Here is an 81,632-nt window from a genome sequence, read left to right as displayed (position 1 = left end):
CGCCAGCCCAGGCAGGCGCGGCCAGATTACCTAGTGCGGTTTGCGGGACAAACCCCCTTGCTCAACGGCGTTCCGCCTTATGAGCAATGAACCGGAAAACTCTGCCCCGCAGAGTTTTCTTTCGGTTCGGGTCTATTTCTGCGCTGGTGGATCCAACTCCCCCGCCTGCGCCAGAAACGCCGCATATCGCGGGTCATCCTCTGCCCGCCTACCAGCCTTCTCGGCAATCGCGCGCACATGATCGGCACAGCACAAAGCGTGCAGCCTTGCCACATCGGGCAGCGCCATCACCTGTTCATGCAGCGCCTCAAACCGCGCCGCATAGCGGAACGCCGACAGATCCACCGCCCGCCCGCCATTGGCGGTTTTGAAGTATCTGGCGCGGTAGCGGTCTCCCAGCGCCACTGGCGATTTGGTGCCGTGTTTCAGGCTGTAGGTTTCTTCCGAGCGCAGCATGTAATGGTTGATCTGCGCGACGTCATGGCTGACCAGCGCTTCCGGCATCACCGTCAGATGGGTTTTCAGCGGGGCCCAGCGGGGCAGCTTTACGCCCTCGGCATTGACCCAGATGCCGCCCTCTTTGCCACGCCGCTGCGCCGCACGGTCATAGTCAAAGCCGCGCGGGCTGTGCTCGCCCAGATGGCTGAAGAATTTCACCTGCCGGAAGATCGACTTCACAAACCGCGAGGAACGATGCGTTGCCTCATGGGCATGGGTGAACTGGCGGTGCACCGGGCGGTCCTCAAAGCTTTTCCGCCCCGAGGTGCCAAACACCCGCCAATTCAGCGACATGCCCAGATAGGCGGGCTCGGTTGTCGACAGATCAATCAGATCGCCGATCAGCCCTTCGCCGCGATGGATCACCAGAAACTCGTCGACATCGCAGATCATCAGCCAGTTGCAGCGCCGCACCGCCTTGTGGCTCGCCGCCGCGTTCAGCTTGGCGCGGGTGATGCGCTGGCCGGGGGCTACGTCATGGCGGATGTGATGCACAAGGCCCGCCGCTTGCAGCGCGTCCAGCAGTTGCGGCGAATGGTCAGTGCAGTTGTTGGTGACCACCACCGCATCGGTAAAGCCCAGCATGCGATACCAGCACAGCCATTCCACGATGAATGGTCCCTCATTCCGCATCGAGGCTAAAGCTGTAATCCGCACGCCTGTCTTGTCTTTCTTGTTGGGCCGACCGGGTTGGCCTTTGGCCCTAAGCTGAAGTGCGGCTTGGGGCAAGTCAAGCGGGGGACTGGCGGGCATATGCGGTCAAAGATTAAGAATTCCTTAAAGTTCCTATACTATACCATTGATATAAAACACTTAAAAATGGTCCCGAGTTGGGACCACCCGCCCCGGCTTGCATCCCCGCGCGCAGCAGGGCATTTATAGCAGGCAAGCGGCAAACCGGGCGGATCTGATGAAACTCTTTGTAGGCCTCGGCAACCCCGGCGCGAAATACGCAGGCAACCGCCACAATATCGGCTTCATGGCCGTGGACCGGATCGCCGAAGATCACAGCTTTTCGCCGTGGCGGCGCGGCTATCAGGGGCTGGTATCCGAGGGGCGGCTGGGGTCGGAAAAGGTTGTCCTGCTGAAGCCCGAAACCTTCATGAACCTCTCCGGCCAATCAGTGCGCGCGGCGGTGGATTTCTTCAAGATCGACCTCGCCGACATCACCGTGTTTCACGACGAGCTAGACCTCGCCCCCGGCAAGTGCCGCGTCAAACAAGGCGGCGGTCATGCAGGCCACAACGGGCTGCGCTCGATCCACGCCCATCTCGGCGAAGCCTACGGCCGGGTCCGCCTTGGCATCGGCCACCCCGGCCACAAGGATGCGGTGGCGGCCTATGTCCTGCATGATTTCGCCAAGGCCGATCAGGACTGGCTCGACGATCTTCTGCGCGGCATCTCGGACGGCGCGCAAGCCTTGGCCGAAGGTGACGGCGCGCGGTTCATGAATGCGGTGGCCTTGCGGGTGGCCCCGCCAAGATCGTCGGCGAGTGTCGAGAAGCCTGTGAAACCAGCGCCTGTTGCAGCGGTGAAAGCCGAACCTGCGGTTGAGATCAGCCCGATGGCGAGGTTGAAGGACTTCTTCCGCTAACGTCCCAGCTCGATCAATTCTGCCACCGCCTCGGGGTTCAGGCGGTAATGGCCAGTGATGGGAAAGTCGAACAAACGATCCTCTTCCTGCGCTCCGGCCCCGATGTTGTGCAGGACTTGCGGGCGGGTGCCATCATCGCTGCGGGCATCCGAGATAAGACCGATATGCGGCAGGTTGCCGGGCAGCATCCACGTCACCACATCGCCGGGGTGGTAGTCGGCAGGGTCGCGGCTGACGGGCAGGTCTGCGCCGATCCGGGTGAACAGGGTTTGCAGGTTGGGCACGCGGCGGTGGTCGATGTTGCGGTCGGTGGTCTTGAGGCCCCATTGCTTGGGGTAGGCCGAGAAATGCGCTTTCATGTCGCGGTTCACGGCCAGTTGCAGATCGACACCCCAAGCGGTGCGCAGGGCGCGGATGATCACATCGGTGCAAACGCCGTGGGCGGGGTCCACATCGCCACCGGGGAAAGCAAGGCTTTGATAGCTGGGGTCGTAGATCGTGGTGACGCCGACTTGCGCACGGGCGGCCCTGATCAAGGCCGGGGCCTCTTGGGCGGCGGCAGGCAGGGCGAACAGCAGGGAGAACAGGAGGCTACGCATGGCAGGATGTAGCCAAAGCCCGCTGTGAGCCGCCAGCACAGCTTTGCGGTCCGGCACCTTTCCGCCAAGCCGGGGATCGGCTATGCAGGGCTATGGCGATCACCCTGACCTCATTGGCCGACCTTGCCGCGCACGGCTTTGATGACATCATCGACGCCCGCGCCCCTGCCGAATATGCCGAGGATCATCTGCCGGGGGCGATTTCTTTGCCCGTGCTGGACGATGCCGAGCGGGCGCAGGTGGGCACAATTTACAAGCAGGTCAGCCCGTTCACCGCGCGCAAAGTCGGTGCGGCGCTGGTGGCGCAGAATGTGGCCAAGCATTTGCAAGGGCCGTTGGCGGATAAACCGGGGGGCTGGCGGCCTTTGGTTTATTGCTGGCGGGGCGGACAACGCTCGGGGTCTTTTGCACTGATCCTGGGCCAGGTTGGCTGGCGGGTGGAGACGATTGCGGGCGGCTATAAGGCGTGGCGGGCCTTGGTGGTGCAGGCGCTGTATGATGCGCCGTTTCCCTGCCCGGTGGTGGTGCTGGACGGCAATACCGGATCGGCCAAGACCGAAGTGCTGAACCTGCTGCCCGCGCGCGGGGTGCAGGTTTTGGATCTTGAGGGTCTGGCGCGGCATCGCGGTTCGGTGTTTGGTCATGTCGGGGCGCAACCGTCGCAGAAGGCGTTTGACTGCGCTTTGGCGATGGCGATCTCGCGGCTGGACCCGTCAAGGCCGGTGGTGATTGAGGCCGAAAGCTCGAAGGTGGGCGACTGCCGTTTGCCGCCGGGGATCTGGAAGGCGATGGTCGCGGCGCCAAGGGTGGCGATTGCAGCGGATGTGGCGGCGCGGGCAGAATATTTACTGCGCGCATACGGCGACATGGCGGCGGATGGCGCGCGGCTGGTGCGGGTGATCGAGCAGTTGCGGCCCTTTCATGCTGCCGAGCGGATTGAGGCCTGGCAGGCGATGGCCGGGGCGGGGGCCTTTGTGGATTTGGCGGCAGGGCTGATGCAGCATCACTATGACCCGCGTTATGACAAGCACCGGGCGCGGATGCAGGCGCGGTTTGTCGAGATTGGGGCGCAGGGCTTGGATGATCTGGGGCGGTTGGCGGATCAGGTGGCGCAGGCGGTTCGGGCGGTGATCTAGCGGAACCGGCGGAACGCTCTGCGGGGAGTATTTTCGCCAAGATGAAACCGCTTGGCGCAAGGTTAGTCTGCGAGGGTTATTCGGGGCGGGCCTGCGGTGATTTCGCCAATGAGGACGGCACCGGGGATGGAGCTCAGCAGAGTTTCGGCGATGTCGGGCGGGACGGCTGCAAGCAAGCCCCCGGCAGTTTGCGGATCATAGAGTAGGGCTTTCAGCGCGGTCTCGGGGCCAGTGATGCGGCCTATAGTGGCTGCGCGGTTGGCCGGGGCAAGGCTGGAGGCTTGACCCGCAGCGGCCAGAGCGAGCGCTCCGGGCAGGGTTGGGATTGCGTCGCTGTGCAACAGGGCGGCGGTGTTTGAGGCGTCGAGGATTTCCAGCAAGTGGCCTGCGAGGCCGAAGCCTGTCACGTCGGTCATTGCATGGGCATGGGGCGCGAGGATGGCTGCGACGGGGCCGTTGGGTTGGCTCATCTGGTGCAGGGCGACCGCGACCGCTTCGCCAAGGATCAGGCCGGGGATTTGGGCCATAGCCATTTCAGCGGCCATGATGGTGCCGGAACCGATGGGTTTGGTGAGGATCAGCCTGTCGCCAGGCTTTGCGCCGGATTTGGTGATGGCGCGCTGGGCAAGACCGGTGACGGTGAAGCCGATGGTGAGCTCGGGGCCGATCGCGGTGTGACCACCGACGATATCGGCACCGGCGGTGCGGAACACCTCTGCCGCCTCGGCCATGATTTCGGCCAGCATTGTGGCGGCTTTTTCGGGGGAAAGCCGGGGCAAAGTGATCTGCGCGAGGGCGATTTGCGGCGCGGCTCCCATTGCCCAAATGTCGCCCAAAGCGTGGACGGCAGCGATGCGGGCCATCAGGCGGGGATCGTTGGTAAGGCTGCGCAGATGGTCGGTGGTGATGACTTGCACGCCACCGGGGACGCGCAGGATGGCGGCATCGTCGCCGGGGCCGGAGATGACCTCGGCGCGTTGCGGTTTTGGCAGGGCGACAAGGGCGGTGGCAAGGTCGGATGCGCCGAGTTTCGCACCGCAGCCGCCGCACAGTGGTTTGTCATCGATGAGGTCGCGCAGGCCGGGAATGGCGGGATTGGGTAAGGGCTGATGCATCGGAGGATAGCTGGCGAATTTCGCCATGAATTTCCGGTCGATGCGATCTTTCCAGCGCCACAGCCATGCGCCATCCAACGGCAGGCCCCATTTGTCGGCCACAGCGGCTTTGTGGCCGGTGGAGATCAGTTTGAGATAGTCACGCTGCGGTTTGAAGGCTTTGAGCGGCTGTTCCAGCAAAGCGGCGCGCAGGTTGTGCAGCAGGATGGGCGCGGCGCGGACGGCGTAAACGCCGGCTTTCGGGCGTGGCGCGAAGCCAAGATGGGCGCAGTCTCCGGCGGCGAAGATCGCGGGATCGGAGGTTTGCAGGCTGTCGGAAACGGTGAGAAAACCGTTGTGCAAGCTGAGCCCGGTTTCACCAAGCCACGCGTGGGGGCGGCTGCCCACGACCGAAAGGGTGAAATCCGATTGCAGCTGTGTGCCATTGGTGAGGGTGACGGCATCTGGTGTGATGGCCGTGGGTTTGGCATCGGTGAGCAGGGTGATGTCGGCGCGGGCAAGGTGGGCCAGCAGGGCATTGCGGGCCCCGCGCCCAAGGCCGGGCAGGGCGGTGGGGCCTTGTTCGAGCAGCGTGACTTTGGCGCCGGGCAGGCGATGTTTGCAGGCAAGCGCCAACTCAACTCCGCCGACGCCTGCGCCGATCACAGTGACCTGCGGCGCGGGCAGGGTGCGGGCGACAAAGGCCTGCCACTGGGTCGCGAAATCACCCAAGGGTTTGGCGGCATGGGCGTACTGGGTGAAACCGGGCAGGTCTGGCAGGTCAGAGGTGATGCCGATGTCGATGCTGCACAGATCATAGCCGAGGGGCGGGCGATCGGCGAGATGCAGGCGGCGGGTTTCGCGATCCAGCCCCGTCACGCGGTCGAGGATCAGTCGGGCGCCCGCAAAGCGCGCAAGGCGCACGAGGTCAATCATGATCTCATCGCGGGTATAATGGCCCGCAATCAAGCCGGGCAGCATCCCGGTGTAGGGCGCGGCGGGGTCGGGGTTTATCAGGGTCAGGCGCACGCCGGACAGTGGCTTCATCGCCCACATGCGCATCACAAGCGCATGGGCGTGTCCGCCGCCGACCAGCACCAGATCTTTGACAATGGGGAAGTTGGCGGGGAAATCGGCTTGCATGGCGCTCTCGGTTGCTTGCGGAACTTGGTAGCCCTGTGCGACCGGAAACACCATGCTTTCGCGGATGGGGCGATGGCAGGTGCAGCGGGCTTGGGGCTGGCTGTGGTTGCGCGGCGCGGCGGGGACGGCTAGCGTTGCACCATGAGATCACCCCAACAGCGCCTTGGCCTGACCCAAACCCAGCGGCTTGAGCTGAACACCAGCCTGCAAGCCTCGATTGCGATATTGCGCACCGATGCGGCGGGATTGACGCGCTATCTGGAGGAACAGGCGGCGCAGAACCCGCATCTGCGGCTGGACCCGCCGCCGCAGCCCAGCTTGCAGGATTGGTTGCCGCGTTGGTCTGGGGTGTTGGTGACGGGCGGCGGTGGTCTGGGGCTTGCGGCCGAGACGGCGGATACCAGCCCCAGCCTGATGGCGCATGTGATGGGTGAGATTGATCGGCTGAAACTGGCGCCAAAGGATCAGAAGATTGCGGTGGCGCTGGCCGAGGTTCTGGAGCCTTCGGGTTGGCTGGGCGCAGAGTTGAGCCTTGTGGTGGCCGAGACACGCGCGACTTTGGCAGAGGTCGAAGCCGTGCTGCACCGCTTGCAACAGTTTGAACCAACAGGACTTTTCGCGCGCAATCTGGCGGAATGTCTGCGGTTGCAGGCGATTGAAGCGGAGGCGTTGGATAAAGAGATGGTTGCGGTGCTGGCGCATCTGGATTTGTTGGCCGCAGGCGATCTGGCGCGGCTGGCCCGCGCCTGCAATATCTCGGAAGCCGCAGTTTTGCAGCGGTTTCGGGTGATCCGGGCGATGAATCCCAAGCCGGGGGCGGAATTTGCCAGCATCTCGGCGGCGCAATCGCGCGAGCCTGATCTGGTGGTGAAGGCGACGGCGACGGGGTGGAGCATTGCGCTGAACCGCTCGGCTCTGCCGACGCTGCGGGTGGAGCGATCCGCAGCGGGATCGGCTGAGGGCCTGACGCAGGCCAAGGCGCTGGAACGGATGGTCGAGGCGCGCAATGCCACCCTGCTGTTGGTCGGTCGCGAGATTTTGCTGCGTCAACAAGAGGCGATCCGGCAGGGGCCGATCGGGTTGGCCCCGATGACGATGGCCGATCTGGCCGAGGCATTGGGGTTTCACGAAAGCACGATCAGCCGGGTGGTGTCGGGGGCGAGCCTCGATAGCCCGCGCGGCACATGGTGGCTGCGGCAGATGTTCAGCCCGGCTTTGGGTGGCAACGGCCAGCCGCTGATCTCGGGGGCGGCGATGCGGGGCAGGCTGGCGCGGCTGGTGGCGGCGGAAAACCCCGCGCGCCCGCTCTCGGATGAGGCTTTGGCGATGGCCTTGGCGATTGACACCGGGGTGACCATCGCGCGGCGCACGGTGGCAAAATATCGGGAGGCCGAGGGGATTCCGGTGGCGGGGCGGCGCAAGCGCAAGCCGGTTTTGCCGCGAATGGGCCGAAAAGGTCGCGCAGAGGGCTGACTTCGGCCTGCGCGCCCGCTATCGCTTGGGCGGAAATCAAGCGGGAAGTCAGATGGCGCATTTTCTGGGCGTGGATACCGGTGGCACTTACACCGATGCGGTGATCGTCGATGAGGCGGCTGATCTGGTGATCGGCAAGGCGAAATCGCTGACCACGCGGGCGGATTTGGCCTTGGGGATTGGCCGCGCAGTGGATGCGGCTTTGGCGCAATCGGGGGTAGCGGCGCAGGATGTGGCCTTGGTGTCGCTTTCGACGACCTTGGCAACCAATGCTTTGGTGGAAGGCCAAGGTGGCCGGGTGGCGCTGATCTTCGTCGGCTTTGACGAGGGCGATCTGGAACGCGGCGGGCTGATCGAGGCGTTGAAGGGCGATCCGGTGGTGAAGATCGCGGGCGGGCACAGCCATGCCGGCGTGCAGGTGGCTGCGTTGGATTTGGCGGCGCTTGAGGCGCAGTTGCGCGATCTTGGTCCGCAGGTAATGGGATTTGCTGTCGCCGCGCGTTTTGCTACCCGCAATCCGGCGCATGAAATTGCCATCCGCGATCTGATCCGCGCGGTGACGGGGCGGCCCGTGACCTGCTCGCATGAGCTGTCAGCGCAGCTGAACGGGCCGAAGCGGGCGTTGACGGCGGTGCTGAATGCCCGGCTGATCGGGATGATTGATCGGCTTGTAGCGGCGTGCGAGCGGCATCTGGCGGAAATTGGCATCACCGCCCCGTTGATGGTGGTGCGCGGCGATGGTGCGCTGATCTCAGCCGCAATGGTGCGCGAGCGTCCGATTGAGACGATCCTGTCGGGGCCTGCGGCGTCGATTGTCGGCGCGCGCTGGCTGACTGGGGCGAAGGATGCGCTGGTGTCGGATATTGGCGGCACCACCACCGATGTGGCGCTGCTGCGCGATGGCTTGCCCGAGATTGATCCGCAAGGCGCGCGGGTCGGGGGCTTCCGCACCATGGTTGAAGCTGTGGCGATGCGGACTAGCGGTTTGGGCGGCGACTCGGAAGTGCATTTGATCACCGAGGGCCTGACGGGCGGGATGCGGCTTGGCCCACGCCGGCTGATCCCGGTGTCGCTGCTGGCCTCCGAGCATGGCGCGATGGTGCATGGTGCGCTGGACAAGGCATTGTCGTCGGACAAGGCGGGCGAGATGGACGGGCGGTTTGTGGTGCCGATGGCGGGGCAGACCGGGGGGCTTTCCCCGCGCGAATTGACGGTGCTGGAGCGGATCACGCAGCCGATGCCAATGGCGCAGGTGCTGACGACCCGGCTGGAGATTGCAGCACTGGAGCGGTTGGTGGCACGGGGCCTCGTGATGATGGCCGGGGTGACGCCCTCGGATGCATCCCATGTTCTGGGCGGGCTGGAGGCTTGGGACGGCCTTGCGGCGGCGAAGGCGGTGGAGTTGCTGGGGCGGCGGCGCAATGGCTCGGGCGAGCGGTTCTCGACCGATGCAGCGGCCTTGGCGCAGGGCATTGTGGATCAGTTGACCACGCAGACGGTCGAATGCCTGTTGGAAGCGGCGTTTGATGAAGACCCCGGTTTTGCAGGCGAAAGCCCGGAAGTGCTGGCGCGGCACGCTTTGACGCGCGCGGCTTTGGGGCGGCATCGTGGGGTGATCGAGTTCACCGCGCGGCTGGGCGTCCCGGTGATCGGGCTTGGTGCCTCAGCCCCCTATTACTACGGCGCGGTGGGCAAGCGGTTGGGCTGCGAGATGATCCTGCCGGAACATGCAGGCGTCGCCAATGCCATCGGGGCTGTGGTCGGCCAGGTCAGCCAGCGCGCCACCGCGATTGTGACCAGCCCCGGCGTGGGCCGCTTTACCGCGCATTTGCCGGAAGGCTTGCAGACCTTCGCCGACCCGGAAACCGCGATGCAGGCAACCGAAGCGGCGCTGACGCTGGAAGCGGTGCGCCGTGCCAAACATGCGGGGGCGGAAGATTTGCGCATCACCACCGCGCGCGATCTGCGCTCTGCTTCGGTCGAAGGCCAGCCGATGTTTGTCGAGGCGACGATTTCTGTCACCGCTTCGGGGCGGCCTCGGGTGGCGCATGCGGTGCCGGAAGAGGCTGCGATCTAAGCGGAATTTCGCGGGGCGTGGCGGGGACGTCTTTTCGGTAAGACGGTTTTGGCCCGCGCCAAGTCTTGCGACCCAATCCGCCGCTGCACTGTTGAAATCAAGCGCAATGGTGCAGAATACCCCTTGACGCCCCCCGCCCCCCAAACTACTCACCGCGCCAGTGGCGAGGTAGCTCAGTTGGTTAGAGCACACGACTCATAATCGTGGGGTCGAGAGTTCAAGTCTCTCTCTCGCCACCACTCTTTTACAGTTGCCGTAATTTTCCTGAATATTCAGGTGCTTACGGAGGTTCTGGGGAGTGGTTGGCAATTCATTCCTACCAACTATTCCTACCAACCCCCCAGCCTCTCTACGGAAGTTCGAGGCCCGCGCGTCCCCGCCCAATAGCGCCGCACTTACTCCTATCCCAAGCTGGCAGAACGATAGCGTGACTTCATTGCCCTCTTAGCCATGCCTCAGGCTGTTGATTTCTGACAGTGCAATCCCTTTCAGCCGCACCATCCTGCTTGCTCTGCTGGGCACAAGGTGGATAACTGCAAGCCGAGCAACAGGTTGGATTTTATGTACGAAAACGCCTTCAACAGCATCGAACGCGAACTCCGCAACGAAGACGGCATCGCGAACGAACTGGATTACGTCGAACAGATTTCGTGGGTTCAGTTCCTCAAGTACCTGCATGACCTAGAGACGGAACGCCGCGACCGGGCAGAACTGGATGGCGAAACTTATACGCCCATCATCGACGGGCCCTTTCGCTGGGACCGTTGGGCTGCCCCTAAGGTCAACGGCGCGTTTGACCATAATGCGGCGATGATCGGCGAAGACCTGATAACGTTCGTGGACCAGAAGCTGTTCCCCTACCTCGCCACCTTCCGTCAGTCAGCTACAAGCGCCAAGACCATCCACTACAAGATCGGCGAGATTTTCACCGAACTGCGCAACAAGTTCCGTTCCGGCTACATTCTCCGCGACGTGCTGGAGGTGGTGGACAGCCTGTCCTTCAACACGCAAGCCGAGCGCCACGAACTTTCGCAGCTTTACGAAACCCGCATCCGCCGCATGGGCAACGCAGGCCGCAACGGTGGCGAATACTACACCCCACGCCCGCTTATCCGCGCCATGATCAAAGTTACCGCCCCCAAGATTGGCGAAACCATCTATGACGGCGCGGTAGGCTCCGCAGGCTTCCTGTGCGAGGCTTACGACTACATGCGCCGCGATGATCTGACCGCCTCGGAATTCCAAACCCTGCAGACCAAGACCTTCTTCGGGCAGGAAAAGAAATCCCTCGCCTACATCATCGGCATCATGAACATGGTGCTGCACGGCATTGAGGCCCCAAACATTCTGCACACCAACTCACTGAATGAAAACGTGATGGATATTCAGGAGAAAGACCGTCACGACATCATCCTCGCCAACCCGCCCTTCGGTGGCGGCGAACGGCGCGAGGTGCAGCAGAACTTCCCCATCCGTACCGGAGAGACGGCTTACCTCTTCCTGCAGCACTTCATCCGCAAGCTGCGGGCGGGAGGCCGCGCGGCGGTGGTGATCAAGAACACCTTCCTATCCAACACCGACAACGCCAGCGTGGCGCTGCGGCGCGAGTTGCTGACGGCCTGCACCCTGCACACCATCCTCGATTGCCCTCAGGGCACCTTTCAGGGGGCCGGAGTGAAAACCGTAGTGCTGTTCTTTGAAAAGGGCGCACCGACGCGGGACATCTGGTTTTACCAACTCGACCCCGGTCGCAACATGGGCAAGACCAACCCGCTGAACGACGATGATCTGGCCGAGTTCGTGACTCTGCAGAAGGGCTTTACCGAGGGACCGAAAAGCTGGCGCATCGCGAGGGGAAGCCTTGACGCGGACACCTTGGATTTGTCGGTTAAGAACCCGAACGCCCCCGAAGCGGCTGCCTTGCGGTCACCCGAGGTGATCATCGCCGACATGCTGGCCCGCGATGCCGAGACGGCGGAGATTCTGGAAAGCATCAGGGGAATGCTGTGAAGGCGGGGTGGAAAGAGGTTGGTGTCAGTGAAGTAGTGACATTGAACTACGGCAAGTCATTGGCGCAAAATGAGCGAAACGCTGATGGAGCAGTGCCTGTGTACGGCGCGAACGGCGTCATGGACTGGTCAGATCGGCATTTGACGACTGGACCTTCGCTGGTCGTTGGGCGAAAAGGTTCTGCTGGTGAGATTACGCGCGTGGACGGCCCATTTTGGCCCTCCGACGTGACCTACTTCACGACACATGATCAGACGAAACTTGACTTCGACTTCCTTCACTATGCCATGAGGACCTTAAACCTTCCCAGCATGGCGAGAGGTGTTAAGCCGGGCATTAACAGAAATGACGTTTACGGGCTGACAATCCCCCTCCCACCCCTCGAAGAACAACAACTGATCGTTGCGGTTCTGGACGAGGCCTTTGAGGGTCTGGCCCGTGCCCGCGCCCACGCCCAATCCAACCTCCGCAATACTCGGGAGTTGTTTGAGAGCATCAAAGCGGACGCCCTGCGCTATGATGGGGGCGACAGCGCCACTGTAACCCTTGACGACGTTACGGTGATTGCTTCGAGTTTGGTTGATCCGAGAGAAGAAACCTTCGCCGACATGTTGCACCTTGGGGCTGGCAATATGGTGACGGGGTCCGATTTACTCGTGGACGTCAAGACTGCGCGAGAGGAAAAACTTATCTCTGGCAAATACACCTTTGACGAAAACACCGTCCTATACAGCAAGATTCGTCCCTATCTGAGGAAAGCTGCCCGCCCAGACTTCAGTGGCTTATGCAGCGCGGACGTGTATCCACTGACACCCAAGGCAGGTCGTCTCGACCGGGACTATCTTTTTCACTTGTTGCTCGGGCATGACTTTACTGAGTACGCAATCAGCGGGTCGGACCGTGCGGGGATGCCGAAGGTAAATCGCGACCACATGTTTAGGTATGCCTTTGCGCTTCCACCGATGGCGGCGCAGCAGGAAAGTGCATCGCGAATTGATGCCGCCCAGTTAGCGACTGCGGACCTTGAGAAGTTGGCGAGAGCTAAGCTTGAAAAAATCGACGCCCTCCGCCAATCCTTCCTCGAAAAAGCTTTCGCGGGGGAACTGACATGAATGAAACCACACAAGAGAATTACGAACGCAGACTTTCGAAATATGCGCAGCTTCTCCACGGAACCGATCAGGATGGTTTGGTTTGCAAGCTGCAAATGTATCAAAGTTTCTTAGGGAAGCACAGCGAACTAGGCGATAGGCTTTGGAAGATTGAGCCGCTGCTCATTCTTCTCATCAAGTCACTTGAACAAGATTTGCACTTAACTTTGGCGAAATTCTTCGAAGAGGACGGCTACAGTATTGGAAAGTTCATCCGCTTTTGTCTTACCAACCGGCGGCAAATCAGTTGGGCGGAGGGCAAGCCGCTAGATGAAAGCGTACTTCGGAAACAGGCCGACGCGCTGGTTGAACACGAGCATGTGATTAAGGCAATTAGGGGGCGTCGCGACAAGTTCTTCGCTCACAGAGACAAACGATACCTTGATAACGGGGACCAAATTTACTCAGATTATCCTCTATCCGCGCAGGATGTAGAAAGAGTGACAAATACACTGATTTCTATAGTTGGAGCACATGAACGAGGGCTCTCAGGAGGAAGATTTTCATTCCACTTGGCTGAATTTATCGAGATCGGTGTGGATAACATGGTTCGCAATCTTGAGGCGGGGCGTAAGTTGAATTTCCCCAATCAGGCATTGGATTAAATCCTTGATTCGTAAAGATGAAACCGAAGTGGACCCCCGCGCCAACCGTATCAACCCGGTGGAGTATACCCATGGCTGAAGAAGTTGACCTGTTCGCCCGAATTCCAGCGTGGTTCCATGATGGCCGTTGGGTGACGGATGACGGCACGCCATTGACCGTAAAACCCGGCACGATGGCAACCTTCGAAATCTCGCAGAGTGGCCACAAAACACTAGGATGGGGAAAACCCCGGCCAGTACCCGTTAACGCACAGTTCCTGCCCGTGGGGGCGCGCCTTCGCATTGCCCTAAGTATCAGCGCACCGGACGACCTCACGGAGAAACTTTCGGGGCACCTTGTTCCATCCCCTGAAATGCGCGGCAAGGTCGTTTGGGATTTGACCTCGCGGACGCGGATTGACAGTCAATTCTTTGAGGTCACCCTTGCGGACCCCCCTCCTCCTAAGCCCAAGAAACGCCATAAGGACAGTGAAGGTGGATTGAGCGTCGCGGAAGACAGCAGCCGCAAGGTGAAGATCACCACAGGCCCATTCGTGCTGCCCGAAGGCGTTTTGGCTGAGGTTCCTTTCAGCTTAAATCACCTCCTGACCCTTCTTTCCGAGGTGTACGAAATCCAACGTGCCGCACATACAGGCAGCATCTTCAATCAGGTGTTTTATGAAGAGTGTGACCGTAAATGGTATTCGCTGGAGTTTCTGCGAAGCGGTTGGAAGAATGGCCCAGAGGTAAGCCAAGCCAGAGAGTTCTGGACCACTGCGGGCTATTCGGACAAGTGAAATAAGCGGGTGGGGCAGTCATGGTGAGTAACTCCGAAACCGAAACCGAAGCCGACACCCGCGCCAACCGCATCGATCCGGTGCTGATGGCGGCTGGCTGGGGCACGGGTGGGGCCGCGATCAAGCGCGAACAAATCTGCCCCGGTCGCATCCAGTCAGGCGGCAGGCGCGGCAAGGGTCTGTCCTGCGACATCGTGCTGGAGTTTCGCGGCCATAAACTTGCCGTGCTAGAGGCGAAGCGGGCGGGGATTTCTCACGCGGAAGGGGTGGGCCAAGCCAAGGACTATGCGGCCCGTCTGGGGGCACGGTTCGCCTATGCCTCCAACGGTCTTGGCTGGTATCAGATCGACATGGCCACCGGGGCCGAGGGCCAGTTCACGCTTCCCTTCCCAACCCCCGAAGACCTTTGGCAGCGCACCTTCGGGCTGCCCAATGAATGGCGCTTGCGGTTCGGCGTTGTGCCCTTCGAAACTGATGGCGGCAAGTGGGAGTTGCGCTACTACCAGCACAACGCCATCACGGCGGCGCTGGAGGCCGTGGCGATGGAACGCAGCCGCATCCTGCTGACGTTGGCCACCGGGACGGGCAAAACCTCTATTGCGTTTCAGATCGCGTGGAAGTTGTTTCAGGCGAAGTGGAACCTGACCCGCACACCCACCCGTCGCCCCCGCATCCTGTTCCTCGCTGACCGCAATATTCTTGCTGACCAAGCCTACAACGCTTTCTCCGCCTTCCCCTCGGACGCCATCACGCGCATCGACCCTAGCGAGTTGCGCAAGAAGGGCGGCGTGCCGAAGAATGCCAGCCTGTTTTTCACGATCTTTCAGACCTTCATGACGGGGGAAGGTGAGCCGATCTACAAATCCTATCCCTCGGACTTCTTCGATTTCATAATCATCGACGAATGCCACCGGGGCGGGGCGAATGACGAAAGCCAATGGCGCGAATTGCTGAATTGGTTCGCCCCTGCCGTTCAACTTGGTCTGACCGCTACGCCCAAGCGCGCGGTGAACGCCGACACCTATGCCTATTTCGGCGACCCGGTGTACACCTATGCTCTGAAAGAGGGGATCGAAGATGGCTTCCTGACCCCTTTCAAGGTGCGCCAGATGGCCAGCACGATTGATGAATATGTCTATGACCCGACCGACACTGTTCTGGCCGGAGAGATTGAAGAAGATCGCAAATACACCGAGTCTGACTTTAACACTCGCCTGATCATCGAAGAACGCGAACGCAGTCGTGTGCAGGAGTTCATGGAAGAGGTGGACCAACGGCAGAAAGCAATCATCTTCTGCGCCACCCAAGACCACGCCGCACGCGTGCGCGACATTATCAATCAGATCAAGGTCAGCACCGACCCGAACTACTGCCATCGGGTGACGGCGAATGATGGGGCCATCGGAGACCAACACCTGAGGGACTTTCAGGACAACGACAAGACCGTTCCGACTATCCTGACCACATCGCAAAAGCTGTCCACCGGGGTCGATGCCCGCAACGTGCGTCACATCGTTCTGATGCGCCCCGTGCGGTCGATGATCGAGTTCAAGCAGATCATCGGGCGGGGGACCCGAACCTATGACGGCAAGGATTTCTTTACCATATGGGATTTCGTGAAGGCGCATGAGAACTTCAACGACCCCGAATGGGACGGCCCGCCCGAAGAGGTGACACCACCAAGGCCCCGCCCGCCAACAGGTGAGCCACCCAAGCCCGGTCCAGAACCAGAACCACCGCTGCCCGGTGGTGAAGACGGTGAGGGCGGCGAAGACGAACCCTCGACCAAGATCATGATCAAGCTGGCTGACGGTAAAGCTCGTTCCATCCAGTACATCGCTACGACCACCTATTGGGGACCGGACGGCAAACCAATATCCGCCGCAGATTTCCTGCAGCGCCTGTTCGGTGACCTTTCAGGCATGGTCGCAGACGAAGACCAGTTGCGCACCATCTGGAGCAACCCCGACAACCGCGAACACTTCCTCACCCAGCTCGACGATAATGGCTACGACCCCGACAGGCTGGACGACATACGTAGGCTTGTGGATGCCCCCAAGAGCGACCTTTACGACGTTCTAAACTACATTCTCTTCGCTAACCCGCCCAAGACCCGGCACGACCGCGCCGAGACAGTCAGGCAGGATGGCATGGGTAATTTCGTGGGGGAAATGAGGGAACTCCTTCTGGGCATCCTTAAGGCCTACGAGACGGCAGGCGAGGCAGAACTTGCCGGAAAGAAGCTAGGGCAATTTCTCACAGCCAGATATGGCAGCGTTAGCGAGGGCAGGGCCAAGCTTGGAGAATTGCAGACGATTAGGGACGCCTACAATTTGATTCAGGCGGGTCTCTACGCTGAGTAGCTGACTTCCCATTCATCAAGGGCCATGGACGCTGGAATATTTCGTCGGAAATTTCCGTGACCCGCAGATAGTACATGAGGCAACTCCACCTCCCCCGTCGGCCCGTGAACGATCTTCCCGCGCTTTCGTCTGTGCTGACATGAGGGACAAATCAGCGAGGCCTTCACAATACCCTCACGTACAGCTTTTGTTCGGCAGGGCGTCCTTGTGACATGCACAGCGCCCACAGGGTATGCCCTCGCGGGCATTCATAAAGGGGACCGAAAGGGTGCCCACTAGGGTTGACATAGCTTTGTTGGCATGTATCTATGTGGGCATAACCCTTTCTGGCAGGAGATTGCCCAATGTCCCAAACCATCCTTTATGCCCGCGTTAGCTCGTTATAACATAGCAGTGATCACCAGAAGACGCAGGCAGAGGCGGCGGGGTTCAAGATTGACCTAGTTGTCACCGATCATGGCGTATCTGGGGTTTCTACCCGGCTTGCTGAGAGAACCGAGGGCAAGCGGTTGTTTGATCTACTCAGAGCCGGGGACACGCTTGTCGTGCGTTGGGTTGATCGCCTTGGCCGCAACTATGAAGATGTGACCGATACCATCAAGGCCCTTATGAAGCGCGGCGTTATCATCCGAACAGTGATCAACAACCAAACCTTTGACGGGGCCACGAAAGACGTAATGCAGATGGCAGTGAGGGACGCGCTGATAGGCTTCATGGCGGCAACGGCACAGGCTCAGGCTGAGGCCACCAAAGAGGCACAGAAGGCAGGTATTGCCCATCACAAAGCCGCAGACCCCAGCAAGTATCGTGGCAGGAAGCCCAGCTACTCACGGGAACAGCTCGACATGATGCGAGACATGCTTTCTCAGGGTGTCGGGGCTTCCGCTATCGCCAAGGCAACAGGCTTGACGCGGCCCACCGTGCAGCGGCTTCGGGATGATCTGCCGGGGGCGGAGGCCGTACTGGTGAAGTGGACGGAAAATTCCAAGGCGTGACAGTGCGGGTGGGCGTATCGGTTAAAGCAGGCCTTTAATCTCCACCCTTGCCAGCCCGCCTAAGACTGTATTCCCAGCTTTTCAAAGAAAGCCGCATGGCGAGCTTTGGCACCCGAAATGAGGTCGGAATATGATGTCACTTCCATAAATATTTTGAAGTGACTATCCCAGCGATAGTAGGATTTTGATCCTGCCTTTTTATAGAAACCATTGAGCCTGTCCATAACATCACGAAGACTGGGAGTATCATCCGCGATGATCTGACACATAAACGGTGCATCAGAATCGATTACACGTATAGTTTTTCCATCGAAACGACACGCCTCACCTGCCTTGCGAAGTTCTTTCACATAATCTTGGACCTGCGTAAATGGGTTGTCCGCCATAGTGTAGTCGTTACGTTTCGGGCGCTTGAATTCAATAATTGTTATTGGTTCCTGCGAGGAGCCCTTGTCAAAACCCATGCCAAGATCAAACAATGTCACGTCTGGACGACGAATATCCGTACTAGGAGACTGTGCCTTTAATTGCTTGTCGGAGTTAAAGTATGAATAGAAAGCCAATCGATCATCAATGACCCAAAGATTGTGGTCTTCGTAGTTCAGATCGCTTTTGGTGGACCCCAGAGGACATATTAAATCGTGGACTACCCGTTCGTAGTGAGCCTTCTCAGTTTCGATATCGGCGAAACCAATCTTCTCCTCAAATATATCTAGAAGTAATTTCCTCTTGTAGACGTATTCGGCCAACGACGACAGGGATTCATCTTGAAGCTCCGCCACATATTCCTTGGCCCTTTGCTCGATATCGGGAAGTCCCTTTTTCTTGGCCTCGCTGAACTCCCTACGTGCTTTCTTATACTGCCTCAGAGAGTGTCGTGACATCTCAACGAATATATCTTCTTCCTTTTGGGTGCCGAGAGAAAGTTTTTCGGCTATCTCCTCTGGGTTCTTCGCAATATTGTAGAATCTCAGGTGTTCGTTTCGCACGACGATAATCGTCTCAAGCTGACGTTCGCGGACGCGTGCAATCTCATCCTTTAGAAAAACGTGAATCTTGCTAATACATTCCCTTTTAAGTTCATCAATCGTATCCTCACTTAGGGAAAACTCAGTGCGAGTATCGTTCACGGCGTCATTGAGTATCTGTCCTTCCAAGTAACCAAAGAAGGCATACTTTTCTTCAATAGCCTTAAGCCCAATGACTCCATCCATATCATATCGCGTGACTGCGCGCCCGTGGGCACCGAAGAATAGACCGTTGGTGCCCTTCTCATCATCAGAGTAGTTCCTTGGCACCAAAAAACAATTCAACGATAGGTCTCTCGTCTCGCCGTCTACCATAGTCAATACCGGATACTTTTCATCTCGAATGACGTCTTCAGCGAATTTGTCGAACAGCACGATGCGCTTTTGGTTATCGAACAAAGTAATTTTAGGGCAATCGATGTTTACAAAGTAATTAATGAAGTGAGCGACGGTTCTCACCGCTATTGTTTCCAGCTTCACGGGGATATGGTTGGAATAAGCCGTTTTTAACGGAGTGAGCCGAACTACGGTGCCAACATCACCCGAAGCTGTGGCTTCTACCAAATTGGCAATGGGTGTTGTCGCGTCCGCTATGAAGTCGAAACTGATAGATTGTAGGCCATCGACATGTCCAAACGTACTGGTGATCTCTATCCTGTCCGCTACCTTTAGCCAGAGCAGCCTGCCAACACCCTTACCACCGAACTTTACCTTTTTCATCGAATCGGACTTCCTAAACGAAGTCATATTTTCGGTGTTGAGACCCGCCCCATTGTCGCTGACGATGAAACCCGTGTAGCCCCCGGCTTCATTTTGGGTTATCTCGATGTCGATGATACCTGACGCAAGGTGATCTCTTCCAAATCTTTCTTCAATGGCGTGTATGGAGTTCATAAGCGCTTCAAACATCGGCTGAAGCGTATTCTTTGGAGAGGGAGCGAGGGACAGATTACTAATCCTGCCGATTGGGTCTGATAGCCAGCCTGTTTCCGCCACAACTCACTCCTTCAGTAGTTCCGACTACCGTAAACAAAGAAACCCAACGAGAGAAGCCTGTAATAGGGCGGGACTGTCCCGGTCGACATACCTTCGGCATTAACGAAATCTTGCCTCTCGTGCCCGCGAAGGTCGCAGTATGGAGGCCTAGGAAACCTCCTAGCTTTAACATGCTGCGCTGCGCCCACCGCAATTTCGTTTCACCCACACCCTAGCCCAGATAAACCCGCTCAACGCTCAACGCTCAACGCTCAACGCTCAACGCTCAACGCTCAACGCTCAACGCTCAACGCTCAACGCTCAACGCTCAACGCTCAACGCTTCACGGCGAGAGGACTGCACGTCGCGCGCCGCAACCAAGCGCACTCACGAACTTGGGGCAAACGGCAGGGTCGCGCCACAATTCAATTCACCCCCACCCCAGCCATAACAAATCCTGCTTGCCCCCATCCCACAGCCCCACCCAATCCGGCGGGGCTTTTTCTCATGCCCGAAAGGCTACACCATGAATGATACCGTCAAGCCCAGCGCCCCGGCAACCGACCAGCCGGAGACGCCCTTATTACCTGCCAGAGCAGCCGTGATTAGGCTTGCGCTGGACAGCCTCACATATGACCCAGCCTTCACGCCCCGCTCAGGAACCGCCAAGAACCATGTTCACGACCTTGCCCGCGCGCTTCGCAACTGCGGTGATCTTGACCCTATCAAAGTCTGGGCCGAACCGGGGACGGGCAAGCTGATCATTCTTGATGGCCGCCACCGCATTGCTGCTTACCGCTTCAATCGGGTTTTCGACATTCCCGCGATCATCTTTCAGGGGGAGCGTAAAGATGCCCGATTAGAGGCCGCGAAGGACAACGCTAAGACAACCTTTCCGTGGACCACTGCCGAATGCACCCAATATGCTTGGGGTCTGGTGATTGAAGCCGGGGCATCTAAACGGCAGATTGTGCAGGCATCAACTGTCAGCACAAGCACGGTCGGCGCAATGCGAAAGCGGTGGGCTGAATTGAGCAAAGCAGGGACAACACCCAGCGGCAACTGGTGGCGTGATCGTAACGGCAACAAGCCGGAGGGCCAGCCCGAAGATGACAGTGACGCGGCCAAACAGGCGCGCATCGCTTGGCTTTTGAAGTCGCTTAAGGAAACGGAGAAGGCGTTCAAAGCTGAGTTCGACCGAAGGCCCACGCCGGAGGAGTTTGGCTTATCGTGGCGCGGAGGACTTGGACAACCCCGGTTCAAAGCTGCGATGTCAGGCGGCTGCCTCTATGATGAAGATGAGTTCAGCGACAACCCAGAACAACACCCACTGGTGCAGCCGAAAGAGAGCGGCAACGAGGACTTTTGAGTTTCCTACCTGTTCACCCTGACATGTCCGAATCGGACACCCTACGTCGTTTCTGACGGCCCCCGCGCTTCGGCGCAACCTCCCCCACCAGCATGATGCAACAACCCCCAGCAACCCGCTGACGGGGACTGAGAGGCATCGTCTGCATACACCCGAAAGAACCAACACCATGACGACTTTAACGACCATGACCAAGCCCAGCGCAGCCGCAACCCAATGCAGTGACCAGCCCAAGGGCCAGACCAGCATACTGATTTACGCCGATGGCTCTTGCCTAGGGAACCCCGGCCCCGGTGGCTGGGCTGCAACTCTGCGGCGATACAGCAGCGAGGGCCAGACTGCGCACCGCAGTATCAGCGGGGGCGACAAGGCCACGACTAACATGCGGATGGAAATGATGGCCATCATCAAGGCGCTGGGCTTCCTGCGAAGCGATGAAACAGCGCCCATCACAATCCGCAGCGACAACCTAATAATTGTGCGGGGCATGACGGAATGGCTTCCCGGCTGGATTGCGAAGGGCTGGAAGAAAGCCAAGGGCAAGCCCGTCGAGAACCGAGAACTATGGGAAGAACTTATCCGGCTTTCCGAAGGGCGCAGCATCACATGGGAATGGGTCAAAGGCCATGCCGGAGATACCATGAACGGGGAAGTTGATAGACTTGCGAAGGCCGAAGCTGAAAAGGCACAGGCCAATAGGTTCATCGACTGAGAGCGTTCTTCTAGTTAAGCCGCATTGATGCGCGCGGGCAGTTGAACGACCTCCACACAAGCCTGCCTTTGCTCCTCGGAGATACCCTTGATGTAAACCCCAAATGTGATCTTCTTTTTGTCAGGACGATGCCCGATCACGCTGCCAATGGTGTTCTCATGCTGTCCCGAAATGCTGGCATTATATGCAAACCAGTGACGGGCGGAATGGAACGTCACAAGACTCCGCCGCTTGCCTTCTCTCATATCATCAACGCCCAGAGCGACACGGTAGCGGCGGAACCTCTTTCCTAGAATATCGCCCGCGTCACGTTCTTCGGTGAGTTCGTGGAACAGCCAATCCTTTGGCCCCTTTCCCTCGGTCCTGCGTTTGACTATTTCGAGAAGGGAAGGGTGGATGGGAACCGGGCGCGCGGCGGCGGTAGTCTTCCCCTGCTGAATGTCAAAGACCCCATCACGGACTTCCTCGACCCAAAGCGTTGCAATCTCTTCTTGGCGCATACCTGAAAGAAGAGAGATTGTCAGAGCGTCAATGAGTTGAGGCGCAAATTCCGCTGCCATGCGAGGGGGAAAAGGAGAATAGAGGAGTGTTCGCACCTCATCCACGGTGAAGGGGCGTGCTTCATCTTTGTCGCCGCGCTCGACCCTTTTGCCCTTCACCTCAATCTGTTGGTCCGCCCACGGCCCGCCCTTCGCATCAGCACCAACGATGTGGCCCCTTCTATGCAGGAACCCCCAATACGCCCGTAATGAGCCAAGATGTGCTGCGGCAGTCTTTGGGTGCATGGGGTCGATAACCGCCGTGACATACTGACCCGCTATTCGTCTGCTCACAGCATCAAGGCGCAACTTCTTTTCAGAAGCCCAGCGCGCGAACTGCAGAATATGCCCTTTCATGCCCCGGATGGTTGCAGGCGCCAGCTTGGCGATTGTGATGAGGTAGGCGTCGATATGGCGATCCACCTCCACGCTGCCCTTCAAGGCATCCCCGAAGGCCCCCTTTTGCGGCCCACGGTAGGCATCGCGCTCAGACTCAGCCGCATACACTGCCAACTCCAACGCATCTGGGTCCGCCTCTGAGCCGCTCGAAAGGGCCAAGAGCGTCTCGCGGTAGAGTTCGCCACGGGCGGCAGGAGAGAGGGCCTCAGAGGGGTTCCAAGTCCCCGCGCGCATTGCTGCAAAGGCCTGCGTGGTTTCGGCTTCAAGCGTATCGCGCCGTTGAACGGCGATCTTGATGTCTGCAGTCCCTAGATTCGTCAGCCATGTTTTCTTGCCAAAGATCGGTCGGCAATCGGCGGGCAAATCCCGCGCAAACCAGAACGTCTGCCCCTTCAATCTGAGCAGGCGGGGCAGCGCCTTTGCTGTCTTTCGTGCCAATTTGCGAACCTATTCCTACCAACCATTCCTACCAAAAGATGCCGCCTAAGCATAAGATTGTCAACGATTATTGGCGTGTATGCCCGCTTCGTTTCGAGTCTCTCTCTCGCCACCAGCAAATCCAGAGATCAGGTTTCAATTTGCTGGTGGCAGCCGCTTTGGCGGATTAATGCGCAGGATAGCAGGCATCGAAATAAGGCGTCAGCGCCCGCATCACCGCTGCGCGCAGCAGGGCGGGGGCGGTTTTGGCGGTTTGGCCTGTCATCACCTCGCCATAGGTCGCGCCAAGGTGCTGCGAGATCAGCGGCTCGGGGATGTTTTTATCGCCAAAACGGTCCATCAGATCAGCGACGGCGGCGCTGGCGATCGGATCGGTCCAATAATAGCGGATGCGGTCGGAATAACTGTAATGGCGTTGCAAATGCTGGTGCAGCGGCGTGCCGGGATAGTATTTCGCCCAATGCTGCGGCTTTTGCAGCATCAAAGCCTCCATCGCCCCGCGCAAAGGGGTGTGGTCGGGGAACAGCACATCGGCGATGTGATCCAGACCATACAGCGCCTCGCGCAACGCGAAGGTCAGGCCGGGGCCGACTTTCAGGATGCCAAAGCCGTCTTGCACCAGATCAGCCAGCGCCTGTGGGGTCTGGTAATCGGTGGAATGCGCCTCAAACAGCATCGGTAAGTCGGGCAGGCAGGCGACCAGATCGCGGGCGGCGGGGCGGTTGTAGGCGACGACGTTTTCATTGCCGAACTCGACACCGGGTTGCACAACCAACCCCACCACGCGCGCGAAAGCGGCCTCGATGCCGGCGGCTTTGAAGGCCGCGCGTTGTAGCGCAACGGTGGCGAGGGCCGCCTGTGGGGAGGTTGGTGTCAGGCCCTCCACCTCTTCCCAAGCGCCACCGGGGACGGGGACTTCGGTGCCGATGATATAGACTGGAGGCGTCGGGCTGTGCGCTTCGGCGACAGCGGCGAGTTGGGCGTTGCGGGTGGCGATGGTGGCGTCGGGCAGCGGCGTGGGATCATCCGCGCAAGACATGCTGGCGTCGAGATGGATCTTGCCAAACCCGGCCAGCGCGTAGGCGGCAACCATGTCGCAGGCCTTTGCCATCGCTTGTGCGGCTGGCAGTGCCGTCCAAGGGTTCGGCCCCAGATGATCACCGCCAAGGATCAAGCCCGCCGGATCAAAGCGTTCAGCGGCCGCGATATCCAATACAAAGCCGCGAAAATCGGCGGGGGTCATGCCGGTATAGCCGCCCTCGTGGTTGACCTGATTGCAGGTCGCCTCGATCAGCACGGGGGTGCCGCGCGCACGCGCCATCGCAAAACTGGCGGCGATCACCACCGGATGGGCAGAGCAAATCGACGGGATTGCAAGCACTTGACCGGATTTCCGGGCGGGGGCGAAGGCCAGCAGGGCGGCGGTGGACATTGGAAATTGATCCTCATTGATCAGATGAACGGAATGTGTCGCTATAAAAAATCATAAATGATCACCATGATGATTGACAGTGATTATTTTTGCGCCTCCAATACCGCATATTCAAACAGGCCTGCCATGAAGATTGATCGCGCCACCGCCATCCGCCAGCACCTTTTCGCCAAGGGCTACTCCTCGATTGCTCAGATCGCGGCGGCGGTGGGGGCGTCGGAACCCACGGTGCGGCGCGATTTGCTGACGCTGGAGGCTGAGGGGCAAATTCTGCGCACGCATGGCGGGGCGCAGATTGCCGGAACGTCGGGCGTGGAAGTGGCGTTCGAGTCGCGTGAGCAGATCAACCTGCCCGCCAAACGCGCGATTGGCGAAGCGGCGTATCAGATGCTGCGGCCAGAAACTTCGGTGTTTCTGGATGCCGGAACCACGGTGCTGCAACTGGCGCGACGCTTGCGGCTGAACCCGCTGCCGCTGCGGGTGTTCACCAATTGCCTGCCGGTGGCGCAGGTTTTGATGCCAGTGGCCGAGATTGGCGTGACGCTGCTGGGCGGCAGTCTGCGACGGCAAAACGCCTCGATGGTCGGGCCATTGGCCGAAGCCGCGCTGGAGCGGCTGTGGTTTGATCAGTTGTTTCTGGGGGCGGGCGGAATTTCCGCTCTGGGTGAGATTTCCAGCCGGGACGAGGCCGAGGCGCGGCTGAATACGCTGATGCTGGCGCGGACGAAAGCGCCGGTGATCGTGGCGGATGCGGACAAATTTGGCGCACAGCTGACCTATGGCGTGGCGCATCTGGGCGCTGGCATGCGCGTGCTGACCGATGCGCGGCTGGGCGCTGGCTGGCAGGGCACGCTGGAGGGTTTGGGTTGCGCGGTAAGCTTGGCTGAGGGCGCGTGATGGAGCTTGTGCTGGGGCTGGATGGTGGTGGCAGCAAGACCGAGGCGGTGGTGATCAACCGCAGGGGCGGGGTGGTGGTGTGGCTGCGCTCTGACGGGTTGGACCCGCATGATCTGGGCTGGCAGGTGCGGCTGGCCGCATTGGCCGCAGAACTGGGGCCGGTGTCGGCAGCGGTTCTGGGCCTGCCGTGCTATGGCGAGATTGCTGACGTCAGTGCAGGGCAAGACGCTGTGGTGGCAGAGCTGTTCGGCGCGCAGGCCGTGGTGTTGAACGATGTTGCGGTGGCGTTCAACGGCGCTTTGGCAGGGGCCGAGGGGGTTTTGGTGCTGGCAGGCACCGGCTCGATGGCTTGGGCGCGCGGGCCGGGGGGCACGCACCGCGTTGGCGGCTGGGGGCATCTGTTTGGCGACGAAGGCTCGGCACATTGGATCGGACGCACGGCTTTGGCGCTGGTCAGCCAGCATCTGGATGGCCGCAAACCGCCCTCGGGTTTCGCGCATGGTTTGCTGCGCGAGATGGGCATTGCCGCCGAGGATTTGCTGGGCTGGACCTTTGCGCAAAACCCGCGCGCGGGGCTGGCCTCGGTGGCGGCATGGGTGTCACGTTTGGCGCAATCAGGCTCGCCAGAGGCTGCGGCAATGCTGGCCGAAGCCGCCACGCATCTGGCGCAGGCGGGGCTGACGGCGGGGCGTTTGGCGGGGTTAGCGGCGCCGCCGCGCTGGAGCTTTGCAGGCGGTGTAATGCAGGATGCCTGCGTGATTGCGGGCCTGACTGCCGCGATGGGGTGCCCGCCCACAGCCCCGCTGCTGCCACCTGTCGGCGGTGCGGCACTGGCTGCGGCGCAGGCGGCGGGATGGGCCACCGGGCCGGAGTTTATAGCGGGTCTTCAGACAGAACTGGACAACGGCGCGGATCAGCACAAACGGCTCTGAGCGGCGCGCGATGACAAGAATACCCCCTGCTACAGATGCTCGGACGGCAGTACGGGCCTTATAGATCTGAAATGAAAGCGAAAAGCCTTATGCCTGCGACCCTTACTGAAACCGTCATCCGCCGCCAGTTTCCCTATTGGGATGCAGCGCTGCTGCATGAGCTGCCGCTTGTGCAGGCCAGCACGGTGGTGCTGACCGGATGCGGCACGTCTTACTATCTAGCGCAGGTGATCGCTTGCGCCTTCAACGCAAATGGTCAGGCGGCGATTGCGGTGCCGGGGGCGGAATGGGCGCGCAGGCCGGAATGCTATCTGGCGCAGACCGAGGGGGTGCTGGTGATCGGGCTTTCGCGCTCTGGCACCACATCCGAGACCGTGCAGGCGATCCGTGAAAGCCGGGCGCGGGGGTGGCGGACCTTGGCGGTATCGTGTGAGCCGGAGTCCACCCTGTTGCATGCGGCGGATACGGCGCTGTATCTGCCGACCGATCCGTCCGAGGGCATCGTGATGTCGGTCTCGGCCAGCCTGATGCTGCTTGCAGGGCTGCGGATGGCGGGGGTGTCGCTGAACCAGACGATCCCCGCTGTCGCCGCAGCGGCTATGGCCAGCCTTGAGACGGGGATCGTGGGCCTGCTGAATGGGCGCAGCCATTTCGTCTATCTCGGTGCCGGGCCGAACTATGGTTTGGCGACCGAGGGCTGTCTGAAGCTGCAAGAGATGAGCCTTTCCTACAGTCAGGCCTTTCACCCGATGGAATATCGCCACGGCCCGGTGTCCTTGATGGACGATAAATCCTTGGTGGTGATGCTGTATTCGGCAGCAACCGCCACCGAAGAGGCCGCTTTGGTGGCCGAGCTGCAAGCCAAAGCGGCGGCGGTGATCGGCTTTAACGGGCCGGGCGATGTGCGGATTGATCTGGGCCTGTCGGACGCGGAGAGCGCGCTCGCCTGCCTGCCCGCCTTGCAGATGCTGGGAGAGATGGTGGCAGTGTCCAAAGGCATCAACTCGGAAGCCCCGCGCCATCTGAGCAAGGTCGTCGTGCTGGGCTAGGTTCGTTGTTTGGGACTGTGCAGGGCCGGGATTAGCCCCTGCACGCGTCTTTCACGGATCGCCCCGTTCTAAAGCGCGGCGATTCAGATCGGGCTGCGGTCTTTACCCGACCCGCTGCCCCTGCACCCAAGTGCCGCGCAGAGCCGCAGCGCCAGCGACTCGCGCCACCCGGATCACATCGCCACGCGCACCAAGGCGCAGGCTGCCGCGATCCGCCAGCCCCGCCGCTTGCGCTGGTGCTTGGGTGACACAACGCACCCCGCGCGCCACATCGCCCCACAGATCGCCCAGCAGCAACGCCGCTGACAGCAGCGCCGAGGGCACATAATCGGACGACACAATGTCCAGCAAATCCGCCTCAGCCAGCTTGCTTGCCGCGACATTGCCGGAGTGTGAGCCGCCCCGGATCAGGTTCGGCGCGCCCATCATCACCTTGATGCCCTGCACATGGCAGGCCTGCGCCGCCTCAACCGTGGTTGGAAACTCGGCAAAATGCGCACCGTGCTGGGCCGAAGTGGCCACCTGTTCGGCGGTGGTGTCGTCATGGCTGGCCAGCACCGCGCCAAAGCGCCGGGCCTCGGCCACGGCGGCGGCCTCATGCGCCTCGCCCAGCCGGGTGGAGATCGCCACCTGTTCCGCGATATGGCTCTCAAATTCGGCTTCAGACAGCCCGTGCTTGCCGCAGACATAGGCGCGCAACTGGGTTATGTCACGAAACTGCCGCTGACCGGGCGTGTGATCCATCAGCGAGACGATGCCGATGCGGTCCGCAGGGCCGAACTTTGCCAGTTCCGAGATCAGGGTTTCCGAGCAAACCTCTGCCCGCAGATGCAGGAAATGACTGATCTTCAAAGCACCTTTGCTGCGCAAATCCAGAATTTCATCGGCCAAATGCCGGGCATATTCGCCATAGTTCATCTTCTTGCTGGAGGTGATCGACCCCACCCGCAGCGCATCGAATACCGTGGTGATGCCGACGCTGGCAAGCTCTGCATCATGCGCGATGATCGCGCTGGCATGCGGCCAGTTCACTTTCGGACGCGGCTCGATATGGCGTTCAAGGTTGTCGGTGTGCAGTTCGATCAGGCCGGGCATCAGCAGATCGCCGTTGCAGTCAAGCGCACCAGTGGGCACAGTAATCCCTTGATCTATTGCAGTAATCGCTCCGTTCTCAATACGCAGGCAACCTTGGATCACTTCATTCGGCAGAACAAGCGTGGCATTGGCAAGGATCGTCTCAGTCATCATCAGGCCTTCATTGTGCTTATGTAAAACAGATGGCAGAAAACTGTCACAACGGTGTGACGATGGGCGGGTATGGGCGGCGGCTATGGACCAGATGAAACGCTTCGCGATCTACTATGCGCCCGAACCGGGGCCTTTTACCGATGCCGCAGCCGCTTGGCTGGGTTGGGATCTGGCGCAGGGCGCACCTACGTTGCAACCTGCGCCCGACCTGCCGCGCCCTTTGGCGGAAGTGACAGCCGAACCGCGCAAATACGGCTTCCACGGCACCCTGAAACCGCCGTTCCGTCTGGCGGATGGCGTCACCGCCGCCGCTCTGGCGCAGGCCACAGCGCGCTTGGCGGCGAGCCTTGCGCCACTGAAGCTGCCGGGGCTTCAGATGGTCAACCTCGAAGGCTTCCTCGCGCTGACCCCCATGGGCGACACCGCCGCGCTGCAAGACCTTGCCGCCGAAGTGGTCCGCAACCTTGATCCCTACCGCGCCGCCCTGACCTCCGCCGAGATCGCCCGCCGCCGCCCGGAACGTCTGACGCCTCGCCAGCGCGATCTGCTGGCGACCTACGGCTATCCCTATGTAATGGAACAGTTTCAGTTCCACCTGACCCTGTCCGGCCCGCTTGGTGACGATGAAGTCGCAGTCACCGCCGCCGCCGCCCAGCACTTCGCAGGCCTGATCCCTCAGCCGTTCCACATCCGAGACATTTGCCTGTGCGGCGAAGATGCAGCGGGGCATTTTCACCTGCTGCACCGCTACGCCCTCAGCGCGTAAAGCAGCCGGGCGATGCCCTTCTCGGGCGTCGCGTCATTGCTGATCTCGATCGCGGGAACCCCTTCGGGCAGGGCATAATTCGCCCGCTGCAACCGGGTAACAATGTCGGCGTGGCTTTCACGCCCCCGCGATGCCAAACGGTCCGCCAACACCTCCAACGGCGCCGAAATCTGGATCACCCGCAGCGTTGGAAACGCCGTGAGGGCCGCAGGCAATGCCGCCCGAGACCCATTGATCAACACATCCCGCCCTGCGGCCAGCTGCTTCAGCTCCGCGACGGGCACGCCATACCAAAGCTCGTGCGCCTGCCAATGCAGCGCAAATTCCCCCGCCTGCAAACGTGCCTGAAAAACGCTTTCAGTCACGCCTTCAAACGGTTCGCCGCCCGCAGCGCTGTCGCGCGTGATCACGCGGCGCGCCCAGTGCAGCCGAGGGTCCGCCGCCGCAGCCCCGGCCAACAGGGTGTCTTTGCCCGCGCCCGAAGGTCCGACGACCAGAAACACCCGCCCCATTATGCCGCAGCCTTCGGCGTGAACGCCCGCACATCGACCACCCGATTGCAGACCCGATCCCGCGCGGCTTCATCATGGAAAATCCCCAACATCGCTGCACCACGCGCCTTGGCTTCCTCGATCAATCCCAGCACCACCTCACGGTTCACCGCGTCCAGACTGGCGGTCGGCTCATCCAGCAACAGCGCCGGATAGGGATGCGCAAAGCCGCGCGCGATATTCACCCGCTGCTGTTCACCGCCCGAGAACGTGGTGGGTGATAAGCCCCACAACCGCTGCGGAATGTTCAACCGCGCCAACAATTCCGCCGCGCGCGCCCGCGCCTCATCCCCCGGCACGCCTAGGTTCAGCAGCGGCTCTGCCACCACATCCAGCGTTGGCACCCTCGGCACCACCCGTAGAAACTGGCTGACATAGCCCAGCACCTGCCGCCGCAGGGCGATGATCTGCCGAGGCTGCGCCTGCGCGACATCCAGGCCGCCCACCATGATCACGCCCGAGGCCGCCAGATAATTGCCCCACACCATCCGCATCAGCGTCGATTTGCCCGCACCTGACGCGCCAATCAGCCCGACGCATTCCCCCGCACGCACATGCAGGTTCGCGCCCGCCATCACCGGGATCACCGCAGCGCCTTGATTGTGCAGAGTAAAGCTTTTCGCCAAATCCCGAATTTCGATCATAGCCAGCGCTTCCACTTGAAGAAAAGATAAGTTCCGCTGGCTGATGCCAGCATCAGGATCAGCGCCAAGGGATAGCCGTATTGCCACGCCAGTTCGGGCATATAGGCAAAGTTCATCCCATACAGGCTGGCGATCAGCGTTGGCGGCATGAACAACGCCGCCACCACCGACACGATCCGCACCGTGACGTTTTGCGACAGGTTGATCATGCCCAAAGTGGCATCCGAGGTCAGCGCCAGACGCGAACCCAGGAAATCGGCATGAACCTCCAGCGCCTGCAAGTCGCGCATCAGCCCCTTGACCAAGGGGCGCAACACATCGCCCTCGACCCGGTCCGAAAGGGTTTGGCCGAAGAAGCTGACCGCGCGCTCCACCGTCAAAAGCCCCAGACGCACGCGGCCCAAGAGATCGCCCTCGCGCCCGACTTTCTGCAACGCGCTTTGCAGCGCATCTGCCTGCAAGCCGTTCGCGCCACCTGAGTAAATCCCCGAGGCCACGTCATCCAACCCGCGCCCGATGCCCTCCAGAATATCGGCCATCCGGCCAATGATTTCCTCGATCAACCCCAAAAACAGCCGCTCTGGCCGATCACAACCGGGGCCCACCTTGTCGGCGCGGGCCGGATAAGTCTCAAACGGGCGCGGCGCGTGGTGGCGCACGGTGATCAGCCGCTCGGGCGACAGGATAAAGCAGACCGGGCCCGAGATCGGCGCTTTGCTTTCCGACAGACCGGGCAGCACCACGGTCATGAAATCGGCTCCGCCCTCGCGATACAGGCGGTTGGAGATTTCAATCTCCTCCATATCCGCCAGCGTCGGCACGGCCTGACCAAGCCGCGTCACATCGGCGGCTTGGTTCGACAAGGGGCGATAGAGGTCTATCCACAAGGCCGCGGAAAGATCGACGGGCGGGGTTATCTGGATAAGCCCGCCAGCTTCGGGACGATAAGCAAAGAGCATTTTATACCTGCAGGACTGAGGAAACCAACAGCTGCGTATAGGAATGCTGCGGGTCGTCCAACACCTGATCGGTCAGGCCCTGTTCCACCACATGCCCGCCCTTCATCACCATCAAACGATCCGCCAGCAGCCGCACCACCGCCAGATCGTGGGTGACGTTGATCGCCGACAGCCCCATTTCGCGCACGAGGCCGCGCAAAAGGTCCAGCAACCGCGCTTGAACCGAGACATCAAGCCCCCCGGTCGGCTCATCCATGAACACCAGCCGTGGCCCGGTCACCAGATTGCGGGCGATTTGCAGGCGTTGCTGCATGCCCCCTGAAAACGCACGCGGGCGGTCGTCGATGCGGTCAGCGGCGATCTCCACCCGGCCCAGCCAATCCACCGCCGTGGCACGAATATCGCCGTAATGCCGCGCACCGACAGCCATCAGCCGCTCGCCGACATTGCCGCCCGCACTGACGCCCATCCGCAGACCGTCGCGCGGATTCTGATGCACAAAGGCCCAATCGGTGCGCGCCATCTTGCGGCGTTCGGCCTCGGCCATCGTCACGGTATCGCGGGGGCCAGTGGCGGTCTCAAAGATCACCCGGCCGGTATCTGGCGCCAGATGCCCTGCCAGACACGACAAAAGCGTCGACTTGCCTGAGCCGCTTTCCCCCACGATCCCAAGCACTTCGCCGGGAAACAGATCAAACGACACATCCGCACAGCCGATCCGGCTGCCGTAGTATTTGCTCAACCCCTGCACCGACAGCAGCGGCTGATCCAAATTCACCGATGCCCACATATCCAAATCCACCGCGCCCATCACGCGTCCCCTTTCAGAACCGGCACACCCAAGGCCCCCAAATGCCCCGCTTCACGCCGGGTGCGGCAAAAATCGGTGTCCGAGCAGACAAACATCCGCCCGCCCTGATCATTGGTGATCACCTCATCGAGATAGCTCTCGCCCGCGCCGCACAGATCGCAGTCATGCGGGGCCTTTGAGGCCTCAAACGGGTGGTCGTCAAAATCGAGGCTGACAACATCGGTGAACGGCGGTAGCGCATAAATCCGCTGCTCGCGCCCCGCGCCAAACAGTTGCAGCGCAGGACTGCCCGACAGTTTCGGGTTGTCGAATTTCGGGATCGGCGAGGGGTCCATCACATAGCGGCCCTCAACCTTCACCGGATAGGCGTAAGAGGTGGCAATGGTGCCGTGCCGTGCGATATCCTCATACAGCTTGACGTGGATCAGGCCGTATTCTTCCAACTCGTGCATCTTGCGCGTTTCCGTCTCGCGTGGTTCCAGAAAACGCAAGGGTTCGGGGATCGGCACCTGATAGACCAGAATTTGCCCAGTGTTCAGCGCCGCTTCGGGGATACGGTGGCGGGTCTGGATCAGCGTGGCTTCTGCTGTGGCTTCGGTCACCGCCACCCCCGCCGTACGCTGGAAGAATTTGCGGATCGACACCGCGTTGGTCGTATCATCCGCGCCTTGGTCGATCACCTTCAGCGTATCATCTGGCGTCAGGCAAGCCGCCGTCACCTGAACGCCACCGGTTCCCCAACCGTAAGGCATCGGCATTTCGCGGCTGGCAAATGGCACCTGATAGCCCGGCACAGCCACACCTTTCAGAATGGCCCGCCGGATCATCCGCTTGGTCTGCTCATCGAGATAAGCGAAGTTATAGGCTTGATCATTCATTCTGCGGCCTCCTGCGTGGCGAAAACTTCCGCGCGCAGACGGCGCACCAATTCCAATTCAGACTGGAAATCGACGTAATGCGGCAGTTTGATATGTTCGAGAAATCCGGTCGCCTGCACGTTATCGGCATGCATCAGCACGAATTCTTCGTCCTGTGCTGGGGCTCCGGTGTAATCCTCGCCCAGTTCCGCCCACCGCAATGAGCGGTCCACCAAAGACATCGCAATCGCTTTGCGCTCGGTCTGTCCGAACACCAAACCATAGCCGCGGGTGAATTGCGGCGGTTCGGTTTTGCTGCCCTTGAATTGGTTCACCGTCTCACATTCGGTCAACTCGATCTCGCCAATCTCCACGGCGAACCCCAACTCCGGGATCTCCATTTCCACCGCCACAATCCCGATCCGCAACTCGCCGACAAAGGCATGCGTGCGCCCGTAACCGCGCTGGGTTGAATAGGCCATCGACAGGATAAAGCCTTCATCCCCCCGCGTGATTGCCTGCAAACGCAGCGCGCGGCTGGCGGGCAATTCCATCGGCTCGCGCGTCAAATCGGCGGGCAGATCATCGCCCACAGGCTCGACCTCAATCATGCCATCGCGGTCGAGCATCGCCATCACATGCGGCACGGCTTCCATTGCGGCGGGAGCGGTCGCGGCAACAGCAGTCTCGCCCTCCGCTGCCAGTTTGAAATCCAGCAAGCGGTGGGTGTAATCGAAGGTCGGCCCCAGAACCTGCCCGCCGGGCAAATCCTTGAACGTCGCCGAAATCCGTCGGATCACCGCCATCTTGGCGGTATCGACCGGGCAAGATGCGCCCAGCCGGGGCAGGGTGGTCCGATAGGCCCGGATCAGGAAAATCGCCTCGATCAGATCGCCGCGCGATTGCTTGATCGCCAAGGCGGCAAGGTCAGGATCATACAAAGACCCCTCCGCCATCACCCGGTTGACCGCCAGCGACAACTGCGCCCGTATCTGTGCCACCGACAATTCCGCCACGCCCGGATCGCCGCGGCGCTCCTCGGCCAGCCAGGCATGGGCATTGTCAATCGCGCGCTCACCGCCTTTTACCGCCACATACATCAGATGCCCTCCACATGGGTTGATCGGGGCAGGGCGGCGACGTGTGTGCCGCAGGTGAAAAAACAATCAAAGCCCAAGGGGAACAGCGCCCGGTTGGCCTGAAATGCCGCCACTTCCGGCAGCGATAGATAAGCCACATCGGCAATCCCCGGGCCGCGAAGGGCCACGCCTTTCGCCTCCAGCGCAGGCATCTCAACGATCAGTGTCGCCGCCCGATCAGGGTAATCCGGCAAGCCAATCGCAAACCGCCCCAACGGCTGCAACGCGGCCCAATCGCCCAAGGCGAACACCGCAGCCTCAGCCGAAACCAAAGGCGCGCCGCAGTGAAAGGTGATCCAATCGCGCACCGGGGCGCAGTCATAAGTGCCGCCCAGATGCAGCGGCGTCGTGCCATCGCACAACGTCAACAGCAACACGCCCGCCGCCACCGACAGCGGCGCGGGCGGCATGGCCCCGCTCAATTCCCGGATCTCACCCGGCTGCGACAGCACCGTCAACGCGGCGCGAAACGCATGCGATGACTGCACCGGAGCCTCAGAAAACCCGCCCAACAACGCGTCGTTCATTGGTCTTCCCCCCGCACTAAAGTGAAAAACTCCACCTTTGTGGCGGCAGCCTTGGCCGCGCGACTGGCCCGCCGCGCAACCTCCTCGGCCTGCAACGGTGCCAGCACAGCCGCGCGCATAACCTCGGCCTGATCGGTCTGCATCAACGCATCGACCACCGCCGCGCGCAAAGCATGGCCCTTGTCGCGGCCCTGCACATGGGCATGGCCGACTGCACCGGACCCCAACCGCAAAGCACAGCGCGTCACCGTCATCTCGCCCAAATTGAACGGTTGCCCGGTGCCGCCAATCCGGCCCCGCACCATCACAGCACCTATCTCCGGCGCGCGCAGCAGGTCATGCGCCGGGATCTCGGGGAACAAATCGGCCAGCCGCGTGGGCTTGGCGCGGGCCAGCAGGCCCATCCAGGCTTTGCGTGTCGCGAAAGCCTCAGCGCAGTGGGGGGCAGCTTCAAGCGGTGTGTGCGTCATCTTCTTCCCGACATCTTGCAAAGTTGTCTACACTTCTATACAACTAGACAAATCATAGCCGAGGAGCCTGCGAAATGCATGTGAAGTTTTGGTGACAAAGCCCGCAATCTGGCGATCTATCGCCGAAACCCTCACGGGCGAGATCACCGCAGGCCACTACCGCCCCGGTGATAAACTTCCGACCGAGGCCGCTCTGTCGGCCCGTTTCGGCGTCAACCGCCACACCGTCCGCCATGCTCTGACTGTCTTGGCCGAGGCGGGCTCTGTGCATGCTCGTCGTGGCGCGGGCGTCTTCGTCACTGCAACGCCCACCGATTACGCCCTCAGCCGCCGGGTGCGGTTTCACCAGAATGTTCTGGCGTCTGGCCGCACCCCATCCCGGCAAATGCTCCGCCAAGAAACCCGCCCGGCTGACTCCGGCGAAGCCGCAGCCCTACAGCTCCCTACAGGCGCTTTGGTGCATGTGGTCGACGGCCTCTCCCTCGCCGATGGCACTCCCTTGGCGATGTTCCGCTCTGTCTTCCCCGCCGCCCGCTTCCCCAACCTGTTGGAGGCGATGACCCGTCACAGTTCGGTGACGGCCGCCTTGGCCGAGGCGGGCCTCACCGACTATACCCGCGCGGAAACCCGCATCACCGCGATTGCCGCCGATGCCCTGCTGGCGCTGCATCTTCGTCTGACCCAAGGCGCGCCCCTGCTGCGTTCGGTCGCTGTCAATGTCGATGCCGCAGGCCAGCCCATCGAATTTGGCACCACATGGTTCGCAGGTGATCGCGTGACCTTGACCGTCTCACCAGAAGGCGCTGACGCAGGGGAAACTGTGGATAAACTGTCATAAGCCCGTTGCGTGGCCCTGTTATTCCAGCCGACAACCCCCAGTTGCCCTGTTCCCGGAGCCCGAAATGCCGCTGCCCTTGCCCCCCCTGCGACTGACCGGCGCGCATATTTTGCGCGAAGGCGCGATGCAGCAACGCTCCATCGGGCTGGCGGATGGCAAGATCACCCGCGGGCCTTTGCCCGAGGTCGATCTCTCAGGTTTCCTGATCCTGCCCGGCATCATCGACCTGCATGGCGACGGCTTCGAGCGTCACATGGCCCCGCGTCCCTCGGCCCCGTTTCCACTGGCCGCTGGCCTTGCCTCGTTTGACCGCGAGGCCGCCGCCCACGGCGTCACCACCGCCTATCTTGCGCAGGGGTGGAGTTGGGAAGGCGGCCACCGTGGCCCCGATCATGCCGAAGCCCTGATGGTTGCCCTCGACAGCTACCGCGCGCAATCCCTGACCGATCTGCGCCTGCAAATCCGCGCCGAGACGCATCTGGTGTCTGAAACCACCCGCCTGATCGCTGCCGTCAAGCGGCATCGGATCGGCTATGTGGTGTTCAATGATCACCTCTCCGAAGGCCTGCACATGGCCCGTATCGCCCCTACCGATTTTGCCGCTTGGGCACGCAAGGTCGGCAAGACCGCCGAGGAACTGGCCGAAGCCATCGAATCCGCCGCCGCCCGCGCCAAGGAAGTGCCGCGCAGCCTGTGTACTTTGGCCGAGACCTTTGATGCCTTGGGGGTGCTGTATGGCAGCCATGACGATCCCGATGGTGAGACCCGGGAGTTCTATTCGATGATCGGCGCGAAAATCGCCGAGTTTCCGCTGACCCGCCGCGCGGCTCTCGCGGCGCATGCGATGATGAGTCCGGTGATCATGGGGGCGCCGAATGTGGTGCGGGGGCGGTCACAGGCGGGGAATGTCTCGGCGCTGGCTTTGGTGTCGGATGGGCTGTGTGATGCGCTGGTGTCGGACTATCATATCCCTGCGCTGCCGTTGGCGGTTTGGGGGCTGGTGGACCGCGGTGTGATGGGGTTGGCGCAGGCTTGGGCCTTGGTCTCGTCACGCCCGGCGGAGATCATGCGGCTGCTGGATCGCGGTCGGCTGGAGCCGGGGTTGCGCGCCGATATGGTGATTGTGAACGCCGAGACTCGCGGCATTGAGGCGACGATTTCGGCGGGGCGGCTGAGTTATCTGGCAGGCGAGGCGGCGCGACGGTTCGTCAGCCAGCCTGAGGCTTTGCGGCTGGCGGCAGAGTAAGGTCCCAACTTGGGACCTTTTTTGTTTGTTTGATATCAGATGCTTAGGGGTGTCGATTTAACGAAGTTTTAATACTTTCGCGCGTTTCTGCCTATCGAACCGATAAGCAGGTGCCGGCCGCAGGGCCATCGAGGCCCTTTGGACGGCGCTGCCGGGGATAGGCTGGGTGGGCGGTTTGAACCTGGCGCGGTAGCGCCGCAGCAGGAGGCTCAATGCCTTCGAGGGCAGCACTTGGTTTAAGCTCAGCCGTGATATTTTTCCAAGAACGCTTCGACGGGCAGGCTGCGGAAATCGGGCAGGGCGGTGCGCAGCACTTCGTGGCTCCAGTCCCACCAGGCGAGGGCTTGCAGGCGGTCGGCGATCTGGGTGGGGAAGCGGGCGCGCAGCGGCGTGGCGGGGAGGCCGGCCATGATCATGTAGGGGGCGACGTCTTTGGTCACCACCGCGCCGCTAGCGATCACGGCACCGGTGCCGATGCTGACGTCGGGTTTGATGATCGCGCCGTGGCCGATCCAAGTGTCGGGGCCGATGGTGGTGCGGCGGGCGTGGCGGGCGGTGAAGAAGGCGTCGTCATCTGTTGTATCGTCCCAGTAGGCGCTGCTGCGGTAGAGGAAGTGGTGCAGGCTGGCGTTTTGCATCGGGTGGTCGGTAGGGCCGATGCGGGTCATCGCGGCGATGTTGGCGAATTTGCCGACTGTGGTGTTGGTGATGTCGGAGAATTGGTCGCAGTAGGCATAGTCCTCGAAGGTCGTGTTCAGGATGCGGCTGAAGCGGCCGACTTCGCAGAAGGCTCCGAAACTGGCGTTCTTGATCTGGCAATCGGGGTGGATCAGCGGAGTGTCGGCGGAGAGTTTGGTCATGTGGGCTTTCTTGTCCGCGTGTGGACAGGGGCTGCGATTGTTATATTTCAAGAGGTTAGGGAGGTGTCGTTTACGGCTTGTTAACAGTTTGACCGCAACACAGCTGCCGTCCGCAGCGGCATCGAGCCGCTTTGGACGGCGCTGCCGGGGATGCGGTGAAGCGACCGCTGCGGGCTTGCGTGCGGCAGCCGCCGCAGGAGGGGGCTCGATGCCCCCGAGGGCGGCACTTGGGTTAAGGTTAGGAGCCTCCGGCGGGAGTATTTTGAAAAGAGCAACTCGATTTGGCGCAGTTTTCGGCTTACCGCCCAATCAGCTTGCGGCGCAGCCAGCCGGACAGGCTGTCCATTGCCATCACCATCAGCACGATCAGGATCATGTAGTAGCCGACATCCTCCCAATCCTTCTGGGTGATGATGGCTTGGGTGAGCAGAAGGCCAATGCCGCCGCCGACGATGGCACCGATTACGGTGGCAGAGCGGGTGTTGGATTCGAGGTAATACAGCACCTGACTGAGCAGGATCGGCGCGATTTGCGGCAGCACGCCGAAGCGGGCGCGTTGCAATGGGCCTGCGCCGGTGGAGCGGATGCCTTCGACTTGTTTTTCGTCGATGTTTTCCAAGGCTTCCGAGAAGGTTTTGCCGAAGGTGCCGCTGTCGGTGAGCAGGATTGCCAGCGCGCCGGTCATCGGGCCGGGGCCGAAGGCGCGCGACAGGATGATCGTCCAGATCAGGCCATCGACGCCGCGCACGAAATCAAACAGGCGGCGGAAGGCAAAGCGGACAGAACGCAGGGCGGTGAAGTTGGAGGCGGCAAGAAAGGCCAAGGGCAGGGCGATCAGCGCCGCGCCCATCGTGCCAAGGAACGCCATCAGCACGGTTTCAAACAGGGCCCATGCCACATCGCCGTGGTGCCATTGTTTGTTGTTCCAGAACTCGGAGACCATATATCCGAGGTTGCTGCGCGCCGGGTCGATGCGGGGGCCGGTCAGCATTGCGGTCAGCTGACCATAGCTTTTGCCGTAGAACGGGCTGTCGAGGGTGAAGAAGAACTGTGCCCAGCCGGCCTGATATTTGAAGGTTTCCACCTTCGAGCGTGAATAGGCAAAGCGGCCTTGCGGGGTGGTGACCGAGATGCGGGTGTCGCTGACGTTGATCCAGTCCGGGATCGGCTGTGGTGCTGTCAGTTTCAGCTTGCCGTCTTCGGGCTGAATGTCGATCACGCCATAACCCGGCACAACGTAGCGCGCGCCCATGGCGTCATAGGTGACGATGTTGCCTTTGCCGAGATCAATCGTGGTGACATCGCCGCTGGTCTTCACCCAATCCGGGTATTGGCTGGGGGCAAAGGTTGATTTCGCCTCGCCCTCGATCGACACCCGCAGCGTGTTGTCGCGGTTGTCGCGGGTGACATGGGTCTTGTAGGCGACAAAATCGGTGAGCAGGATCTTGGCATTGTCCAGCCGGGCACGGGCGGCAAGGCCGGGGATGTCAAAGCTGACGAACAGATAGCTGAGGTAGATCAGCAGCAGCACCGGGATTGCAAAGGCTGCCCGGCGGCGGGTTTTGAATTGGCGCTGCACGGTGGTATAGGGCGCGCTGCCATAGGGAACAGAGGTCATTGGTTGCCCTTTACCAAGCGGTTGCGGGCATAGCCCGAGAGTTGGTCAAACAGCACGATGGCGCAGAACAAGAGCGCGAAGATCGCCACCACCTGATCATATTTGCCACCGCCCCATTGCATTGCCAGTTTCAGATCATAGCCGATGCCGCCGGAGCCTACGAAGCCAAGGATGGCGCTGGCGCGGACGTTGATCTCAAACCTGAGCAGGGCATAGGACAGCCAGTTGGGTGCTACTTGCGGGATGATGCCGAGCCAGATCTGCTGGCCCCAGGAGGCTCCGGTCGAGGCGAGGCCTTCGACGGGTTTCAGATCGGCGTTCTCGGCGGATTCCGAGAACAGCTTGCCCAAGGCCCCGGCGGTGTGAAACGCGATGGCGAGCACGGCGGGCACCGGTCCTCCGCCCAGCACGAAGATCAGCACGAGGGCGATGACGATCTCGGGGATGGCGCGCATGATGTCGGCAGAGCGACGGAACAGTGGCGTCAGGATGGGGAAGCGCGCCAGGTGGCGGGTGGAGCCGAGGGCGAGGAAGGCCCCGAATGCGCCGCCCAGCAGGGTGGCGGCGGCGGCGATGTTGATGGTCTCAATCAGTGAGGGCAGGTATTGCCAGAGCAGGGCGGGCAGGTTGGCGCGGTTTGTCCAGGCCTCGGACAGCACTTCGGCGGGGAAGGCGGGCAGTTGGTGCAGGCCTGCCAGAAAGTCACCGGCGTTGCGCTCTTGGGCGACCTGAAAGCCGGAGGCCATCAGCGCCACGAACAGCATCAGCAGGATGAACCCGTAAAGCCGCTTGCGGCGGGCCTGATGGATATAGGCTTCGGTCGGGTTGTTCAGATCGGGTCTAGGGCCTTTGGGGGGGCCAAAAGTGATGTCAACCATGTGGCCTCCAAAGGAAAAACCGGGCCTGCTTGCGCAAGCCCGGTATCGGTGCTGAAATTACTCGCCAGAAAGTTTGCGGGCGTCGACAATGCCGAGATACATGTCGTGGGTGGCGGGGACGAAGTCTTTCGCGTCGCCAGCGGCCACGCCATAAGCGCATTTCGCGTCGACTTCCCAGAGGTCAGCGGTCAGTTTGGTGACTTTGGCTTTCACATCATCGGGAAGGGCGGCGCGCACCACCATCGGGCCTTCGGGGATCAGCTTGGAGCGCCAGATTTCCACCAGGTTGTTCATGTCAACCAAGCCCGCATCGGCGGATTTGCGGAACGCGCCCGAGGAATAGCCGTCTTCCCAGTTGCCGATGCCATCAGCCCAGGACACGCCTGCGTCGAAATCGCCGTTGGCGACGCCGACGATGGTTTGCTCGTGGCCGCCCGAGAATTTCACTTCGCTGAAGAATTTATCCAGCGGGCCGTAGGTGGCGATCATCTCTGCCGCAGGCACGAGGTAGCCCGATGTCGAGTTCGGCTCACCAAAGGCGAACTTCTTGCCCTTGGCGTCTTCGACCGTCTTGATGCCCGAGTCTGCACGGGCGAAGGCGATGGAATAGTAGCCGGTCGAGTCGTCAAGGTTTTGCTTGGTCAGCTCAACCGTGACCGCGTTCGGGTCGGTCAGGTAGATCTTGGCATAGGCCGAAGCGCCCAGCCATGCCATGTCGATGGTGCCGCCGAGCAGGCCTTGGATCACGCCATCATAGTCGGCAGGGGTGAAGACTTTGACCGGAACGCCTAGCTCTTTTTCAATCGCGGCGCGGTAGCATTCGTTCGAGGTCATGCGGTCTTGGGCGTTCTCGCCGCCCAGAATGCCGATGTTGAATTCTTTGATCTCTTGCGCGTGGGCTGCGCTGATGCAGGTGGTGGCTGCCAGAATGGCGAGAAGCGTTTTCATGGTCGTCTCCGGTTATGGCCCGGTTGGGCCTTGGTAAACTTTGGTGGGGTCAGGCCAGCATCGCATCGGCGTAGGCGGCGTCTTTCGGGCCGGTGATCGCGGTGGATGTGGCGGATTCGTTGAAGCTGGCGTCGGCGCCGTAGATGTCGCGGGCCACACCTGTGGTCAGCTGATCGGGGGTGCCGTCGAACACCACGCGGCCATCGCGCATGCCGATCACCCGGTCGCAGTAGCGCCGCGCGGTGTCGAGGGTGTGCAGGTTGGCGATCACCATGCGGCCGTCTTCCTCGTGGATGCGGCGCAGGGCGTCCATCACCACTTGCGCGTTCATCGGATCAAGGCTGGCGATGGGTTCATCGGCGAGGATGACCTTGGGGTCTTGCATCAGCGCGCGGGCGATGGCGACGCGCTGTTGCTGGCCACCCGACAGGGCTTCGGCGCGTTTGGGGGCTTGTTCGGCAATGCCAAGTCGGTCGAGGATCTGCATCGCGCGGGTGATGTCGGCGTCGGACCACAGGTTGAACATCGTCGCAAAAGTGGAGCGGTGGTTCAACAGCCCGTGCAGCACGTTGGAGGCCACATCCATCCGGGGCACCAGATTGAACTGCTGGAAAATCATCGCGCATTGGCCCTGCCAGCTGCGCTTTTCCGCGCCGTGCAGGGTTAACACATTGCGGCCTTCAAAGCTGATTTCGCCAGACGTGGCATCGGTCAGACGGTTCATCATCCGCAGCAAGGTGGACTTGCCCGCCCCGGAACGCCCGATCACACCGACAAAGGCCGAACGGTCGATCTGGAAGCTGACGCTGTCCACGGCGGCTTTCTGCCCGAACAGGCGTGTGACGTTTTCGACCTTCAGCATCGCGGCCCCCTTTTGGTTAGGGCGGCTGATACGCGGGATTCGTGACGGTTGGTTGTCACAGAGGTAACGCTTGGGTAACAAAACCCGCGCGGCGCAACTAACTGATCTGACACAGAAACTTCATGATTGCGTTACCCAAGCGTCATGGGGGCCGCCTAAGCCACCGCTCATCAGCTGCCCGGCAAAGCCCGGCGGGCTGGCTTAACAGGAGACTTCCATGACCGTTTTCAAAACCCTGACCTCGGGCGTCAGCCTGCTGGCGATGCTGGTGGCGAGTGCTGCCTCGGCGCAAAGCCTTGAGGAAATCACCGCAGCTGCGAAGGCTGAAGGCAACCTGACCACCATCGCGCTGCCGCATGACTGGTGCGGCTATGGTGCCGTGATCGAGGGCTTCAAGAAGAAATACCCCGAGATTGCTGTTAACGAATTGAACCCGGATGGCTCGTCTGCGGATGAGCTGGAAGCCGTTCGCGCCAACAAGGGCAACACCGGCCCGCAAGCACCGGACGTTCTGGACATTGGCCTGTCGTTTGGCCCGGCTGCCAAGGAAGAGGGCCTGATCCAGCCGTATAAAGTCAGCACCTGGGACAGCATCCCGGATGCCGCCAAGGATGCCGATGGCTTCTGGTATGGCGATTACTACGGTGTGATGTCGTTCATCGTGAACACCGATATGGTGGAAAATGTGCCCACCGATTGGGCCGATCTGATGAAGCCGGAATACGCGGGCGCGTTTGCTTTGTCGGGCGATCCGCGCTCGGGCAACCAGCCGCTGATGTCGGTGATGGGTGCTGGCATGGCGATGGGCGGCAAACCGGGTGCCGAGTCGGCAGCCAAGGGGCTGGAGTTCTTCGCGGGTCTGAACAAGGCGGGCAATTTTGTGCCGGTCGCGGGCAAAACCGGCACTATCGCGCAGGGGGCTACCCCGATTGTTGCGGCTTGGGATTACAACGCTTTGGCTTGGCGCGACACGCTGGCGGGTAACCCGAAAGCCGAAGTCATTGTGCCTGCTTCCGGCACCGTGGCAGGGGTTTATGTGCAGGCGATTTCGGCTTACGCGCCGCACCCGAATGCCGCGAAACTGTGGATGGAATACCTTTATTCGGATGAAGGCCAACTTGGCTGGCTGAACGGTTATTGCCACCCGATCCGCTTCAATGACCTCGCCAAGCGCGACGTGATCCCGGCGGAAATGCTGGCAAAACTGCCGCCTGCTGCGGCCTATGAGAAAGCCGTGTTCCCGACTTTGGAAGAACAGGCTGCGCATAAAGAGGCGGTGACCGCGGGTTGGGATGCAACCGTCGGCGTTCAGGTCGAGTAATCTTTTAACCCGCCCTCATCACATCGGTGAGGGCGGGTTTCCTTTCAGGATCATAGACATGAGATCATCTCGCCTTTGGCGCGCCCTACCGTGGAACGGTCTGGGGGTGCTGCCGTTTTTGCTGTTCGCGCTGCTGTTTTTGCTGCTGCCCACCGCGAATATCGTGGCGGGGGCGTTTGTCGATGGCACCGGCAGCTTTACGCTGAAAAATATTTTCAACCTGTTCACGCCTGAGATCATCAACGCCTTCTGGCTGTCGATCCGGCTGAGTTTCACCTCGGCTTTGATCGGCTGCGCCTTGGGGTTTGCGATTGCCTTGGCGGTGGTTCTGGGGGGATTGCCTGCTTGGCTGCGCGGCATCGTGATGACGTTTTCTGGCGTCACATCGAACTTCGCCGGGGTGCCGTTGGCGTTTGCTTATGTGGCGACGTTGGGGCGGGTTGGCTTTGTGACGCTGCTTTTGCGCGATTGGTTCGGGGTGAATATCTACGCTTTGGGCTTCAATATGATCAGCTTCTGGGGGCTGGTGGCGGCCTATGTGTTCTTCCAGATCCCGCTGATGGTGCTGATTATCACCCCGGCGATTGATGGGCTGAAGCGGGAATGGCGCGAGGCGGCCGAGGTTTTGGGCGCAACGGGCGGCCAATATTGGCGGATGGTGGCGCTGCCGGTGCTGGGGCCGTCGCTGCTGGGGACGCTGGCGCTCTTGTTCGCCAACGCGTTTGGTGCGGTGGCGACGGCGATTGCTTTGACCGGGTCGCTGCTCTCGATTGCCCCGATCCTGCTGTTCAACCAGATCCGCGGCGATGTGCTGCAAGACCCGCATCTGGGCTATGCTTTGGCCTTCGCCATGATCGTGATCACCGGGATTTCCAACGCGGTTTATGTGGTGATGCGGACCCGCGCCGAGAGGTGGATCAAATGAAGCGCATCTTGGCTTGGGCCGCGATTGCGGTCGGTGTGGTGTATTTCTTCCTGCCGCTGGTGGGGATGCTGGAATTCTCATTGAAGATGCGGCGGGGCGAGTATTCGCTGGACGCGTATCGGTCGGTGATGGGCGATCCGCAGTTTCAGGCGACCTTTGGTTATTCGGTGCTGATGGCTTGTCTGACGATTGTGTTTGGCGTGCTGGTGGTGGTGCCGACGGTGTTCTGGGTGCGCCTGAAACTGCCGCGCCTGCGCCCGTTCATGGAGTTCATCACCCTGCTGCCGCTGGTGATCCCACCGATTGTGATCGTGTTCGGCTATATCCGTTTGTTCAATACTTCCAGTTGGTTGCCGCTGACCGGCAGTGCTTTGGGCACCGATTTCCTCTTGATGTGCGGCTATGCCGTGCTGGCGCTGCCCTATATGTATCGCGCGGTGGATACGGGTTTGGCGGCGATTGATCTGCGCACCTTGACCGAAGCCGCGCAGAGCCTTGGGGCGGGGTGGATCACCGTTCTGGCCCGCGTGATTTTGCCGAATGTGCTGGTCGCGGTGCTGTCGGGGGCGTTTTTGACGTTTGCGATTGTGATCGGTGAATATGTCTTTGCGGCCTTGCTGGATCGGCCGGCGTTTGGGCCGTATCTGGTCTGGGCGGGGGGCAATAAGGCCTACGAGCCTGCGGCATTGGCCGTGATGACTTTCGCGCTGACCTGGGCCTGCATGGCGCTGATCCAGTTGGTGACCAAATTTTCCAAACATACAAGGATGCCACGCTGATGGCGTATCTCGATCTTAGTGCGCTGCAAAAATCTTTTGGCGCGAACCAAGTGGTGAAATCGTTTGATCTGGGGGTGGCGCAGGGCGAGTTTGTCTCGCTTTTGGGCCCGTCGGGGTGCGGGAAAACCACCGTGCTGCGGATGGTGGCGGGGTTCGAAACCCCCACCCTTGGCGCGATCAAGATTGACGGGCAGGATGTGACGCATCTGCGGCCCAACCAGCGCAATATCGGCATGGTATTTCAGGCCTATGCGCTGTTTCCGAACCTGACGGTGGCGCAGAATGTCGGCTTTGGGTTGAAGATTGCCGGGGTGTCGGCCAAGGAAATCACCGCGCGGGTGGCTGAGATGCTGGCGCTGATCGGGTTGCCGGAAATGGGTGCGCGCTATCCGTTCCAGCTTTCGGGCGGGCAGCAGCAGCGGGTGGCTTTGGCGCGGGCACTGGCACCGCGTCCACGGGTTTTGTTGTTGGATGAGCCGTTGTCGGCGTTGGATGCGAAGATTCGTGTCAGTTTGCGGGCGGAAATCCGGGATATTCAGCGGAAATTGGGCATCACCACGATTTTTGTGACGCATGATCAGGAAGAAGCCCTGTCGATGTCAGACCGGGTTGTGGTGATGAACGGCGGGCGGGCGGAACAAGTGGGCGCGCCGTTTGAGATATATAACCATCCGAAGACGCGGTTTGTGGCGCAGTTTGTCGGCACGTTGAATACGCTCGATGCCGTGGTGACGGACGCTGCTCAGGGTGAGGTGACGGTGCAGGGGCAACCTCTGCGCCTGCCACAAGCGATTGCGGCGGCGCGGGGGGCGACGGTGGGATTGGCCTTGCGTCCCGAGGTGGTGCATCTGGAGGCCGATGCCGCGCAGATCAGCCGGGGTGATTTTGCGCTGCCCGCAAAGATTGCCGCCGTGCAGTTTCTGGGCGCGGTGATCCGAGTCAAGGCGGATACGGCGGCGGGGGCGATCTCGCTCGATTTGTTCAACCGGCCTGATGCGCCGCCGCCGCCACTGGGGGCCGAGGTGGCTTTGCGGTTCCGGGGGCAGGATGTGATCGTGCTGGCCTAAAATCCCTTCGGGCGCGACAACCAGCGCGCCAGCATGGGGCCAAGCAGCAGCACCAGCAAAAACCGCGCCATGTGCATCGTCATCACAAACGCCACATCGACCGGGGTGGAGGCCGCGATGATGGCGATGGAATCCATGCCGCCGGGGCTGGTGGCAAGATAGGCGGTCAGGGGATCAATCCCGGCGAAATGCACCAAGACCCAAGCCGCCCCGCCACAGACCGCGATCAGCGCCATGATCGAGGCGAACACCCGTGGGAAGGCCCGCAAGGCGTGGCCCAAAGTGGCGGGGGTAAAGCGAAGGCCGATGGACCAGCCGATGGCGGCATAGGTCAGCGCCAGCAGCCACGGCGGCAGGTAAATCTGCATCCATCCGGTCTGTACCAGCAGCATGCCGGTGCCGATCGGCAGCAGGAAGGTTGCTCCGGGCAGGCACAATCTTTGGCCGACGAAGGCCAGCACCACGGCGAGCGCCAACGTCTGTGCCACGCCCAACAGCGGCATGCCCGGAAACCAAATGATACTGGCTGCAGGGCCATCCGCCACCCCAAACAGCCGCGCCACCACGGTGGCGACCACCGCCACGCAGGCGACGCGCAGGTATTGCATGAAAGCGACAAGCCGGATGTCGGCGCCATATGCGCCTGATAACAGCACCATGGCCGAGGCCGCCCCCGGCGAGGATCCCCAGATCGCGGTGGTGCCCGGAAGTGCGCCCGAGCGCGCCACCAGCCAGCCAAGCAGCGACGAGGCTGCAATGGTGAACAGCGTCCCGGTCAGCACGATAGGCCATTGCGATGCAACCTCTGCCATCATCGAAATCGGCAGGATCGTCGCCACCATCAGCCCGACCACACCTTGCGCCGCCGTCATCGCAGGGGCGGGCAAGGTGATGCTAAACCCGCGCAGTGCAAGGATAATCGCCGCAATCATCGGTCCCAGCAGCAGGGCGGCGGGCAGGTGCAGCAGCTCAAACCCGGTGGTGATCAGCGCCGACAGCAGCGCGAGGGCGGCCCATTGCAACACTTGGCGGCGGCGATTCACGGCTGGCGGGGTCTGCGACAACGGAGCGTCTTTCAGCGATTGGTCGGAAGCAGCGATGCGCCTACCTAACGCGGGCGGCGGGGGAGGGCAATCGGCGTTGCGGCTGGATTGACCGCTCTGGACAGCTTGGCCTTGGCCTGCCAGTTTGGCGCGAACCCCAAGCCAGAGGCCGCGATGGATCACCCTGTCACCCCCGATCCAACCGCCGATCCTGCACCGGAGCAGAGCCAAAGTTTCGCGGTGCTGGGCAATGTCGGCGCGCCGATTTTCGCCACTTGGATCGCGCGGCATGCCCGCCGTCTGGGTCTGCGCGGGGCGATTCTGCGCCATGATGCGGGACGGGTTGAGATGGTGGTGACTGGCCTGCCGGACCTTTTGGACGCGATGGCTTTGGGCTGTAGTCTTGGCCCGCAAGAGGTTTGGGTCGAGCGGATTGATCGCGCCGATCTGGCGCTGCAAAATCTGAACGAATTTGCTTCGATAGCCGATTAACTTATGATCATATGCAGGCAGGATGCTGAAATTTGTGGCATCTGCTGCGGCAGCTTGGCGCAAGAGAGGCTTTCAGCCTTTCGGTTTTCGGGCGGGGCGGCAAGGTTTGGCTGGGGATTGCGGGGATTATGATGTCGGGGATGTGGGTGGCCAATGGCTTGTCGCAAGATTTGCCGCTGGGCGTTGTGATGGCGGGTGCGTGGCAGGGGGCGGAGCTGGCGATTTGGCGCTCGGCCTCTGGGCGGCTGTCGGCGTGGAATGATCGCTGCCCGCATCGCGGCATGCGGCTGTCGCATGGTTTCGTGCGCGGTGAGACGCTGTCGTGCATCTATCACGGCTGGACCTATGGCAGCGATGGCGCGTGTGGCAAGATCCCGGCGCATCCGGCGATGGTGCCGCCTGCCGCGATAAAGGCCGAGGTTTATCAATGTGTTGAGGTGGGTGGCGTGATCTGGGTCGCGCCTGTTGGGGCAGAGCTTGCGCTACCGGATTTGAGCGGGCTTGTAGCGGTGCGCTCGATCACCGTGCAAGCCGGGGTGGCCGAGATCGCCCGCACCTTGCCGGGGTTTGTCTGCGAAGGCGCGGTTTGGCGGGGGCAGATTGGCGGCGCGGCTGTGGCCTTGGTGCTGCAAGATCGCGGTGCGGCCGTCACGCTGCACGCATTGGGCGTGGGCGACCGGGTTACGGTCTCGCGCTGGCTGGATGGGTTGCGGCGCTTGGTTGAAGAGGGGGCTTTGGCATGATCCCGCAGGCGGTGTTGAACGAATGGTATCCGGTGGCGATGATTGCCATGGTGGGGGCGTGGCCGGGGCGGCAGACCATGCTGTTGGGCAGCGATATCGCGGTGTTTCTGGACGCGGGCGAGATCGTGGTGCAGGGCGCGGAAGGTCAGCGACTGGCCGTTTGCTTGGCCTATGGCCATGTTTGGGCCTGTCCCGGCACCCCGGCGCATCCGTTGTTCGGGGTCCCCGAGGCGGATCAGCCGGGGCGGCGTTTGGTGGATTGCGGTGTGGTGCGGGTGAAATGCTCGCCCTTGCGCGCGGTGGAGAATTTCCTCGACATAGCACACTTCCCCTTTGTGCATACCGATGTGCTGGGGGCGGAACCGCATACCGAAGTTGGCCGCTATGAGGTGCAAATCCGCGAGGATAGCGACGAGGTTTGGGCGACCAAAGTGCATTTTTACCAGCCGCAAGCCGCGAAATCGGCGGCGGGCGGGATTGTGACGGAATACATGTACCGGGTGGCGGCACCGACAGCTTCGGTGCTGTACAAGACCTGCCCGAACCGCCCGGATGAATGGGATGTGATTGCGATTTTCGTGCAGCCGCTGACCGAGGAACTCTGCGAGGTTTGGCCGTGGATGGCATTGTTTGATGATGTGACGCCGCAAGCCGATCTGATCCAGTTTCAGCAGATGATCTTCCTGCAAGACCGCTCGATTCTGGAAAATCAGATCCCGCGGTTGCTGCCATTGGACCCCGGCAAAGAGATCCCGACGCAGGCCGATCTGACCTCGATCGCCTATCGCCGTTGGCTGAAACGCAAGGGGCTGACCTACGGCGCGCAGATGGTGGCGGCATGAAGCTGTATGATTATGTCCTTTCCGCCAGTTGCTACAAGGTGCGGCTGATGGCGGCGCTGATGGGGCGCAAGCTGGATCTCAAGGCGGTGGACTTTCATCCGGGGCGGGAACACCGCAGCGCCGCGTTTCGCGCGCTCAATCCCGCCGGGACACTGCCCGTGCTGGTCGATGGCGATCTGACCCTGACCGAAAGCACGGCGATGCTGGTGTATCTGGCGCAGGTGTCTAAGGCGGGGGCGTGGCTGGGTGCGGGGCCTGTGCAAACCGCGCAAGTGCAGCAATGGTTGGCGTTTTCGGCGCGGCTGGGGGCCAGTTTGGGCATGGCGCGGCTGCATGATATGCTGCTGTATCCCGGTGATATCGACGGGTTCCGCCGGGCAGGGGTGGAGTGCTTGCGCGAGTTGGAGGCACATCTGACCGAGGCGCGCTTTGCGGGGCGGATTTACCTTACGGGTGATGCGCCCACCATCGCCGATATCGCCTGCTTTCCCAATGTGGCGCTTGCCCCCGATGGCGGTGTGACCTTGGATGACTACCCCTCAATCCGGCTGTGGTCGCGGGCGATCCGCGCGCTGCCGGGGTTCATCGAGATGCCGGGGATTCACCGCCTGCACGAGTTGAAACCCGCGCCCGAAGCCGTGCCGCCGCTGGAGTCGCTGCCATGAGCATCCTGCTGAAAAACTGCGCCGCGATTGTGCCTTCGGCCAGAGATCTGGTGCTGGCGGGGCAGGATATGCTGATCGAAGGCAAACAGATTGCCGCCATCGGCCCGAACCTGCACGCGCCGGGGGCAGAGGTGATCGACGCCTCGGGCTGGTTCATTTATCCGGGTCTGATCAACACGCATCACCATTTCTTTCAATGCTTTGTGCGCAACCGCGCCGATCTGGATTGGACGAAACTGTCGGTGATCGAATGGCTGGATTTGATCTATCCGATCTTCTCGCGGCTGACCGAGGATCAGTTTTACCATTCGTCGGTGGTGGCCTTGGCCGAACTGATCAAACACGGCTGCACCACGGCGTTTGACCACCAATACAACTTTCCGCGCCATGCCGGGTCGCGGATTGTGGACCGCCAGTTTGAGGCCGCTGATCTGTTCGGCATCCGCTTTCATGCCGGGCGCGGCGGCAATACCCTGCCGAAATCCGAAGGCAGCACGATCCCGGATGAGATGCTGGAAACCACCGCGCAATTCATCGGCGATTGTGAGCGGTTGATTGATACCTACCACGACGCCAGCCCGTTCAGCATGCGCCAAGTCGCGGTGGCTCCCTGCCAACCCGTCAACTGCTACAAAGACACCTTTGAGGAATCCATTCGTCTTGCCCGCGACAAAGGCGTGCTTTTGCACACCCATGTTGGCGAAGGCGAAAGCCCGGTGATCGAGGCGCGCACCGGGCGTCGGACAGTGCAATACCTTGAAGAAATGGGATTTTCCGGCCCCGATACCTGGTATGCGCATTGCTGGGAATTGACCCACGGCGAACTCGCTCAGATGGCCGCTACGCAAACCGGCGTGTCGCATTGCCCCGAGCCGGTCTATCTGGTGGGGGCCGAAGTCACCGATATTCCGGCGATGCAGGCGTTGGGTCTGCGCGTGGGATTGGGCTGCGATGGGGCGGCGTCGAATGACAATTCCAACCTGATGCACTGCATTCATTCGGCCTATATGCTGCAATGTCTGGTGGCTTCGACCCGTAAGCATCCGGTGCCAGACCCCAGCGCTTTCCTTGGCTATGCCACCACTGGCGGCGCCGATTTGCTGGGGCGGACAGACCTTGGCCGCCTTGCCCCCGGCATGGCCGCTGATCTGTTCGCCATCGACACCCGCCGTCTGGAATATGTCGGCACCCGCCATGATCCGGCCAGCCTGATCCCGAAAGTCGGGGTCAGTCGCCCGGTCGATATGACCATGATCAATGGTCGCATCGTCTGGCGTGATGGTCAGTTCCCCGGCCTCGATGAGCGCGATCTTTTCACAAAAGCCGAAGCTTCCTTCCACCGCATCCTGTCTTGATCCCAAAATCCCAAAGCCCAAAGGAAACCCGATGACCCAAACCCGCCGCTCTTTCCTGAAAACCACCCTTGCTGCCAGCACTGCGATGGCGCTGCCGATCCCGGCCTTCGCACAAGACGGCGTGCTGAACGTCGCCCTGATCGTGCCCTCGCCCGCCGCCGATGTCGGCTGGTCGCACACGCTGGAGCTTGGCACCAAGGCGTTGGAGGCCGAATATGGTGACAAGATCAAAGTCACCTTGCTGGAGAATATCGCCGAAGGCCCGGACGGCGACCGCATCATGAACAAGACCGTGGCGGACGGGAACACCTTCCTGATCCTCGGTTCGTTTGGCTATATGAACGGCGGGCTGAAGCTGGCCAAGGCGCGCCCGGAAGTGTCGATCCTGCACGCCTCGGGCTATCAGGTGGCGCCCAATTTCTCCCCCTTCGGCGCGCGGTATTATCAGGGCACTTACCTGATGGGCATGGCGGCGGCGTCCTTGTCGAAGTCGAAGAAACTCGGCTGCGTCGGGGCCTTTGCGATCCCAGAACTGATCACCTCAATCAACGCCTTCACCTTGGGCGCGCAATCGGTGGATCCGGCGATGGAGGTTTCCGTGGTCTGGGTGAACTCGTGGTTCGATCCGGCATCCGAGCAAGAAGCCGCCAAGGCGCTGCTGGCGCAGGGCTGCGATGTGGTGTTCTCGAACGCGCAGGACACGCCTTCGGTGGTGGCGGTCTGTGAAGAGGCCGGGGCCTATGTGTTCAACCTGAACTCGTCGATGAAGACCTATGCGCCGAAGAAGTATCTCGGCGTGGTTGGCACCGATTGGGCGCCGTATTTCAAGGCTTCCGTCGCGGCGCATCTGGCTGGCACCTTCGCGGGCGCTTCGGCGTGGCTCGGGATGGCGGATAACTGCGTGTTCGTGGCCGATTGGAACCCCGATATTGCGCCCGAGATGGCTGCGAAGATCGAGGCGGTTCATGCCACCCTGCTGGATGGCAGTTTCAGCCCCTTCACCGGGCCGTTGACCAATCAGGACGGGGCCGAGGCTGTGGCCGCTGGTGTGACTTTGGGCGACGATATGATCCTGTCGATGGATTGGCATGTCAAAGGCGTCACCACGCCGCTGCCGAAGTAAGCCGATGACCGCGCTGTTGTCTTTGCAAGCGATCTCAAAGCGTTACGGCGCGGTGCAGGCCAATGCCGGGATTGATCTGGTGGTCGATCCCGGTTCTATCCATGCCATCTTAGGTGAGAATGGCGCGGGCAAATCCACGCTGATGAAGCTGATTTACGGCGTGGAATCGCCCGATGCGGGCGTGATGTTGTGGAAGGGGCAGCCGGTGAACCTTGGCAGTCCCGCCGAGGCGCGGGCTTTGGGCATTGGCATGGTGTTCCAGCATTTCTCCTTGTTTGAAACCCTGTCGGTGGTGCAGAATATCGCGCTGATCGTGCCGGGGCGGAAGGCCGATCTGGCGCGGCGCATCCGGGCTTTGGGCGCTGAATTTGGCCTGAACGTCGACCCCGAAGCGATGGTGCATGCGCTGTCGGTGGGCGAGCGGCAACGGGTGGAAATCATCCGCTGCCTGCTGCTCAACCCCGAGCTGCTGATCCTCGATGAGCCGACCTCGGTGCTGCCGCCGCAAAGCGTGGCGCGGTTGTTTGAAACGTTGCGGGCCTTGCAGGCGCGCGGCATGGCGATCTTGTTCATCAGCCATAAACTGGAAGAAATCAAAGAGTTGTGCGACACCGCGACGATCCTGCGCGGCGGTCAGGTGACGGGCCGTGTCGATCCGCGCGCGCATTCCGCCAAGGATCTGGCGACGCTGATGATCGGTCGCGTAATGCCGCCGCCTTTGCCTGCAACGGCGCAGGATGTGGGTGAGGTGCGGCTTGAGTTGAGCGGCCTCGATTACGTCAATGACGATCCGTTTGGGGTGTCATTGGCCGATATTTCCCTGCGGGTGCACAGCGGTGAAATCGTCGGCATCGCCGGGATTTCCGGCAATGGGCAGCAGGAGCTGGCGGCGCTGATCTCGGGTGAGGTGGTGCAGCCGGGCGATAGCATCCGCATGTTGGGGCATGCCGTCGGGGCTGTGGGCGTGGCTGCGCGCCGCCGGATGGGCTTTGCCTTTGTGCCGGAAGAACGCTTGGGGCGCGGGGCTGTGCCGGATATGTCTTTGGCGGACAACGCTTTATTGACCGCACATGGCGCGGGCCTTGTGCAGCGCGGCTTCATCCGCCGCGGACCCGAGCGCGCCTATACCGCCGCCTGCATCGCCCGTTACGATGTGCGCACGCCGGGGCCAGAGGCCGAAGCGGGGGCGCTGTCGGGCGGCAATCTGCAAAAATTCATCATGGGCCGCGAGATGATGCTGGAGCCGAAACTGCTTCTGGTGTCGCAGCCGACATGGGGCGTTGATATTGGCGCTGCCACCGATATCCGGCAACGCTTGGTGGCGATGCGCAACGCGGGCGCGGCCATTCTGGTGATTTCCGAGGAGTTGGAGGAGTTGTTCCAGATCTGCGACCGCCTGCATGTGCTGCACAAGGGGCATCTGTCGCCGTCTTTGCCAACCGCCCAGACCAATGCCGAGGAGGTCGGCACCTATATGATCGGCGCGGGAAAATCGCCGGAGGTGGCCGCATGAGGATCAGCTTCATCCGTCGCGAACGCGCCTCTCGCATGGCCATGCTGGTCGCGCCCATCGCGGCCTTCGCCTGCGCGATTGTGGCCAGCGTGATCCTGTTCACCCTGCTGGGCAAAGCCCCCGGTCAGGCGCTGTATTCGCTGCTGCTGGAGCCGTTTCTGACGTGGTATAACTTTTCCGAAGTGCTGCTGAAAATGGCCCCCTTGCTGCTGATCGCGCAAGGCCTTGCCATTGGTTTCCGCGCCAATGTGTTCAACATCGGCGCGGAGGGTCAATTGATCATCGGCGCGATCGCGGCCTCGGCCTTGCCCGTGTGGTATCCGATGGGCGACTCAGCTTTCATGCTGCCCGCGATGCTGGTGATGGGGGCTGCGGCAGGGATGGCTTGGGCCGGGATTGCGGCGATGTTTCGCACCCGCTTTAACGCTAACGAAATTCTGGTGACGCTGATGCTGTCGCTGATCGCAGCACAGGTGCTGAACTATCTGCTGCTGGGGCCGTGGAAAGACCCGAACGGCTTCAACTTTCCACAAAGCGTGATGTTCCCCGATGCCGCCTTGCTGCCGATCCTGCTGCCCGGCACGCGGGTGAACGTGTCCTTGCTGCTGGCGCTTATCGCCAGCGGTTTGGCCTATATCCTGATGCGCCACCGCTTTGCGGGGTTTCAACTGCTGGTCGGTGGGCTAGCCCCCCGTGCCGCGCGCTATGCCGGGTTCAGTGAAAGCCGCGCGATCTGGATCAGCCTGCTGTTGGGCGGGCTTGCGGCGGGTCTGGCGGGGGCTGCGGAGGTCGCGGGGCCTTTGGGTCAATTGCAACGCTCGGTCTCGCTGGGCTACGGATATTCGGCGATCATCGTGGCCTATCTGGGCGGGCTGAACCCGCTGGGTATCGTGATTTCCGCCTTCGTGATGTCGGTGATCTATATCGGCGGTGACAACGCGATGGTGTCGGCGGACCTGCCGATTGCCGCCGTCTGGGTGTTTCAGGGCCTGCTTTTGTGCTTCTACCTCGCAGGCCTGACCTTCATCCGCCACAAGGTCAGCTTTATCCGCAGGGTCGCGCCATGAACGCCGTTGATTTCATTCTTGCGGGTATGCTGGCGGCGGCCACGCCGATGCTGCTGGCGGCATTGGGTGAGATGGTGGTGGAGCGGTCGGGTGTTTTGAACCTTGGCCTTGAAGGCATGATGGCGCTGGGCGCGGCCTTGGGGTTCATCACCACTTACACCTATCAAAGCCATGCTTTGGGGTTTCTGGTGGCGGCTTTGGGCGGCGCGGCATTGTCCTTGCTGTTCGCGCTGATCGTGCTGGGGTTTGTTGCCAATCAGGTGGCGGCGGGGTTGGCGATTGGCATCTTGGGCACCGGGCTTTCGTCGCTGTTTGGCAAAAGCTTTGAAAGCCTGACGATCAGCGGCTTGCCGAAACTGGCGCTGCCGCTGCTGTCTGATCTGCCGGTTGTGGGCACGCTGTTCGTGCAGGATATTGTGGTTTGGGCAACGCTTGGCTTGGCACTGGCGATCTGGGCCACGATGAATCACTCGAAACTCGGGCTGATCATCCGCGCGGTGGGCGAGAATCCGCATGCCGCTCGCGCGATTGGCTTTCGGGTTTTGCGGGTGCGCTGTGCCGCGATTGCCTTTGGTGGCGCGCTGGCGGGGATTGCCGGGGCCTATGCCTCAACGGTTTACACGCCGCTCTGGGCCGATGGCATGATCGCGGGGCGCGGCTGGATTGCACTGGCGCTGGTGGTGTTCGGCACTTGGGCGACAGGGCGGGTGGTGTTCGGCGCGTTCCTGTTCGGGGCCTTGTCTTTGGGCGAGCTGACCACCCAAGCGGCGGGCGTCAACGTCCCGTCGCAACTGCTGGCCTGCGTGCCTTACATTGTGACGATCCTGATGCTGGCGGTGATTTCATCCAACCGTCGGCGGATGCGGCTGAACACGATTGCCTCGCTGGGGCAGCCGTTTGAGAAGTAAGCTTGCTGCATTTATGAGCGGGGGCTCACCCCCGCACCCCGAGAGTATTTGAGCCAATGTGAAAGCAAATTTTATTCAAATGGTTCGTAATAGGTGGCAGCGGAGTGAAAGACGCGTGGGGATTTGGCGCCCTGTTTGGCAAGGATTTCGACAAAGCTGCGCCCGGTTTTTTCTTCGGCGCATAGCACCACTTGGGCCGCGGCGCGGGCATCTTCGCCGGCGTCATGGTGCTGAAACTGCAAGCTGAGCGCGGTTTTCAGATGGCCGAGACCATGACCACCATTGCCCTTGAACTCGGGCCAGGCGCGGCGCGCGATGGTGACGCTGTCCACCCAATGCAGCGCAGGTACATCCAGCCCATGCCAACCGCAAGCCGCCGCCACTGCGCGCTGATCAAAGCTGGAATGCTGCACAATCGGTTGCTGCGCCATCAGCGGCGCAATCGCCGCGATCACGGCGGGGAACTGCGGCTGACCGCGCACCGTTGCGGCATCAATGCCATGTAACTCGGTGTTGAAGGCCGAAAACGCCTCATCCGGGTCAACCAGCAGGCTGAACGTGTCGATCTGGCCCCAGTCATCGACGCAAGCCAAGCCGACCTGACAGATGCTATGCGCGTTGCGATTGGCGGTTTCGACATCGAAGGCGATGAAGCGGTAGGGCGGTTTCAGCGGAATGGGGATCATCAAGGTGCCTTGGCTTTGCTCAGCTACTGATGCCGCAAAGCCTCGATCGGGTCCAGCCGTGCCGCGCGCCGTGCCGGGAAATAGCCAAACACCACGCCGACCAGCGCTGAAAACCCGAACGCGAGCGCCACCACCGCCCCCGAGGGCGCAAACGGGATCGCCATGAACACCGAGCCGCCATAGGCAATCGCCAGCCCCACGGCGATGCCAATTGCCCCACCCAGCAGCGACAAAACCACCGCTTCGACCAGAAACTGCAGCAGCACCTGCCCCGAACTGGCACCCACCGCCAGCCTGATGCCGATCTCACGGGTGCGTTCGGTGACCGAGACCAGCATGATATTCATGATGCCAATGCCGCCGACCAGCAGGCTGACCGCCGCCACCGACGAGAGCAGCCCGGTCAGCACCGAATTGATCCCGCCCAGCATATTCGACAGCTCTTTGCTGTCCGAGACGCTGAAGTTATCCGGCTGCGTCAGGCCGATCCGCCGACGCTCGCGCAAAAGCGACTGCACCGCGGCGATGCCATCCTCGGCGCTGACCGATTTGCGCAGAGCCACCGCGATGGAATCCACATTGGAGTTGCCTTCCAGACGCCGCTGCACGGATTTCGCGGGCATCAAGACCAGATCATCCTGATCCTGCCCGAAACTGCCCGCGCCGCGCGCAGACAGCACGCCCAGCACCTGACAGGCGACGTTTTTCACCCTTATGCTTTGGCCCACCGGATCAGAATTGCCGAACAAGGTGGTCGCCACGGTCTGGCCCAGCACACAGACCGCAGCACCCGCGCTTTCTTCATGCGGCTCAAAACTGCGCCCTGTGCGCAGCGGCCAGTTCTGTATCTGCATGTAATCGCCCGTGGTACCATAGACCTGCGTCGCGGCATTGGCATTACCGAACACCACAGTTTGGCCGGAACTGACCACCGGGGCGGCATAGCCCACGACGGGCAGGGTGGACAAAGCCTCGGCATCCTTCAGCGAAAAACGCGGCGCTTGCGCGCCTCCGGTCGGTGGGCCAAAGCCACGCGTGCCGGGGCGCACGGTCAGCACATTGGTGCCCAAAGCCGCCACGCTGGCGCTGACTTGCGCTGATGATCCTTGGCCGATCGTCACCATCGCGATCACCGCAGCAACCCCGATCACCACGCCCAGCACGGTCAGAAACGTGCGCAGCTTGTTGCGGATGATGGTGGTGAAGGCGAGGCTGACGGTTTCCCACAGCATGATCAGGCGCTCCGTGCGATGGGGGCGGGGGTGGCCTCGTCGCGGGTCAGCTTGCCATCGGTGAACACCAGAAGACGCTGGGCATAGGCGGCAATATCCACCTCATGCGTCACCATCACAATGGTGATGCCGTCGCGGTTCAGCGCTTGCAGCAACTGCATGATCTCATGGCTGCGCTGGCTGTCGAGATTGCCTGTCGGTTCATCGGCGAGGATCACCATGGGATCGCTGGCCAAGGCGCGGGCAATCGCCACCCGCTGCTGTTGGCCACCGGAAAGCTGCGAGGGGTCATGGCCTTCGCGGCCCTCCAGCCCCACCTTCTGCAACGCTAGCTTCGCCCGCGCGACCCGCTGGGCCTTCGGCAAACCTTTATAGATCAACGGCAATTCGACGTTTTCCAGCGCCGACTGCCGGGCCAGAAGGTTAAAGCCTTGAAACACAAAGCCCAGACAATGCCTGCGCAACAGCGCGCGGCGGTCTTGGTCGAGATCCTGCACCTCGACGCCTTGAAACAGATATTTCCCCGCCGAGGGGCGATCCAGACAGCCGATGATATTCATCGCGGTAGATTTGCCCGAGCCTGACGGCCCCATGATCGCGACAAATTCGCCGCGCTGGATGCTCAGATCCACCCCGTCCAGCGCGCGCACTTCGGCCTCGCCCGTGCCATAACTGCGATGCACGCCGATCAGCTGGATCAGCGGTGCCATCAGCGCGCCCCGGCGGTTTGGTCGGTGATCACCGCATCGCCCTCGGCCAAATCGCCCGTCACCACCGTCTCGCGCCCGTCCGTCGCCCCCAAGCTGACCGCGACCTCTACAGGAGCGCCCGCCCGCAAAAGCCAGACCGACTTGCCGCTGCCAAGCCCAGCGGAGCCGCGACCGCCCCGTGTTGGCAGGATCAGCCCGACCAGACCACCAGAAGGCCCACCCGCAACTTCTTGCGCTGGCGGCGCATAGCGCAGCGCGGCATTCGGCACCAACAGCGCATCCGCGACCTTATCCACCGTGATCACCGCCGTCGCCGTCATGCCGGGGCGCAGCAGCCCATCCGGGTTCGCGACCGACAGCACCGCCTTATAGGTCACCACCTCATTGGTGGTTTCCGGCGCAAACCGCACTTGGGTGATCACCGCCGGAAAGCTGCGGCCCGGATAAGCCTCAACCGTGAAATCCGCCGGATCTCCGACATTGACCTTGCCGATATCGGCCTCATCAATATCGACCAGCAACTGCATCCGCTCCAGATCTTCCGCCAGCTTGAACAAGACCGGAGCCTCAAAGTTCGCCGCCACAATCTGGCCTGCCTCGGCGGTGCGATCCAGCACCACGCCATTGATCGGGCTGCGAATTTCCGCCTTGCCCAGATCGGCGCTGACCAGATCAAGATTGGCCTGCGCCAGCGTCAGATCCGCCCGCGCAATCTCGACCGCCGCCTGCGCGCGCTGATCGCTGGCCTCAAACCCCACCATATCCTTGCGCGTCGCCACCCCGCGCGCGGCCAGTTCTTGCTGGGTTTTCAGCACCGCCGCCGCTTCCCGCGCGGTCGCTTCGGCCTGTGTCACCCGCGCCTTCGCTGCGGCCAGTTGCGCGCGGGCATTATCGACCTGCGCCACCAGCTTGGTGGTATCCAGATGCGCCAGGATCTGGCCGACCTTTACCTCATCGTTGTAATCCACCGAAACGCTGGCCAAAGTGCCCGACAGCTCTGACGACACCTCAACTTCCGTGGTCGGTTGCACCGTCCCCGTCGCCGTCACCACCACCACCAGATCGCCCTTGGCGACGGTCTCGGTTGTATACCGCACCGCCGCCGCCCCGGCCTTGTTGCTGGTATAATACCACCCGGCTACGCCCGCCAGAATGAGCAGCACCAAGACAACCCAAGGCCAACGCCGCCGTTTACGCCCAGCCCCGGCCAGCATTCTGGCAATGTCATCGCTGCTTTGCATCTGATCCCCTGCCGCTTTGGACTTTATACGTCAGCCCAAGCGGGTTCCGTCTGTAACAGATGCGCTGCGACGGCAGATTTGCAAGCCTTGACCGCCTGCTGCGCCTAACTGCCGCGATAGGTCGAATAGGCGAAGGGCGAGATCAACAGCGGCACATGGTAATGCCCGGTCGCATCCGCGACGCCAAACCGGATCGGGATTTCATCTAGGAACAGCACATCGCCCGTGGCCTGCCCCGAGGCCATCAGATATTCCCCGGCGCAAAACACCAGCTCATACACCCCGGCCTTCAGCGCCTTGCCCTCCAGCATCGGTGCCTCCGTCCGGCCATCGGCATTGGTCACGGTTTCCGCAATCTTTTTGTGGCTCATCCCGCTGATCCGGTAGAGCATGATCTTCACCCCATGCGCAGGTTTGCCCTTGGCGGTATCCAGCACATGCGTGGTCAACTTGCCCATATCAGCCCCCATTTTACGCCAGTCTATCCCAGCTTGCCCGCCTGCGTAGCCCCTGCCAAGCCGCAAAACTCCTTTCGGGATTATTTGATAAACCCGCGTCGATATTCGATATAGTCTGCAACAAACAGGAGTCCCCCATGTCCCGCTACCCCCGCGATTTCCGTGGCCACGGCCCCGATACCCCCGATGCTGCCTGGCCGGGCGGTGCCAAAATCGCAGTGTCGCTGGTGCTGAACTACGAAGAGGGCGGCGAGAACAACATCCTGCACGGTGATGGCCAATGTGAGGCGTTCCTGTCCGACATCGCAGGCGCTGCCCCTTGGCCCGGTCAGCGGCATTGGAACATGGAATCGATCTACGATTATGGCGCGCGCGCGGGCTTCTGGCGTCTGCACCGCCTGTTCACCGGCATGGATATCCCAGTGACGATCTACGGGGTGTCGACGGCTTTGGCGCGCAACCCGGAACAAGTGGCGGCGATGAAATCCGCCGGGTGGGAGATTGCCAGCCACGGCCTGAAATGGGTCGATCACCGCGATATGCCGCTTGAGGAAGAACGTCGCCAGATCGCCGAGTCGATCCGCCTGCACACCGAAGTCGTGGGCGAACCGCCCCGCGGCTGGTATACGGGCCGCTGTTCGCTCAACACCGTCGATCTCACCGCCGAGACCGGGCAGTTTGACTGGATATCTGACACCTATGACGACGATCTGCCGTATTGGCGCGAGGTGGGCGACCGCGATCAACTGGTGATCCCCTACACGCTGGAAGCCAACGACATGCGCTTCGCCACAGCCCCCGGCTACATCGAAGGCCAGCAGTTCTTTCAATACCTGAAAGACAGCTTCGACATTCTCTATGCGGAAGGCCAAGAGGGCAGGGCGAAGATGTTTTCCATCGGCTTGCACTGCCGCCTGATTGGCCGCCCCGGCAAGATCGCAGGGCTGAAGCGTTTCCTAGACTATGCAAAATCCCACAATGACGTGTGGTTTCCCCGTCGTATTGAAATCGCCGAACATTGGGCAAAAACCCATCCGCACAAGCGCTTCGAGCGGCCGTCGCAGATGGCGCGAGATCGCTTCATCGCCGCCTATGGTTCCATTTTCGAACATTCGCCGTGGATTGCTGACCGCGCCTATGATCTGGAACTTGGCCCCGCCCATGACAGCGCCGCAGGCCTGCACAATGCGCTCGCCCGGATGTTCCGATCTGCCAGCCCCGCCGAACGCCTCGGCGTGCTGCAAGCCCACCCCGACCTTGCGGGCAAACTCGCCGCCGCGAAACAGCTGACGCCCGAGTCCACGGCCGAACAAGCCAGCGCCGCGCTGGACGCTCTCACCGATGCCGAGCGCGCCGCATTCCAGCAGCTCAACGCGCAATACACCGCCAAACACGGCTTCCCCTTCATCATCGCCGTGCGCGACCATAGCAAAGCGCAAATCCTTGCGGCCTTCCAAACCCGCATCGCAAACGACACCGACACCGAATTCAAAACCGCCTGCGCCCAAGTCGAACGCATCGCGGAGCTGCGCCTGAAGGATCAATTGCCATGAGCCCCTATTACGCCCCCCCCGGCGGCCTGCCCGCCCAAACCACGCTGATGACAGGCCGCGCGGTCTTCACCAACGCTTACGCTTTCATCCCGAAAGGCTGCTTTTCCGACATCCTGACCAGTTGCCTACCGGGCTGGCGTCACACCAAACTCTGGCTGATCGCGCGGCCTATGTCGGGCTTCTCCGAAACCTTCAGCCAATATGTGATGGAGGTTGCCCCCGGCGGCGGCTCTGACGCCCCCGATGCCGAAGCCGGGGCCGAACATTTCCTGTTCGTCACAGGCGGGTTGATCACCCTCACCATCGACGGCGTGGGATATGAGCTGGACGCAGGCGGCTATGCCTTCATCCCACCGGGGGCAAAATGGCGCTTGCTCGCCGAAGGCAATGCACCCGCCCGCTTCCACTGGATCCGCAAACTTTACGAGCCTGCCCCCGGTGTCGAGATCCCGCCCGCCTTCGTGATCAACGAAAAAGACGTTGGCCTCAGCCTGATGCCCGACACCAATGGCGTCTGGGGCACCACCCGCTTCGTCGATCCAACCGATGTGCGCTACGATGCCCATGTCAACATCGTCACCTTCCAACCCGGCGGCGTGATCCCGTTTGAAGAAACCCATGTCATGGAGCACGGCCTCTATGTGCTTGAAGGCAAAGCGGTTTACAAACTCAACCAGGATTGGGTCGAGGTCGAGGCTGGCGATTTCATGTGGCTGCGCGCCTATTGCCCGCAAGCCTGCTACGCCGCTGGCCCCGGCCGCTTCCGCTATCTGCTCTACAAGGATGTCAACCGCCACGCCAACCTGCGCGGCCCTGGAGCCTACCGCCCCAGCCGCTAAATCTACCTGAAACGTGCTTAAAATTGTTTCATCTTGGCTCAAATATCCCACGGGGAGCGCGAGGGGTGTGAAACTCCTCGCTTCGCCACAAGCCCAAGGCGCACCATGCCCAATATCTACCCCGAACCCCTCACCGCCGCCGCCTTTGCCCCGTTCGGGGACGTGCTGGACGCCACCGGAGATCACCGCCTGATCAACGAAGGCATGTGCCAGCGCCACCACGACCGCGCCCGCCTCGATTTCGCGCCCGAAGCCGATCCGCAAAACCGCCCCGGCCTGTCGATTTTCAACGCCACCCCGCGGGATTTGCCCTACACATTCGATCTGATCGAGCGCCACCCTGAAGGCTCTCAAGCCTTCATCCCGATGACGCAACACCCCTTCCTTGTCATCGTGGCCACCAGCCCCAACGACAAACCCCGCGCCTTCCTGACCAATGGCGCGCAGGCGATCAACCTGCATCGCGGCATCTGGCACGGCGTCCTCACCCCGCTGCACCCCCCCGGCCTGTTTGCCGTGGTGGACCGCATCGGGCCGAGTGCGAACCTAGAAGAATACTGCTACCCGCAGCCCTGGGTGGTGCAACGCGGTTAACGCGTTGTCACAATCGGCCCAAATCAGGCTTAACGCACTGTCACAGTGTTTAACAAACCGTCACAGTCGTTAAGCAGAGGTAAAAGTCACCCTACAGCTTGATATCATAGGTCACCCATTTCGCCTTCTCGGCCACCCGGTCATACAGCCCGCGCGCGCGGTAGTTGTCCTCGGCGGTGATCCAGCGGATCAGAGTCCAGCCGCGCTTGCGCCCGACATCCGCCACGCCCTGCACCAAAGCCTCTGCCGCCCCGGTGCCCCGCGCTTCCGGTCCGACAAACAGATCATCGAGGAACCCACCGACGCTCGCAGACAAAGGCCGTGCGAAGACCCGGTAATGCGCCAGTCCTACCACCGCACCATCCACTTCCGCCACCAAACCCTCGGTGCCGTGGTCTGCATCCATCAGCCAACCCCACACCGTCGCCCGCATCTCGTCGGTCTGCGTCACGCCATAAAACGCCGCATATCCGGCATAAAGCCGCCCCCATGCCGCAAGGTCCGCCGCCGCCACTGCCCGCACGATCATCGCTTTTCTCCTCATCCCATGTCGCCCGCAGCCTAGCCAAGCCAACGCTGCACCGCTAGCCTGCCGCCATGAAATTGCTCAGCTATAACATCCAATACGGCTTTGGCACGGACGGCCAGTATGACCTGACCCGTGCCGCCCGAGTGATCGACGGCGCGGATATCATCGCGCTGCAAGAGGTCGAACGCCACTGGTCGCGCACCAACCACGACGACCAACCCGCGATCCTCGAACGCCTGCTGCCGCAGTATTACACCGCCTACGGCCCCGCTTTTGATATGGATGCCTCGACCCACGACGGCACGCGTGTGATCAACCGCCGCCGTCAGTTCGGCACCATGATCCTGTCGCGCTGGCCGATCCTGTGGACCCGCCTGCACCTCTTGCCGATGCGCCGGATGCTCACGCCGCTCAACACGCAAAACCCCGCGCTGGAAGCCATGATCGTCACGCCGCTCGGCCCGATCCGCGTGCTGTCCATCCATCTCGCGCATGTCGGCACCGAAGAACGCCTCGCCCAGATCGACCACCTGCTGCACTTGCATGCGCAAATCCCCCACACCGGCGGGCCGTGGTCTGGCCGCGACGATGAGTCGTCCCGCAACTGGACCGAGAACCAACCCGAGCCGCCCTGTCCGCAAACCGCAATCTGGATGGGCGATTTCAACTGCGAACCCGGCAGCGCCGAGCACGCCCGCATCGCAGGCCAAACCCCCTACCACCCCGGCGCGCTTTATGCGGGTGGGCTGACCAACGCCATCGCGCATCTGGGCCAAACCTTGCACACGCATGAGAAAATCATCGCCGGAGCGACCCGCCTGCGCCAGTTGGACCATTGCTTTGTGACCAATGATCTGACCCCGCATCTGCGCCGCGCGTGGACCGACAACAGCGAAGTCGCCTCAGACCATCACCCGCTGTGGGTGGAAATGTAGGGTGCGTGCTTGCACGCACCATGGGCAAGACCCCCTTAAGGTGCGTGCAAGCACACACCCTACACCCGCGCCAAAACCCCCTCAAACGCCGTCAGGAAGTGATCGACATTCGCCTTGGAAAACACCAAGGGCGGGCGGATCTTCAGCACGTTCGACCTTGGCCCTGTGGCCGAAATCAACACCCGCGCCTCCCTCAAGCCATTGACGATCCGCGCGGTTTTCTCTGCATCCGCGTCCAGTGGCCCGCCCGAGACAATCTCTTGCCCCAAGAACAATCCTGCCGCGCGCAACGGCCCCAGGCAGTCAAACCGCGTAGCCATCTCCCGCAAGCCATCAGCAAAATAGCCGCCCACCACGCGCGCATTCTCTTGCAAGCCTTCGGTCTCAATCACCTCCAGCACCGCCATTGCCGTCGCTGCCGCCACAGCATTGCCGCCGAAGGTGTTGAAATAGCGCGCTTTTGCGCCAAAGGCCGCGATCACCTCGGGCCGCATCACCAGCCCCGCCACCGGATAGCCATTGCCCATCGGCTTGCCCAAACTGACCAGATCGGGCAGAATCCCATGGCGCTGAAAGCCCCACATCGTCTCGCCACAGCGGCCAAATCCGGGCTGCACTTCGTCGGCGATAAACACCCCACCCGCAGCCCGAATGGCCGCCACAGCCGGGGCTAGGAACCCCGCGGGCCCCTCAAACACCCCGTCCGAGGAGAAGATCGTATCGACGATCAGCCCCGCAGGTTTGATGCCATGCCGCAGCATATCGTCAATCGCAGCCTGCACTTCTGCCGCAAACGCCGCCCCCAGATCGCCCGTCATCCGCAAGGGATCGGGGGCGCGCACCGTCCGCACATGCTCGCCCAAAGCCACGCCTTCGCCCAAGGAAGGCGACATGCCCGCAATCGCGTAAGTCACGCCATGATAAGCATTTTCCGTGACGATAAACCCGGTCCCACCCGTATGCGCGCGGGCAATCCGAAACGCCAGATCATTGGCTTCCGACCCGGTGCAGGTGAACATCACATGCGAAAGCTCGACCGGAAACGTCGCCAGCAACCGCTCGGCATAATCCAGCACGGTGTCGTGCAAATACCGCGTGTGGCTGGAAAGAATCGCCGCCTGCTTCGCGGTTGCCGCCACCACGGCAGGATGGCAATGGCCCACAGACGCCACATTGTTATAGGTATCCAGATAGGCGTTGCCCGCGCCGTCATAGAGCCAAACGCCTTCGCCGCGTACAAGATGCACCGGGGTTTCATAGAACAGGCGGTAAGCTGGCCCCAAGGCCTTAACCCTGCGCGCCACCAGCGCCTGATCCGCTGCCGACAAATCGCCCTTGCCGGGCACATAGGCATTCACCATGGTTCCGTCGTTTTTCATAATGCCTCCAAGGCGTTAAGCGAATCGCCGCGCGGGATGCCCGCCAGTGCCGCTAGCCCTTCGCGGGCGGTCGCGACATTGCGCAGGATATAAGGCGCGTTGCCCGGGTAAGCCTGCGCCCGCGCCGAGGCGATGGTCAGCGTCGTCAGCATCCGCGTCGCAACCAGATCGGGGAACAGGCGTGCCTCTGCGGGCAAAAGCGGCAAGACCGCATGATAAGCGCGGGCGAAATTCAGCAGGCTTTCCAGCGGGCGGTCAGGTTCCACGCAATAAGACGCAGCAACCGCCGCATCGCAGATCAGCGGCGTGCGCACCATATCGCCAAAGTCCAGAACGCCTGCGATCTCATCAGGATTGTCGGGCGAAACCAGCACGTTATGCGGGTTCAGATCATTGTGCACCACTTGCCAGCGCAGCCCCGCGAGCTCGGGCGCCAGCGCGTCAAAGCGGTCCAGTGCCTTGCGCGCCAGCGCCTGCATATCCTCTGGCACCGCTGCCAGCATTGGTCGCAAAGCGCTGGCCTGCTTGATATCCCATTGCAGCACATAGCCCGCCGCCGGATGCGCAAACCCGGCCAAACCCTGCGTCAACCGCGCCGCCATCGCTGCCATCGCACGCGCCTGCGCCGGGGTGCGCGGCGTCAGATGCTGCGGCGTGCCCTCCAGATAGGTCAGCAGCCGCAGGGTGCCATGCGGCGTGATCACTTCGGTCGCGCCGGTGGTGGTGCGGATCACCTTTGGCACCGGCAGCTGCGATGCCTCCAGATGCAGCAGCGCCTTGGTCTGGAAATCGGTCACCTCGGCAGGCTCGGCAGGGTTGGCGAGTTTCAGCACATAGGTCTGACCGGGCGTGGTGATCCGAATGTTCAGATCGCGCTCCGAGGTCAGCCGTTTGAGCGCGCCGTCCACGCCAAAATGCGCGCGCGCAAGGCCCAAAGCTTCGGCATCGGTCAATAAAGGCGGGGCAGAGGACAATACCTCGCCCAAGCGTGCATCATTCATGTTCGGTCCGGTTTTGACTGCGCGCATCAGGCCTCTCGCCGGGCGGAGTGTCAAGCACCTGCCCCCAGATTTGAGGGGGCAGGGCAGGGGTGCAATCCTTAACAGAGCATGAAGAACCCCGGCATAACCTCTTGAAATCATATAATCCGCCCGCCTGTCCACGCGCGGACACAGCTCTTTTCACAGCAGATCCCTTGCTCTGCGCCCCGCTTGCTCTACCTTAGGCCCCAACCAAGGAGCCTTTATGCCCGCCGTCCTGCCCCCTGTCCTGATCGTAGCGCACGGCCAACCCTCCGACCCCGGACCTGCCGCCGCAGAACTGGCCAATCTGACGGCAAAAGTGGCGGCGCATCTGCCCAGCCAAACCATCGCCTCTGCCACCCTCGCTGAACCCGATGCCCTTGCCAAAGCCATCGCCAAACTGGGGCAGGGCGGCTTGCTGTTTCCGCTGTTCATGGCCGGAGGCTGGTTCACCCGCACCCACCTTCCCGCCCGCCTGACCGCCGCAGGGGCGCAGGGCTGGCAGGTGCTGGAGCCGCTGGGCTGCCTCGCCAGCCTGCACGCCCTCACCATCAAAACCGCCGCCGAAGCTCTGCAAACCCGCGCAGGCCCGATCATCCTCGCCGCCCACGGCTCATCGAAATCGTCGGTCCCGTCCGACATCGCGGGCCATGTCGCCGCCAAAATCCGCACCGAACTCGGCTGCGAGGTTCATGTCGCCTTCATCGACCAAACCCCGCAACTGAAAGACCTGCCCGCAATTGGGGATCACGCCATCTGCCTGCCGTTCTTCGCAGCCTCTGGCGGCCATGTCACCACCGACATCCCCGAAGCCTTGGCCAGCGCGGGGTTCAGCGGCACCCTGCTGGCCGCCCTCGGTTTGCGCCTCGAAATCCCCGCCCTGATCGCCGAAGCTATCCGCGCGGCAAGCCCGGTCTGCACGCAGGACTGTCGGTATAAACGCGGCTAGGGCCGCACTCTTTGCCGATCAAAAAGCCTCCGGCGAACCGGAATGCGCGCATTCCGGCCCGGATATTTGAGCACTGGGGATGACGCTAACGCCCGTCATTTCATCTTGGCGGAAATATCCCCGCCGGAGGCAGCCAACCTCTCAGCCGTCAGACCGTATGCAGATAGAGATCGAAATCCACTTCCGACACCGTCCGCATCACCCGCGCATATTCCGCGGCTTTGATCGCTGTGAAGGTGCGGTGCATATCCTCGCCCAAGGCGTCCTTCAAAAACGCCGAAGCCTTCGCCGCCTCGATCGCTGATCTCCAATCCACCGGAATCGGCGGGGCATCGGACACATCGGTATAGCCGTTTCCGGTGGTTTCCGGCCCCGGATCCATCCGGTGGGCCATGCCGTGCCGGATGCCCGCCAGAACCGTAGCAGCCACCAGATAGGCGTTGGCATCGACGCCTGCCGGGCGATGTTCGATCCGCCGCGCGCGGATATCACCTGCGGGAATGCGCAAAGCCACCGAGCGGTTGTTCACCCCCCAAGTCGGCGACACCGGCGCATAGGAGTTCGAGGCAAACCGCCGCCAGGAATTCGCGTGCGGCGCGAAGATCAGCATCGACTCGGCCATCGTCGCGCGCAAGCCGCCCAAGGCGTGCAGGATGGTGTCGTTATACTGGCCCTCAACCGCCTCGATAAACACGTTCTTGCCCGCATCATTCAGCATCGAGACGTGGAAATGCATGCCCGATCCGGCGTAATCCTCGTTCGGTTTCGCCATGAAACAGGCGGTCACCCCATGCTGGCGCGCGTGGTAACGCACCATCCGCTTCAGCCGCATCAGATCATCCGCCGCCTGCATCACGTCTTCGCGGTAATGCAAAGTCAGCTCATACTGTCCCGGCGCGAATTCGGAAATCAGCGTCTCCGCCTTGATTCCGGCTTTCGCGGCATCGGCGTAGATATCGTTGAACAGTGGCAACATGCCGTGCAGCTGATCCACCGAATAGACATCGGTTTTACTGTTGCGCCGCCCGTCCAGCACATCACGGGCGGGCACCATTTTACCATCCGGGCCGCGCTCGTTGGCCAGCAGGAAGAATTCCAACTCGAACGCGCCCGCGGGGTGCAGGCCTTCGGCGGCCAAAGCATCCACCTGCCGCTGCAAGGCGTGGCGGGGGTCCGACGACATCGGCGTGCCGTCAAGATTATAGACGCACATCAGCACCTCGCCGCGTGGCGGTTTGCTGGCGTGGATCGGGCGCAAGGTGCCGGGCAGCGGCCAAGCGCGACGGTCGCCATCGCCCTGATCCCAGATCAGCCCGGTCTCATGCACATCCTCGCCGCAAATATCGAGGCCAAGGATCGAGATCGGCAAATGCCGCCCGGATTTGAACATGCCCAACAGCTCATGCCGCCGGATGATCTTGCCGCGGCCAATGCCGTTGGCATCGTGCAAAACGATGTCAAACGCCTCAATCTCAGGATGGGCTTCAAGGAAAGCTTCGGCCTCGGCAACGGTGGAACCAGAGGGGCTGTGGGTATCGGTCGCGGTATGGGGCATGGCTATCTCAAAACAGGTCTGAAAGGGTTTCGTCGAAGGCAGCGATCAAACGGTCAACCTGACGCTTCTTGGTGGCGGGGCTGATCAGCATCATGTTGTGGAAGGGTGCGATCAGGCAGCCCCGGTTCAGCAGCGCGACATGCAGCGCGGATTCGACGCTCGGCTGATGCGCAAAAGCGGCTTCGGTGCCGTTGTGCAACGGGCCGGGGGCGCAGATGAACTCCACCCGCGCGCCAACCCGCACCACATGCCACGGCGCTTTGTGGCGGGTGATCACTTTGGCAAGACCAGAGGCAAGGCGGTCGGCAAGGCTGTCCATATGGGCATAGTTTTTCGCTGTCATCACCTCGGCAAGCGTGGCTTTCAGGCAGGCGAACTGCATCGGATTGGCCGAAAGCGTGGTGCCCATACCGGAATGACCGGGCGCGCGGGCCGCATTGGCCGCCTCATAGCGCGCCGCAGTTTCCGGGGTGAGGCCCCAGACGGCGGTGGGCATTCCGCCCGCCACGCATTTGCCGACCACGAAGATATCGGGTTGCAGGTTGTGGACCCCGGTATAGCCGCCAAGCCCGCTGGAAATCGTATGCGTCTCGTCGATCATCAACAACGCGCCGTATTTGCGCGCCAGCGCGCGCAGGCCGTCGTGGAAGCCGGGGTCGGGCAGCACCATGCAGGAATTGGTCATCACAGGTTCGGTCAGAATTGCCGCGACATCACCCTTGGCGAGCGCCGCCTCCACCCCGGACAAGTCATTGAATTCACAAGCGACAGCGCCGAGGGTCAGGTCGGCGACTTGTCCCATCAGCCCTGCGCGGTTCTGCGTCACACCATTGGAAAGCTCGACCATCGCGTCATCGACGGTGCCGTGATAGCAGCCGTTGAACACCAGGATTTTTGCCCGCCCAGTGATGGCGCGGGCAACGCGAATGGCGAAGCGGTTCGCATCGGTCGCAGTGGTGGCGATCTGCCAGCGGAAATCACCGAAACGCTGGGTCAGCAGGCGGCCCGCGTCCAACGCGTCTTCCGAGGGCAGCATATAGGTCAGCCCGCGCGTCGCTTGGTGCCGGATGGCCTTTGCCACCGGGGCAGGCGAGTGGCCGAACATGCTGCCGGTATCGCCCAGACAGAAATCGTCGATCTCATAGCCATCAATATCGGTGATCCGCGCACCCTTGGCGGAGGCGATCAACGGCAGATGCGGCATCGGCCAGTCTTTCATCCAATGCAACGGCACGCCGTCAAGGAAGGCATCGGCGGCTTTGTCCAAAGCGGCACGGGCCTTCGGGCGGCCTTGCGCAAAGCGCTTCGCTTCACGCGCGCGCAGTTTTTCCAAACGGGCAGGGGTAATTCCGGCGATCAGAGAGTCGGACATGAGGGCACCTTTCAGGACTTGCGACCTTATGCCAAATAATTTGATCAAAAGAAAGGGGCGCGACAGCCGCGCCCCGAAATCGGAATTCGTAGCGAATTCCGTCTACGATTTTCGCGCGAAAATCGGCTACCTTGCCACCCGCACCTCGATCATCCTTGGGCCGGAATGCGGCTGCATCAGCGCCGCGTGCAGCGCCTCGGGGTCCAATGGCACGCTGGCAAACGGCAGATCGCAGGCGGCGGCAAACGGCTCCATGTTCAAAGGGCTTGGAGAACAGCCGATCACCTCGGTATTCGCCCCGCGCATCGCATCGGCAATCTCGCCAAACGCCGCGTTGTTCCAGACAATAAACGTCACGGCCAAGCGTTCATCCACCGCTGTGCGCAACTCACCGGGGCTGAACTGCAAGCCGCCATCGCCGATCAGGCAGACCACTTCCGCGCCGGGAGCCGCCAAGGCAGCCCCCACCGCAGCCCCCGGCCCATAGCCCAAAGCGCCAAACCCGGTGGCGGCGTTGAACCAGCCGCCCGCGCGGTCGTGGTCGTAATAGAGGTTCGCGGCGTAGATCGCTTGCGTGCTGTCACCGACAATCAGCGCCCCCGGCATGGCAGAACGGATGGTCTCCACCATCTCCAACCGCCCGGGCATCAGCACGTCCAACTCACCCAACTCCGCCCGCGCCGCTGTGCGCGCGACCGAAGCCCGCGCCGCGCCATCAGCCTGCTTCGGCGTGACCAGCGGCAGCAATCCCGCCATCACTGCGCCAGCGTCGCCATGCAGCGTCACGCCCGCCTTATGCCGCGCCAACTGACGCGCACAAATATCCACCCGGATCATCCCCGACAAATCCGGGAAACCGCCCCGCACATACATATCGTAATCGGTCGGGCCAAATTCGGTGCCAATCGCCAGCACCTGATCCGCCTGCGCAATCAACGCACGCGGGGCATCCAAGCTGGGCGAGGCTGGCACCACCAACGGATGCCCATACATCATGCCGCGCGCATTCACCGTCTGCACAACCGGAGCATCCAACTTCTCAGCCAAAGCCTGCAACGCCGCCTCTTGCCCGCGCGCGCCGCCACCCGCCAAAATAACCACGCTGCCGGACGCATTCAACTTCGCCACCGCCGCGCTCAAATCCGGCAGCGCTGCCACGGGCAGGGCGGCAGGGGCGGGCAAAGCGTCACAGTCCAGCGGCATCACATCGGTCGGCACTTCGATATGCACCGGGCCGGGACGGCCGGTCGCCATTGTGGCAAAAGCCCAGTCCAAAACCTCGCCCACTTCAGACGCAGCCAAAATCTGCCGCGTCGGGCACAAAGGCCGCACCATAGCCGCCTGATCTGGCAACTCATGCAACAACCCCAGACCCAAGCCCAAGGAATCGCGCCGGTTCACCCCGGAAATCACCAGCATCGGCACAGAATCCGCCGCCGCTTGGCCCATCGCGGTCAGCGTGTTCAAAATCCCCGGCCCGGTGATCACCAACGCCACCCCCGGCTTGCCCGAGACCCGCGCATAGCCATCGGCCATGAAGGCACAGCCCTGCTCGTGCCGCGCCGTCACATGGCGCACCGGCGATCCCGACAACCCGCGATACATCTCAACGGTATGCACGCCGGGAATGCCGAAAATCACCTCGACCCCGCGCGCCGCCAAGCCTTCAACCAAACGCTCGCCAACCGTCTTCATGCCGCCATTCCTTGCTTCAACGCCGCATAGCGCGCGATTCGTGCGCAGGCTTCAGCCACCAGGGCATCGTCCTGAGTCAGGCTGATCCTGATCCAGCCCGCAAGTGCCGCGCCAAAGCTTTCGCCCGGCATCACAGCCACGCCTTCATCCGCCAACAGCCCCAGCGCAAAACACTCGCCACTCAGACCCGTGGCGTTCACGTCGACCACCGTGAACATCCCCGCATCGGGCTTATGCACCCGCAAGCCGTTCACGCTGTTCAGCTTTTCATAGATCAGCGCCGCCCGCCGTGCGAAGCGCGTCGCCATGCCCTGCGCCACTTCCGAAGGTGCCGAGACCGCCAAAGCGGTCATATCCGCGATGAACGGCTGGTTGCCAAACAGCATGGTTTCCGCCACCGGCAGCAGCCGCGCCGAGAATTCCTCGGGCCCGACGCACCAGCCAGAACGGAACCCCGGTGCCGCGTGGGATTTCGAGATAGAGGCCGTCACCACCACGCGATCCGCTAGATCAACGTTGTCCAATGGCGAGGCAAACTGCCCGCCTGCAAACACCAGTTCCTCATAAACCTCGTCGCTCAGCATCCACAGGTCATGCTGTTGCGCCAAAGCCCCCAAGGCGGCCAGATCGTCGGCGGTCAGGATCGCCCCGGTCGGATTGTGCGGTGTGTTCAGAAAAATCATCCGGCTGCGCGGGGTAATGCGCGCCGCCACATCCGCCGCCTGCATCCGAAAGCCAGCTTCCGCCCGCAGCGGCACCGGCACCGCAACCGCGCCCGTGGAAGCAATCAAGCCCTCATAGGTCGCATAGAGCGGATCTCCGACCAGCACCTCATCTCCAGGTCCGGTCAGCGTCAACAGCACGGCGTAAAGCGAGGTTTGCGTGCCGGGCAGGCAGGCGATCTGCTCGGTCGAAATCACGCGGCCCGTGCGCTTGGAATAGCGCGCCGCCAATGCAGCAAGCAAGGCAGGCTCGCCCCGGCCGTTGGAATAGCCCAGTCGGCCCGCATCCATCGCGCGCTGTGCCTCGGCAATCAGCGCGGGCGGGGTTGCCACATCAGGCTCGCCAATCGTCAATTGAATCACAGGCTTGCCCGCCGCTTGCAGGGCTTTGGCGCGGGCGTGCACCTCCCATTTGGCCCCGCCCAGATGGGCAAGGCGCTCGGTGATGGTGGCATATTTCATGGCTGGGTCCGATCTGGCTGATAAGCGGCAACAAGGTCAACGTTCAGGATCGCGCCCACCGAGGTCAGCGCGATAGAGATGATTTCGCCTGGGGCGAAGGCTTCGGGCAGGATCGAGCCTTCCAGCCACAGCCCGTCAATCACCCCGTTGCAGGCGATGGCATCGCGGCGCAGTTGCGCGTCGCTGGAACTGCGGGGCAGGGCGGCGATCAACCGCTGCAACATGTCGCGAAAGGCAAGATAGTTTGCGGTGTGGATTTCGCGCATTGCGGCATCGCGGCGCACGTCATGCACAAAGGCGGCCCACAATCCCACCGCCACCGAATCCGCGACCGGAGGGCTGACCGAGGCTGCGGTGAAGTTCGCCAGCTGCGCCGTCGGGTTGTTCGCCCCATCCAGCAGCACCGCCGCCGAGTCGCGGGTCATCTGCTCCATCAAGCGCTGATAGGCCACGCGGGTCAGCTCTTCCTTTGAGGTGAAGTAATGTCGGATCAACCCCGGCGTCACCCCCGCGCGATCTGCAATCGCGCGCACCGTCGCCGCATGAAGCCCGCCTTCCGCGACCAGATCAAGCGCTGCCGCGATCAAATCCTCGCGGCGGCGTTCTTCACTTTCCCGGCGATAGGGGCGGCGAGGCTGCATGGGTAGGGCATTCTTGTTATACGGATGTGTAATTCATTTCCAATATGAGACGGAGTCGGGCTTGTTGCAAGTCTTCCGAAAATTTTTGTGGGTATTTGCGCGCAACGCCATCGTCGCACGCAGGTGGAAGTATAGCGCAAAATGGCCACGCCACAAAGCGGTGAAATCGACAGAACGGCTTTGAAGCGGCTGTCAGCTGCGGTTACAGCGTCTTGCGCGGGTTGTCGCGCATCGAGGCTTCGGGGACTTCTGCCACATCCTTGTGGATGATCACATCCGCTTGTGGATAGGCGTCCAATATCGCCCTCCGCAGCGCCGCGCCAATTGCATGCGCCTCGCGCAAGGATTGCGCGCCGTCCAACTCGATATGCAGGTTGACGAACACCTTGCTGCCCGCCATCCGGGTTTTCAGATCGTGAAAACCGCGCACCCCCGGCCAGGTCGCCGCCATCGCGGCAATGCCATCGACGATCTCGGCATCCGCGGTGCGGTCCATCAGCGCGTCAAACGCGCCCTTGCCGATCCGCAGCGCCCCGATCACCAGAATCCCCGCCGCCGCCAGCGCCACCACCGAGTCGATGCTGCCCAAGCCAAATGTCTTCGAGGCCCACAGCGAGATGATCGCGCCGATGTTGGGCAACAGATCGCCCATGTAATGCAAGCGATCCGCTGCCACCACGCGGCTGCCGGTGCGCTTGGCCACCCGGCCCTGCCACCACACCAGCACCACCGTCAGCGCCACCGAGACGCCCATCACCAGCATCCCCGCGCCTTCGCCCACCAGATGCGGCTCGGCTGGCCCGAGCAGCCGCGACACCGCCGCCCAAGTGATCACCCCCGCCGAGATCAGCACGAACAAGGCCTGCCCCAAAGCCGCCAGATCCTCGGCCGAACTATGGCCAAAGGCGTGATCTTCATCGGCGGGCTTGGCGGCATAGATCAGCGCGGCCATCGCCCCCAGCGAGACCATCAGATCCATCGCACTATCAGCCAGCGACGCCGCCACCGACAGCGACCCGGTCGTGCCATAGGCCCACAGCTTCAGACCCACCATCACGCTGGCAATCGCCACCGAAGCGAGGCCCGCCGACAGGTTCAACTTCATGCTGTCGGCTGTGCTCATGTTACGCTCCTGAAACTTCGGACCCGCGCCTTAACCCCGTGGCCTCCGCACCGCAAGGCGTCAGTCAATCACCTCATTCGGATCGACACCCCACAGAGCCGTCTTCAAGATCCAGCCCTTCTCGCCATCCGCGTTCACCCGGCACCAGTCCTTGGTGCATTCCATAAGCTTGCCGATCACCCCCAGCTCTGCCTGAAACGACACCTGTGTGCCAGCTTCGGGGGTGGCGCGAAACTCGGCCATATCCTGCGTGATCAGCACCGAGCGCGAGCCTGACAGCAGGTTGAACTGCATCCAGCCACCCATGCCCTGAAAATCCTCTACCCGCCGCCAACGGTCATATTCGGCGGTGATCCGCAACGGCATCCCGGCGGTGGTGAACACCCAGTCGATGCGATGCGTCATCCCCGGCCCACGCCGCACATTGCCCTCGCGCCCCTTCAGGCTGACATAGCGCGGCAGGGGCAGGTTGGTCACCGGGCCCTTGTTCGGATCGCGCGGAACTTTGGCGTTCGGCTTGGTCGCGACAGGTGCCTCGGGCACCACCTCTTGCGCCACAGCGCGGCCCGCCAGCAACACCGCGCCCGCGCCCATCAAAAACTGCTTCCTGTTCATCCTGCGCGCCCCGATTTCAGACGGGGGCTTGTGCCTTGCCCCGCTTCCGGCCACTTTGCCAAAGAATACGCTGATTTGGAAGTGCAGGGAGGCCCTTCATGCCCGCAACACGCTTAAACGTTGTCGTGACGCGACGTTTGCCGCAAGCCGTCGAGACCCGGATGAAGGAATTGTTCGACGTCGAGCTGCGCGACCCCGATGTCGCGATGAGCCGCGAAGACCTCGCGAGCGCAATGCGACGCTGTGATGTGCTGGTGCCCACCATCACCGACCAGATTGATGCGGGCCTGATCGCGCAGGCGGGCGACAAGCTGAAGCTGATCGCGAACTATGGCTCTGGCGTCGATCATATTGATGTCGCCACCGCCCGCCAGCGTGGCATTCTGGTGTCAAACACTCCCGGCACGGTGACCGATGATACCGCCGACATGACACTGGCGTTGATGCTTTCAGTCACCCGCCGCATCCCGCAGGGCTTGGCGGTGATGCAGGCTGGCGCGTGGCAAGGCTGGTCGCCGATGGCCAATCTCGGTGGCCGGATTGGCGGTCGCCGTCTGGGCATCCTGGGGATGGGCCGTATCGGTCAGGCCGTTGCCCGCCGCGCCCGCGCCTTTGGCATGCAGGTGCATTACCACAACCGCAAACGCGTGCGGCCCGAGATCGAGGCCGATCTGGAAGCCACCTATTGGGAAAGCCTGGATCAGATGATCGCCCGCATGGACATCATCAGCGTCAACTGCCCGCACACGCCGTCGACCTTCCATCTGCTGAACGCCCGTCGGCTGAAACTGCTGAAACCGACAGCGGTGATCATCAACACCTCACGCGGCGAAGTGATTGACGAAAACGCCCTCGCACGCGGGCTGAAGGCGGGCGAGATCGGCGGCGCGGGGCTTGACGTCTATGAGCATGGCACCGAGATCAACCCGACCCTGCGCGACCTGCCCAATGTCGTGCTGCTGCCCCACATGGGCTCGGCCACCATCGAGGGCCGGATCGAGATGGGCGAAAAGGTCATCATCAACATCAAAACTTTCGCCGACGGTCACCGCCCACCAGATCAGGTGGTGCCGGGGATGCTGTAGCCACGGGCTTGCATCTCTTCACGAGCCGCCACCGTAGAGCGCTCCGCGGGGAGTATTTCCGCCAAGATAAAATCGCTATGCCCTTCGCAATTTCACATTGGTAAAAATATCCCCGCCGGAGGCCCTTAACTGAAGAGCCTCTCCAAGCGTGGCAGGACTTATGCTTGGCGATTGCTATTGCATTTTACCCCTATCTCTTTTTGCATAGCCGGGTTGAAATAGGTTTCTCGAGTCCCTACCTAGCGCGCAATAACAACAACTCGAACCGGGACAGTCATGGAAATATTCACATACGAGGGCTTTGTAGCCCTGATGCAGGTCATAGGTATTGACCTTGTGCTGGCAGGCGACAACGCCATCGTCATCGGCCTTGCCGCCGCTGGTCTGCCAAAAGAGCAACGCAACAAAGCCATTCTGGTCGGCATCATTGCCGCCACCCTGATGCGGATCGGCTTTGCGCTGGTCACCACGCAGCTTCTTGCCATCGTCGGCCTGCTGCTCGCCGGGGGCCTGCTGTTGCTCTGGGTCTGCTGGAAGATGTGGAAAGAACTGCGCGCTGACCACGGCGCGGATAACCGTGCAGAAGAAGCCCTGACCGACAGCGACATCAATGCTGACGGCACCGTGGCCTCGGGCGCACCCACCAAGACCTTCGCGCAAGCCGCTTGGCAGATCGTCATTGCCGATATTTCCATGAGCCTTGATAACGTGCTGGCCGTGGCCGGTGCCGCCAAAGATCACCCGACAGTGTTGATCATCGGTCTGGCGTTGTCGATCGCCATGATGGGCCTAGCCGCAACCTTCATCGCCCGCTTGCTGAACAAGCACCGCTGGATCGCCTATGTCGGCCTGCTGATCATCGTCTATGTCGCGATCAAGATGATGTGGGAAGGTTGGCACGAGGTGCAACCTTTCGTACTGGCCTATCTGGCCTGATCCCTCTGGCATCTGCCGCGAAAGCCGCCCCCTGTTTGGGGCGGCTTTTTGCTGCGCGATACAGATTTGGTGCGGAAAGTGTTAAAATTCCGTTAAATCCGCAAATCTAACATGTTGATATAATGCACTTATAAATGGTCCCGAGTTGGGACCATCCTAAAACCTGCTGGGCAGATACGGCGTCAAATCCACTTCCGGCGGCCTTCCCGCCACCAAACCTGCCACCAGCCTTGCCGTGATCGGGGCCAAAGTCAGCCCGATATGCCCGTGCCCGTAAGCATGGATAATCTCCGCCCCGGCACGGCTTGGCCCGATCACCGGCACCGAATCCGGCATCGAGGGCCGGAACCCCATCCACTCCCGATCAGGCGCGCCCAAGTCTGGAAAGATCGCCCGCGCCCCCTCGACAAGTTTTCTGATCCGGTGCGGCGAGGCCGGAGCCGTCAGCCCCCCCAACTCCACCGTCCCCGCCACCCGAAGGCGGCCACTCATCGGACACAGATAAAACCCGCGCGACGTCGGGCAGGTCGGTCGGGTCAGCCGGGGTGCGGCCATATCCCACTCCACATGATACCCCCGCTCGGTATCCAACGGCACCTTATCCCCCGCCTGCAACGCCAGCGCCTTTGAATGCGCCCCCGCTGCGATGATCACCTTGCGGGCGCGCAGCCGCAGATCCGGGCCTTCCACCACGATGCCATCAAACTGCCGGGTGATCGTGCGCGCCTCGGCCTGCACGAACCCAGACCGCTTGAAAACATGGGCGGCAAGGGTTTGCACCATCAACCCCGGATCGGACAGAAACACCGCCTTCGGAAAGAACGCGGCCCCACCTTCCACGACAGGCAGCCCCGGCTCCATCCCGGCGAGGGTCTCGGGCGAGATCAACTCCACCGTGATCCCCTGCGTGCGCCGGAACGCCATATCCGCCTCGGCGGCTTTGAACGCGGCCTGCGTTTCGTAGAGATACAAACACCCCTTGTGCTGCAAGATCGCCGAGCCACCGATCCGCTCGGCCAAAGCCAACCAACTCGGACAAGCATCCGCAACCAATGCCGCAATCGCCGCCGCGTTGCGCCGGGTGGCACCGGGCAAGGATTGCACCGCAAACCGTGCCAGCCACGGCATCAGCGAGGGCAGGGCGGCGCGGCGGATGGCGAGGGGTGAGTTTTTGTTCAGCAGGAGGGACGGCAGGTTGCGCAGCACGTCGGGGCTTCCCACTGGCATCACCGCGTAATCGGCGATTGTGCCGGCGTTGCCATAGCTGGCGCCCATGCCGGGTTGGCCCGGATCGACCAGCACCACCTCGTGCCCTTCAGCCGTCAAAGCCTCGGCAACAGCAAGCCCAACGACCCCCGCCCCAAGGATCGCGATATCAGTGGTGAGGTGCTGGGTCATGTTGGGTCCGTAGGTAAAGGCGGCAATTTCTGTGGATTACACGCCGAAACCGCCGCTTTTCAAGTTACATGCAGGCCTCAAACAGCGCGCGGGTGTTTTCCTGCGTCATCGCCACCGGGTTGCCGCCGCAGGACGGATCCTCCAGCGCCATTTCGGTCAGCATGTCGAGATCCTCCCGCTTCACCCCCATCGCGGTGAGGTTAGCGGGGATGTTCAACTCGGCCCGCAACGCCATCACAGCAGCTCGGAAGCCATCGAAGCCGCCTTTGATACCCAGATAGGCGGCGGCTTTCTCGATGCGATCCTCAATCGCCGCACGGTTCATGTCCAGCACCATCGGCATCACCACGGCGTTGGTGGTGCCGTGATGGGTGCCATAGACGGCGCCAACCGGGTGGCTGAGCGAATGGATCGCCCCCAGACCCTTCTGGAATGCCACCGCCCCCATTGCCGCTGCCGACATCATATGCGCGCGGGCGTCGAGATCGGTCGGGTTGGCGTAGACTTTCGGCAGGTTTTCAAACACCAGCCGCATGCCTTCCAGCGCGATGCCTTGGCTCATCGGGTGGTAGAAGGGCGAGGAATAGGCCTCAAGGCAATGCGCCAGCGCGTCCATGCCAGTGCCAGCGGTGATGAACTTTGGCATCCCCACCGAGAGCGCCGGGTCGCAGATCACCACTACGGGCAGAAGTTTGGGGTGGAAGATGATCTTTTTCTTGTGGGTCCCCGAGTTGGTCAGAACGCCCGCGCGACCGACCTCGGACCCCGTGCCAGCGGTGGTTGGCACCGCGATGATCGGCGCGATTTTGCTGGCGTCGGCGCGGGTGAACCAGTCGTCAATGTCTTCCAGATCCCACACCGACAGGTCTTTGCGCTGATGCGCCATCAGGGCGATCATCTTGCCAAGATCCAGCGCCGAACCGCCGCCGAAACAGATCACGCCGTCATGGCCGCCCGCCAGATAGACTTTGATGCCATCGGCCATGTTGGTTTCATTCGGGTTCGGATCGACTTCCGAAAACACCGCCGTACCAAGGCCGTGCGCTTTCAAAATCGCCACAGCTTCGGCGGTGATTGGCAGCGATGCCAAGGCCTTGTCGGTGACGAACAGCGGTTTTTTTACCCCGGCGCTCGCGCAATGCTCGGCCAGTTCGCTGATGCGGCCAACGCCGAATTTGATCGCGGTGGGGTAAGACCAGTTCCGGTTGGGAACGTTGTGGGTCATGGCTTAGACTTTCTTCAGATGGTAGGATTTCGGGCGGGTGACGGACAGGAAGCCCAAGTAAGACAGGCTGCCGCCGCGTCCGGTGTCTTTGCAGCCGGTCCAACACAGCGCGGGGTCGAGGTAGTCGGCGCGGTTCATGAAGATGGTGCCGGTTTCAATCTGCGCGCCGAGGGCTGCGGCGGTGTCGTAGTCCTCGGTCCAGATGCTGGCCGTCAGGCCATAGGGGCTGTCGTTCATCAAGCGCAGCGCCTCGGCGTCGTCCTTGACCTTCATGATGCCGACGACCGGGCCGAAGGATTCCTCCATCATCACCCGCATCGAATGATC

General features: G+C 61.8%; 76 protein-coding genes, 1 tRNA gene and 1 pseudogene. 39 read left to right on the top strand and 39 right to left on the bottom strand.

Annotation, left to right across the window (positions count from 1 at the left end; all coding sequences use genetic code 11):
- Window positions 1-132: 132 nt before the first annotated feature.
- A complete protein-coding gene (locus tag U1A24_RS03480) occupies window positions 133-1,251 on the bottom strand; it encodes a glycosyltransferase family 2 protein (RefSeq protein WP_322320601.1) in 1,119 nt (372 codons plus the stop codon).
- A 157-nt stretch (window positions 1,252-1,408) separates the two neighbouring features.
- Between U1A24_RS03480 and pth the strand changes: the two genes are divergently transcribed.
- Window positions 1,409-2,092, top strand: coding sequence for an aminoacyl-tRNA hydrolase (gene pth / locus U1A24_RS03475; protein ID WP_322320600.1), 684 nt, complete (start codon window positions 1,409-1,411; stop codon window positions 2,090-2,092).
- Here the strand turns inward: pth and U1A24_RS03470 are convergent.
- Window positions 2,089-2,691 (bottom strand): DUF1287 domain-containing protein, encoded by a 603-nt coding sequence (locus tag U1A24_RS03470; RefSeq protein WP_322320599.1) that lies wholly within the window; start codon window positions 2,689-2,691, stop codon window positions 2,089-2,091. The genes pth and U1A24_RS03470 overlap by 4 nt on opposite strands.
- Window positions 2,692-2,783: 92 nt before the next feature.
- Between U1A24_RS03470 and mnmH the strand changes: the two genes are divergently transcribed.
- Window positions 2,784-3,827, top strand: a complete 1,044-nt coding sequence (gene mnmH, locus U1A24_RS03465; RefSeq protein ID WP_322320598.1) for a tRNA 2-selenouridine(34) synthase MnmH — start codon at window positions 2,784-2,786, stop codon at window positions 3,825-3,827.
- Between the two features lie 62 nt (window positions 3,828-3,889).
- On the opposite strand, the gene selD is transcribed toward mnmH, so the two are convergent.
- The gene (selD, locus tag U1A24_RS03460; RefSeq protein WP_322320597.1) at window positions 3,890-6,118 is read right to left on the bottom strand and encodes a selenide, water dikinase SelD; all 2,229 of its coding nucleotides are present in this window, start codon (window positions 6,116-6,118) and stop codon (window positions 3,890-3,892) included.
- 87 nt (window positions 6,119-6,205) lie between these two features.
- On the opposite strand from selD, the gene rpoN reads away from it, so the two are divergent.
- From rpoN to U1A24_RS03415, 9 genes and pseudogenes are all read left to right on the top strand, one after another.
- A complete protein-coding gene (gene rpoN, locus U1A24_RS03455) occupies window positions 6,206-7,537 on the top strand; it encodes an RNA polymerase factor sigma-54 (protein ID WP_322320596.1) in 1,332 nt (443 codons plus the stop codon).
- Between the two features lie 52 nt (window positions 7,538-7,589).
- Window positions 7,590-9,614 (top strand): hydantoinase/oxoprolinase family protein, encoded by a 2,025-nt coding sequence (locus U1A24_RS03450; protein ID WP_322320595.1) that lies wholly within the window; start codon window positions 7,590-7,592, stop codon window positions 9,612-9,614.
- Window positions 9,615-9,776: 162 nt separating this feature from the next.
- Window positions 9,777-9,853 (top strand) — tRNA-Met (locus tag U1A24_RS03445).
- A gap of 322 nt (window positions 9,854-10,175) precedes the next feature.
- Entirely contained in the window at window positions 10,176-11,624 is a 1,449-nt protein-coding gene (locus U1A24_RS03440) for an N-6 DNA methylase (protein WP_322320594.1), read from the top strand.
- A complete protein-coding gene (locus U1A24_RS03435; protein ID WP_322320593.1) occupies window positions 11,621-12,736 on the top strand; it encodes a restriction endonuclease subunit S in 1,116 nt (371 codons plus the stop codon). Before U1A24_RS03440 ends, U1A24_RS03435 begins: the two co-directional genes overlap by 4 nt.
- Complete coding sequence (locus U1A24_RS03430; RefSeq protein ID WP_322320592.1) at window positions 12,733-13,380, top strand: hypothetical protein; 648 nt, start codon at window positions 12,733-12,735, stop codon at window positions 13,378-13,380. The genes U1A24_RS03435 and U1A24_RS03430 overlap by 4 nt, the downstream gene beginning before the upstream one ends.
- Before the next feature lie 71 nt (window positions 13,381-13,451).
- Window positions 13,452-14,156 (top strand): hypothetical protein, encoded by a 705-nt coding sequence (locus tag U1A24_RS03425; protein ID WP_322320591.1) that lies wholly within the window; start codon window positions 13,452-13,454, stop codon window positions 14,154-14,156.
- Between the two features lie 20 nt (window positions 14,157-14,176).
- The gene (gene hsdR, locus U1A24_RS03420) at window positions 14,177-16,519 is read left to right on the top strand and encodes an EcoAI/FtnUII family type I restriction enzme subunit R (protein ID WP_322320590.1); all 2,343 of its coding nucleotides are present in this window, start codon (window positions 14,177-14,179) and stop codon (window positions 16,517-16,519) included.
- A gap of 344 nt (window positions 16,520-16,863) precedes the next feature.
- Window positions 16,864-17,514 (top strand): annotated as a pseudogene (locus U1A24_RS03415) (recombinase family protein).
- Between the two features lie 59 nt (window positions 17,515-17,573).
- On the opposite strand, the gene U1A24_RS03410 reads toward U1A24_RS03415, so the two are convergent.
- Entirely contained in the window at window positions 17,574-19,538 is a 1,965-nt protein-coding gene (locus tag U1A24_RS03410) for a hypothetical protein (RefSeq protein ID WP_322320589.1), read from the bottom strand.
- Between the two features lie 505 nt (window positions 19,539-20,043).
- On the opposite strand from U1A24_RS03410, the gene U1A24_RS03405 reads away from it, so the two are divergent.
- On the top strand, window positions 20,044-20,886 hold the full coding sequence (locus U1A24_RS03405; RefSeq protein WP_322320588.1) for a ParB/RepB/Spo0J family partition protein: 843 nt from the start codon (window positions 20,044-20,046) through the stop codon (window positions 20,884-20,886).
- A 169-nt stretch (window positions 20,887-21,055) separates the two neighbouring features.
- Window positions 21,056-21,598, top strand: a complete 543-nt coding sequence (gene rnhA / locus U1A24_RS03400) for a ribonuclease HI (RefSeq protein ID WP_322320587.1) — start codon at window positions 21,056-21,058, stop codon at window positions 21,596-21,598.
- Window positions 21,599-21,612: 14 nt separating this feature from the next.
- Here rnhA and U1A24_RS03395 read toward each other — a convergent pair whose 3' ends face one another.
- Both U1A24_RS03395 and U1A24_RS03390 read right to left on the bottom strand, forming a co-directional pair.
- Window positions 21,613-22,974: a DUF6538 domain-containing protein gene (locus tag U1A24_RS03395; RefSeq protein ID WP_322320586.1), complete on the bottom strand. Its 1,362-nt coding sequence runs from the start codon at window positions 22,972-22,974 to the stop codon at window positions 21,613-21,615.
- Window positions 22,975-23,140: 166 nt separating this feature from the next.
- Window positions 23,141-24,406: a class II D-tagatose-bisphosphate aldolase, non-catalytic subunit gene (locus tag U1A24_RS03390; protein WP_322320585.1), complete on the bottom strand. Its 1,266-nt coding sequence runs from the start codon at window positions 24,404-24,406 to the stop codon at window positions 23,141-23,143.
- A gap of 126 nt (window positions 24,407-24,532) precedes the next feature.
- On the opposite strand from U1A24_RS03390, the gene U1A24_RS03385 reads away from it, so the two are divergent.
- The 3 genes from U1A24_RS03385 (at window position 24,533) to U1A24_RS03375 (ending at window position 27,284) form a co-directional block, all read left to right on the top strand.
- Window positions 24,533-25,303, top strand: coding sequence for a DeoR/GlpR family DNA-binding transcription regulator (locus U1A24_RS03385; protein ID WP_322320584.1), 771 nt, complete (start codon window positions 24,533-24,535; stop codon window positions 25,301-25,303).
- Window positions 25,303-26,235, top strand: coding sequence for an N-acetylglucosamine kinase (locus U1A24_RS03380; RefSeq protein ID WP_322320583.1), 933 nt, complete (start codon window positions 25,303-25,305; stop codon window positions 26,233-26,235). The genes U1A24_RS03385 and U1A24_RS03380 overlap by 1 nt, the downstream gene beginning before the upstream one ends.
- 89 nt (window positions 26,236-26,324) lie before the next feature.
- Entirely contained in the window at window positions 26,325-27,284 is a 960-nt protein-coding gene (locus U1A24_RS03375) for an SIS domain-containing protein (RefSeq protein ID WP_322320582.1), read from the top strand.
- 102 nt (window positions 27,285-27,386) lie between these two features.
- On the opposite strand, the gene U1A24_RS03370 is transcribed toward U1A24_RS03375, so the two are convergent.
- Window positions 27,387-28,529 (bottom strand): alpha-D-ribose 1-methylphosphonate 5-triphosphate diphosphatase, encoded by a 1,143-nt coding sequence (locus U1A24_RS03370; protein WP_322320581.1) that lies wholly within the window; start codon window positions 28,527-28,529, stop codon window positions 27,387-27,389.
- 85 nt (window positions 28,530-28,614) lie between these two features.
- Here U1A24_RS03370 and U1A24_RS03365 point away from each other — a divergent pair, with 85 nt between their 5' ends.
- Entirely contained in the window at window positions 28,615-29,298 is a 684-nt protein-coding gene (locus tag U1A24_RS03365) for a DUF1045 domain-containing protein (RefSeq protein WP_322320580.1), read from the top strand.
- Here U1A24_RS03365 and phnN read toward each other — a convergent pair.
- Genes phnN through phnG form a run of 8 tightly spaced genes read right to left on the bottom strand, consistent with a single transcriptional unit; the run spans window position 29,280 to window position 35,256 of the window.
- Complete coding sequence (phnN, locus tag U1A24_RS03360) at window positions 29,280-29,810, bottom strand: phosphonate metabolism protein/1,5-bisphosphokinase (PRPP-forming) PhnN (protein ID WP_322320579.1); 531 nt, start codon at window positions 29,808-29,810, stop codon at window positions 29,280-29,282. The genes U1A24_RS03365 and phnN overlap by 19 nt on opposite strands.
- A complete protein-coding gene (gene phnL / locus U1A24_RS03355; protein WP_322320578.1) occupies window positions 29,810-30,493 on the bottom strand; it encodes a phosphonate C-P lyase system protein PhnL in 684 nt (227 codons plus the stop codon). Before phnL ends, phnN begins: the two co-directional genes overlap by 1 nt.
- The gene (locus U1A24_RS03350; protein ID WP_322320577.1) at window positions 30,490-31,452 is read right to left on the bottom strand and encodes a magnesium transporter CorA family protein; all 963 of its coding nucleotides are present in this window, start codon (window positions 31,450-31,452) and stop codon (window positions 30,490-30,492) included. Before U1A24_RS03350 ends, phnL begins: the two co-directional genes overlap by 4 nt.
- Before the next feature lies 1 nt (window position 31,453).
- Complete coding sequence (gene phnK / locus U1A24_RS03345) at window positions 31,454-32,263, bottom strand: phosphonate C-P lyase system protein PhnK (protein WP_322320576.1); 810 nt, start codon at window positions 32,261-32,263, stop codon at window positions 31,454-31,456.
- Window positions 32,263-33,141 (bottom strand): alpha-D-ribose 1-methylphosphonate 5-phosphate C-P-lyase PhnJ, encoded by an 879-nt coding sequence (locus tag U1A24_RS03340; protein ID WP_322320575.1) that lies wholly within the window; start codon window positions 33,139-33,141, stop codon window positions 32,263-32,265. Before U1A24_RS03340 ends, phnK begins: the two co-directional genes overlap by 1 nt.
- A complete protein-coding gene (locus U1A24_RS03335) occupies window positions 33,138-34,220 on the bottom strand; it encodes a carbon-phosphorus lyase complex subunit PhnI (RefSeq protein WP_322320574.1) in 1,083 nt (360 codons plus the stop codon). The genes U1A24_RS03340 and U1A24_RS03335 overlap by 4 nt, the downstream gene beginning before the upstream one ends.
- On the bottom strand, window positions 34,220-34,786 hold the full coding sequence (phnH, locus tag U1A24_RS03330) for a phosphonate C-P lyase system protein PhnH (protein WP_322320573.1): 567 nt from the start codon (window positions 34,784-34,786) through the stop codon (window positions 34,220-34,222). Before phnH ends, U1A24_RS03335 begins: the two co-directional genes overlap by 1 nt.
- Window positions 34,783-35,256 carry a phosphonate C-P lyase system protein PhnG gene (gene phnG, locus U1A24_RS03325; RefSeq protein WP_322320572.1) on the bottom strand — a complete coding sequence of 158 codons (474 nt, stop codon included), beginning with the start codon at window positions 35,254-35,256 and terminating at the stop codon, window positions 34,783-34,785. Before phnG ends, phnH begins: the two co-directional genes overlap by 4 nt.
- A 91-nt stretch (window positions 35,257-35,347) precedes the next feature.
- Here phnG and phnF point away from each other — a divergent pair, with 91 nt between their 5' ends.
- Entirely contained in the window at window positions 35,348-36,094 is a 747-nt protein-coding gene (gene phnF / locus U1A24_RS03320; RefSeq protein WP_322320571.1) for a phosphonate metabolism transcriptional regulator PhnF, read from the top strand.
- 64 nt (window positions 36,095-36,158) lie between these two features.
- A complete protein-coding gene (locus tag U1A24_RS03315; protein ID WP_322320570.1) occupies window positions 36,159-37,340 on the top strand; it encodes an alpha-D-ribose 1-methylphosphonate 5-triphosphate diphosphatase in 1,182 nt (393 codons plus the stop codon).
- Window positions 37,341-37,582: 242 nt separating this feature from the next.
- On the opposite strand, the gene U1A24_RS03310 is transcribed toward U1A24_RS03315, so the two are convergent.
- From U1A24_RS03310 to phnC, 5 genes are all read right to left on the bottom strand, one after another.
- Entirely contained in the window at window positions 37,583-38,200 is a 618-nt protein-coding gene (locus tag U1A24_RS03310; RefSeq protein ID WP_322320569.1) for a chloramphenicol acetyltransferase, read from the bottom strand.
- A 298-nt stretch (window positions 38,201-38,498) separates the two neighbouring features.
- Window positions 38,499-39,818 (bottom strand): phosphonate ABC transporter, permease protein PhnE, encoded by a 1,320-nt coding sequence (phnE, locus tag U1A24_RS03305; RefSeq protein ID WP_322320568.1) that lies wholly within the window; start codon window positions 39,816-39,818, stop codon window positions 38,499-38,501.
- Window positions 39,815-40,696 (bottom strand): phosphonate ABC transporter, permease protein PhnE, encoded by an 882-nt coding sequence (gene phnE, locus U1A24_RS03300; RefSeq protein ID WP_322320567.1) that lies wholly within the window; start codon window positions 40,694-40,696, stop codon window positions 39,815-39,817. The genes phnE (U1A24_RS03305) and phnE (U1A24_RS03300) overlap by 4 nt, the downstream gene beginning before the upstream one ends.
- 57 nt (window positions 40,697-40,753) lie before the next feature.
- Window positions 40,754-41,644 carry a phosphonate ABC transporter substrate-binding protein gene (phnD, locus tag U1A24_RS03295; RefSeq protein WP_322320566.1) on the bottom strand — a complete coding sequence of 297 codons (891 nt, stop codon included), beginning with the start codon at window positions 41,642-41,644 and terminating at the stop codon, window positions 40,754-40,756.
- Between the two features lie 49 nt (window positions 41,645-41,693).
- Window positions 41,694-42,506, bottom strand: a complete 813-nt coding sequence (gene phnC / locus U1A24_RS03290) for a phosphonate ABC transporter ATP-binding protein (RefSeq protein ID WP_322320565.1) — start codon at window positions 42,504-42,506, stop codon at window positions 41,694-41,696.
- Between the two features lie 217 nt (window positions 42,507-42,723).
- Between phnC and U1A24_RS03285 the strand changes: the two genes are divergently transcribed.
- From U1A24_RS03285 to U1A24_RS03270, 4 genes are read left to right on the top strand one after another with little or no spacing between them, the layout of a single operon-like run.
- The gene (locus U1A24_RS03285) at window positions 42,724-43,827 is read left to right on the top strand and encodes an ABC transporter substrate-binding protein (protein ID WP_322320564.1); all 1,104 of its coding nucleotides are present in this window, start codon (window positions 42,724-42,726) and stop codon (window positions 43,825-43,827) included.
- Window positions 43,828-43,885: 58 nt separating this feature from the next.
- The gene (locus U1A24_RS03280) at window positions 43,886-44,752 is read left to right on the top strand and encodes an ABC transporter permease subunit (protein WP_322320563.1); all 867 of its coding nucleotides are present in this window, start codon (window positions 43,886-43,888) and stop codon (window positions 44,750-44,752) included.
- Window positions 44,749-45,531 (top strand): ABC transporter permease, encoded by a 783-nt coding sequence (locus U1A24_RS03275; RefSeq protein ID WP_322320562.1) that lies wholly within the window; start codon window positions 44,749-44,751, stop codon window positions 45,529-45,531. Before U1A24_RS03280 ends, U1A24_RS03275 begins: the two co-directional genes overlap by 4 nt.
- Window positions 45,531-46,598 (top strand): ABC transporter ATP-binding protein, encoded by a 1,068-nt coding sequence (locus U1A24_RS03270; RefSeq protein WP_322320561.1) that lies wholly within the window; start codon window positions 45,531-45,533, stop codon window positions 46,596-46,598. Before U1A24_RS03275 ends, U1A24_RS03270 begins: the two co-directional genes overlap by 1 nt.
- Here the strand turns inward: U1A24_RS03270 and U1A24_RS03265 are convergent.
- The gene (locus tag U1A24_RS03265; RefSeq protein WP_322320560.1) at window positions 46,595-47,641 is read right to left on the bottom strand and encodes an AbrB family transcriptional regulator; all 1,047 of its coding nucleotides are present in this window, start codon (window positions 47,639-47,641) and stop codon (window positions 46,595-46,597) included. The two genes, U1A24_RS03270 and U1A24_RS03265, sit on opposite strands and share 4 nt — an antisense overlap.
- A 108-nt stretch (window positions 47,642-47,749) precedes the next feature.
- Between U1A24_RS03265 and U1A24_RS03260 the strand changes: the two genes are divergently transcribed.
- The 9 genes from U1A24_RS03260 to U1A24_RS03220 are packed head-to-tail and all read left to right on the top strand — an operon-like array spanning window position 47,750 to window position 56,349.
- On the top strand, window positions 47,750-48,133 hold the full coding sequence (locus U1A24_RS03260; RefSeq protein WP_322320559.1) for an acylphosphatase: 384 nt from the start codon (window positions 47,750-47,752) through the stop codon (window positions 48,131-48,133).
- A gap of 32 nt (window positions 48,134-48,165) precedes the next feature.
- Complete coding sequence (locus U1A24_RS03255) at window positions 48,166-48,876, top strand: Rieske 2Fe-2S domain-containing protein (RefSeq protein ID WP_322320558.1); 711 nt, start codon at window positions 48,166-48,168, stop codon at window positions 48,874-48,876.
- A complete protein-coding gene (locus U1A24_RS03250) occupies window positions 48,873-49,718 on the top strand; it encodes an aromatic ring-hydroxylating dioxygenase subunit alpha (protein WP_322320557.1) in 846 nt (281 codons plus the stop codon). Before U1A24_RS03255 ends, U1A24_RS03250 begins: the two co-directional genes overlap by 4 nt.
- A complete protein-coding gene (locus U1A24_RS03245; protein WP_322320556.1) occupies window positions 49,715-50,383 on the top strand; it encodes a glutathione S-transferase family protein in 669 nt (222 codons plus the stop codon). Before U1A24_RS03250 ends, U1A24_RS03245 begins: the two co-directional genes overlap by 4 nt.
- Window positions 50,380-51,738 (top strand): amidohydrolase, encoded by a 1,359-nt coding sequence (locus tag U1A24_RS03240; protein ID WP_322320555.1) that lies wholly within the window; start codon window positions 50,380-50,382, stop codon window positions 51,736-51,738. Before U1A24_RS03245 ends, U1A24_RS03240 begins: the two co-directional genes overlap by 4 nt.
- A 31-nt stretch (window positions 51,739-51,769) precedes the next feature.
- Window positions 51,770-52,861: a BMP family ABC transporter substrate-binding protein gene (locus U1A24_RS03235; RefSeq protein ID WP_322320554.1), complete on the top strand. Its 1,092-nt coding sequence runs from the start codon at window positions 51,770-51,772 to the stop codon at window positions 52,859-52,861.
- Window positions 52,862-52,865: 4 nt separating this feature from the next.
- Window positions 52,866-54,374 carry an ABC transporter ATP-binding protein gene (locus U1A24_RS03230; RefSeq protein WP_322320553.1) on the top strand — a complete coding sequence of 503 codons (1,509 nt, stop codon included), beginning with the start codon at window positions 52,866-52,868 and terminating at the stop codon, window positions 54,372-54,374.
- Window positions 54,371-55,441, top strand: a complete 1,071-nt coding sequence (locus U1A24_RS03225; RefSeq protein ID WP_322320552.1) for an ABC transporter permease — start codon at window positions 54,371-54,373, stop codon at window positions 55,439-55,441. The genes U1A24_RS03230 and U1A24_RS03225 overlap by 4 nt, the downstream gene beginning before the upstream one ends.
- A complete protein-coding gene (locus U1A24_RS03220; RefSeq protein WP_322320551.1) occupies window positions 55,438-56,349 on the top strand; it encodes an ABC transporter permease in 912 nt (303 codons plus the stop codon). The genes U1A24_RS03225 and U1A24_RS03220 overlap by 4 nt, the downstream gene beginning before the upstream one ends.
- Before the next feature lie 71 nt (window positions 56,350-56,420).
- Here the strand turns inward: U1A24_RS03220 and U1A24_RS03215 are convergent, their stop codons facing one another.
- From U1A24_RS03215 to uraH, 5 genes are all read right to left on the bottom strand, one after another.
- Window positions 56,421-57,035 carry an exonuclease domain-containing protein gene (locus tag U1A24_RS03215; RefSeq protein ID WP_322320550.1) on the bottom strand — a complete coding sequence of 205 codons (615 nt, stop codon included), beginning with the start codon at window positions 57,033-57,035 and terminating at the stop codon, window positions 56,421-56,423.
- A 23-nt stretch (window positions 57,036-57,058) separates the two neighbouring features.
- Entirely contained in the window at window positions 57,059-58,267 is a 1,209-nt protein-coding gene (locus tag U1A24_RS03210; RefSeq protein WP_322320549.1) for an ABC transporter permease, read from the bottom strand.
- 2 nt (window positions 58,268-58,269) lie between these two features.
- A complete protein-coding gene (locus U1A24_RS03205; protein WP_322320548.1) occupies window positions 58,270-58,977 on the bottom strand; it encodes an ABC transporter ATP-binding protein in 708 nt (235 codons plus the stop codon).
- Window positions 58,977-60,218: an efflux RND transporter periplasmic adaptor subunit gene (locus U1A24_RS03200; RefSeq protein ID WP_322320547.1), complete on the bottom strand. Its 1,242-nt coding sequence runs from the start codon at window positions 60,216-60,218 to the stop codon at window positions 58,977-58,979. Before U1A24_RS03200 ends, U1A24_RS03205 begins: the two co-directional genes overlap by 1 nt.
- A gap of 104 nt (window positions 60,219-60,322) precedes the next feature.
- On the bottom strand, window positions 60,323-60,676 hold the full coding sequence (gene uraH, locus U1A24_RS03195) for a hydroxyisourate hydrolase (RefSeq protein ID WP_322320546.1): 354 nt from the start codon (window positions 60,674-60,676) through the stop codon (window positions 60,323-60,325).
- Window positions 60,677-60,813: 137 nt separating this feature from the next.
- Here uraH and puuE point away from each other — a divergent pair, with 137 nt between their 5' ends.
- From puuE to U1A24_RS03180, 3 genes are all read left to right on the top strand, one after another.
- Complete coding sequence (gene puuE / locus U1A24_RS03190; protein ID WP_322320545.1) at window positions 60,814-62,229, top strand: allantoinase PuuE; 1,416 nt, start codon at window positions 60,814-60,816, stop codon at window positions 62,227-62,229.
- The gene (locus U1A24_RS03185; RefSeq protein WP_322320544.1) at window positions 62,226-63,068 is read left to right on the top strand and encodes a bifunctional allantoicase/(S)-ureidoglycine aminohydrolase; all 843 of its coding nucleotides are present in this window, start codon (window positions 62,226-62,228) and stop codon (window positions 63,066-63,068) included. The genes puuE and U1A24_RS03185 overlap by 4 nt, the downstream gene beginning before the upstream one ends.
- A 105-nt stretch (window positions 63,069-63,173) precedes the next feature.
- Window positions 63,174-63,662 carry an ureidoglycolate lyase gene (locus U1A24_RS03180; protein WP_322320543.1) on the top strand — a complete coding sequence of 163 codons (489 nt, stop codon included), beginning with the start codon at window positions 63,174-63,176 and terminating at the stop codon, window positions 63,660-63,662.
- Window positions 63,663-63,753: 91 nt separating this feature from the next.
- Here U1A24_RS03180 and U1A24_RS03175 read toward each other — a convergent pair whose 3' ends face one another.
- Window positions 63,754-64,191 carry a GNAT family N-acetyltransferase gene (locus tag U1A24_RS03175; protein WP_322320542.1) on the bottom strand — a complete coding sequence of 146 codons (438 nt, stop codon included), beginning with the start codon at window positions 64,189-64,191 and terminating at the stop codon, window positions 63,754-63,756.
- Window positions 64,192-64,259: 68 nt separating this feature from the next.
- Between U1A24_RS03175 and U1A24_RS03170 the strand changes: the two genes are divergently transcribed.
- Window positions 64,260-65,126, top strand: coding sequence for an endonuclease/exonuclease/phosphatase family protein (locus U1A24_RS03170; RefSeq protein WP_322320541.1), 867 nt, complete (start codon window positions 64,260-64,262; stop codon window positions 65,124-65,126).
- A gap of 59 nt (window positions 65,127-65,185) precedes the next feature.
- Here U1A24_RS03170 and U1A24_RS03165 read toward each other — a convergent pair whose 3' ends face one another.
- Both U1A24_RS03165 and U1A24_RS03160 read right to left on the bottom strand, forming a co-directional pair.
- Window positions 65,186-66,505 carry an aspartate aminotransferase family protein gene (locus U1A24_RS03165; protein ID WP_322320540.1) on the bottom strand — a complete coding sequence of 440 codons (1,320 nt, stop codon included), beginning with the start codon at window positions 66,503-66,505 and terminating at the stop codon, window positions 65,186-65,188.
- Window positions 66,502-67,533 carry a phosphotransferase gene (locus U1A24_RS03160; RefSeq protein ID WP_322320539.1) on the bottom strand — a complete coding sequence of 344 codons (1,032 nt, stop codon included), beginning with the start codon at window positions 67,531-67,533 and terminating at the stop codon, window positions 66,502-66,504. Before U1A24_RS03160 ends, U1A24_RS03165 begins: the two co-directional genes overlap by 4 nt.
- 217 nt (window positions 67,534-67,750) lie before the next feature.
- Here U1A24_RS03160 and U1A24_RS03155 point away from each other — a divergent pair, with 217 nt between their 5' ends.
- The gene (locus tag U1A24_RS03155) at window positions 67,751-68,476 is read left to right on the top strand and encodes a sirohydrochlorin chelatase (protein WP_322320538.1); all 726 of its coding nucleotides are present in this window, start codon (window positions 67,751-67,753) and stop codon (window positions 68,474-68,476) included.
- A 148-nt stretch (window positions 68,477-68,624) separates the two neighbouring features.
- Here the strand turns inward: U1A24_RS03155 and U1A24_RS03150 are convergent, their stop codons facing one another.
- The 7 genes from U1A24_RS03150 to U1A24_RS03120 form a co-directional block, all read right to left on the bottom strand.
- Window positions 68,625-70,031 (bottom strand): glutamine synthetase family protein, encoded by a 1,407-nt coding sequence (locus tag U1A24_RS03150; RefSeq protein WP_322320537.1) that lies wholly within the window; start codon window positions 70,029-70,031, stop codon window positions 68,625-68,627.
- A 7-nt stretch (window positions 70,032-70,038) separates the two neighbouring features.
- Window positions 70,039-71,403: an aspartate aminotransferase family protein gene (locus tag U1A24_RS03145; protein WP_322320536.1), complete on the bottom strand. Its 1,365-nt coding sequence runs from the start codon at window positions 71,401-71,403 to the stop codon at window positions 70,039-70,041.
- Window positions 71,404-71,529: 126 nt separating this feature from the next.
- Complete coding sequence (locus U1A24_RS03140) at window positions 71,530-73,098, bottom strand: 5-guanidino-2-oxopentanoate decarboxylase (protein WP_322320535.1); 1,569 nt, start codon at window positions 73,096-73,098, stop codon at window positions 71,530-71,532.
- Window positions 73,095-74,282 carry a pyridoxal phosphate-dependent aminotransferase gene (locus tag U1A24_RS03135; RefSeq protein ID WP_322320534.1) on the bottom strand — a complete coding sequence of 396 codons (1,188 nt, stop codon included), beginning with the start codon at window positions 74,280-74,282 and terminating at the stop codon, window positions 73,095-73,097. Before U1A24_RS03135 ends, U1A24_RS03140 begins: the two co-directional genes overlap by 4 nt.
- On the bottom strand, window positions 74,279-74,923 hold the full coding sequence (locus U1A24_RS03130) for a TetR family transcriptional regulator C-terminal domain-containing protein (RefSeq protein ID WP_322320533.1): 645 nt from the start codon (window positions 74,921-74,923) through the stop codon (window positions 74,279-74,281). The genes U1A24_RS03135 and U1A24_RS03130 overlap by 4 nt, the downstream gene beginning before the upstream one ends.
- Before the next feature lie 202 nt (window positions 74,924-75,125).
- The gene (locus tag U1A24_RS03125; RefSeq protein ID WP_322320532.1) at window positions 75,126-76,046 is read right to left on the bottom strand and encodes a cation diffusion facilitator family transporter; all 921 of its coding nucleotides are present in this window, start codon (window positions 76,044-76,046) and stop codon (window positions 75,126-75,128) included.
- Between the two features lie 60 nt (window positions 76,047-76,106).
- Window positions 76,107-76,661, bottom strand: coding sequence for an SH3 domain-containing protein (locus U1A24_RS03120; protein ID WP_322320531.1), 555 nt, complete (start codon window positions 76,659-76,661; stop codon window positions 76,107-76,109).
- Window positions 76,662-76,759: 98 nt separating this feature from the next.
- On the opposite strand from U1A24_RS03120, the gene U1A24_RS03115 reads away from it, so the two are divergent.
- Window positions 76,760-77,746, top strand: a complete 987-nt coding sequence (locus U1A24_RS03115; RefSeq protein ID WP_322320530.1) for a D-glycerate dehydrogenase — start codon at window positions 76,760-76,762, stop codon at window positions 77,744-77,746.
- A 276-nt stretch (window positions 77,747-78,022) separates the two neighbouring features.
- A complete protein-coding gene (locus tag U1A24_RS03110; RefSeq protein WP_322320529.1) occupies window positions 78,023-78,682 on the top strand; it encodes a TerC family protein in 660 nt (219 codons plus the stop codon).
- A 156-nt stretch (window positions 78,683-78,838) separates the two neighbouring features.
- On the opposite strand, the gene U1A24_RS03105 is transcribed toward U1A24_RS03110, so the two are convergent.
- From U1A24_RS03105 to U1A24_RS03095, 3 genes are all read right to left on the bottom strand, one after another.
- Window positions 78,839-80,080 carry an FAD-binding oxidoreductase gene (locus tag U1A24_RS03105; RefSeq protein ID WP_322320528.1) on the bottom strand — a complete coding sequence of 414 codons (1,242 nt, stop codon included), beginning with the start codon at window positions 80,078-80,080 and terminating at the stop codon, window positions 78,839-78,841.
- 64 nt (window positions 80,081-80,144) lie between these two features.
- The gene (locus U1A24_RS03100) at window positions 80,145-81,305 is read right to left on the bottom strand and encodes an iron-containing alcohol dehydrogenase (RefSeq protein WP_322320527.1); all 1,161 of its coding nucleotides are present in this window, start codon (window positions 81,303-81,305) and stop codon (window positions 80,145-80,147) included.
- A 3-nt stretch (window positions 81,306-81,308) separates the two neighbouring features.
- The coding region (locus U1A24_RS03095; protein ID WP_322320526.1) for an aldehyde dehydrogenase family protein at window positions 81,309-81,632 on the bottom strand (324 nt) is incomplete at its 5' end.

Origin of the sequence: Cypionkella sp., from assembly GCF_034376685.1 — a bacterium.
In the GTDB taxonomy this organism is placed as follows: domain Bacteria; phylum Pseudomonadota; class Alphaproteobacteria; order Rhodobacterales; family Rhodobacteraceae; genus Cypionkella.
This window is presented reverse-complemented; position numbering and strand designations above follow the sequence as displayed.

What these genes read in the sequence shown, in the direction of transcription:
- U1A24_RS03480 (WP_322320601.1), bottom strand. Translation starts at nt 1,251, where the DNA reads ATGCCCGCCAGTCCCCCGCTTGACTTGCCCCAAGCCGCACTTCAGCTT.
- pth (WP_322320600.1), top strand. Translation starts at nt 1,409, where the DNA reads ATGAAACTCTTTGTAGGCCTCGGCAACCCCGGCGCGAAATACGCAGGC.
- U1A24_RS03470 (WP_322320599.1), bottom strand. Translation starts at nt 2,691, where the DNA reads ATGCGTAGCCTCCTGTTCTCCCTGCTGTTCGCCCTGCCTGCCGCCGCC.
- mnmH (WP_322320598.1), top strand. Translation starts at nt 2,784, where the DNA reads ATGGCGATCACCCTGACCTCATTGGCCGACCTTGCCGCGCACGGCTTT.
- selD (WP_322320597.1), bottom strand. Translation starts at nt 6,118, where the DNA reads ATGGTGTTTCCGGTCGCACAGGGCTACCAAGTTCCGCAAGCAACCGAG.
- rpoN (WP_322320596.1), top strand. Translation starts at nt 6,206, where the DNA reads ATGAGATCACCCCAACAGCGCCTTGGCCTGACCCAAACCCAGCGGCTT.
- U1A24_RS03450 (WP_322320595.1), top strand. Translation starts at nt 7,590, where the DNA reads ATGGCGCATTTTCTGGGCGTGGATACCGGTGGCACTTACACCGATGCG.
- U1A24_RS03440 (WP_322320594.1), top strand. Translation starts at nt 10,176, where the DNA reads ATGTACGAAAACGCCTTCAACAGCATCGAACGCGAACTCCGCAACGAA.
- U1A24_RS03430 (WP_322320592.1), top strand. Translation starts at nt 12,733, where the DNA reads ATGAATGAAACCACACAAGAGAATTACGAACGCAGACTTTCGAAATAT.
- U1A24_RS03425 (WP_322320591.1), top strand. Translation starts at nt 13,452, where the DNA reads ATGGCTGAAGAAGTTGACCTGTTCGCCCGAATTCCAGCGTGGTTCCAT.
- hsdR (WP_322320590.1), top strand. Translation starts at nt 14,177, where the DNA reads ATGGTGAGTAACTCCGAAACCGAAACCGAAGCCGACACCCGCGCCAAC.
- U1A24_RS03405 (WP_322320588.1), top strand. Translation starts at nt 20,044, where the DNA reads ATGAATGATACCGTCAAGCCCAGCGCCCCGGCAACCGACCAGCCGGAG.
- rnhA (WP_322320587.1), top strand. Translation starts at nt 21,056, where the DNA reads ATGACGACTTTAACGACCATGACCAAGCCCAGCGCAGCCGCAACCCAA.
- U1A24_RS03390 (WP_322320585.1), bottom strand. Translation starts at nt 24,406, where the DNA reads ATGTCCACCGCCGCCCTGCTGGCCTTCGCCCCCGCCCGGAAATCCGGT.
- U1A24_RS03385 (WP_322320584.1), top strand. Translation starts at nt 24,533, where the DNA reads ATGAAGATTGATCGCGCCACCGCCATCCGCCAGCACCTTTTCGCCAAG.
- U1A24_RS03380 (WP_322320583.1), top strand. Translation starts at nt 25,303, where the DNA reads ATGGAGCTTGTGCTGGGGCTGGATGGTGGTGGCAGCAAGACCGAGGCG.
- U1A24_RS03375 (WP_322320582.1), top strand. Translation starts at nt 26,325, where the DNA reads ATGCCTGCGACCCTTACTGAAACCGTCATCCGCCGCCAGTTTCCCTAT.
- U1A24_RS03370 (WP_322320581.1), bottom strand. Translation starts at nt 28,529, where the DNA reads ATGACTGAGACGATCCTTGCCAATGCCACGCTTGTTCTGCCGAATGAA.
- U1A24_RS03365 (WP_322320580.1), top strand. Translation starts at nt 28,615, where the DNA reads ATGGACCAGATGAAACGCTTCGCGATCTACTATGCGCCCGAACCGGGG.
- phnN (WP_322320579.1), bottom strand. Translation starts at nt 29,810, where the DNA reads ATGGGGCGGGTGTTTCTGGTCGTCGGACCTTCGGGCGCGGGCAAAGAC.
- phnL (WP_322320578.1), bottom strand. Translation starts at nt 30,493, where the DNA reads ATGATCGAAATTCGGGATTTGGCGAAAAGCTTTACTCTGCACAATCAA.
- U1A24_RS03350 (WP_322320577.1), bottom strand. Translation starts at nt 31,452, where the DNA reads ATGCTCTTTGCTTATCGTCCCGAAGCTGGCGGGCTTATCCAGATAACC.
- phnK (WP_322320576.1), bottom strand. Translation starts at nt 32,263, where the DNA reads ATGGGCGCGGTGGATTTGGATATGTGGGCATCGGTGAATTTGGATCAG.
- U1A24_RS03340 (WP_322320575.1), bottom strand. Translation starts at nt 33,141, where the DNA reads ATGAATGATCAAGCCTATAACTTCGCTTATCTCGATGAGCAGACCAAG.
- U1A24_RS03335 (WP_322320574.1), bottom strand. Translation starts at nt 34,220, where the DNA reads ATGTATGTGGCGGTAAAAGGCGGTGAGCGCGCGATTGACAATGCCCAT.
- phnH (WP_322320573.1), bottom strand. Translation starts at nt 34,786, where the DNA reads ATGAACGACGCGTTGTTGGGCGGGTTTTCTGAGGCTCCGGTGCAGTCA.
- phnG (WP_322320572.1), bottom strand. Translation starts at nt 35,256, where the DNA reads ATGACGCACACACCGCTTGAAGCTGCCCCCCACTGCGCTGAGGCTTTC.
- U1A24_RS03315 (WP_322320570.1), top strand. Translation starts at nt 36,159, where the DNA reads ATGCCGCTGCCCTTGCCCCCCCTGCGACTGACCGGCGCGCATATTTTG.
- U1A24_RS03310 (WP_322320569.1), bottom strand. Translation starts at nt 38,200, where the DNA reads ATGACCAAACTCTCCGCCGACACTCCGCTGATCCACCCCGATTGCCAG.
- phnE (WP_322320568.1), bottom strand. Translation starts at nt 39,818, where the DNA reads ATGACCTCTGTTCCCTATGGCAGCGCGCCCTATACCACCGTGCAGCGC.
- phnE (WP_322320567.1), bottom strand. Translation starts at nt 40,696, where the DNA reads ATGGTTGACATCACTTTTGGCCCCCCCAAAGGCCCTAGACCCGATCTG.
- phnD (WP_322320566.1), bottom strand. Translation starts at nt 41,644, where the DNA reads ATGAAAACGCTTCTCGCCATTCTGGCAGCCACCACCTGCATCAGCGCA.
- phnC (WP_322320565.1), bottom strand. Translation starts at nt 42,506, where the DNA reads ATGCTGAAGGTCGAAAACGTCACACGCCTGTTCGGGCAGAAAGCCGCC.
- U1A24_RS03285 (WP_322320564.1), top strand. Translation starts at nt 42,724, where the DNA reads ATGACCGTTTTCAAAACCCTGACCTCGGGCGTCAGCCTGCTGGCGATG.
- U1A24_RS03280 (WP_322320563.1), top strand. Translation starts at nt 43,886, where the DNA reads ATGAGATCATCTCGCCTTTGGCGCGCCCTACCGTGGAACGGTCTGGGG.
- U1A24_RS03275 (WP_322320562.1), top strand. Translation starts at nt 44,749, where the DNA reads ATGAAGCGCATCTTGGCTTGGGCCGCGATTGCGGTCGGTGTGGTGTAT.
- U1A24_RS03270 (WP_322320561.1), top strand. Translation starts at nt 45,531, where the DNA reads ATGGCGTATCTCGATCTTAGTGCGCTGCAAAAATCTTTTGGCGCGAAC.
- U1A24_RS03250 (WP_322320557.1), top strand. Translation starts at nt 48,873, where the DNA reads ATGATCCCGCAGGCGGTGTTGAACGAATGGTATCCGGTGGCGATGATT.
- U1A24_RS03245 (WP_322320556.1), top strand. Translation starts at nt 49,715, where the DNA reads ATGAAGCTGTATGATTATGTCCTTTCCGCCAGTTGCTACAAGGTGCGG.
- U1A24_RS03240 (WP_322320555.1), top strand. Translation starts at nt 50,380, where the DNA reads ATGAGCATCCTGCTGAAAAACTGCGCCGCGATTGTGCCTTCGGCCAGA.
- U1A24_RS03235 (WP_322320554.1), top strand. Translation starts at nt 51,770, where the DNA reads ATGACCCAAACCCGCCGCTCTTTCCTGAAAACCACCCTTGCTGCCAGC.
- U1A24_RS03230 (WP_322320553.1), top strand. Translation starts at nt 52,866, where the DNA reads ATGACCGCGCTGTTGTCTTTGCAAGCGATCTCAAAGCGTTACGGCGCG.
- U1A24_RS03225 (WP_322320552.1), top strand. Translation starts at nt 54,371, where the DNA reads ATGAGGATCAGCTTCATCCGTCGCGAACGCGCCTCTCGCATGGCCATG.
- U1A24_RS03220 (WP_322320551.1), top strand. Translation starts at nt 55,438, where the DNA reads ATGAACGCCGTTGATTTCATTCTTGCGGGTATGCTGGCGGCGGCCACG.
- U1A24_RS03215 (WP_322320550.1), bottom strand. Translation starts at nt 57,035, where the DNA reads ATGATCCCCATTCCGCTGAAACCGCCCTACCGCTTCATCGCCTTCGAT.
- U1A24_RS03210 (WP_322320549.1), bottom strand. Translation starts at nt 58,267, where the DNA reads ATGCTGTGGGAAACCGTCAGCCTCGCCTTCACCACCATCATCCGCAAC.
- U1A24_RS03205 (WP_322320548.1), bottom strand. Translation starts at nt 58,977, where the DNA reads ATGGCACCGCTGATCCAGCTGATCGGCGTGCATCGCAGTTATGGCACG.
- U1A24_RS03200 (WP_322320547.1), bottom strand. Translation starts at nt 60,218, where the DNA reads ATGCAAAGCAGCGATGACATTGCCAGAATGCTGGCCGGGGCTGGGCGT.
- uraH (WP_322320546.1), bottom strand. Translation starts at nt 60,676, where the DNA reads ATGGGCAAGTTGACCACGCATGTGCTGGATACCGCCAAGGGCAAACCT.
- puuE (WP_322320545.1), top strand. Translation starts at nt 60,814, where the DNA reads ATGTCCCGCTACCCCCGCGATTTCCGTGGCCACGGCCCCGATACCCCC.
- U1A24_RS03185 (WP_322320544.1), top strand. Translation starts at nt 62,226, where the DNA reads ATGAGCCCCTATTACGCCCCCCCCGGCGGCCTGCCCGCCCAAACCACG.
- U1A24_RS03180 (WP_322320543.1), top strand. Translation starts at nt 63,174, where the DNA reads ATGCCCAATATCTACCCCGAACCCCTCACCGCCGCCGCCTTTGCCCCG.
- U1A24_RS03175 (WP_322320542.1), bottom strand. Translation starts at nt 64,191, where the DNA reads ATGATCGTGCGGGCAGTGGCGGCGGCGGACCTTGCGGCATGGGGGCGG.
- U1A24_RS03170 (WP_322320541.1), top strand. Translation starts at nt 64,260, where the DNA reads ATGAAATTGCTCAGCTATAACATCCAATACGGCTTTGGCACGGACGGC.
- U1A24_RS03165 (WP_322320540.1), bottom strand. Translation starts at nt 66,505, where the DNA reads ATGAAAAACGACGGAACCATGGTGAATGCCTATGTGCCCGGCAAGGGC.
- U1A24_RS03160 (WP_322320539.1), bottom strand. Translation starts at nt 67,533, where the DNA reads ATGCGCGCAGTCAAAACCGGACCGAACATGAATGATGCACGCTTGGGC.
- U1A24_RS03155 (WP_322320538.1), top strand. Translation starts at nt 67,751, where the DNA reads ATGCCCGCCGTCCTGCCCCCTGTCCTGATCGTAGCGCACGGCCAACCC.
- U1A24_RS03150 (WP_322320537.1), bottom strand. Translation starts at nt 70,031, where the DNA reads ATGCCCCATACCGCGACCGATACCCACAGCCCCTCTGGTTCCACCGTT.
- U1A24_RS03145 (WP_322320536.1), bottom strand. Translation starts at nt 71,403, where the DNA reads ATGTCCGACTCTCTGATCGCCGGAATTACCCCTGCCCGTTTGGAAAAA.
- U1A24_RS03140 (WP_322320535.1), bottom strand. Translation starts at nt 73,098, where the DNA reads ATGAAGACGGTTGGCGAGCGTTTGGTTGAAGGCTTGGCGGCGCGCGGG.
- U1A24_RS03135 (WP_322320534.1), bottom strand. Translation starts at nt 74,282, where the DNA reads ATGAAATATGCCACCATCACCGAGCGCCTTGCCCATCTGGGCGGGGCC.
- U1A24_RS03130 (WP_322320533.1), bottom strand. Translation starts at nt 74,923, where the DNA reads ATGCAGCCTCGCCGCCCCTATCGCCGGGAAAGTGAAGAACGCCGCCGC.
- U1A24_RS03125 (WP_322320532.1), bottom strand. Translation starts at nt 76,046, where the DNA reads ATGAGCACAGCCGACAGCATGAAGTTGAACCTGTCGGCGGGCCTCGCT.
- U1A24_RS03120 (WP_322320531.1), bottom strand. Translation starts at nt 76,661, where the DNA reads ATGAACAGGAAGCAGTTTTTGATGGGCGCGGGCGCGGTGTTGCTGGCG.
- U1A24_RS03115 (WP_322320530.1), top strand. Translation starts at nt 76,760, where the DNA reads ATGCCCGCAACACGCTTAAACGTTGTCGTGACGCGACGTTTGCCGCAA.
- U1A24_RS03110 (WP_322320529.1), top strand. Translation starts at nt 78,023, where the DNA reads ATGGAAATATTCACATACGAGGGCTTTGTAGCCCTGATGCAGGTCATA.
- U1A24_RS03105 (WP_322320528.1), bottom strand. Translation starts at nt 80,080, where the DNA reads ATGACCCAGCACCTCACCACTGATATCGCGATCCTTGGGGCGGGGGTC.
- U1A24_RS03100 (WP_322320527.1), bottom strand. Translation starts at nt 81,305, where the DNA reads ATGACCCACAACGTTCCCAACCGGAACTGGTCTTACCCCACCGCGATC.